Here is a 112,254-nt window from a genome sequence, read left to right as displayed (position 1 = left end):
CCACATCGAGGTGGCGGCCTACCCGGAAGTGCACCCGCAGGCCCGCAGCTACGAGGACGACCTGAAGAACTTCGTGCGCAAGTGCCAGGCCGGCGCCGACAGCGCCATCACCCAGTACTTCTTCAGCGCCGACTGCTACTTCTACTTCGTCGAGCGCGTGCGCAAGCTGGGCGTCACACTTCCGATCGTGCCGGGCATCATGCCGATCACCAACTACAGCAAGCTGGCGCGCTTCTCCGACGCCTGCGGCGCCGAGATCCCACGCTGGATCCGCAAGCAGCTGGAAGCCTACGGCGACGACCTGGAGAGCATCCAGGCGTTCGGCGAGCAGGTGGTCACCGAGATGTGCGAGCGCCTGCTCGCCGGCGGCGCCCCGGGCCTGCACTTCTACACCCTGAACCAGGCCGAGCCGAGCCTGGCGATCTGGAACAACCTGAAACTCCCCCGCTGACGGGGCCTGCAACACCAAGAAGCCGGGGCATGCCCCGGCTTTTTCTTGCCCATTCACCCGATCAATAGACCGTCCGGTCACTTTTCAACCAGGCGCAAGACGATTACCCTGGCTATATGCCAGTATTCCAGCGCCATTTTATTGCCATTCTCTTGCTCAGCTGCCTCGCCCATGCCGCCCGGGCGGAGCCACTGCGCATCGTCACCGAGGCCTGGGCGCCCTACGTCTTTGAAGCGAACGGCCAGCCGCGCGGGCTCGACTACGAGATCAGCGCCGAAGTGCTGCGCCGCCTGGGCGTCGAAGCCGAGTGGCAGTTCCTGCCCTGGAAGCGCTGCCTGCTGGCTTTCGAACAGGGCCAGGCGGACGGCATCCTCGACATCTTCCGCATCCCCGAGCGCGAGGCGCAGATGCTGTTCGTCGAGGAGCCGCTGTCGGAAGTCGAGTTCGTCCTGTTCCACGCCCGCAGCCGGCCCTACCCCTACCGCTCGCTGGAGGATCTGCGCGACCTGGTGATCGGCACCTCGCCCGGCTACTGGTACAACGATCAGACCTTCCGCGACTCGCGCCTGTTCAGCCGCGAGGAGGCACCGTCCCACGAGGCCAACCTGGGCAAGCTGTTGCGCCAGCGCGTCGACCTGGTGGTCAACGACCGCCGCGCCGGGCTGTATCTGGCCGCGCAGCTGGGCCTGGGCAACCAGCTCGGCTACAACCGCAAGGCGCTGGGCAGCGACCGTATGTACCTGGCCTTGCGCCGCACCCCGCAACTGCAGGAGCTGGCCGCGCGCTTCGCCGCCGAACTGCGCCGCTTCAAGCGCGAAATGGCCTACGCCCGCCTGCAGGCACGCTACGCCGAACCGGCCAACGCGCCGATCGCCGCCAAGTATTGAGAAAAACCGCCGACGGGCAGCTAGCGGCGCCACCGTCTTGCTCTGTTATACTCCGGACTCCCGCCAGGCTTGCGCCCGGATGCTCGGCAACCCATCGCCCAGCAGTACCGGACGGGATCACTCAGCACGAGCGATTCAAGCCAGGCAGCTTCCCCCATCGGGCCTTCGCCCCATATAGACAGGATCACACATGTCCTTTGTTTCCCTCGGTCTCTCCGAGGCATTGGCCGGCGCCGTAGAAGCCGCCGGTTACGCCCAGCCCACTCCGGTGCAACAGCGGGCCATCCCCGCCGTGTTGCAAGGTCGCGACCTGATGGTCGCCGCCCAGACGGGTACTGGTAAAACCGCAGGCTTCGCCCTGCCGATTCTGGAACGCCTGTTCCCCGGCGGCCACCCGGACCGCGAACACCGCCACGGCCCCAAGCAGCCGCGCGTGCTGGTGCTGACGCCGACCCGCGAGCTGGCGGCCCAGGTGCACGACAGCTTCAAGATCTACGCCCGCGACCTGAAATTCGTCAGCGCCTGCATCTTCGGCGGCGTCGGCATGAACCCGCAGGTGCAGGCCCTGGCCAAGGGCGTCGACGTGCTGGTGGCCTGCCCCGGCCGCCTGCTCGACCTGGCCGGCCAGGGTAGCGTCGACCTCTCCCGCGTGGAGATCCTGGTCCTCGACGAAGCCGACCGCATGCTCGACATGGGCTTCATCCACGACGTGAAGAAGGTCCTCGCGCGCCTGCCGGCGCAACGGCAGAACCTGCTGTTCTCGGCGACCTTCTCCAAGGACATCACCGACCTCGCCGGCAAGCTGCTGCACAACCCCGAGCGCATCGAGGTCACCCCGCCGAACACTACGGTCGAGCGCATCGAGCAGCGCGTGTTCCGCCTGCCGGCCACGCACAAGCGCGCCCTGCTGGCGCACCTGGTGACCGTCGGCGCCTGGGAGCAGGTGCTGGTGTTCACCCGCACCAAGCACGGCGCCAACCGCCTGGCCGAGTATCTGGACAAGCACGGCCTGCCGGCCGCCGCGATCCACGGCAACAAGAGCCAGAACGCACGGACCAAGGCCCTGGCCGACTTCAAGGCCAACCAGGTGCGCATCCTGGTGGCCACCGACATCGCCGCCCGCGGCCTGGACATCGACCAGCTGCCGCACGTGGTCAACTACGAGCTGCCCAACGTCGAGGAAGATTACGTCCACCGCATCGGCCGTACCGGCCGGGCCGGGCGCAGTGGTGAAGCCATCTCGCTGGTGGCGCCGGACGAGGAGAAGCTGCTCAAGGCCATCGAGCGCCTGACCAAGCAGAAGATTGCCGACGGCGACATGCAGGGCTTCGACCCGGCCAGCGTCGAGGTGGAGAAGCCGGAGGCGCGCGGCCCGCGCCCCGAGCGCCAGCCGCGCGCCGACAAGCCCAGGCACGAAGCCAAGCACGAACCCAAGGCCGAGGGCGCCGCCGGCGAAGGCCAGGGCAAGAAGCGCAAGCGTCGTCGCGGCAAGGGCAAGGGCGAAGCCGGCCAGCAGCCGCAGCAGAACCAGCCGCGCCAGGCCAGCCAGCCGGCCCCGCTGCTGGCCCTGCCGCCGGAGCGCGACCCCGAGGAGTTCCTCGACGACGAGTTCGACAATTTCGGCAACCGCGCCGACTACGTGCCGACCCAGCCGCAACCGCAGGGCCGCAACCCCCGCCGCGGTGGCCAGGGTGGCGCCCAGGGCGGGCAACGCGGCCAGGGTGGGCAGGCACGCGGCCAGGGTGCCCCTCGTCAGGGCGGCCAGAAGCAGGGCAAGCCCGCGCAGCGCCAAGGCCAGGGCCAGGCTCGTGGCCAGCGCCAGGGCGGTCCGCGTGCCCAGGGCGGCGGTCGTCGCGAGGAGCCGCGTTACGAGCGCCAGGAGCCGCTGGTGCAGGACAGCCGCACGGCCAAGCAGCCGCTGATCATCCGCAAGGGTGAGCGCCTGCCGACCCTGGAGCAGCTGGAAAGCCTGCAGGACAGCCGCCCGCGCGGCGAAAAGCCGGCGTTGCTGACGCGCAAGAACGAAGCGGCGGAGTAATCTCCGAGCAACGAAAAAGCCGGCCCCTGGGCCGGCTTTTTTGTGCGCGCACAGCGTGCGCGGCGGGACTGGCAAGCGTCGGCCAAGGCCGACGCGTAGCAATCCGGGATTACTGGCGAACGCCCTCGACCGAAAGGATCAGCTCCACTTCCTGGGAAGCCGGGCCGAGGTCCTTCTGGATGTCGAAGTCCTTCAGCTTCAGCTTGGTGCTGCCCTCGAAGCCGGCACGGTAGCCGCCCCACGGGTCGCTGCCTTCGCCGAGGAACTTGGCGGCGATCACCACCGGCTTGGTCACGCCGTTGAGGGTCAGGTTGCCGGTGATGTCGGCGGTGCCTTCGCCGGTGCTCTTCACCGAGGTGGACTCGAAGGTGGCAGTCGGGTGCTTGTCGACGTTGAGGAAATCACCGCTGCGCAGGTGCTTGTCGCGCTCGGCATGGTTGGAGTCGACGCTGGCGGTGTTGATGGTCACCTTGACCTTGCTCGCTTCCGGGGCCTTGGCATCGAAGCTGAAGCTGCCGTCGAAGTCCTTGAAGGTGCCGTACAGCCAGCTGTAGCCCAGGTGGCTGATCTTGAAGTTGATGAAGGCGTGCTGGCCTTCCTTGTCGATGGCGTAGTCGGCGGCCATGGCCTGGCCGGCGAACAGGGCGGCGCCCAGGGTCAGGGCGGCGAAGGTTTTCTTGAGCATTAACAGTCTCCTTGTGGGTTACTTGCCGGTGCGACCGAACATGCGCACCAGGGTGGCATCACGGTCGATGAAGTGGTGCTTGAGCGCCGCCAGGGCATGCAGGCCGGCGAAGATCACCAGGGCCCAGGCGAGGTATTCGTGGACGACGCCGGCGATATCGGCCTGGTCGGGGATGCCGGTCAGCGTGGCCGGCACCTCGAACAGACCGAACACGGCGATGCCGCGGCCGTCGGCGGTGGAAATCAGGTAGCCGCTGAGCATCAGGGCGAACAGGGCCAGGTAGAGGAAGGCATGGCCGGCCCTGGACGCCAGGCGGGTCGCCGCGCCATGGCTGGCCGGCGCCGCGGGCGGCGGGCTGACGAAGCGCCAGGCCAGGCGCCCGAGCATGACCACGAAGAGCAGGATGCCGATGCTCTTGTGCAGGTCCGGCGCGGTGCGATACCAGGTGCTGTAGTAGTCCAGCCCGACCATCCACAGGCCCAGGCCGAACAGGCCGAATACCGCCAGGGCCACCAGCCAGTGCAACAGGATGCTGACCAGGCCGTAGGTGGAGTTCGAGTTGCGCCACTGCATATGCAAAAGGTCCGGAAGTGGGAATGGAAGACAGCCTAGCGACAAATACATCGATGAAAAGCGAAAATTTTCGCTTCGAAATATCGAGCAAACAGATAGTTAGCCAGGCTCCCGCTTAGTCCGCGCCATGCCCGCAAGGTTCTCCGCCGGGGCTCTGGACGGCGCTTTCGCGGGGATGAGCGGGCGCCGGCGTGTCCGCCCGCCCCTTCTGGTAGTCTCAGCGACACTCGATGTGGAGAGCCGAACATGAGCCAGAACACCCAGTGGATGCAGCGCGACCTCGCCGTGCTGTGGCACCCCTGCACCCAGATGAAGGACCACGAGCGCCTGCCGCTGATCCCGATCCGCCGTGGCGAAGGGGTCTGGCTGGAGGACTTCGACGGCAAGCGCTACCTGGATGCGGTCAGCTCCTGGTGGGTCAACGTGTTCGGCCACGGCAACCCGCGCATCAACGCGCGCATCCGCGAGCAGCTGGACAGCCTGGAGCACGTGATGCTCGCAGGCTTCACCCACGCGCCGGTGATCGAGCTGTCCGAGCGCCTGGTGCAGATCACCCCGGATGGTCTGTCCAAGGTGTTCTACGCCGACAACGGCTCCTCGGGCATCGAGGTGGCGCTGAAGATGAGCCACCACTACTGGATCAACAGCGGCCAGCCCGGCAAGAAGCGCTTCGTCACCCTGACCAACAGCTACCACGGCGAGACGGTGGCGGCGATGTCGGTGGGCGACGTGGCGCTGTTCACCGACACCTACAAGGCGCTGCTGCTGGACACCCTCAAGGTGCCCAGCCCGGACTGCTACCTGCGCCCGGAAGGCGCCACCTGGGAAGAACACTCGCGCAGCATGTTCGCCGCCATGGAGCAGACCCTGGCCGAACACGCCCATGAAGTGGCGGCAGTCATCGTCGAGCCGCTGATCCAGGGCGCCGGCGGCATGCGCATGTACCACCCGATCTACCTCAAACTGCTGCGCGAAGCCTGCGACCGTTATGGCGTGCACCTGATCCACGACGAGATCGCCGTCGGCTTCGGCCGCACCGGCAGCATGTTCGCCTGCGAGCAGGCCGGCATCACCCCGGACTTCCTGGTGCTGTCCAAGGCCCTCACCGGCGGCTACCTGCCGATGGCCGCAGTGCTCACCACCGATGAGGTGTACGGCGCCTTCTACGACGACTACGCCACCCTGCGCGCCTTCCTCCACTCGCACACCTACACCGGCAACCCGCTGGCCTGTGCCGCCGCACTGGCGACCCTGGATATCTTCCGTGACGAGAACGTTATCGAGAAGAACCAGGCCCTGGCCGCGCACATGGCCAGCGCCACCGCGCACCTGGCCGACCACCCGCATGTGGCCGAAGTGCGCCAGACCGGCATGGCCCTGGCCATCGAGATGGTGCAGGACAAGGCAAGCAAGACCGCCTACCCCTGGCAGCAGCGCCGCGGCCTGGCGGTGTACCAGCACGCCCTGAGCCGCGGCGCCCTGCTGCGCCCGCTGGGCAGCGTGGTGTACTTCCTGCCGCCCTATGTGATCACGCCCGAGCAGATCGACTTCCTCGCCGAGGTGGCCAGCGAGGGCATCGACATCGCCACCCGCGAGTCGCTCAGCGTGGCGGTGCAGGCCGACCTCTACCCCAACCACCGCGACCCGGGCTGAGCCCATGGAACACGCGTTCTGGCACAACCGCTGGGCAACCAACCAGATCGGCTTTCACGAGCCGCAGGTCAACCCGCTGCTGGTCGAGCACTTCGCCGCACTCGCACTGCCGCCTGGCAGCCGTCTGCTGCTGCCGTTGTGCGGCAAGACCCTGGATATCGCCTGGCTGCTCGCCGCCGGCCACCGGGTCGTGGGTGTCGAGCTGAGCGAACTGGCCGTGCAGCAGCTGTTCGCCGAACTGGCCGCGACGCCGCGTATCCAGGTGCTGAACGATGCGCTGAAGCGCTACGAGACGGACGAGCTGACGGTCTTCGTCGGTGACATCTTCGCCCTGAGCCGCGACCTGCTGGGCCCGGTGGACGCGATCTACGACCGCGCCGCCCTGGTGGCCCTGCCAGCGACGATGCGCCCGCGCTATGCCGCGCACCTGAGCGAGATCAGCGCCTGCGCGCCCCAGCTGCTGATCAGCTTCGACTATCAGCAGAGCCAGCTGCCGGGACCACCCTTCGCCGTGCCGGCCGAGGAGCTGGCTGTGCTGTATGGCCAGCGCTACCAGCTGCAGCAGCTGGCCCGCCAGGCGCTGGCGGGTGGCCTCAAGGGGCAGTGTCCAGCGGACGAGGTGGTGTGGCGGCTGCAACCTCGCGCCTGACCGGAAAGCGCGAACGCGCTTAAAATAGCCGCCTTTCCCAAGGTGACCTCCTGCATGCGCCTGTCCCGCTTCTTCATCGACGCCTCGCTGTCCCTCGGCCAGCTCGAACTGCCCGAGGCCCAGGCCCACTATATCGGCCGCGTGCTGCGCCATGCCGCGGGCGATGCCGTGCAGCTGTTCGACGGCAGCGGCCAGGAATACCGCGGCGAGCTGATCGAGGTGGGCAAGAAGGCCGTGCGCGTCGAGCTGCGCGAGCAGCTCGCCGGCCAGGCCGAATCGCCCCTGCGCATCCACCTGGGCCAGGGCCTGTCGCGCGGCGAGCGCATGGACTGGGCGATCCAGAAGGCCACCGAGCTGGGCGTCGGCGAGATCACCCCGATCGTCTCCGAGCGCTGCGAAGTGCGCCTGAAGGACGAGCGCGCCGACAAGCGCCTGGCCCACTGGCGCCAGGTGGCGATCAGCGCCTGCGAGCAGTGCGGGCGCTCGGTGCTGCCGCTGATCCACCCGCCGATCACCCTGGCCGAGTGGCAGGCGCATGTGCAAGCCGAACTGAAACTGGTGCTGCACCCGGTGGCGGCGCCGCTGGAAAGCCATGCCAGGCCGCAGAGCCTGGCCTTCCTGATCGGCCCCGAGGGTGGCCTGAGCGAGGCCGAGGTCGAGCAGGCCAGGGCCGCCGGCTTCCACGCCGCCCGTCTCGGCCCGCGGGTGCTGCGCACCGAGACCGCGCCGGTGGTGGCGCTGGCCGTGGCCCAGCAGCTATGGGGCGATTTCTAGCCGAGCGGCGCCTGCGCACGGGTCGAATGTCGCCTCGGCGTAACAAGATGTGACTGCAGGGGATGGCAAGCCCGTCCACCTCTGGCATGCTCTGCGCGCCAAGGGCGAAGCGGCGGCCTACCACCGCGCTGCGCTCTTGCCGAGGTCGAGGCGTATCGCCCTGCCCTAACTCCAATAACAATCCCGCCCGGGCTCCGTGCTTTCCCACAAGGCAGCCGTTGCAGGCCCGAGGCTCTAGGAGCACTACATGAACGAACTGGTCAACACACTCAACGGGCTGGTCTGGAGCCCGGCGCTGATCTTTCTGTGCCTCGGCGTCGGTCTCTACTTCTCGCTGCGCGGCCGCTTCCTGCAGGTCCGTCACTTCAAGGAAATGATCCGCCTGATGTTCACCGGGCGCACCGACGAACACGGCATCACCTCCTTCCAGGCCCTGACCATGACCCTCGCCGGCCGCGTGGGTACCGGCAACATCGCCGGCGTCGCCACCGCCATCACCTTCGGCGGTCCCGGTGCCGTGTTCTGGATGTGGATGGTGGCCTTCCTCGGCGCCAGCTCGGCCTTCGTCGAGTCCACTCTCGGCCAGGTCTACAAGGAGAAGATCGACGGCCAGTACCGTGGCGGCCCGGCCTTCTACATCGAGCGCGGCCTGGGCATGAAGTGGTACGCCTGGATCTTCGCCATCGTCACCATCTTCGCTTGCGGTCTGCTGCTGCCGGGCGTACAGGCCAACTCCATCGCCTCCAGCGTGCAGACCGCCATGGGCGTCCACCCGAACACCACGGCCGCCGTGCTGGCCATCATGCTCGGCCTGATCATCTTCGGCGGGGTCAAGCGCATCGCCCGCTTCGCCGAGTTCGTGGTGCCCTTCATGGCCCTGGGCTACATCCTGGTGGCCTGCGTCATCGTGATGCTGAACATCGAGAAGCTGCCGGACGTGGTCGTGCTGATCTTCAAGAGCGCCTTCGGCCTGGAGGCCGGCTTCGGCGCCATCCTCGGCATGGCCATCATGTGGGGCGTGAAGCGCGGCGTATACTCCAACGAGGCCGGCCAGGGCACCGGCCCGCACGCCTCCTCGGCCGCCGCCGTCAGCCACCCGGCCAAGCAGGGCCTGGTGCAGGGCTTCTCGGTGTATGTCGACACCCTGTTCGTCTGCTCCGCCACCGCCTTCATGCTGCTGATCACCGGTCAGTACAACGTGCAGGCACCGGACGGCAGCGCGCTGTTCACCGGCATCGCCGGCGTCGCCGCAGGCCCGGGCTACGTGCAGACGGCCATGGAGAACATCATGCCGGGCTTCGGCAACATCTTCGTCGCCGTGGCACTGTTCTTCTTCGCCTTCACCACCATCGTGGCCTACTACTACATCGCCGAGACCAACATCGCCTATATCAACCGCAAGGTCCATCGCCCCTGGCTGACCCTGCTGCTGAAGATCGGCATCATCGCCGCCACCGTCTATGGCACCGTGAAGACCGCCGACCTGGCCTGGGGCCTGGGCGACCTCGGCGTGGGCCTGATGGCCTGGCTGAACATCATCGCCATCGTGCTGATGCACAAGACCGCCTTCAAGTGCCTGAAGGACTACGAGGCGCAGCAGAAGGAAGGCAAGGACCCGGTGTTCCACCCGGAGAAGCTCGGCATCAAGAACGCCGACTACTGGGGCGGCCACCGTGCCGAGGACAACCTGAGCAAGGAGCAGGCCGAAATCCAGGCCGAGCTCAAGGCCCAGGTCGACAGCCAGCGCTGATTCGTCAGCGCTAAGAAAAACCCCGCCGCGGCGGGGTTTTTCGTTTCTGCCGGAAGCTCAGATCAGGCCGGCATCCGCCAGCTTCTGCTCCAGGGCGATCAGGTCGGGAATCTTCACCACCGCCTCGCCGAGCTGCACGGCGTCCAGCTCCAGCGGTGCCAGCGCCACGGCGGCGCGCTGCAGGTTGTCCTCGACCTTCATCGAGCGCGGGATGCCCTGCACCAGCAGGGCGATGAACTTGACCTGGTCACGCCCACCCAGCGCGTTGAGCACCGCCACCCGCACCCCCGGGCCGATCTGCGGCTGGCCGTCGGAGGCGGCCTCGAAGGACAGCAGCGGCAGTTGCAGGTCGCGCCAAGCCACCTGGCCGAGGAACCAGGAAGGCAGGCCCGGGGTGATCACCGGCGGGCGGTAGGGAATCAGCTCGGCCACCGCCACGTTGGGCAGCAGCAGGGTACGGTCGGCCAGCGGCACCAGCAGCGCGGTGAGGCTGCTGATGGCGTTCTGCGGGGCTATGGCTTGGCTCATGGCGGCTCCTTGAAAGACTGCTGGCGCCGTTACTGGCACTGCTCGGCCAGGTGGTTGACCAGGGCGGCGGCCAGCTCGCGCGGGTCGCCGCTGAGGCTGCTGTAGCCGCCCTCGCGCAGGCTGTCGGGCATGCTCGGGCAGGCACAGCTGTCGGCCTTCTGCGTCCAGATCAGGCCGCCCTGGCGGCGCACGTAGGCGGCGGCGGCACTGCCGTCGCTGCCCATGCCGCTGAAGGCGATCACCCCGCAGTGGGCGCCGAACTGCTGGGCCAGGTTGAGCATCATCTGGTCGATGGACGGACTGTAGGGCTCAGGCCAGCCGCGCTCGGCCAGCTGCATCACACCGTCTTCGCTGAAGCCCAGCTCGTGAGCGATCGGTGCCACCACCACCTCGCCGCAGCGTACCGCGTCGCCATGGCGCGCCGCATTGACGTGCCACTGGCTATGCCGGCCGACGGCCTGCGGCAGCGCCGCCTCGAAGGCGGCATCGATGTGCTGGGCGTAGACGAAGCCGATCGGCAGGCCGCCGGGCAGTGCGTCGAGGAATTCCTTGACCGCCGCCGGGCCACCGAGGGAGGCGGCCAGCAGCCACACCTGCCTGGCCGGCTCGCCGGCCACCAGGGGCGTATCGGCCAGTGCCGCCGGCAGCTCCACGCGACCGGGGCGCTGCGCCTCGGCCAGCAGGGCCTCCAGGCTCGGGCCGACAGCCTGGGCGGGGTCGCCCACCAGGCGCTTGAGCTTGCCGAACAGGCGCCGTTCCCAGCGCGGGTAGTTTTCCGAATGCCGCTCCGGGGCATGGCCCTCGCCGAACAGCACGGGGGCGCTGGCCTTCTCCAGCAGGCTGTCGACCAGCGGCGAGTCTTCCGACTGGGCCAGGTCCACCAGCCACAGGTCGGTCTCGCAGCCGGCCAGCGCCTCCTCGTCGAGGCGCGCCGGATCGCTGTTGAGCACCACCTGGTAGCCACTGCCAGCCAGCGCCTGCTGCAGCACGTGGCGTTGCAGCGAGGTGTCGGCGATGACCGCAATACGAGCAGCAGTTCTGTCAGCCATTGGCCTTGTCCTTGACCAGTTTCAGGATGTTGTCGAGCAGGTCCGACTCCTGGTACGGCTTGCCCAGGTATTCGTTGACACCGATGGCCATGGCCCGCTCGCGGTGCTTCTCGCCGGTGCGCGAGGTGATCATGATGATCGGCAGGTCCTTGAGGCGCTCGTCGTGGCGCACCAGGGTGGCCACCTCGAAGCCGTCCATGCGCGGCATCTCGATGTCCAGCAGCATGATGTCCGGCTTGTGCTCCTGCAGCTGGGCGATGGCATCGACCCCGTCCTTGGCGGTCAGCACGTTCATGCCGTTGCGCTCCAGCAGGCGGCTGGTGACCTTGCGCACGGTGACCGAGTCGTCCACCACCATGACCAGGGTCGGCCGCGCGGCTTCGCTCTCGATCGCCGTCACCGCCGCCTGGCTGGCCAGGCGCGGGGCCTGGGCCTGGCCGAGCAGGTGGGCATGGCGCACGCGGATGGTCGCCAGCAGGTCGAGAATCACCACCACGCGGCCGTCACCGAGGATGGTCGCGCCGGAGATGCCATGCACGCCGGCGAACTGCGGGCCGAGGCTCTTCACCACGATCTCGCGCGAGCCGGCCAGGCCATCGACCTGCACCGCCACGGCGTGCTCCTTGGAACGCACCAGGATCACCGGCAGCGGCAGGCTCTGGCCCACCAGCTTGGGCTGCTGGCCGTTGTTCAGCAGGTCGCCGAGGTACTTCAGCTCGTAGGCCTGGCCGGCGTACTCGAAGCGCGGCGCGTCCGGACCGTAGTAGGCCTCCAGCTCGTACGGCGAGACCCGCACGATACCCTCGATGGTGTTCAGCGGGATGGCATAGAAGTCCTCGCCGGAGTGCACCATCAGCGCGCGGTTGACCGACACGGTGAACGGCAGGCGGATCAGGAAGCGGGTGCCCTCGCCGACCGTCGACTCGATGCTCATGGAGCCGCCGAGCTGCTTCACCTCGGAGTGCACCACGTCCATGCCGACGCCGCGCCCGGAGATCTGCGTGACCTTCTCGGCGGTGGAGAAGCCGGCCTCGAGGATGAACTGCAGGATCTCGTGATCCGACAGGTCGCTGCCCTCGTCCATCAGGCCGCGCTCGATGGCCTTGCGCTTGACCGCGTCGAGGCGGATGCCGCCGCCGTCGTCGGCCAGGGTCAGGAGGATGTCACCGCCCTCACGGCCCAGGGTCAGGCGGATATTGCCGACCTCGGACTTGCCGGCGGCACGACGCTTGTCGGCCGGCTCGATGCCGTGGTCGACGGCGTTGCGCAGCATGTGTTCCAGGGGCGCGACGATGCGCTCCAGCACGGTGCGGTCCATCTCGCCTTCGGCGTTGCCGACGTGGAACTCGACCTGCTTGCCCAGCTCGGCCGCCACCTGGCGGACGATGCGGCGCAGGCGCGGCACCAGGCGATCGAACGGCACCATGCGGGTGCGCATCAGGCCTTCCTGCAGCTCGGTGTTGACCCGCGCCTGCTGCAGCAGCAGGGTCTCGGCGTCGCGGTTCTTCGCCGCCAGGGTCTCCTTGAGGTCGAGCAGGTCGGAGGCGGACTCGAACAGCGCCCGCGACAGCTGCTGCAGCTGCGAGTGGCGGTCCATCTCCAGCGGGTCGAAGTCCTCGTAGCCGGCACGCTCGGCCTCGGCCTGGTAGCGGCTGAGGATCTGCGCCTGGGTCTCGGTGTCGAGGCGGCGCAGCTGGTCGCGTACCCGCTCGATGGTGGCTTCCATCTCGCCGAGGGTGAAGCCGACGTCGCTCACCTGCTGCTCGACGCGGCCGCGGAAGATCGAGGTCTCACCGGCCAGGTTGACCAGGCCTTCGAGCAGCTCGGCCGGCACCTTGACCAGCTCCTGCGGCGCGCGCTGGGCGGCGGCGCGGGCGGCGGCCTCGGCGGCACGCTGGACGAAGGGCAGTACCTTGACCTGCTGAGCCGCCTGCGGCTGGCTGCTGGCGGCGACCAGCGGGGTGGTCAGGGTCACCGGCGGCGGAGTCGGCTCAGTCGGCTGCGGCTCGGCCTGCGGGGCAGCCTGGGCCTCGGCCACATGGCTGTCGTCCAGGCGCTTGCGCAGTTGGTCGAGCTCCTTCTGCAGGCCCTCGAAACCGGACTGCACGTCGAGGAACAGGCTGTCGGGCCAGGGTGCGCCCTGCTGCTGGGCCTCGGTCAGGTGCTGCTCGAGGTCGTGGCTGAGGTCGCCCAGGCGCTTCTGCCCGGCCAGCCGCGCACCACCCTTGAGGGTGTGCAGGATGCGCAGCAGCTCGTCGATGGCGGAGCCGTCCTCGCGGTTGGCCTCCCAGCGGCCGACGGCGGCCTCCATGGCCTCCAGCAGGTCATCGCCCTCCTCGAGGAAGATATCGAGGATCTCGTCGTTGTCGCCATCCGCCTCGGGCTCCTCGCGGGCCGGCTGCAGGTGCACGCTGGTCGGCACGCTGAGCTGGGCATCCGGATTGGCACGCAGGCGCTTGATGGTCTCTATCAGCGCCAGGCCATCGGGAATGGCACGGTTGCCGCGCACGGCGTCGAGCATCTCGGAGAGGCGGTCGTGGCAGGCCTGCAGTACGCCGAACAGGTCGGCATTGGCCTTCAGGCGGCCATCGCCGACGCCTTCGTAGAGGAATTCCAGCTCGTGGGCCAGGTCGCCGATCTCGCGGATCTCGGCCATGCGCGCACCGCCCTTGAGGGTGTGCAGGTCGCGCTGCAGCGACTCGACCTCGAGGGTGTTGTCGACATCGCCCATCCAGCGCTGCAGGGCTGCCGAGGCGCTGTCCATGATGTCGAAGCCTTCCTCGAGGAAGATCTCCACCAGTTCGGGATCGCGATCGACCGCCGGGGCCGGCGCGGCAGCCACGGTCGCAGGAGCCACGGGCTCGGGCTCGGGCTCGGGCTCGGGCTCGGGCTCGGGCTCGGCAGCTTCGGGTGCGGACAGGTCTTCGGCAACCGGCGGCAGGTCTTCGGCCCCCAGGGCCGGCAGCGCGTCGTCCAGGTGCCACTCGTCTGGGCTCAGCGCCGGCAGCTCTGCCGGCAGCTCTTCTTCGACACGGGCGGTTTGTTCGATCTGCAGCTCCGGCAGTTCGTCCGGTTGTGGCGCGACGAAGTCGACCCCGGCCAGTTCGCCCAGATCCATCTCCGCCGACTCGCGGAGCTGCGGCTCTGCCGTGGCAGCGGCCTCCACCTCGGAAGCCAAAGGCTCGGCGCCCAGCGCCGGCAGGGTTTCGTCGAGGTGCCACTGTTCCGGACTCAGCGCCGGCAGTGCATCCGGCAGCGCCTCGGCGGGCAGCTCGGCGGTCTCGATGTGCAGCTCGGGCAGCTCGTCCAGCTGCGGGGCAATGAAGTCGACCTCGACCAGTTCGCCCAGGTCGATTTCCGTCGAGGGCTCGTCCAGTTGCGCCAGCGGCAGCGGCTCCGTCTCGGCAGCGCCAGCGTGCCCATCCTGGCTGGCCGAGGCGACTAGCGTGCCGCCCTGGCGAAAGTTACGGATGGCCTCGATCAGGGTCGAAGAGTCGAGCAGCGGCTGGTTGCGCTGCAATTGTTCGAGCACCACGGCCAGGCGGTCGTGGCTCTGTTGCAGCAGCGCAGCCAGCGCCGGCGAATGGCTGAAACGCCGATCCACCAGGCCCTCGTAGAGGGACTCCAGTTCGTGGGCCAGGTCGCCGATGGCACGAATCTCGGCCATGCGCGCGCCGCCCTTGAGGGTGTGCAGGTCGCGCTGCAGGGAGGACAGCGCCAGGGTGTTGTCCGGGTCGCCCAGCCAGCGGTCGAGGGCCTGGCCGGCGCTGTCGAGGATATCGACGGCCTCTTCCAGGAAGATCTCCACCATCTCGGCGTCGAGGTTCTCCGGCATGCTGGCCGCCAGCGGCTCCTCGATCAGCGGGGCGACCGGTTCGGCGGGAGGTTCCACCAGCGCTGCAACGGGCTCTTCGACCGGCAGCTCATCCAGCTCGACCACTTCCAGGCCGGGCGTGGCATCGCCTTCCAGCAGGGCCAGGGCGGCCGGATCGAGGGCCTGCTCCAGCAAGCGGTGCAGAGCGGCGACGCGCTCGGGCTGCGGGCTGACCTGCAGGGCCGCGGCGACCTGGTCCATCTGGCCGATCAGCGCCTCATGGGCCGCCTCGGCCTCGTTGAAGAAGGTCTCGCTGACCGCCAGGCGACCGTCTTGGGCCGCCTGGTACAGGGCCAGCAGGGCCTGGCACAGTTCGTCGATCTGCGGCAGCTCGGCCATCTCGGCGCCACGGCCGAGGGTGGTCAGCTCCTCCAGCAGGGCCGACAGCTCCTGCTGCTCGCTGGGGTGCTCGCGCCACTTGCGCAGCAGGTCTTCGGCGTCCAGCAGGATATCCATGCCTTCGGCGAGGAAGATCGAGATCAGCTGCGGGTCGCGATGGTCCTGCTCCTCGTGGCGCGCGCTCTCGACGCTCTCCAGGCGATCCTGGTGCAGCTTGTGCACCCGCTCGAGGAACTCGGCGGCACCCGGGATGGCGGCCAGCGGCTGGCTCTCCAGCTGCTCCAGGCCGGCGCGGAACAGCTGCTCGGCATCGCGCAGCAGCTCGGCCTCGGCCAGGTCCATGTCGATCAGATTGGTCTTGAACTCCTTGACCAGCTTCTCCAGCGGCGTGGCGATCTCGGCGATCGGCAGGATGCCGGCCATGTGCGCGCTGCCCTTGAGGGTATGCAGGGCACGCTGCAGGTCGTCGGTCACCGGCTGCGGCAGCTCCTGGGCGCAGTCGGCGAGGAAGCCAACCAGGGTGTCCAGATGGGTTTCGGCCTCGTTGCGGAAGATTTCCAGCAGCAACGGGTCGAGGACTTCCTCGTCACTGCCGGCCGCCAAAGGGGCCGGCGGCTCCTGCGCGGGCGTTTCGCTCGGAGTTTCGGCGACGACCGGCGCGGCGGCGAAGCTGGGCACTTGACCACGGGCCAGGGCATGCGCGGTGGCGGCCAGGCGGTCGACGTCGTCGCGCTGGCGCTGGGCCTTGGCGGCGAACTCGTCGACCAGCGCCGGCATCAGCGCCACCACGTCGGCGACCACCTGCTGCACCGGCGCATCGGGCTGGATGCTGCGATCCAGCACGCGGTTGAGCATGTTCTCGATGGACCAGGCCAGCTCGCCGATGATCAGCGCGCGCACCATGCGCCCGCTGCCCTTGAGGGTGTGGAAGGCGCGCCGCACTTCGGTCAGGGCGTCCTTGTCGTCGGTGTTGGCGCGCCACTGCGGCAGGTATTGGTTGATGGTCTCGAGGACCTCGCCGGCCTCCTCGATGAACACCTCGAGCAGGTCCTCGTCCACCGGCTCTTCGTCGGCCGGCGGCGGCAGCAGGGTCGGCGGCACGTCCTGGGCCGGCGGGTTGATCGCCTGCACCGGGGCGGCCATCACCTCGGCCATGGTCAGCGGCTTCTCGACCGCCGCAACGGCCGGTTCAGGCTCGACCGGGGCACTCGGCAGCTCGACTTCCGGCAGCTCGAGATCGGCGATCTCCAGCTCGTCCCAGTTGGTCGGGGTGCTCTCGAGGCTCAGCTCTTCGGCCGGCTCCTCGCCCAGACTCGGCAGCTCCTCGTCGACCAGGAACTCGGCCGCTTCGGTCTCCAGGCTCGGCGCCTGCTCGAGCGGCTGCAGGTCGTCCAGCTCGAGCGGTGCATCCAGGCTCAGGTCGATGCCGTTGGCATCCTCCTGGACGGCCTCGCCCAGGCTCCAGTTGTCGTCCGACACCAGCAGCTCGCCGGCATCGACCGGCAGCTCGGCGAATTCGGCACTCGGCTCCTCGCTCGGCTCGTCGAGGGACAGGGCCGGCAGCTCCTCCAGCTCCAGCGACAGCTCCTCGGCCGGCGGCGCGAAAGCCACTTCCTCGGCGGCCAGCACCTCGATGTCCTGCAGCGGGTCGGCCAGCGGCGCCGGCGCCTCCTCGCGCGGCTCGATGCGGTCGAGGATCGAGGGCTTTTCCTTGAGCGGGTAGCCCAGGCTCTCCAGGCTCTCCTCGGCGACGTCGAGGATCAGGTCGCCCTGGCTCGCGTGGTCTTCGGCCAGGCGCTCCAGGTAGTACTCGACGCTGGTGATGGCGTCGGCCAGGGTGTCGAGGTTCTGCCAGTTGGGCACGGCCTTGCGCACCAGCAGCTGCTCTTCGATGTAGCGGGTGCAGGCCTGCAGCAGGGCGGCGGCGCGGGGCAGCGGGATCATCGCCAGGCCGCCACGGACCTGGGTCAGCAGCTCCGGCACGCGGGCCAGGTGCTCGTGGTTCCACTGCGAGGCGATGAACTCGATGATCGCGTCCTTGGCCTGCTCCAGGCCGGTACGCGCTTCCTTGATCACCAGCTGGTGGATCTGTGCCACGTCGGTGGTGGGCAGGTGGCTCTGTTCGTTCTGCGCATCGTCGCCGGGGCCGACCATGCCGGCCAGGGTGGCCTCGACATACAGCAGCGCGCCGGCCACATCCATCAGCACCGCGTCGTTCGGCTCGCGCTGGCCGAGGGACAGGGCGTGGACCACGTCGATCTGGTCGAGAATGACCTTGCGCGGCTGGCCGAAGCCGAGCACCGCCAGGGTGTCGGCGATCTGCTTGAGCGGGGCCAGCAGGGCATCCAGCTCGGCGACCTGCTGGCGGTCGCTGCGCACGAACAGGTCGAGGCTGTCCTTGACCCGCACCAGCTCCTCGCACAGGGCGCCGACCACCGAACGCATGGCGTCGCGGTCCGGGCCGGCCAGGCGGGCGCGCTCCTCGTCGACCACCTCGCTGTCGGGCAGGGCATCGTCGAGGCGGTACTGATCCTTGAGGGCACGCAGACGCGGCGACTGCGCCGGCGCCTTGGCCACGTAGAACAGCAGGTTCTTGGTCAGCTCGTCCGGGGCGGCCTGGTTGATGCCGTCGGCGCCCTGCTCGACCAGGCGCTTGAGCTCCTTGTCCACCTGGCGCAGCAGGGTGCGCACCGAGGTGCTGTTGACCACGCTGCCATTGGCCAGGCCTTCGACCATGCCGGAGGCGATCTGCCACAGCGGGCCGAGCGGCGCCTCCTTGCACAGGGTCTCCAGGCGGGCGAAGACGCGCGCCATGTAGCCAAGGTTGGTGGCCAGGTCCTGGTTGCGGATCACCCCCACCAGGGCCATCTGCAGCATCTGCCGCAGCTTGCGCAGCAGCACCGGCAGTTCGGCGGTGCGCAGTTTCTCCAGGGAATCCAGGGACAGCGCCGGCAGGCGGCCGGACAGGTCCGGGGAAAACAGGCTGGTTTCCGACAGCAGGTTCTCGCCACGGGCGGCGCGCAGGTCGTTGAGCAGCGGCAGCACCACCATCGGCAGGTCGCGGCGGGCGCTCTGGATGCGCTCGAGGTAGGCCGGCAGCTGCAGGATGGCCTGCATCAGCACTTCCAGGGCTTCGCCCTGGTTACCGACGCGCCCCTCCAGCAGGGCCTGGGTCAGCTGCTCCATTTCCTCGGCGAGCAGGGCCGCGCCGTAGAACTCGACCATCTGCAGGGTGCCGTGGACCTGGTGCACGTAGGTCTGGCAGAAACGCATGCGCGTAGCGTCCTGGGGGTTCTCGACGAACGCCTCCAGGGCCTGGCGGGCCTGCTTCAGGGTTTCCGCGATCTCGCCTTTGACCCACTCCAGGGCGACATAGTCGTGCCGATCACCCATACCGACTCCAGTCATATTCTTGTCTTAGCCCTTGCGGGTAAATGCCAGGACCCGCTCGTCAGCCACCGGCTCCAGGTCCGGATGCTGCCAACCGACCACTTCCCCCACCCCCACCACCAGCAGCCCCCCGGGCGCCAGGCGCTCGGCCAGGCGGTTGAGGATCTCGCGGCGACGCCAGCGACGGAAATAGATCAGCAGGTTCTGGCAAAAAATTACGTCCATGCCGGACTGTGGCGCCTTGGCCAGTTCCAGCACATTCAACCGGGCGACGCAGACACGCGCCGCCAGGTCCGGCACCACCTTGTAACGACCATCGCCCTGGGCGAGGAAGTAGCGCTCGCACAGGTCGCTGTCCATCTGTTCCAGCTTGCGCGCGCCATATGTCGCCTCGCGCGCCTTGTTCAACACGTTCAGGCTGATGTCGGTGCCGGTCACGCCGAACTGCCGCTCGCTAGCCAGCTCGCGCAGCACCTCGGCGGCGCAGATCGCCATCGAGTAAGGCTCCTCGCCACTGGAGCAACCGACGCTCCACAGGGCCAGGGGCAGTTGTTGCGCGTCCGTGACCAGGCGCCCGCGCAGGTAGCTCTCCAGCACATCGAAGGACGGGCGATGGCGGAAGAAGCGGGTCTCCTGCACGGTCAGGCGGTCCAGCAGGGTCGACCACTCCACCGCGCCACGCGGCCCATCGGTGACCATGCGGAAGTAGCTGGCGTAGTCGGCCACCTCCAGCTCGCGCATGCGCGCACTCAGGTTGGTCTGCAGGAAGGCACGGCGTTGCTCGTTGATCACCACGCCGGTGCGCTCTTCCAGCAGGGCCTGCCAGTCGCGGAATTCCGTCTGCGACATATCGGCCAGGGGTTTCAAGGCCCAGACGCCACTTGGCTGCATGCCGTGCCCCTCGCTCATGGCCGAATGCCCCGGGCGGCGACCCTCTCAGGCCGCCGCGCCTCCCTCGATCAGGCCTGGCCTTCCGGCAGGGTGAAGCCGGACACCGAACGGCGCATCTCGCTGGCCATCTTGGCCAGGTTACCGATGCTCTTGGCGGTCGCGGTGGTACCGGCGGAGGTCTGCGAGGTGATCTCCTGAATCACGTTCATGGTGTTGGAGATGTGGCCAGCGGACGAAGCCTGCTGACGGGCGGCGTTGGAGATGTTCTGGATCAGGGCCGCGAGGGTCTTGGATACCTTCTCGATCTCTTCCAGGGCCACACCGGCGTCCTGCGCCAGGCGGGCACCGCGCACCACTTCGGAAGTGGTCTGCTCCATGGAGATCACCGCTTCGTTGGTGTCGGTCTGAATGGTCTTGACCAGGGCCTCGATCTGCTTGGTCGCCGCGGAGGAACGTTCCGCGAGGCGCTGTACCTCGTCCGCTACCACGGCGAAGCCGCGACCGGCGTCACCGGCCATGGATGCCTGGATCGCAGCGTTCAGGGCGAGGATGTTGGTCTGGTCGGCAATGTCGTTAATCAGGCTAACGATGTCACCGATCTCCTGGGACGATTCACCGAGGCGCTTGATCCGCTTCGAGGTGTCCTGGATCTGCTCACGGATGTTGTCCATGCCGGTGATGGTGTTGTGCACCACCTCGTTACCCTTGTTGGCGATGGCTACGGAACGTTCCGCTACCGCGGAGGATTCCGCGGCGTTCGCCGATACCTGGTCAATCGACACGGCCATTTCGTTGATCGCCGCGGAAGCGCCGGCGATTTCCTGGGCCTGGTGCTCGGAAGCCTCGGCCAGGTGCATCGCCGTGGCCTGGGTTTCCTGGGCGGCAGCGGCCACCTGCACGGCGGTCTGGTTGATGGTCGCTACCAGGTCGCGCAGCTGGTCGATGGAGTAGTTGATGGAGTCGGCGATCGCACCGGTGAAGTCCTCGGTCACGGTCGCGGCCACGGTCAGGTCACCGTCGGCGAGGTCGGCGATTTCGTCGAGCAGTCGCAGAATCGCCGCCTGGTTACGTTCGTTCTTCTCCGCAGTGGAGGCCAGTCGGCGGTTGGTCTCGCGCACCATCACCAGGCCGATGAGGATGATCGAGGCCAGGGCCAGGGCACCCAGCACGTAACCGGCCAGGGTGTTGAAGTAACGACCGTCGGCCAGGTCCTCGAACTCCACGGCCAGCGCCGAGGTCTTGTCCAGCAGGGTCTGCGAGCCGGTGAAGATGGAGTTGGCGGATTCACGGACCTGGAACAGTTCCGGAGAGGTCTCGAGGATCTCGTCCACCGAGCCGGACACGAACTGGAACAGCTCGGAAATCTCGGCCAGGCGCTCCAGGGCATCCTCGTCGGTCACCGCGGAGATCTCCATGGCGGCGTTGCCTTCGATCATCGCTTTGAGCACGCGGCCGAACAGGCTGGCGTCGCGGCCGAACATGTCAGCGGCCTGCACCGAGTCCTCGTCACCGGCCAGCACCTTGTTCACCGAGCCAAGGATACGTTCGGCGAGCAGCGACTGGCGCTGGGCCACCGACACCTGGGCGGCCGGAGCGCCGGACTGCAGCAGGATGTCGACCACCTCTTCGTACTCGACCTGCAGCTGCGGAATGGTTTCGGCGAGGGTCGCGGCCACCTGGTGCAGCGACAGTACGGTCTGCTCGCTCTGCAGGATGGCGTCGGCGTTCTGCCGCAGCACGTCCCAGTCCTTCTGCACCTCGTCCATCTGCGCCTTGACCGACTCGGGCGCGGCCGGCAGGCCGCTGGCCTCGTTGCCGGCCGTCAGGAAGCCCCAGCGCTCGTCGAAGTCGCGCCGCGCTTCCTTGAGCAGCGGGAAGGCCTCGGCCTTGCCGGTCGCCGCTTCCGTGGCGTTCTTGGCGATACGCTGGGACAGCACGCGCAGCTCACCCGCGTGACTGATGTATTCCTTGTCGTAGCTGGACTGGGTGTTGAGGTAGGCGAAGTTGGCGAACAACAACACGATGGAAATGATCAGGACCACGAAGAGTCCGGCGATCAGCGTGTTGCTGCGCACACCTGCCAAGAGATTGCCTGCATCTAGTTTTTTCATTATTTGGCCCCCGCCTGGACCGACCGCACTACGGTTTCCATGTAACGCCAAAAGGCCGGCAAGTGCCGACCCAACCGAAAATCTTATATCGCCACGTCGAGAAAGCCCTGGTGCTGTGCCAGCCCGTGCGGGCTGAACACCAGCCAGGGTCGCTCGCGCTGGAACACCCCGTGGATGAAGGGCGCAATCGCCGCCTCGAGGGGCGGCAGCTGCTCGGAGAAGGTATCCACCGGGAAGTGCTGCATGCCGAACACTTCGTCGACCGTGAGGCCGGCGAACACTTCGTTATGATCCACCACCAGCACTCGCCGTTGCTTGCGCAGAGGCGACAACTCGCTGCCGAAGAAGCCGCACAGATCCATCACCGGCAACAGGCGGCCACGCACGTTGGCCACGCCCTTGACCCAGCTCTTCACGCCCGGCAGCAGGGTATGCCGCGGCTCGTGCAGAACCTCGCCGACCTCGCCCATTGGAGCCACGAAGTAGCGCTCGCCCATGCGAAAGCCGATGCCGCTCCAGGTCTGCACCGCCTGCTGCTGCGACGGCAAGCCGGCGGCCAGGGTGCGACAACGCTGGTCGAGGGTGACGAGGAGCTGGAAGGGGGATTGCGCGTCCGACATGCCGGCCTTGGCCTTTTCTTCTTATATCAGGAGGCTACGGACTGGCCCGGCATCAGCCGGCCAGCACCGCATTCAGGGTCTTCATCAGCGTGTCTTCGTCAACCGGCTTGGTCAGGTAGTCACGCGCGCCCTGGCGCTTGCCCCAGACCTTGTCGGTCTCCTGGTCCTTGGTGGTGACGATGATCACCGGGATGTGACTGGTTTCGGCGTCCTTGGTCAGCTGACGGGTCGCCTGGAAGCCGTTGAGGCCGGGCATGACGATATCCATCAGCACCGCATCGGGCTTTTCCTGGCGCGCCAGGGCCACGCCGTCGGCACCGTTTTCCGCCTTGAGCACCTGATGGCCATGCTTCTCGAGCATGGCGGTCAGCTTGTACATCTCGGTCGGCGAGTCATCAACAATCAGAATACGAGCCATGAAGTTCCCCATTCGGAATAGGCATCGCCGGCTTGCAGCCGGCTATCAGGAGGCTTGCTCCACCGGGACGAATTCGGGCACATGCGCCTTGATGGCGCCGAGCAGCTCTTCCTTGCTGAAGGGCTTGGTCAGGTACTGGTCGGACCCGACGATGCGCCCCTTGGCCTTGTCGAACAGGCCATCCTTGGAGGACAGCATGATCACCGGGGTGGATTTGAAAGCACTGTTATTTTTGATCAGGGCGCAGGTCTGATAACCATCGAGACGCGGCATCATGATGTCGACGAAGATGATGCTCGGATGCGTGTCGGCGATCTTGGCCAGCGCATCGAACCCATCCACCGCGGTAATGACTTCGCAGCCCACCTTCTTCAGCAGAGTCTCGGCGGTGCGACGAATCGTCTTCGAATCGTCGATCACCATGACCTTCAAACCCTCGGAATGCTGTTCCATGTCTGCCCTACCATCGCCTCGGTGAGTCATTGTTTTATCTTATACAGCAGAGTGTGGCCGAGGCCCTAACTCTGACGGGCTGCGCCCCAGTCGTCCGGACTTTTTAGCACACTCTCCTGATCCAATCTATAAGCCCCTAATACTCGGGGATTTTCTTGACCGACAGGGGCTGCAGGCCCAACCTTGCGCCCCAGATCGACCACTTTTGAAGCAGGTTTCACCCCATGAGCATTCGCCTGGGGATCGTCATGGATCCCATCGCCCAGATCAACTTCAAGAAGGACAGCTCGCTGGCCATGCTGCTGGCTGCCCAGGCCCGCGGCTGGTCGCTGTTCTACATGGAGCAGCGCGACCTCTACAGCAATGCCGGCCAGGCCCGCGCCCGCATGGCCCCGCTGCAGGTATTCAACGACCCGCAGCGCTGGTTCGTGCTGGGCGAGGAACAGGACGCCCCGCTGGCCGAACTGGACGTGATCCTGATGCGCAAGGATCCGCCCTTCGACAACGAGTTCGTCTACTCCACCTACCTGCTGGAGCAGGCCGAACGCGACGGCGTGCTGGTGGTCAACCGCCCGCAGAGCCTGCGCGACTGCAACGAGAAGCTGTTCGCCACCCAGTTCCCCCACTGCATGCCGCCGACCCTGGTCAGCCGCAGGCCGGACATTCTGCGCGAGTTCGCCGAGGCGCAGCGTGACATCATTCTCAAACCCCTGGACGGCATGGGCGGCTCCTCGATCTTCCGCCACCGCGCCGGCGACCCCAACCTCTCGGTGATTCTCGAGACCCTCACCGCCCACGGCACCCAGCAGTGCATGGCGCAAGGCTACCTGCCGGCGATCAAGGACGGCGACAAGCGCATCCTGATGATCGACGGCGAACCGGTGCCCTACTGCCTGGCGCGCATCCCGGCGCAGGGCGAGACGCGCGGCAACCTGGCCGCCGGCGGCCGCGGCGAAGCACGCCCGCTGACCGAACGCGACCGCTGGATCGCCGCCCAGGTCGGCCCGGTGCTGCGCGAGAAAGGCCTACTGTTCGTCGGCCTGGACGTGATCGGCGAGCACCTCACCGAGATCAACGTGACCAGCCCGACCTGCATCCGCGAGATCGACAAGGCCTTCGACACCCGCATCGGCGAGCGCCTGATGGACGCCATCGAGGGCAAGCTGGCCGCGCGCAAAGCTTGATCCAGGTGGCAGCTTGGCGCTTGCGGCTTGCAGGCGCCGGGCCCTAGCCGGCAGACTGCGCGGCAATCCGCTTTCCACCCAGGCCCGATGAACGCAGCCATCACACCCCCGCCCGAACTGACCAGCGCAGGCGTCCGCCCCGCGGACCGCCTGGGCTTCACCCTGTTCGTCGCCACCCTGCTGCACCTGGCGCTGATCCTCGGCGTCAGCTTCACCCTGGCCAAGCCCGGCGAGATCAGCAAGACCCTGGAAATCACCCTGTCCACCTTCAAGAGCGAGGACAAGCCCAAGCAGGCCGATTTCCTCGCCCAGGACAACCAGCAGGGCAGCGGCACCCTGGAGCACAAGGCGGCGCCCAAGACCACCGAGCAGGCGCCCTTCCAGGACAGCAAGGTGAACAAGGTCACCCCGGACGCCGCGCCACCGCCCAGCCGCCACCAGGAAGCGCCGCGCAAGACCGCACTGAGCACCAGCAAGCCGCAGCCGCAGAAGACCGCGGCCAAGCAGAAGGAGCAGAAGCCTGAGCCTGACGCCCGCCAGGCACCGATCTTCGACAGCACCCAGCTGTCCGCCGAGATCGCCAGCCTGGAGGCGCAGCTGGCGCAGGAGCAGCAGCTCTACGCCAAGCGCCCGAAGATCCACCGCCTCAACGCCGCCTCGACCATGCGCGACAAGGGTGCCTGGTACAAGGACGAGTGGCGCAAGAAGGTCGAGCGGGTCGGCAACCTCAACTACCCCGAGGAAGCCCGTCGCCAGCGCATCTACGGCAGCCTGCGCATGCTGGTGTCGATCAACCGCGACGGCACCCTGTACGAGGTGCAGGTCCTCGAATCCTCCGGCCAGCCGGTGCTGGACCAGGCTGCCCTGCGCATCGTGCGCCTGGCCGCGCCCTTCGCCCCCTTCACCGGCGACCTGGCGGATATCGACCGCCTGGAAATCATCCGCACCTGGCGCTTCGAGCGCGGCGACCGCCTGTCCAGCAACTAGTGCGGGCATCGCACGCTTGAAGCCGGCGCCGTCAGGGTCGAAACTAGCGACCATGAAGACCGCTCCCAGCTACCTCAAGCATCACTTCCTGATCGCCATGCCGCACATGGCCGATCCGAACTTCGCGCAGACCGTCACCTACCTGGTGGAGCACAACGAACAGGGCGCCATGGGCCTGGTGATCAACCGCCCCAACGGCCTCAACCTGGCCGATGTACTGGAGCAGCTGCGCCCGGACGAGCCACCACCCGTCCTGTGCCAGAGCCTGCCGATCTTCGCCGGCGGCCCGGTGCAGACCGACCGCGGCTTCGTCCTGCACCCAGCCGGACACAGCTTCCAGGCCACCCTGGAGCTGGGCGAACTGGCCCTGTCCACCTCGCAGGACGCGCTATTTGCCATCGCCGACGGCAATGGCCCGGCCAGACACCTGATCACCCTCGGCTACGCCGGTTGGGAAGCCGGCCAGCTGGAGACCGAACTGGCCGAGAACGCCTGGCTGACCTGCCCGGCCGACGCCAGCATTCTCTTCGACACCCCTTTCGACCAGCGCCTGTCCGCCGCCGCCGCGCGCCTGGGCATCAACCTCAGCCTGCTCACCGCCCAGGCCGGCCACGCATGAGCGCCACGCCACGCCTGCTGCTGGGCTTCGACTACGGCACCAAGCAGATCGGCGTCGCCGTCGGCCAGGCCATCACCGGCCAGGCCCGCGAGCTGTGCGTACTCAAGGCGCAGAACGGCGTACCGGACTGGCAGAAGGTCGAGGCGCTGATCAAGGAGTGGCAGCCGGACGCCATCGTCGTCGGCCTGCCGCTGAACATGGACGGCACCAAGAGCGAGATGAGCGAGCGTGCCGAGAAGTTCGCCCGCCGCCTCAACGGCCGCTTCAACCTGCCGGTGCACACCCACGACGAGCGCCTGACCACCTTCGAGGCCAAGGGCCAGCGCCTGGCCCAGGGCCAGCGCGGTGGCTATCGCGAGCGCCCGGTGGACGCCCTGGCCGCCGCCCTGCTGCTGGAAGGCTGGCTGGAACAGAACCTTTAGGAACGATTGCGAGGACTGCCGATGAACCTGCCCGATCCCCAACAGCTGCTGCCACGCATGGCCGCCGACCTCAAGGCGCTGCTGGCGCGCCGCGGCGTGGCCCAGGCCCACTTCATCGGCATCCGCACCGGCGGCGTGTGGGTTGCCGAGGCCCTGCTGCGCGAGCTGGGCCTGGAGCAACCGCTGGGCACCCTGGACGTGTCCTTCTACCGCGACGACTTCACCCGCAGCGGCCTGCACCCGCAGGTCAAACCCTCGCAACTGCCGTTCGAGATCGAGGATCAGCACCTGGTGCTGGTCGACGACGTGCTGATGAGCGGGCGCACCATCCGCGCCGCCCTCAACGAGCTGTTCGACTACGGCCGCCCGGCCAGCGTGACCCTAGTCAGCCTGCTCGACCTGGATGCCCGCGAGCTGCCGATCCACGCCGACGTGCTCGGCGCCACCCTCGCCCTGGCCCCCGAGCAACGGGTAAAATTGTCCGGCCCCGCGCCGCTCACCCTCGAGCTGCAAAGCCTTTCCGCCTAGGAATACCCCATGCCCATCGACGCCAAGCGCTCGCTGCAGCTCAACGACCAGGGCCAGCTGCGCCACTTCCTCTCGCTCGACGGCCTGCCCCGCGAGCTGCTCACGGAAATCCTCGACACCGCCGACTCCTTCCTCGAAGTCGGCGCCCGTGCGGTGAAGAAGGTCCCGCTGCTGCGCGGCAAGACCGTGTGCAACGTGTTCTTCGAGAACTCCACGCGCACCCGCACCACTTTCGAGCTGGCCGCCCAGCGCCTGTCGGCCGACGTGATCAGCCTCAACGTGTCGACCAGCTCGACCAGCAAGGGCGAGACCCTGTTCGACACCCTGCGCAACCTCGAAGCCATGGCCGCCGACATCTTCGTCGTGCGCCATGCCGACTCCGGCGCCGCGCACTTCATCGCCGAGCACGTGTGCCCGGACCTGGCGATCATCAATGGCGGCGACGGCCGCCACGCGCACCCGACCCAGGGCATGCTCGACATGCTGACCATCCGCCGGCACAAGGGCAGCTTCGAGAATCTATCGGTGGCGATCGTCGGCGATATCCTGCATTCGCGGGTGGCGCGCTCGAACATGCTGGCCTTGAAGACACTGGGCTGCCCGGACATCCGCGTGATCGGACCGAAGACCCTGCTGCCGATCGGCATCGAGCAGTACGGTGTCAGCGTGCACCACAATCTGAGCGAAGGCCTCAAGGACGTCGACGTGGTGATCATGCTGCGCCTGCAGCGCGAGCGCATGCAGGGCGGCCTGCTGCCCAGCGAAGGTGAGTTCTACAAGCTCTACGGCCTGACCGAGCAACGCCTCAAGCTGGCCAAGCCGGATGCCCTGGTGATGCATCCGGGCCCGATCAACCGCGGCGTGGAAATCGAGTCGGCAGTGGCCGACGGTCCGCAGTCGGTGATCCTCAACCAGGTCACCTACGGCATCGCCATCCGCATGGCCGTGCTGTCGATGGCCATGAGCGGCCAGGCCGCCCAGCGTCAACTGAATGCCGAGGAGCAGAACTGATGCGTAGCCGAATCCTCGGAGCCCGGGTGATCGACCCGGCCAGTGGCCTGGACCAGGTCCGCGATCTCTATCTGGACGGCGGCAAGCTGGCCGCCTTCGACCAGGCGCCGGCCGGCTTCGTCGCCGACCAGGACATCGACGCCCGCGGCCTGATCGCCAGCCCCGGCCTGGTCGACCTGTCGGTGGCCCTGCGCGAGCCGGGCTACAGCCGCAAGGGCAATATCGCCAGCGAGACCCTGGCGGCCGCTGCCGGCGGCGTCACCAGCCTGTGCTGCCCGCCGCTGACCAAGCCGGTGCTGGACACTCCGGCCGTGGCCGAGCTGATCCTCGACCGCGCCCAGGAAGCCGGGCACACCAAGGTGTTCCCGATCGGCGCGCTGACCAAGGGCCTCGCCGGCGAGCAGCTGGCCGAGCTGGTCGCCCTGCGCGACGCCGGCTGCGTGGCCTTCGGCAACGGCCTGGCGCCACTGGCGGGCAACCGCAACCTGCGCCGCGCCCTGGAATACGCCGCCACCTTCGACCTGACCGTGGTGTTCCACGCCCAGGACGCCGACCTGGCCGCCGGCGGCCTGGCCCACGAAGGCGCCACCGCCAGCTTCCTCGGCCTGGCCGGCATCCCGGAAACCGCCGAGACCGTGGCCCTGGCCCGTGACCTGCTGCTGGTCGAGCAGAGCGGCGTGCGCGCCCACTTCAGCCAGATCACCAGTGCCCGCGGCGCCGAGATGATCGCCAGCGCCCAGGCCCGCGGCCTGCCGGTGACCGCCGACGTGGCGATGTACCAGCTGATCCTCACCGACGAGGCACTGCTCGGCTTCTCCAGCCTGTACCACGTGCAGCCGCCGCTGCGCACCGCGTTCGACCGTGACGGCCTGCGCGAGGCGGTGAAGAACGGCGTGATCGGCGCCATCGCCAGCCACCACCAGCCGCACGAGGCGGATGCCAAGCTGGCCCCCTTCGGCGCCACCGAGCCGGGCATCAGCAGCGCCGAGCTGCTGCTCCCGCTGGCCCTGACCCTGGTGCAGGACGGCCTGCTCGACCTGCCGACCCTGCTCGCCCGCCTCACCAGCGGCCCGGCCAGGGCCCTGCGCCTGCCCGCCGGACGCCTGGCCGTGGGCGCGCCGGCCGACATCACCCTGTTCGACGCAGCGGGCCAGACCCTGGCCGGCGAGACCTGGCGCTCGAAGGGCGGCAACTGCCCGTTCATTGGCCACTGCCTGCCCGGCCAGGTGCGCTACACCCTGGTGGATGGCCGTATCAGCTATCAGGCCTGAAGCGTCCGCCCATGAAAAAGCCCGCCGATCGGCGGGCTTTTTTATGATCGCTAGCGAAGTCAGCCAAGCTGGGCGTTGCGCAGCGACACCTGGTCGTTCAGGGTCCAGAAGTCGTAGAGCACGCCGAGGCCGAGGAAGCCGAAGGTCAGCAGGTAGAGGATGCCGCTGATCCACTTGCCCTGGTACATGCGGTGCACACCGAAGAAGCCGAGGAAGGTGAGCAGTATCCAGGCCACGTTGTAGTCGGTATCGCCGGCGGTGAAGCGCAGATCCGCCTCGCGGTCCATGGCCGGGATCAGGAACAGGTCGATGATCCAGCCGATGAACAGCAGGCCGAAGGTGAAGAACCAGATGGTCCCGGTCACCGGCTTGCCGTAGTAGAAACGGTGGGCGCCGAGAAAGCCGAAGATCCACAGCAGATAGCCGATGACCTTGCTGTGCGTGTCCTGTCGTTGCATGCCTGCCTCCTGCGATTAACGTCGCTGTACTGACCGCGCACTCTACGCAAGGTTGCCCGGCGAGGCGAAATCCTTTGCGTTACAACTTCCGTCTTGCGACTCGTGGCTCGGCGAAATACTGTATATAAAAACAGTAATCGAGTTGCACCATGCAGTTGATCGACAAGCTCACCATTCTCGCCGATGCCGCCAAGTACGACGTGTCCTGCGCCAGCAGCGGCGCCCCCAAGCGCAGCTCCAAGGGCAGGAGCGGGCTGGGTGCGACCAACGGCATGGGCATCTGCCACAGCTTCACTCCGGACGGGCGCTGCGTGGCGCTGCTGAAGATCCTGCTGACCAACTTCTGCCTGTACGACTGCCAGTACTGCGTCAACCGCCGCTCCAGCGATGTACCGCGCGCACGCTTCACCCCCGAGGAGGTCGTCACCCTGACCCTCGACTTCTACCGGCGCAACTGCATCAGCGGCCTGTTCCTCAGCTCGGGCATCATCCGCTCCGCCGACTACACCATGGAACAACTGGTGCGCGTGGCCAAGCTGCTGCGCGAGGAGCACCAGTTCCGCGGCTACATCCACCTGAAGACCATCCCTGACGCCGACCCGCTACTGATCGCCGAGGCCGGCCGCTACGCCGACCGCCTCAGCGTCAACATCGAGCTGCCCACCGAGAGCAGCCTGATCCGCCTGGCGCCGGAGAAGCAGGTCGGCACGATCAAGCAGGCCATGCACTCGATCCACCAGGGCGAGAGCGAGGCGCGAGTGGAAAAGCGCGCACCGCGCTTCGCCCCGGCCGGGCAGAGCACGCAGATGATCGTCGGCGCCGACGCCACCGACGACAGCACCATCCTGCACACGGCGCAGTCGCTGTACGGCGCCTACCGCCTGCGCCGGGTCTACTACTCGGCGTTCAGCCCGATTCCGCACAGCCCCAAGAGCGTGCCGTTCGAGGCGCCGCCGCTGCTGCGCGAACACCGCCTGTACCAGGCCGATTTCCTTCTGCGCGGCTACGGTTTCACGGCCGGCGAACTGCTCAGCGGCCCCGGCAACCTGGCGCTGGATATCGACCCCAAGCTGGCCTGGGCGCTGAATCATCGCGAGCATTTTCCCGTCGACCTCAATCGCGCCGAGCCAGCCCTGATCGCGCGCGTGCCCGGCATCGGCGTGCTCAGCGCCAAGCGCCTGGTGATGCTGCGTCGGCACCGGCGCATCCGCTTCGAGGATGTCGGCCGCCTGCGCTGCGCCCTGGAGAAGGCCAAGCCGTTCATCGTCACCCAGGACTATCGCCCCGCGCAGGCCGACAGCGAGTCGCGCACGCTGCGCCTGCAGCTGAGCGAGGCGCCGGCGCAGATGGCCCTGTGGTGATGCACAGCGCGCATTTCGATGGCAGCTTCGCCGGCTGGCGCCAGGCCGCGCGCCGCCTGCTGCAACAGGGCATCCCGGCCGCGCAGGTGATCTGGTGCGAGCAGGATGCGGGCAGCGATCTGTTCGCCGACCTGGACGACGCGGCGCAACCGCAGGGTGCAAACGACCGGATCAGGGTCCCGCGCCAGCTGCTCGAACTGCTGGAAAACGCCGCACGCTATCGCTGCGCGGAGCGCTGGAGCCTGCTCTACCGGGTGCTCTGGCGGGTCTGCCAGGGCGAACGCAGCGCCATGCTGGCCGGCGACCCGGACGGCAGCGAGCTGCACAGGCGCCTCAAGGCCGTGCGCCGCGAGGCCCACCACCTGCATGCCTTCCTGCGCTTTCAGCCATGCCCGGCCGCGGACGGGCCGGACTTCGTCGCCTGGCACGAGCCGGCCCACGACATCCTGGCCAGCGCCAGCGAACATTTCGCCCAGCGCATGGGCCAGCACAGCTGGCTGATCGCCACGCCACGCGACGGGGTGTACTGGGATGGCCGGCGCCTGCGCCACGAGCGTCACTGCCCAGGCCAATGGCGGCAGTGGGCACAGGCGCCCGAGGACGCCGGGCAGCAGCTATGGCTGGCCTACTATGGCAGCACCTTCAACCCGGCCCGACTGAACCGCGAGGTACTGGAGAGAAGCATGCCGGTGCGTTTCTGGAAGAACCTGCCGGAAGGCCCGCTGATTCCCCAGCTGATGAGCCAGGCGCGCGCCGGGGCACAGCGCCACGGCCAGGCCCAGGCCGTGACCCGGCATGCCGGCAAGACCATCCGTGGCGGCAGCGCCGCTAGCGGAAACGCCGCCCCGGATCTTCCTCGCTCACCTCCAGACTGAGACCCTGGCTCACGCTGGCGAGGTGCTCGCCATCGGTTTCCGAGCCCAGCTTGATCAGCAGGCGCAGGTCGTTGGCCGAGTCGGCATACAGCAGCGCGTCCTCGTAGGTGATCTCGCCCTGGGTGTAGAGGTTGTACAGGGCCTGGTCGAAGGTCTGCATGCCCAGCTCGGTGGAGCGCTTCATCAGGCCCTTGAGCTCGTGCACCTCGCCCTTGCGGATCAGGTCGGCGGCCAGCGGGGTGTTGATCAGCACCTCGATCACCGCGCGCCGGCCCTTGCCGTCCGGGGTCGGCACCAGCTGCTGGGCGACGATGGCCTTGAGGTTGAGCGACAGGTCCATCCACACCTGGTTGTGCCGGTCCGGCGGGAAGAAGTTGATGATGCGGTCCAGCGCCTGGTTGGCGTTGTTGGCGTGCAGGGTGGCCAGGGCCAGGTGGCCGGTCTCGGCGAAGGCCACGGCGTAATCCATGGTCTCGCGGGTCCGGATCTCGCCGATCAGGATCACGTCCGGCGCCTGGCGTAGGGTGTTCTTCAGCGCCACCTCGAAGGACTCGGTATCGATGCCGACCTCGCGCTGGGTGACGATGCAGTTCTGGTGCTGGTGGATGTATTCGATCGGATCTTCGATGGAGATGATGTGGCCGCTGGTGTTCTTGTTGCGGTAGCCGATCATCGCCGCCAGCGAGGTGGACTTGCCGGTACCGGTGGCGCCGACGAACAACACCAGGCCGCGCTTGGTCAGTGCCAGCTTCTTCAGCACCTCGGGCAGCTTGAGGTCCTCGATGGTCGGGATGTTGGTCTCGATGCGGCGCAGCACCATGCCAGCCAGGTTGCGCTGGTAGAAGGCGCTGACGCGGAAGCGGCCGATGCCACGGGCACTGATGGCGAAGTTGCACTCGTGTTTCTCGGCGAACTCGCGACGCTGCTGCTCGTTCATCACCGAGTGCACCGTCTCGCGGGTCTGCTCCGGCGACATGGGGTTCTTGGTCACCGGCATGATCTTGCCGTTGACCTTCATCGACGGAGGCACGCCGGCGGTGATGAACAGGTCGGAACCACCCTTTTCCACCATCAAGCGCAACAGTTTCTCGAATTCCATCTTTCCCGCCCGTGTCTCTGCTCTGTGGCCGCCCTGTTGTGGACGGCTCTCGTTAGAAGTTTTCCGGCTGCTTGGCCTTCTCGCGCGCCGCCTCGCGGCTCACCAGCCCCTTGCTCAGGAGGTTCTTCAGGCAGGCGTCGAGGGTCTGCATGCCCAGCGAGCCGCCGGTCTGAATCGCCGAATACATCTGCGCCACCTTGTCCTCGCGGATCAGGTTACGGATGGCCGGAGTGCCGATCATGATTTCGTGGGCCGCCACCCGGCCGCCGCCGATCTTTTTCAGCAGGGTCTGCGAGATCACCGCCTGCAGGGATTCGGAGAGCATGGAGCGGACCATCGACTTCTCCTCGGCCGGGAACACGTCGACCACGCGGTCGATGGTCTTGGCCGCGGAGGTGGTGTGCAGGGTACCGAACACCAGGTGACCGGTTTCCGCGGCGGTCAGCGCCAGGCGGATGGTCTCCAGGTCGCGCATCTCGCCCACCAGGATGATGTCCGGGTCCTCACGCAGCGCCGAGCGCAGGGCCTCGGAGAAGCCGTGGGTGTCGCGGTGCACCTCGCGCTGGTTGACCAGGCACTTCTTCGACTCGTGGACGAATTCGATCGGGTCCTCGATGGTGAGGATGTGGTGGTACTTGTTGTTGTTCAGGTAGTCGAGCATGGCCGCCAGGGTGGTCGACTTGCCCGAACCGGTCGGCCCGGTGACCAGCACCAGGCCGCGCGGCACGTCGGTGATCTTCTTGAACACCTCGCCCATGCCGAGGTCTTCCATGCTCAGGACCTTGGACGGAATGGTCCGGAACACGGCGCCGGCGCCGCGGTTCTGGTTGAAGGCGTTGACCCGGAAGCGCGCCACGCCGGGCACTTCGAAGGAGAAGTCGGTCTCGAGGAATTCCTCGTAATCCTTGCGCTGCTTGTCGTTCATGATGTCGTAGATCAGCGCGTGGACCTGCTTGTGGTCCATCGGCGGCAGGTTGATCCGCCGCACGTCGCCGTCGACGCGAATCATCGGCGGCAGGCCCGCCGAGAGGTGCAGGTCCGACGCGCCTTGCTTGGCGCTGAAGGCGAGCAGCTCGGTAATATCCATGGGACTCCCCAATCGAATGCAAGCAGGTAGAATGCCGCAGACCCCTGACGGGCGGGCTATAGAGCGCGAGTAATGTCCACGATAGCAGAGAATATTGCAAAGGTTCGCGAGCGTATCCGTGAGGCGGCGCAAGCCTCGCAGCGCGATCCGCAGGCAGTCGGCCTGCTCGCCGTGAGCAAGACCAAACCCGCCGTCGCGGTGCGCGAGGCGCATGCCGCCGGCCAGCGCGACTTCGGCGAGAACTACCTGCAGGAAGCCCTGGCCAAGCAGGCCGAGCTGGGCGACCTGGACCTGGTCTGGCACTTCATCGGCCCCATCCAGTCGAACAAGACCAAGCTGATCGCCGAGCACTTCGACTGGGTGCACTCGGTGGACCGCCTGAAGATCGCCCAGCGCCTGTCCGAGCAGCGCCCCGCGCACCTGCCGCCGCTGAACATCTGCCTGCAGGTCAACGTCAGCGGCGAGGCCAGCAAGTCCGGCTGCACACCGGAGGAGCTGCCGGCGCTGGCACAGGCGGTTACACAACTGCGCGGACTGCGCCTGCGCGGATTGATGACAATCCCCGAACCCTGCGACGACCCGCAGGCCCAACGCGCCCCCCTGGCGCGCCTGCGCCAGCTGCGCGATGAACTGCACGCCGATCTCGACACACTGTCCATGGGCATGAGCCAGGATCTGGAAGCGGCCATCGCCGAAGGTGCCACCTGGGTCCGCATCGGCACCGCGCTGTTCGGCGCCCGCGACTATGGCCAGCCCCACTGATTAAGGAAGCACGCACGATGAGTCACCCCCACATCGCCTTCATCGGCGCCGGCAACATGGCCACCAGCCTGATCGGCGGCCTGCTCGCCCAAGGCCTTCCGGCCAGCCATATCCGCGCCAGCGACCCGGGTGCCGAACAGCGCGCCAAGGTGGCCGCCGAGTACGGCATCGAACTGTTCGAAAGCAACGCCGAGGCCATCGCCGGTGCCGACCTGGTGGTCCTGGCGACCAAGCCGCAGGTGCTCAAGGGCGTGTGCCAGGCCCTGGCGCCCAGCCTGCAGCCGGGCCAGCTGATCGTCTCGATCGCCGCCGGCATCACCTGTGCCAGCCTCAGCGCCTGGCTCGGCGATGTCGCCATCGTGCGCTGCATGCCCAACACCCCGGCGCTGCTGCGCCAGGGCGTCAGCGGCCTGTACGCCAACGCGAAAGCCTCCACCGCCCAGCGCCAGCAGGCCGAGCAGTTGGTGTCCGCCGTCGGCCTGGCCCTGTGGCTGGACGAGGAGCAGCTGATCGACGCCGTCACCGCCGTCTCTGGCAGCGGCCCGGCCTACTTCTTCCTGCTGATCGAGGCGATGACCGCCGCCGGCGAAAAACTCGGCCTGCCCCGCGCCACCGCCGCCCAGCTGACCCTGCACACCGCGCTGGGCGCCGCACGCATGGCCACCGAGAGCGACGTGGAGGCCACCGAGCTGCGCCGCCGGGTCACCTCGCCCAACGGCACCACCGAAGCGGCGATCCGGACCTTCCAGGCCGGCGGCTTCGAGGCCCTGGTGCAACAGGCGCTGGACGCCGCCGCCAAGCGCTCCGCCGAACTCGCCGAACAACTGGGCCAATAAGGAATCCCCATGAACGGACTGGATACCGCCGCCATCTACATCCTGCAGACCCTCGGCAGCCTGTACCTGCTGATCGTGCTGCTGCGCTTCGTCCTGCAGCTGGTGCGCGCCGACTTCTACAACCCGCTCAGCCAGTTCACCGTGAAGGCCACCCAGCCGCTGCTCAGGCCGCTGCGCCGGATCATCCCCGGCTTCGGCGGGGTCGATCTGGCCTCGCTGGTACTGGCCATACTGGTGCAGCTGGTGATGATGGGCCTGACCATGCTGCTGGCCTACGGCACCACCGGCAACCCGCTGCAGCTGCTGGTCTGGTCGCTGATCGGGGTGACCTCGCTGTTCCTCAAGATCTTCTTCTTCGCCCTGATCATCAGCGTGATCCTCTCCTGGGTCGCCCCGGGCAGCTACAACCCCGGCGCGCAGCTGGTCAACCAGCTCTGCGAGCCGCTGCTGGCGCCCTTCCGCAAGCTGCTGCCCAACCTCGGCGGCCTGGACATCTCGCCGATCTTCGCCTTCATCGCGATCAACCTGATCGACATGCTGGTGGTGAAGAACCTGGCGGCCATGACCAGCATGCCGACGGTGCTCGGCCTGCTGATGTGAGCTGGTACCGCTGGGACGGCGACGACCTGCTGCTCGACTGCCACCTGCAACCCAAGGCGAGCAAGGACGAATTCGCCGGGCTGCACGGCGAGCGCCTGAAGATTCGCCTCACCGCGCCGCCGGTGGAGGGCAAGGCCAATGCCCAGCTGCTGGCCTTTCTGGCCGCCGCCTTCGGCGTGGCCAAGAGCCAGGTCAGCCTGGAGAACGGCGAGCTGAACCGGCAGAAGCGCGTGCGCATCCGCACGCCGCGCCAGCTGCCGCCGCTGCCCGGACTGACCGCCCGGTCACCTTGAGCAACCTTCCGGCCGAAGTTGTGAAGCACGCCGATTGACGCCGGCCCCGCCCCCCGCATAATGCAGCCATCTCCGGCAAAGCCGCGGGCATTCTTCCGCCGTTGCGCGCCGCCAACCGACCGTCGAAGCAGGAGTGCCAGGATGAGCATGGAACGTCTCAGCCAGCAGGTGGATGCCTACGTCGCCTGGAAGCGCGAGCTGATGCGCGAGATCACCCGCTATCGCAGCTGGCTGGCGCACAACCGCCTCGGCTCGGATGCCATGGACGCGCGCCTGGAACGCGCCCTCAAGCTGCTGCGCACCGACCACATCACCCTGGCCTTCGTCGGCGAGTTCTCGCGCGGCAAGACCGAGCTGATCAACGCCCTGTTCTTCTCCGAATACGGCCAGCGCATGCTGCCGTCGCACGCCGGGCGCACCACCATGTGCCCCACCGAGCTGTTCTTCGATCCGCGCTCGGAGCGCTCCTACATCCGCCTGCTGCCGATCGAGACGCGCATGACCGACGCCAGCGTGGCGCAGTTCAAGCGCATCCCCCGCCACTGGGTGAACATCCCCCTCGACGCCAGCGACCCGGACAACATGGCGCAGGCCTTCGCCCAGGTGGCCAAGACCAAGCCGATGGCCGTGGAACAGGCGATCCAGCTCGGCTTCCTGCCGGAGATGCTGGAGCCGGCCGGCAAGCCCGGCCAGGTACTGGTGCCGGCCTGGCGCCACGCCATGGTCAACTTCGATCATCCGCTGCTGCGCCAGGGCCTGCGCATTCTCGATACCCCCGGCCTCAACGCCCTCGGCAGCGAGCCGGAGCTGACCCTGTCGATGCTGCCCAGCGCCCAGGCGATCATCTTCCTGCTGGCCGCCGACACCGGCGTCACCGCCAGCGACATGGCGATCTGGAAGGAACATATCCGCCAGCTCGACGAGGACACCCAGGCCAGCCTGTTCGCCGTGCTGAACAAGATCGACGTGCTGTGGGACGACCTGGCAGGCGAGGAGTTCGTCGGCAAGGCCATCGGCCTGGTGCAGAATACCACCGCCAAGCAGCTCGGCATCCCCGCGGCCAGCGTGCTGCCGCTGTCGGCCAAGCAGGCGCTGATCGCCAAGGTGCGCAACGACGAGGCGCTGCTCGCCCGCAGCCAATTGGCCGACCTGGAGCAGCTGCTGTGCGAGCGCATCGTCGCGCAGAAGGAACGCCTGCTCGAGGAGCGTGTGGTCAACCAGGTGCTGGCCCTGCTCAACAACAGCCAGCATGTGCTCAGCCTGCGCCTAGACAAGGTGCGCGAGCAGCAGGCACTGCTCAACGCCCATCAGCACGACAACGGCCAGCTGCTGTTCGAGCTGACCGCCAAGACCAAGGATGACCACAGCCTGCACCACAAGCGCCTGCTCGGCCTGAAGACCAACCAGCGCCTGCTCAAGCGCCAGGGCGACCTGCTGCGCAACGCGGTGCGCCCGGAGCGCCTGGAGGAGCACCTGGCCCAGGTGCGTCAGGGCCTGACCGGCAGCTGGACCACCCTCGGCATCAACCAGGCCATCGTGCAGTTCTTCCGCGCGGTGGAGCACGACCTCGGTAACCTGGCCCACGAGGCCGAGATGGCCAACAAGATGGTCGCCGCCGTGTACCGCCGGCACAACGAGGAAAACCCGCTGCACGGCGTCGACGCGCCGCAGTTCAACAGCCAGCGCTACCTGCGCGAGCTGGCCCAGCTGCGCGCCAAGGCCGACCAGTTCCGCCTGCACCTGAAGACCCTGCTCACCGAGCAGCGCAGCCTGACCAAGCGCTTCTTCGCCACCCTGGTGCAGGAAGTCATCGGCCTGCACCAGCGCCTGCGCGGCGAAGCCGAGCAGTGGGCGGGCGATGCCCTGATGCCGCTGATGCAGCACACCCTGGAACACAAGCAGATGCTCGAGACCCACATGCTGCGCCTCAAGGCCCTGGCCCAGGAGACCCAGCAGGCGCGCCAGCGCGGCCAGCAGCTGGCGGGCTACGTGACCCTGCTGGAGACCCAGCTGGCCCAGGCCGGCGAGATGCTCCGCGTGCTGCGCCGCCCGGCGCCGATCCAGCGCCAGGGCAAGGTGGTCAGCCTGCCCGTCGCGGCGCGCGCCCAGGGTGCCGCCGACCCGGCCTGAAAGCCTCTGGATTCAGGCCTTTGACCACGGCCCCCGCGCTTGCTGCCGGGGGCCGTGGTCTTTAGACTGCTGCACTTTCCTGGATCGAGAGCAGGGTCGATGCCGACTGTTTTCCCCGCCGACTCCGTAGGCCTGGTCACTCCCCAGACCGCCCGCTTCAGCGAACCGCTGGCGTTGGTCTGCGGCCGCAGCCTGGCCGACTACCAGCTGGTCTACGAGACCTACGGCACGCTCAACGCCAGCGCCAGCAACGCCGTGCTGATCTGCCACGCGCTGTCCGGTCACCACCACGCCGCCGGCTTCCACAGCGTCGATGAGCGCAAGCCCGGCTGGTGGGACAGCTGCATCGGCCCGGGCAAGCCGATCGACACCGACAAGTTCTTCGTCGTCAGCCTCAACAACCTCGGCGGCTGCAACGGCTCCACCGGCCCCTCCAGCCTCAACCCGGCGACCGGCAAACCTTACGGCGCCGACTTCCCGGTGATGACGGTGGAGGACTGGGTACACAGCCAGGCACGCCTGGCCGACCGGCTAGGCATCGCCCAGTGGGCCGCGGTGGTGGGCGGCAGCCTCGGCGGCATGCAGGCCCTGCAGTGGACCATCAGCTACCCCGAGCGCGTGCACCACTGCCTGTGCATCGCCTCGGCGCCCAAGCTGTCGGCGCAGAACATCGCCTTCAACGAGGTGGCGCGCCAGGCCATCCTCACCGACCCGGAGTTCCATGGCGGACACTTCCAGGAGCAGGGTGTGATCCCCAAGCGCGGCCTGATGCTGGCACGCATGGTCGGCCACATCACCTACCTGTCGGATGACGCCATGGGCGAGAAATTCGGCCGCGAGCTGAAGACCGACAAGCTCAACTACGACTTCCACAGCGTCGAGTTCCAGGTCGAGAGCTACCTGCGCTACCAGGGCGAGGAGTTCTCCGGGCGCTTCGACGCCAACACCTACCTGCTGATGACCAAGGCGCTCGACTACTTCGACCCGGCCGCCGCCCACGACGGCGACCTGGCCAAGACGCTTGCCACGGCCAAGGCCGATTTCTGCCTGATGTCCTTCACCACCGACTGGCGCTTCTCGCCGGCGCGCTCGCGGGAGATCGTCGACGCCCTGCTGGCGGCGAAGAAGAACGTCTGTTACCTGGAGATCGACGCGCCGCAGGGCCACGACGCCTTCCTCATGCCGATCCCGCGCTACCTGCAGGCCTTCGGCGCCTACATGAAACGGATCGAGGTGTAACCATGCGTGCGGATCTGGAAATCATCCAGGACTGGATCGCCCCGGGCAGCCGGGTACTCGACCTCGGCTGCGGCGACGGCGCGCTGCTGGCCCACCTGCGCGACCACAAGCAGGTCGGCGGCTACGGCCTGGAGATCGACGCGGAGAAGATCGCCACCTGCATCGAGCGTGGCGTCAACGTGATCGAGCAGAACCTCGACGAGGGCCTGGGCAACTTCGCCGATAACAGCTTCGACGTGGTGGTGATGACCCAGTCGCTGCAGGCCCTGAAGTACCCGGACAAGGTCCTGGCGGAGATGCTGCGGGTCGGCAAGACCTGCATCATCACCTTCCCCAACTTCGGCCACTGGCGCTGCCGCTGGTACCTGACCACCAAGGGCCGCATGCCGGTCTCCGAGTTCCTGCCCTACACCTGGTACAACACGCCGAACATCCACTTCTGCACCTTCGAGGACTTCGAGCGCCTGTGCCACGAGCTCGGCGCGCGGGTCGAGGAGCGCCTGGCGGTGGACCACGCCCATCGGCACAACCTGGGCAGCCGACTCTGGCCTAATCTGTTGGGTGAGATCGGCATCTATCGCGTCAGCGGCTCCGGCCTGACCGGTCACCGCGTCGCCGTCTAACCCGGAGGATCCGCCATGCGCCGCTTCGTATCTCTTGTCTTCTGCCTGCTGCTCGCCCTGCCCGCCGTCGCCGAACGCAAACAGACCTTCGGTGAACTGGACGTGCACTACAGCGTGTTCAACTCCAGTTTCCTGCAGCCGGACGTGGCCGCCGCCGTCGGCCTGACCCGCAGCAAGACGGTCGGCGTGCTCAACATCGCCGCGCTCAGGGGCGGCCAGGGCCAGCCGGCCAAGGTCAGCGGCAGTGTGAAGAACCTGCTGGGGCAGACCAGCGAACTGCAGTTCAAGCAGGTCCTGGAGAGCGGCGCCGTGTACTACCTGGCCGAATTCCCGCTGCGCCAGCGCGAGATGCTGACCTTCAGCATCAACGTGCAGATCGGCGACGCAGCCCCGCACACCCTTACCTTCAATCAGGAAGTCTTCCCGGACGAATGATGCCGTTCACAGAACTCGTACTCGCCAGCCACAACGCCGGCAAGCTCAAGGAACTCCAGGCCATGCTCGGCGCGCACGTGCGCGTGCGCTCGATCGGCGAATTCTCCAGCGTCGAGCCAGAGGAAACCGGCCTGTCGTTCGTCGAGAACGCCATCCTCAAGGCACGCAACGCCGCCCGCGTGTCCGGGCTGCCGGCGCTGGCCGACGACTCCGGCCTGGCCGTGGACTTCCTCGGCGGCGCCCCGGGCATCTACTCGGCGCGCTACGCCGACGGTAAAGGTGACGCCGCCAACAACGCCAAGCTGCTGGAGGCCTTGAAGGGCGTACCGGACGCCGAGCGCGGTGCCCAGTTCGTCTGCGCCCTGGCCCTGGTGCGGCACGCCGACGACCCGCTGCCGATCCTCTGCGAGGGCCTGTGGCACGGCAGCATCCTGCACGAGGCCCGTGGCGCCGAGGGCTTCGGTTACGACCCGCTGTTCTGGGTGCCGGAGCGCCAGTGCTCCAGCGCCGAACTGGCCAGCGACGAAAAGAACCGCATCAGCCACCGCGCCCGCGCCATGGCCCTGCTCAAGCAGCGCCTGGGCCTGCAATGAACGGCACCACCGGCGGTGGCTTCACGCTGCCGCCCCTCGCGCTCTATATCCACATCCCCTGGTGCGTGCGCAAGTGCCCCTACTGCGACTTCAACTCGCACGCCGCCGGCCCCAGCCTGCCGGAAGAGGAATACGTCGACGCCCTGCTGGCCGACCTCGACCAGGATCTGGGCCACGTCCATGGCCGCGAACTGACCTCGATCTTCTTCGGTGGCGGCACCCCCAGCCTGTTCTCGGCCAAGGCCCTGGGTCGGCTACTGCAGGGCGTGCAGCAGCGCGTGCCCTTCGCCGCCAACATCGAGATCACCCTGGAAGCCAATCCGGGCACCTTCGAGCAGGCCAAGTTCCGCGACTATCGCGGCCTGGGCATCAATCGCCTGTCGATCGGCGTACAGAGCTTCCAGGAAGCCAAGCTCAAGGCCCTGGGACGTATCCACAACGGCGACGAGGCGATCCGCGCCGCCGATATGGCGCGCGCCGCCGGCTTCGACAACTTCAACCTGGACCTGATGCACGGCCTGCCCGAGCAGAACATCGAGGACGCCCTGTTCGACCTGCGCACCGCCATCGCCCAGGGGCCGACGCACCTGTCCTGGTACCAGCTGACCATGGAGCCCAACACGGTGTTCTGGAGCCAGCCGCCACAGTTGCCCGAAGACGACCTGCTGTGGGACATCCAGGAGGCCGGCCAGGCCCTGCTGGCCGCCGAGGGCTACGCCCAGTACGAGGTGTCCGCCTACGCCCGCGCCGGGCACCAGGCGCGGCACAACCTGAACTACTGGAGCTTCGGCGACTTCCTCGGCATCGGCGCCGGCGCCCACGCCAAGCTGAGCAGCCCGGACGGGCGCATCGTACGCACCTGGAAGACCCGCCTGCCCAAGGACTATCTGGATGCGACCAAGGCCTTCCAGGCCGGCGAGCGTCTGCTGGACGCCGGGGAACTGCCCTTCGAGTTCCTGATGAACGTGCTGCGCCTGAGCGAGGGCGTCCCGGCCGCACTGTTCGAGCAGCGCACCGGCCTGCCGCTGGCCAGCCTGGATGCGGCGCGGCGCGAGGCCGAGGCACGCCAGCTGCTGCAGGCCGACCCGACGCGCCTGGTCGCCACCCGCGAGGGCCAGCTGTTCCTCAACGACCTGCTGCAGCACTTCCTGCCCTGAACCACAGCGTGCGCCAGCTCTCGGCAGCCCTGCCGACAGACGGTAAACTGCCGACGCCCGCTACTCACAACAAGGACCACCGATGGATCTCGTGCTCGACCTGATCGCCACCCTCTCGCGCTGGTGCCGCGGCAACCTGTACGACATCTCCCTGGCCATCATGGCCACCCTCTTCGTCCTGTTCGGGCCGGGCATCAACGCCTGGGTGCAGAAGTCCATCAGCAACTTCAACTTCATCCTGCGCACGCTGATCTTCGTGCTGGTCTGCGCCGTCGGCTACGGCCTGGCCATCGTCTTCCTCACCCCCTGGCTGGCCCAGGGCCTGGGCTACTTCAACAACTTCACCCTGGCGCCGGTGCTGCTACTAGTCTTCTTCCTGATCGGCGTACTGGCCGACCGCAGCTAGGACGCCCACGGGGCGCCCGCAAGGAGATGCCCCATGAAGCCGCTCAAGCACCTGTACCTGTATTTTCAGGATGGCCAGCGCCTGGCCCTGCGCTTCCCCAAGCAGAGCGAGGACCCGGCGGCTGTCGCCCGCGCCCTGCGCAAGCAGCTGGAGTCGCCCTACCTGAGCATCGAGGTGGACGGCGACCTGCTGATGATCCCGCGCGAGAGCATCAAGTACCTGCAGATCTGCCCGATGCCCGCCGCCCTGCCGGAGCTGACCATCCAGGGCGCCGTGGTGATCGACTGAGCGCCCTGACGGGGCGGGCGCCAATTGCCAATCGTTCTAATGCTCTCCGGCTGCACGGGTTTACAGTGGAGCCAGGCCATCACAGGGAGAGCACCGATGCAGGTAAATGGTTACAGCGGCAACCTGCCCCTCTCGACTCAGGTCATCAACAAGTACGGCCCGGCCAGTCCCGAACAGGTGAACAAGGCCGTCGACGCTGCTTCCGACCGAGTCGCCGAGCGCCAGCAAGGCCGCGAACTGGACCAGGCCGCCAAGCGCGGTGCAGCCACGCAGATCTACAGCGCCAACACCCAGCAGCGGCAGATCGAAACCTACCTGGCGGTGGCCAGTGCAGGCCAAGTCGAGAGCCAGCCGAGCGTGTTGGAGAGCGCGGCAGAACTGCGCGAGGCCGCGCAGCGCAGCGACCGGGCACAGAACATCGCAGATATCGCCAGCCGCCCCGAGCGGCCTGAGACCGATCCGGCCAGGCCGGAGCCCTACGCTGCAACCCGTGCCTGAGCCACCCGTTGGACAGGCATAAAAAAAGCCGCCCCAGGGGCGGCTTTTTCTTGGCCGGCGGCTGGTTACAGCTGCGGACCGGCATTGCGGATGGCGTCGGAGACATCGAACTTCTTGAAGTTGTCGATGAACTGCTGCGCCAGGCCCTTGGCGGCCTCGTCGTAGGCGTTCTTGTCGGCCCAGGTATTGCGCGGGTTGAGCAGAACGGTCTCGACACCCGGAACGGCCTTCGGCACGCTCAGGTTGATGATCGGCAGGTGCTCGGTCTCGGCACCGACCAGGGCGCCGCTCTGGATGGCGGCGATCACGCCACGGGTGGTCGGGATGTTGAAGCGCTTGCCGACACCGTAGCCGCCGCCGGTCCAGCCGGTGTTGACCAGGTAGACCTTGGAGTTGAAGCCACGGATGCGCTTGATCAGCAGCTCGGCATACTCGCCGGCCGGACGCGGGAAGAACGGCGCGCCGAAGCAGGTGGAGAAGGTCGACTTGATGCCGCCGCCACTGCCCATCTCGGTGGAACCGACCAGCGCGGTGTAGCCGGAGAGGAAGTGGTAGGCCGCCTGCTCTTCGCTGAGGATCGACACCGGCGGCAGTACGCCGGTCAGGTCGCAGGTCAGGAAGATCACCGCATTCGGCTCGCCACCGAGGTTCTTCTCGGAACGCTTCTCGACCAGCTCCAGCGGGTAGGCCGCGCGGCTGTTCTGGGTCAGGCTGTCGTCGGCGTAGTCGGGCACGCGGTTCTCGTCGAGCACCACGTTCTCCAGCACGGCGCCGAACTGGATGGCCTTCCAGATCACCGGCTCGTTCTTCTCGGACAGGTCGATGCACTTGGCGTAGCAGCCACCCTCGATGTTGAACACCACGCCTTCGCCCCAGCCGTGCTCGTCGTCACCGATCAGGTAGCGGGAGGGATCGGCGGACAGGGTGGTCTTACCGGTGCCGGACAGGCCGAAGAACAGGGTCACGTCGCCCTCTTCGCCGATGTTGGCGGCGCAGTGCATCGGCAGCACGTCGGCTTCCGGCAGCAGGAAGTTCTGCACGGAGAACATCGCCTTCTTCATCTCGCCGGCGTAGCGCATGCCGGCCAGCAGCACCTTCTTCTGCGCGAAGTTGATGATCACGCAGCCGTCGGAGTTGGTGCCATCACGCTCCGGAACGCACTCGAAGTTGGCGACGTTGAGGATCTGCCACTCGGCCTTGGCGGCCGGGTTGTAGGTTTCCGGGTTGATGAACAGGCAGCGGCCGAACAGGTTCTGCCAGGCAGTCTGGGTGGTCATCTTCACCGGCAGGTAGTGCTCGGCGGCGGAACCTACGTGAACGTGGGAAACGAAGTGGTCCTGGGCGGCGTTGAACGCCTCGACGCGGGCCCACAGGGCATCGAACTTGTCGGCCGGGAACGGGCGGTTGATGTTGCCCCAGGCGATCTTCGCCTCGGTGCTCGGCTCCTGGACGATGAAACGGTCGGCAGGCGAGCGGCCGGTGCGATGACCGGTACGGACAACCAGAGAACCGTTGGCGGCCAGTTCACCCTCGCCACGGCGAATGGCCTCTTCGACCAGTTGGGCGGCGCTGATGTCGGTGTAAACGGCGGTGTTGGCTTGCGTCATGTGGGTCCCCGTCGGCCGGCGGCCGAGTCTTCCGAACGTTGTGTAGTGCGCGTGAAAACGCACTACAGCGATAAAAAAGTCGCGGGAGTATGCCAGAAAAGCTCGTCTCTTGGCAGCCTCTTGTCCGCTATCCCCTTCAATAGAGTGCGGCTATCGCACTCAGTGGCGCGTCTGCGACGGCGCCTGGCTGTCGCCGGTGGCGAACAGCTGGGCCACGTCGCTGGCATCGAAGAAGTAGCGCTGGTTGCAGAACTGGCAGTCGATCTCCACCTGGCCGCCACTCTCCTCCAGCAGCGCTTCGGCATCCGCCTGGCCGATGCTGATCAGCGCGCGCGCCGAACGCTCGCGCGAGCAGCTGCAGCGGAACTGCAGCGGGCTCGGTTCGAACAGGCGCAGCTCCTCCTGGTGATAGAGGCGGTGCAGCAGGGTGGAGTTGTCCAGCCCCAGCAGCTCCTCGGCGCTCAGGGTATCGGCCAGGGTCAGCAGGTGGTTCCAGCTCTCCTGGCGCTCCTCCGCCTCGGTCTGGTGGTGCGGCGGCAGCTGCTGCAGCAGCAGGCCACGGGCACGCTGGCCGTCGGCACGCAGCCAGAAACGGGTCGGCAATTGCTCGGAGGTGGCGAAATAGGCGGTCAGGCTGTCGGCCAGGCTGTCGCCCTCCAACTCGACTATGCCCTGGTAGCGCTGGCCCTTGGCCGGATCGATGGTCAGCGCCAGCACGCCGTCCGGCATCAGCTCGCGCAGACCGGCGCCGGCATCCACCGCTTCGGCGTCGTAGCGGGCGATGCCACGCACTTCGCGCTCGCTGGAGCACTCGATCATCACCAGCGGCACCGGGCCGGAGGAGCGTGCCTGCAGCACCAGCAGCCCCTCGAACTTCAGGGTGCCGACCAGCAGGGCGGCGGCGGCAAGCATCTCGCCGAGCAGCTGGGCCACCGGCTGCGGGTAGGGGTGCTTGGCCAGCACGTGCTGGTAGCTCTCGGCGAGGCTGACCATCTCGCCGCGGACATCGTTGTCGTCGAACAGGAAGCGCTGGGTGAAATCGAGGTCGTGCATCGGGTACCGCCTGGCGAAAGGAATGACGGGCCGCCTCCGCATCAGTCAATGCGGCACGTGCAGGCCCGGGGAATGGCGGAATTTTAGGGACAAACGCCCGCACATCCAAGCTGCGCGGGATGGCCGGCGCACTCAGCCGCGCAGGCCGAGCAGCTGGCGGCGCTGTTTCTTGTTCGGCTTGCCTTCGGTCTGCACGCCGAGGGCGCCGGCCTTGCGCAGCGCCGCCGCCTGCTCGCGGCGGGCCAGGCTGTCGGCGGTTTCCTCGTACAGCAGCTGCGCCTCGGGCGCGCCACGGCGCACCACGGACAGCGCACGCACGACCACGGTGCGCTCGTCGAAGCCACTGCGGATCACGTATTCGTCGCCGATCTTCGGCTCCTTGCCCGGCTTGCAGCGCTCGCCGCGGCAATGCACCTTGCCGCCTTCGATGGCCTCCTTGGCCAGTGAACGGGTCTTGTAGAAACGCGCCGCCCACAGCCACTTGTCCAGGCGCACCTTGTCGTCGTCTTTGTCGCTCATCTCGGTTCCGCTGCTTGCCGATCACAGCTGCGAATCTTGCCTGATGCCGTTGTCACTTGGCACAGCTAGAATCCCCTGAATTTCCGTGGAAAGCCTGCATTGAAGACTTTCGACCAACTGTCGGTGATCGGCCTGCGCGAATGGATCAACCTGCCCGAACTGGGCATGGTTGGCCTGCGCGCGAAGATCGACACCGGCGCCAGCACCTCGACCCTGCACGCCAGCGACATCGTGCCCTTCGAGCGCGACGGCGAGCGCTGGGTGCGCTTCACCGCGCACTTCGGCACCCTGGTGCAACGCCGCCACCCGTGCGAGGCCAAGGTGGTCTCGGTGAAGACCATCAAGAGCTCCAACGGCCAGGCACAGAGCCGCTACGTGATCCGCACCCAGCTGGCCCTCGGCGATCGCAGCTGGCCGGTGGACTTCACCCTGGCCTGCCGCAAGAGCATGCGCTACCGCGTGCTGCTCGGCGCCAAGGCGCTGGTCGACGGCCAGCTGGTGGTCAATCCGGCGCTGACCTACGTGCAAGACAAACCGCAGCTCCCCAGCCTTTCCGGTGCCCCATGAAGATCGCCATCCTGTCGCGCAACCCGCGCCTGTATTCGACCCGCCGCCTGCTGGAGGCCGGCCAGCAGCGCGGCCACGAGATGCAGGTGATCGACACCCTGCGCGCCTACATGAACATCGCCAGCCACAAGCCGCAGATCCACTACCGCGGCCAGGCCCTGGAGGGTTTCGACGCGGTGATCCCGCGCATCGGCGCCTCGGTGACCTTCTATGGCTGCGCGGTGCTGCGCCAGTTCGAGATGCAGGGCGTATTCCCGCTCAACGAGTCGGTGGCCATCAGCCGCTCGCGCGACAAGCTGCGCTCGCTGCAGCTGCTGTCGCGCAAGGGCATCGGCCTGCCGGTGACCGGCTTCGCCCACTCGCCGGATGACATCCCCGACCTGATCCAGATGGTCAACGGCGCGCCGCTGGTGATCAAGGTGCTGGAGGGCACCCAGGGCATCGGCGTGGTGCTCTGCGAGACGGAGAAGGCCGCCGAGTCGGTGATCGAGGCCTTCATGGGGCTGAAGCAGAACATCATGGTGCAGGAATACATCAAGGAAGCCGGCGGCGCCGATATCCGCTGTTTCGTGGTCGGCGACAAGGTGATCGCCGCCATGAAGCGCCAGGCCAAGCCCGGCGAGTTCCGCTCCAACCTGCATCGTGGTGGCAGCGCCAGCCTGATCAAGATCACCCCGGAGGAACGCTCGACCGCCATCCGTGCGGCCAAGGTGATGGGCCTGGCGGTGGCCGGGGTGGACATTCTGCGTTCCAACCACGGCCCGCTGGTGATGGAGGTGAATTCCTCGCCCGGCCTGGAAGGCATCGAGACCACCACCGGCCAGGACGTGGCCGGCATCATCATCCAGCACCTGGAAAAGCACGCCGCGCCGGGGCAGACCCGCACCAAGGGCCGCGGCTAGCGCCCGCACCCCTCGGCGGGCAGCTCGTCCAGGGCCCGTCGCAGCAGCGCCTGGCTGCGCTGGCTGAGCAGGATGCCGGTGTGACTCTCCTCCAGCACGAACAGGCGCTGCGCCCCGTCCTGGGCCGCCGCGCGCAGCTGGCTGGCCAGCGGCACCACGCCATCGCTCGGCTGGCGCCCGCCGGGCTGATAGCTGGCCAGCAGCCAGTGCCGCGCCTGCGCCGGCAGCGGCGTGGCGAACAACTCCTGCAGGTAGCGGCTGCCCGGCGCCATGTCGCGCCACACCGGCGCCACCACTGGTGCCCTGGCCACCCCCCTGGCGGCGGCCGGATGCCCGTCCCAGGGCGTGGACAAGGTCATGAACAGGCACAGGTCGGCGCTGCTGCCGGGGTCGAGCAGCTGCACGCTGCGCCGCGCCACCAGGCCGCCCATGCTGTGTGCAAGCAGATGGAAACGCGGGGCTCCATGGCGCAGCTGCACATCACGCAGAGCCTCGCTCAGCAGGTAGGCACTGTTGTTCAGCGGCGAACCGCTGGGGTAGTGATAGAGCAGGACCTGGAAGCGCTGCGGATCGATGGCCGCGGCCAGCTGGCGCCAGCTGCGCGGCGAGTCGTTGATGCCATGCACCAGCACCACAGGCTCCAGCCCCGCCTGCCAGGGCCGCAGCAGATACAGGCCGTAGCCGACCTCGCGGACGAAATCCAGCGGGCGCCAGGCGCCCTGCTCGATGCGTGCCGGGTCGAAGCGCGGATCGTCGAACTCGACGACCTGCAGGTAGTTGTGGCGCAGGCGCGGATGCTCGCGGTACAGCCGCCCCAGGCTGAGGTCCGCCGCCGGCACGGCACTGCCGTCATCGCGGCGCGGCGCCAGGGGATTGAGCCCGGCCAGCTCGGTACGCTGGGCGGGGGTCGGTTGCAAGCGCAGCGCCACGGCGTCGGCGGTCGGCAGGAAGTGGCGCGGTTCGCCAGGGTCGAGGCGGAAGTTGTGGTTGTCGTCGACGAAGGCCAGCAGGCGGTAGTCGCCGCGCTCCACGCTGAAATAGAACTGCTCGTCCGGCGCCACGATGCGGTAGCCGACCAGGGCGTCGTTTTCGTCGAGCAGCACGACCAGCGCCTGCCGCTCGCCCTGCAGCTGCCCGGGCACCAGCAGCAGCTCGCGCTGCGCGCTGTGCAGCTGGCGGTCGAGGTCGAGCAGCTGGCAGCCCGCGAGCAGGCCGGCCAGCAGCGGCAGCGCGACGCGCAGCCCGCGCATGCCTAGGACGCTTCCACCTTGAGCAGCACGCCGTCCTGCCCGGTGACCCGCACTTCGCTGCCGGCCGGCAGGTCGGGGCCGCTGACCAGCCACAGGGTGTCGCCGGCCTTGATCTTGCCGCGCCCACCGACGATCGCCTCGTGCAGCACGAAGGTGCGGCCGACGAACTCGCGACCGCGCTGGTTCAGCCCCGGCACATCGGAGGGCTTGGCGGCGCTGCGCTGGCGCTGCCACCAGAGCACGGCGGTGAGCACCGAGAGCAAGGCGAAGATGATGAACTGCCAGGCCCAGGGCAGCTCCGGAAACAGGTAGGTGAGCACGCCGACGCAGGCGGCGGCCACGCCTATCCACAGCAGGTAGCCGCCGGCGCCGAACACCTCGAGGATCAGCAGGACGGTGCCGAAGGCCAGCCAGTCCCAGAACGACAGGTGCTGCAGGTATTCCATCATGCCTTCTTACCGTCCTTGCCATCGAAGGTGGCGCGCACGATCTCGCCGATGCCGGCCACCGCGCCGATCACCTGGCTGGCCTCCAGCGGCATCAGTACCACCTTGCTATTGTTGGCGGAGGCCAGCTGGCCGAGGGCATCGACGTATTTCTGCGCGACGAAGTAGTTGACCGCCTGCACGTTGCCCTGGGCGATGGCCTCGGAGACCATGCGGGTCGCCTCGGCCTCGGCCTGCGCCGCGCGCTCGCGCGCCTCGGCCTCGAGGAAGGCGGCCTGGCGCTCGCCTTCGGCCTTGAGGATCTGCGCCTGCTTCTCGCCCTCGGCGGTGAGGATCTCGGCCTGGCGCTTGCCCTCGGCCTCGAGGATCTGCGCGCGCTTGAGGCGCTCGGCCTTCATCTGGCTGGCCATGGCCTCGACCAGGTCGGCCGGCGGGCTGATGTCCTTGATCTCGATGCGGGTGACCTTGATGCCCCAGGGCGCGGTGGCCTCGTCGACGGTGCGCAGCAGGCGCTCGTTGATCGCGTCGCGCTGGCTGAGCATGGCGTCCAGCTCCATGGAGCCGAGCACGGTGCGGATATTGGTCATCACCAGGTTGCGGATGGCGTGCTCCAGATTGTTCACCTCGTAGGCCGCCTGGGCCGAGTTGATCACCTGGAAGAAGCACACCGCGTCGATGGTGACTATGGCGTTGTCGGCGCTGATCGCCTCCTGCGGCGGGATGTCCAGCACGCTCTCCATGACGTTGAGCTTGCGCCCGATGCGGTCCATCACCGGCACTATGATGTTGAGCCCCGGCTTGAGGGTGTTGGTGTAGCGGCCGAAGCGCTCCACCGTCCACTCGTAGCCTTGCGGCACCACCTTGAAGCCCATGAACACCACGGCCACGGCCAGGCCGACGAAGAGAAAGATGACGCTACCAAGTTCCACGGGGCAAAACTCCTTTGCTGGGGTGCGGGGTAAGCATAGCGCCGCGGCGCCTTCAGGGGTGTGCGGAGAGTAGCGCGGCGAGCAGCGCGGGGTCGCGCTGGTAGATGTCGGGGAAGTAGCGCAGCCGTCCGTCGACGACTTCCGCGGTCCAGTAGCCGAGAAGCAGCGCCACCGACTGCTGCAGGCGGTACTCGCGGGTCTTGCCGCTGGCGATGCCGTCACGCACGGTCTGCAGTTCGTCCTCCGCCAGCAGCCAGGGCAGCAGCTGGTCGACTGCCTCGATGCGCACGCAACCGGAGCTGAACAGCCGCGGCGCCTTGTCGAACAGCGCCTGGCTCGGGGTGTCGTGCAGGTACACGGCAAAGGGGTTGGGGAAGCGCAGCGCCACCCGGCCCAGCGGATTGCCCGGCCCGGCGGCCTGGCGCAGGAGAATCGCCCCGGGCCGGCTCCAGTCCAGCTGCTGCGGGTCGAGCAGGTTGCCCTGGTGGTCGTAGACGCTCATCTGGTGCTGCTGCAGGAAGCCGATATCGGCACGGATGGCCGGCAGCTTGTCCTCGCGCAGGATGGTCGGCGGCACCGTCCAGGTCGGGTTGAGGGTTAGCCGCTCGATGCGCGAGGCCAGCAGCGGGGTCGCCCGTGCGGGGCGCCCCACCTGGGTGCGGGTGCGCCACAGCTCGCGGTCGCCGTCGATCACGCTCAGCTCGGCGGCGGCGACGTTGATCAGCACACGGGCCTGGCGCAGGTCGTCGACATGCCAGCGCAGGCGTTCGAGGTTGACGCGCAACTGGTCGCGACGCGCCAGGGCACCGACATTCAACTCGGCCAGGGTGGTTGGGCCGAGCACGCCGTCGGCCTGCAAGCCGTGCTGTCGCTGGAAGCGCTGCAGGGCGAGCACGGTGGCCGGATCGAACGCGCTCGACGCGTCCTCGGCACTCGCCAGGTAGCCCTGGGCGGCCAGGCGCTGGCGCAGCAGGGGCAGCCGCGCGTCGTGGCCGCCGGGCTTGAGCAGGGGGCCAGGGGGCAGCGGCGGCCATGTCGGCAGCGGCTGGCGGCGGGCGAAGGCATAGGCGGCGCGCAGGTCGAGGTAGCGGCGCGCGGTGGGGCGCACGGCGGCGAAGGCGGCGGTCGGGTCGTCCGCATGCTGCCGCGCGGCCGCGAGCACGGCCCGCCGGGGGTCGGGACGGACCTCGCTGTCCGCGCGCCACAGCCGTTCCGCCGGCATGTCCGGCTGGCGCCCCCGGCGCAGGTCGAGCAGGCCACGCAGGTAGCTCAGGCTGAACTGGCGTTCGGTGCAGGCATCGTAGCTGTCCGGCAGGGGGTAGTCGGCCGGATTGAGACCATCGTCGGCCAGGGCCTGCAGTTCGGCCCGCAGCCAGTTGCGGCGAAAGGCATCGGCCCAGGCCGGCTGCCCGTCGCGCTCGCGGTAGAAGTCATCCAGCAGGCCGCGCGTGGCATCGTCTAGGCTGAGGGAAGGAGAGGCGCAGGGCGCCGGCGGCGGCGCGGCGAGGGCGACCAGCGGTAGAACGAGCAGGACGATGCTCGGGTAGCATGCGCATTTTTTGAACAACATACTGCTCCAGTCCATGGCTCAGGGCGCCGCGCGCCACAACGCCGACCAGTATAGGCCGGCCGCGGGTGAATCCTGTGACAGGGCCAGGGGCACGTGCTTTTTCAGGGGTATGGCGCGAATGTTCGGACGAATTGGCCGGTTCTGCCTGGCCGGGCTGCTGCTGGTCGGCACGCCACTGCTGGCGGCCGCGGCGCAGACCAGCGTGCTGGTCGAGGAGCTGTCCCGCGCCGCGCCCGGGCTCGACCGGCAGGCCCTGAGCGACGCCGTGGCGGCCATGCAGTGCGCGCTCAACCAGGGCGCCGAGCCCGCCCGCCGGCTGGCGGTGATCGACTACTCGCAGCCCTCCACCGCTCGCCGCCTGTGGATCTTCGACCTGCACAGCAAGCGCCTGCTTTTGCGCGACTACGTGGCCCACGGCCGCTTGTCCGGGGAGAACTACGCCAACCGCTTCTCCAACCGCCTCGGCAGCTACCAGAGCAGCCTGGGCCTGTTCCGCACCGCCGAGAGCTATCACGGCAAGCACGGCTACTCGCTGCGCATGGACGGCCTCAACCCCGGCATCAACGATCTGGCGCGCGAGCGAGCCATCGTCATCCACGGCGCGGCCTACGTGAACCCGGCGTTGGCGCGCAGCCATGGCCGCATCGGCCGCAGCCTGGGCTGCCCGGCGGTGCGCCCGGAAATCGCCCGGCTGGTGGTGGACAAGCTCAAGGGCGGCCAGTTTCTCCTGGCCTGGCATTCCGACCCGCGCTGGCTGAACCGCGCCGCCCTGCTCAGGTGCCAGGCGCAGCCGCTGCGCCTGGCGCGCCGCGACGACTGAAGTGCCTCAGCGCTGCTCGCTCTGCGGGGTCACCCGCAGCACTTCCTCGAGGGTGGTCTGGCCGGCGGCGACCTTCTGCGCCCCGGACAGGCGCAGGCTGCGCATGCCGTCCTTGAACGCCGCCCGGCGCAGGGCGATGAGGTCGGTGTCATGGGTGATCAGCGGCTTGATCGCATCGTTCAGCAGCATGATCTCGTAGACCCCGGCACGCCCGCGGTAGCCGGTGTCGCGGCACTCCAGGCAGCCGACGGCGCGGTGCGCAGTGGTCGGCAGCGGCGCGCTCCAGGGCTTGGTCAGGCTCTGCCAGTCTTCCTCGCTGATCTCCACCGGTGCCTTGCAGTGCGGGCACAGGGTGCGCACCAGGCGCTGGGCCATGACGCCCAGCACGGTGGCCTTGATCAGGTAGTGCGGCACGCCCAGCTCGAGCAGGCGAGTGATGGCCGAAGGCGCGTCGTTGGTGTGCAGGGTGGATAGCACCAGGTGCCCGGTGAGCGCCGCCTGGATGGCCATCTCGGCGGTTTCCAGGTCGCGGATCTCGCCGACCATGATGATGTCCGGGTCCTGGCGCATCAGCGCGCGCACGCCACTGGCGAAGGTCAGGTCGATGTTGTGCTGCACCTGCATCTGGTTGAAGGCGCCCTCGATCATCTCGATCGGGTCCTCGATGGTGCAGACGTTGACCTCCGGCGTGGCCAGCTGCTTGAGCGTGGTGTACAGGGTGGTGGTCTTGCCCGAGCCGGTCGGGCCGGTGACCAGGATGATGCCGTTGGGCTGGCAGGTCATGCTCTCCCAGCGACGCAGGTCGTCCGGGGAGAAGCCCAGCTGGTCCGGGCTCTTCAGCAGCACCTCGGGGTCGAAGATACGCATCACCATCTTCTCGCCGAAGGCGGTGGGCAGGGTCGACAGACGCAGCTCGACTTCGCCGCCGTCCGGGGTCTTGGTCTTGACCCGGCCATCCTGCGGCTTGCGCTTCTCCGCCACGTTCATCCGCCCCAGGTGCTTGAGGCGGCTGACCACCGCCATGGTGACCTGGGCGGGGAACTGGTAGACGTTGTGCAGCACGCCGTCGATGCGGAAGCGCACGCTGCCGACTTCGCGACGCGGCTCGATGTGGATGTCGCTGGCGCGCTGCTGGAAGGCGTACTGGAACAGCCAGTCGACGATGTTGACGATGTGCGCGTCGTTGGCGTCCGGCTCCTGGTCGCTGGCACCCAGGTTGAGCAGCTGCTCGAAGTTGCCGACGCCGCTGATCTTCTGGTCGGCCGCCGTGGCGCCGGTCACCGAGCGGGCCAGGCGGTAGAACTCGGTGGTGAAGCGCTGGATATCCGCCGGGTTGGCCACCACGCGCTTGATCGGGCGCTTGAGCACGTGGGTCAGGTTGCTTTCCCAGTTGTGCACGAAGGGCTGGGCACTGGCGATGGTCACCGCCTCGCTGTCCACCGCCACGGCAAGGATCTTGTGGCGCTGGGCGAAGGCATAGGACATCAGCGGGGTGACGGCGGCGACGTCGATCTTCAACGGGTCGATGCGCAGGTAGGGCTGGCCGGCGAAGTTGGCCAGCCACACCGTGAGTCCTTCCAGATCGTGCTTGCGGCCCGGTCGCTGCAGATCGTCGACCTGCTGCGCGGCAAGGAACTCCAAGGGGTGCAGCTGCGCGTTGCTCGAGGCACGGCGCAGCACCATGCACTGCTCGGCCTGCTCCTGGGAGACACGTCCCTGGGCCACCAGTTCGCGGAGGATGTCGTTGAGGTCGAGCCAGCGATCCTGGGCGGGCGAAGCGAGGGCGGACATGGCGCTCCCTTTGGGCGGATGACGGGATGGGCAGCTTATTTCAACAGCAGCTTCCAGGGTTTGAGCGTGGCCACAGTATGGGCTTGTGCCACCCGCGCGGCCAACACCTCGGCATCGTTGCCGCGCCCGGCCAGCGCCTCCAGCTTGTCCAGCTCGCCATACAGACGATCCAGCTCCGGCAGCTCGGGCACCTGACGCGCCAGGCGCAGCCAGGCCTGCAGGCGCTCGAAGCGCGGCAGCTGTTCGGCCAGAGCCTCGGGGAACTGCTGGTAGTGCTTCAGGCGCAGGCCCGCGGCCTCCTCGGCCAGCAGGGTCGGCAGCCAGTTGCCCAGAGGCGCCGCGCCCTGGCGCTCGCCGCGGGCGTTGCGGCCGAGGGTCCAGCCACGCAGCAGCAGCCAGCGCGACAGCTGGAGCGACAGCAGGCCCCAACGATTGCCCTGCAGCTCGCCGGCGAACATGGCCGGCGCGTTGTGGCGCAGCGCCTCGTCGTCGCGGCCGGCAGCCAGGCGCGGCCGCCAGTCGCCCAGCAGGGAGTCCAGGCCTTCGCGCAGCTCACGGCTGGAGGCGCGCGGCGCGGCCTGGCCGAGGCTGCCGAGCAGGGCACGCAGGTCGATCAGCTGCTGCAGCCACTGCTCCAGCAGTTTCCAGTGGCCGTTCCAGCGGTACTGTTCGGCCAGGCGCTGGCTGCTGCCGAGCAGGTGCCAGGCGATGGCCGCAAAGGCGTCGTCCAGGCTCATCTCGGCGTTCAGCGCAGGCAACGGCAGACTCAGGCTGTAGCTGGCGGCATCGAACAGGCGGTAGCCGCGCTCGGCCTTGCTGATGTCGCAGGGCATCAGCGGCAGGTCGGCGGCCAGCTCGCAGGCCAGCTCCAGCAGCGCCGCCGGCTCACCCTGGCGCAGCTCCAGTTCCAGCTCGCAGATCTCCTCCTCGCCCTCGCCGGCAATCACCTTGCCCAGATCGAGGGCCGCCTCGATCACCGTCCTGGCCTTGCCGCGCCCCCAGGCGATCTCGGCCTTCTGGCGAACGAAGTCGGTGGTGAAGATCGGCTGCAGGCTCTTCTTGTCCAGCTCGGCCAGGCTGGCCGGCCAGCACTCGTCGCCGAGCAGCTTGGTGTCCAGCTTGGCCTTCTTCAGGTACCAGTCCCACTCGTTGCGCTCGGACAGACCGGCCACGCTCTGGCCGCGGGTCTTCAGGGTCTGGATGAACTGCTCGCCATCGCGGCGCAGGCGCAGCGCCACGCGGGCTGCGGCCAGGTCGCGCTGCGGGGTGTCGTAGTACTGGTTGAACAGCTCGCGGGTTTCCCAGCCGGACTTGTTGCGCTTCTTCAGCAGCGGATGCTCGCGCAGGGCGGCAAGAGTCTCGCGGCTGACGCGCAGCTTGATTTCGGTTTCTTTGTTCACGGGTTGCCTATCATGGAATTGTTGCAGGCCGATGTAATGCATTTGCCAGCGCCCCAAGGCCACTTATAATCAGCGCCCTTTTCCGCCGGGATACCCCCCATGCCAACCAATCCCTTCGTCAGCCTGTTCGGTCGTTCGCCGATCGGCCCCATGCAGCAACACATCGCCAAGGCTCATGAATGTGCAGCCAACCTGGTGCCCTTCTTCGAGGCAGTGATGGCGCAGGACTGGACCCAGGTGGCCCAGGTGCAGCAGGAAATGGTGCGTCTGGAAAAGGAAGCGGACAAACTCAAGAAGAGTGTGCGCCTGCACCTGCCCAAGAGCCTGTTCCTGCCGGTGCCGCGTTCGGACCTGCTCGAACTGCTCAGTGTACAGGACAAAGTCGCCAACCGCGCCAAGGACATCGCCGGCCTGATGCTCGGCCGCGAGATGGCGATCCCCACCGAGCTGCAGCCGCTGATCCGCACCTTCGTGCAGCGCACCGTGGATGCCAGCGCCCAGGCGCTGAAGGCCATGAACGAGCTGGACGAGCTGCTGGAAACCGGTTTCGGCGGCCGCGAGGCCAAGCTGGTGGAAACCCTGGTGGAGGAACTCGACGATATCGAGGACGACACCGACCGCCTGCAGATCGAGGTGCGCCGCGCCTTGTTCAAGCTGGAGAAGGACATGCCGGCCGTGGACGTGATGTTCCTCTACCAGATCATCGACTGGGTCGGCGATGTCGCCGACCGTGCCCAACGCGTGGGCAACCGTCTAGAACAACTGCTGGCGCGCTAAGCGCCAGTGTCCTTTCTGGGATAACGGGTAAAACTACTTATGTCTCTTATTGCGGATTACGGCTTCGTACTCCTGGTACTCGCCTGCCTGTTCGGCTTCTTCATGGCCTGGGGCGTCGGCGCCAACGACGTGGCCAACGCCATGGGCACCTCGGTGGGCTCGCGCGCACTGACCATCAAGCAGGCGATCCTGATCGCCATGGTCTTCGAGTTCTGCGGCGCCTACCTGGCCGGTGGCGAAGTCACCGAGACCATCAAGAACGGCATCGTCGACGCCGAGGCCATCAGCCCCGACCTGATGGTGCTGGGCATGATGTCGGCGCTGCTGGCCGCCGGCACCTGGCTGCTGATCGCCACCCGCAAGGGCTGGCCGGTGTCCACCACCCACTCCATCGTCGGCGCGGTGATCGGCTTCGCCGCGGTCGGCGTATCCACCGACGCCGTGCACTGGGAGTCGGTCGGCCCGATCGTCGCCAGCTGGGTGGTCACCCCCTTCCTCTCCGGCCTGGTCGCCTTCGGCCTGTTCATGAGCGTGCAGGCGCTGATCATTAACACCGACAGCCCGTTCAAGAACGCCAAGCGCTTCGTGCCGCTGTACATGTTCCTGACCGGTTTCATGGTGTCGATCATGACCCTGTCCAAGGGGCTCAAGCACATCGGCCTGAACCTCTCCAGCAATGAAAGCCTGCTGCTGTCGGTGGGTGTCGGCGCCTTGGTGATGCTGCTCGGCATCGCCATCCTCAGCCGCATCCAGATCGACGAGGAAGCCGACAAGGCCTTCCACTTCGCCAGCGTCGAACGTGTGTTCGCCGTGCTGATGATCTTCACCGCCTGCGCCATGGCTTTCGCCCACGGTGCCAACGACGTGGCCAACGCCGTCGGCCCGCTGGCCGCCATCGTCGGCGTGATCGAGTCCAACGGCACCGCCGAGATCGCCGCCAAGTCCGCCGTGCCGGGCTGGGTGCTACTGCTGGGCGCAATCGGCATCGTCATCGGCCTGGCCACCTATGGCTACAAGGTGATCGCCACCATCGGCAAGGAAATCACCGAGCTGACCCCCAGCCGCGGCTTCGCCGCCGAGCTGGCCACCGCCTCCACCGTGGTCGGCGCCTCGGCCATCGGCCTGCCGGTATCCACCACCCACACCCTGGTCGGCGCCGTACTCGGCATCGGCATCGCCCGCGGTATCGGCGCGCTGAACCTGGGCGTGATCGGTTCGATCTTCATGTCCTGGATCATCACCCTGCCGGTCGGTGCAGGCCTGTCGATCCTGTTCTTCCTGATCATGCGCGGCATCTTCCTCTAAGCGGCAGGTTTATTCCGCGGCGGCGATGGCCCTATGATGAGCCATCGCCCGCGGAGACCGCCGATGCCGCTACCCTCCCTGCAAGACCAGTTCGCCGCGCTGATCGCCACCCCCTCGGTGAGCTGCACCCAGCCGCACTGGGACCAGTCCAATCGCACCGTGATCGACCTGCTGGCCAGCTGGCTGGCCGAGCTCGGCTTCGCCTGCGAGATCCAGGACGTGGCGCCGGGCAAGGCCAACCTGCTGGCCACCTTCGGCAGCGGCCCCGGCGGCCTGGTGCTGGCCGGGCACAGCGATACCGTACCGTTCGACGCCGCCCTGTGGCACAGCGACCCGCTCAAGCTGAGCGAGCAGGGCGACCGCTGGGTGGGCCTCGGCGTATGCGACATGAAGGGCTTCTTCCCGTTGGCGATCGAGGCGGTGCGCGGGCTGCTCGATAAGCCCTTCAAGCAGCCGCTGCTGGTGCTGGCCACCTGCGACGAGGAAAGCTCGATGGCCGGCGCCCGCGCCCTGGCCGCCGCCGGCAAAACGCTGGGACGCGCCGCGGTGATCGGCGAGCCGACCGGCCTCAAGCCGATCCGCCTGCACAAGGGGGTGATGATGGAACGCATCGACATCCTCGGACAGAGCGGCCACAGCTCCGACCCCAGCCTCGGCCATAGCGCCCTGGAGGCCATGCAGGACGTCATGGGCGAGCTGCGTGCCCTGCGCGCCCAGTGGCAGCGCGAGTTCCACAACCCGCAGTTCGGCGTGCCGCAGCCGACCCTCAACCTCGGCTGCATCCACGGCGGCGACAACCCCAACCGCATCTGCGGCCAGTGCGCCCTGGAGTTCGACCTGCGTCCGCTGCCGGGCATGGACCCGGAGCAGCTGCGCGCGGCCATCCGCGGCAAGCTGCAGCCACTGGCCGAGCGGCATCAGGTGCGCATCGACTATGCGCCCTTGTTCGCCAACGTGCCGCCCTTCGAGCAGAGCGCCGACAGCGAACTGGTGCGCGTTGCGGAAAAGCTGACCGGACATGCGGCGCAGGCGGTGGCATTCGGCACCGAAGCCCCGTATCTTCAGCGGCTCGGCTGCGAGACCATCGTCCTCGGCCCGGGCGACATCGCCTGCGCCCATCAGCCGGGGGAATTTCTCGAGCTGGCGCGCATCGAACCGACCGTGACCCTGCTGCGCCAGCTGATCCAGCACTACTGCCTGTAAACCATCCAGCTATGCGAGGCGTGCCGATGTTGCGACGACGCTAGACCGACCTTTGCTTCTCCCCGTGGAGAAGGCACTTCATCGCTCGTCCGTCCTTGCCCACAGGCTCCTCATGCACGACTACGTCAACTGGCTCCGCCACGCTTCGCCCTACATCAACGCTCACCGCGACTGCACCTTCGTGGTCATGCTGCCCGGCGAGGGCGTGGAACACCCGAACTTCGGCAACATCGTCCACGACCTGGTGCTGCTACACAGCCTCGGCGTGCGCCTGGTGCTGGTGCACGGCTCGCGCCCGCAGATCGAGGCGCGCCTGGCCGAGCGCGGGCTGACCCCACGCTACCACCGCGACCTGCGCATCACCGACGGCCCGACCCTGGACTGCGTGATCGACGCCGTCGGCCGCCTGCGCATCGCCATCGAGGCCCGCCTGTCGATGGACATGGCCGCCTCGCCGATGCAGGGCTCGCGCCTGCGCGTGTCCGGCGGCAACTTCGTCACCGCGCGGCCGATCGGCGTGGTCGACGGCATCGACTATCACCACACCGGCGAAGTGCGCCGGGTCGACCGCAAGGGCATCGGCCGCCTGCTCGACGAGCGCAGCATCGTGCTGCTATCGGCACTCGGCTACTCGCCCACCGGGGAAATATTCAACCTGGCCTGCGAGGATGTGGCCACCCGCGCCGCCATCGACCTGCAGGCCGACAAGCTGCTGCTGTATTCCGCCGAGCGTGGCCTGCTCGACGAGCACGGCAAGCTGGTGCGCGAACTGCGCCCGCAGCAGGTGCCGGCGCACCTGGCGCGCCTGGGCAGCTGCTACCAGGCCGAGTTGCTCGACGCCGCCGCCCAGGCCTGCCGCGGCGGGGTCAAGCGCAGCCATATCGTCAGCTACATGGAGGACGGCTCGCTGCTCACCGAGCTGTTCACCCGCGACGGTGGCGGCACCCTGGTCGACCAGGAGCAGTTCGAGTCGCTGCGCGAGGCGACCATCGAGGACGTCGGCGGCCTGATCGAGCTGATCACCCCGCTGGAGGACCAGGGCATCCTGGTGCGCCGCTCGCGCGAGGTGCTGGAGCGCGAGATCGGCCAGTTCAGCATCGTCGAGCGCGACGGCCTGATCATCGCCTGCGCCGCGCTCTACCCGATCGCCGACTCGGACGCCGGCGAGCTGGCCTGCCTGGCGGTCAACCCGGAATACCGCCATGGCGGCCGGGGCGACGAACTGCTCGAACGCATCGAGGAACGCGCCCGCGCGCTGGGCCTGAAGACCCTGTTCGTGCTCACCACGCGCACCGCCCACTGGTTCCAGGAGCGCGGCTTCGAGGCCAGCGGCGTCGAGCGCCTGCCGGCGGCGCGGGCCTCGCTGTACAACTACCAGCGCAATTCAAAGATCTTCGAAAAGGCGCTTTGAGCCTGCGCTGAAACAAGAAGGGCCGCGATTGCGGCCCTTTTGCATGGGGAATGGATCAGGCGCTGCGCCGCTGGTGCTGCTTGAACTGCTCGTTGCCATCGTCCCAGCCAGCCTCCCAGGCAGCGGCCGGCACCTCGGCAGCATAGGGCTGCAGGTGCATGGGCTGGCCGGTGAGACCGGCCATATAGCCTTGCTGGTAGGCCTTGTTCAGGCTCTCCAGGCTCCAGTCGTGATTGTCCATGGCGACGGGCCGTTACGGGTTTCCCCATAGGCTAGCCCGCGCCGGCCAGCCTGGCTGGTCGAGGTGGTGGATTTGTGACGGAATGCCGGCGAAACCACCACCACGTTCACCAGGTGCCTGATTTCACTGGCTAATACCGAGGATACTGGCCTGGTAGGCGGCGACGAAGCTGTCGAAATCACCGGCCGGTGCGGCCTCCAGCTCGGCCTGTTCGGCCAGCGATGCGCGCGCCATGCGCTCGAAGTCCTGTTCCTCCGCGGCGCTCAGCGGCTGGGCGCGGAAGGTCTCGGCGTGGGCCTTGCTCTGGCGCAGGGCGAAGGCGCGGAAGCTTTCGCCATGGTGCTGCAGTTCGGCCAGCACCCGCGCCGAGGGGGTCAGCGCGGGATCCTGCACCTTGGCCCGCTGCGCCTCGAGGGCCTCGCGGTAGGCGCCGCCACCGTGGGCGCGGTCGAGCAGCGCGGCGATCGGCGCGAAGGCATCGAGCAGCTCGCCGGCCCAGGTGCGCAGCTCCACCTGCTGGCCGTCGCGCTGCAGATGCAAGCCAGGACGGCGGCCTTCCTTGACCGTCTTGAGGAAGTTCTCGGTGCAGGCGCGACATTCACCGCCGGCCAGCAGCGGGCTGTCGGCCAGGGCGCAGAACAGGATGAAGGCGTCGAGGAAGCGCGCCTCGGCCAGATCGATACCCAGTGGCAGGTAGGGGTTGATGTCCAGGCAGCGCACCTCGACGTACTGCACGCCGCGGCTCATCAGGGCCTGGATCGGCCGTTCGCCGGAGCGGGTGACGCGCTTGGGACGAATGCTCGAGTAGTACTCGTTCTCGATCTGGATGATGTTGCTGTTGAGCTGCTGCCATTCGCCACTGGCGTCGCGGGTACCGATCTCGGCATAGGCCGGATAGGGCGTGGCCACCGCGTTGCGCAGGCTCTCGGTGTAGCTGGCCAGGTCGTTGTAGCAGGGCGTCAGGCCGGACTGGGCGCTGCTCTGGTAGCCCAGGTCGCTCATGCGCAGGCTGGTGGCCCAGGGCAGGTACAGGGTGTCGGCGTCGAGCTGCTGCAGCTGGTGCGGGCGGCCACGCAGGAAGCTGGCATCCAGCGCCGGCGAGGCGCCGAACAGGTACATCAGCAGCCAGCTGTAGCGGCGGAAGTTGCGGATCAGCGCGATGTAGCTGGCCGACTGGTAGTCGCGCGCGCTCTGGTCGTCGCCGTCGAGCCGCTGCAGCAGCGGCCAGACCGCCTCGGGCAGGCTGAAGTTGTAGTGGATGCCGGCGATGCACTGCATGGTCTTGCCGTAGCGCAGGGCCAGGCCGCGGCGGTACACGTACTTGAGGCGACCGATATTGGAGCTGCCGTAGCGGGCGATCGGGATCTGTGCCTCGTCCGGCAGCAGGCCGGGCATCGACGGGCTCCACAGGTACTCGCCGTCCAGGCGGCTGGCGGCGAAGCGGTGGATGCGCTCGAGGTCGGCCAGGGTGTCGGCCGGATCGGGCTCGGCCGGGGTGATGAACTCCAGCAGGGCCTCGGAATAGTCGGTGGTGATCTGTGCGTGGGTCAGCGCCGAGCCCAGCGCGACCGGGTGTGGCGTCTGCGCCAGCTCGCCCTGCGCGGTGACGCGCAGGGTCTCGCGCTCGATGCCATGCAGGCACTGGGTGAGCAGGGACAGGTGGTCGGCCTCGCCGAGCAGGGCCAGGCGGCGGTTGAGGAGATCGCTCAAGATTCTTGTTCCTTCACTCGACGGTCGCCCCTATATGGGGGTGGGGCCGCCACACTGCAAGTCGGCTATGCGGATGATCGGAAGGGAGGATGCGCCGAGCCGGCGACCGGCGCAATCCCGAGAAGGCGGGTCGGCTATTTGCAGATGAAGGTGGCCTGGGCGGTGGCGATCAGCTTGTCGCCCTGCTCCACCTTGGCCTCCAGCACATGCACCTTGCGCCCGGCGTTGAGCACGCGGGCGTGGCAGACCAGCTCGCCGGCCTCGACGCCGCGGATGTAGTTGACCTTGCACTCCAGGGTCATGCTGCCGGCCTCGCCGCCGAACAGGCTGTGGCTGGCCTGGCCGAGGGCGGTGTCGATCAGCGAGTAGAGCGCGCCGCCGTGCATGCGCCCGTGCAGGTTGAGCATCTGCTCCTGCATGGCCATGCGCAGCTCGGCCTCGCCGTTCTCGGCGCGCAGGATGCGGATGCCGAGCAGGCGGCTGAAGTTGCTGTCCTGGCCGACCGGGGATTTCTCGCTCATGGGTTACTTCCTCAGCTGCTTGGCGTTGGCGAACAACGAGGCCATTGCCGCATTGGCCGGCGCCGGCTTGTCCTGGCTGGAGTGACGTTCGCTGCGCGGCGAGTTGCCGCCACGGTTCTGCCCGCCACCGCGCGGGCCCTCGGTCTTCTGCCCCGGGGTATCGCTCATGCGCATGGACAGGCCGACGCGGTTGCGCGGGATGTCCACTTCCATGACCTTGACCTTGACGATATCGCCGGCCTTGACCACCTCGTAGGGGTCCTTGACGAACTTCTCCGACAGCGCACTGATGTGCACCAGGCCGTCCTGGTGCACGCCGATGTCGACGAAGGCGCCGAAGTTGGTGACGTTGGTCACCACGCCTTCCAGCACCATGCCCGGCTGCAGGTCCTTGAGGCTCTCGACGCCGTCCTGGAACTCGGCGGTCTTGAACTCCGGGCGCGGGTCGCGGCCGGGCTTGTCCAGTTCCTTGAGGATGTCGGTGACGGTCGGCAGGCCGAAGGTCTCGTCGGTGAAACGCTTGGGATCGAGGCTGCGCAGGAAGCTGGAGTCGCCGATCAGCGAGCGGATGTCGCGGCCGGTATCCTGGGCGATGCGCTGCACCAGCGGGTAGGTTTCCGGGTGCACGGCGGAGGCGTCCAGCGGGTTGTCGCCGTTCATCACGCGCAGGAAGCCGGCGGCCTGCTCGAAGGTCTTCTCGCCCAGGCGCGGCACCTTCTTCAGGTCGCTGCGGCTCTTGAACGCACCGTTGGCGTCGCGGAACTGCACGATGTTCTGCGCCAGGGTGCTGTTGAGGCCGGAGATGCGCGCCAGCAGGGCGGCGGAGGCGGTGTTGACGTCCACGCCGACGGCGTTCACGCAGTCCTCGACCACCGCATCCAGCGAGCGCGCCAGCTTGAGCTGCGACACGTCGTGCTGGTACTGGCCGACACCGATGGATTTCGGGTCGATCTTCACCAGCTCGGCCAGCGGGTCCTGCAGGCGGCGGGCGATGGAGACGGCGCCGCGCAGCGACACGTCGAGGTCGGGGAACTCGCGGGCGGCCAGCTCGGAGGCGGAGTACACCGAGGCGCCGGCCTCGGAGACCATCACCTTGGTCAGCTTGAGGCCCGGCAGCTTCTTGATCAGGTCGCCGGCCAGCTTGTCGGTCTCGCGGCTGGCGGTGCCGTTGCCGATCGAGATCAGGTCCACAGCGTGCTTGGCGCACAGCTTGGCGAGGATGGCCAGGGTGCCGTCCCAGTCGTTGCGCGGCGCGTGCGGGTAGACGGTGGCGGTTTCCAGCACCTTGCCGGTGGCATCGACCACCGCCACCTTGCAGCCGGTGCGCAGGCCCGGGTCCAGCGCCAGGGTGGCGCGCGGGCCGGCCGGGGCGGCCAGCAGCAGGTCGTGCAGGTTGCGGGCGAACACGGTGATCGCCTCGTCCTCGGCCTTCTCGCGCAGCTCACCAAGCAGGTCGGTTTCCAGGTGGGTGTAGAGCTTGACCTTCCAGGTCCAGCGCACCACTTCGCCCAGCCACTTGTCGGCGGCGCGGCCACGCTGCGCGATGCCGAAGCGCTCGGCGATCATCAGCTCGCAGGGGTGCAGGGTGCCCGGCGCTTCCTCGCCGACCTTGAGGCTGGCGCCGAGGATGCCCTCGTTGCGCCCGCGGAAGATCGCCAGGGCGCGGTGCGAGGGCACGCTCTTCAGCGGCTCGTCGTGTTCGAAGTAGTCGCTGAACTTGGCGCCCTCGGCTTCCTTGCCGGCGACCACGCGGGCGCTCAGGGTGGCCTCGTTCTTCAGGAAGGAACGCAGCTTGTCGAGCAGGCTGGCGTCCTCGGCGAAGCGCTCCATGAGGATGTACTTGGCGCCTTCCAGCACGGCCTTGACGTCGGCGAAGCCCTTCTCGGCATCGACGAAACGGGCGGCCTCGGCTTCCGGGTCCAGCTCGGGGTTGCCGAACAGCGCGTCGGCCAGCTCGCCGAGGCCGGCCTCCAGGGCGATCTGGCCCTTGGTGCGGCGCTTCTGCTTGTACGGCAAATACAAGTCTTCGAGACGCGTCTTGGTGTCGGCCTCATCGATCTCGCGCTTCAGCTCGGGAGTCAGCTTGCCCTGCTCCTCGATACTGGCGAGGATGGCGGCGCGGCGCTCGTCCAGTTCGCGCAGGTAGCGCAGGCGCTCTTCCAGGTGGCGCAGCTGGGTGTCGTCCAGGCTGCCGGTGACTTCCTTGCGGTAACGGGCGATGAAGGGCACGGTGGAGCCTTCGTCGAGCAGGGCCACGGCGGCGGCGACCTGTTGCGGGAGGACGCCGAGCTCGGCGGCGATGCGCTTGTTGATGCTGTCCATGAAACCTACCTGCAATGGAACGGGGACCGCACCGGCCGGTGCGAAAGCGCCGCATTATAAACACCGCTTCCCGTGGCCGGCGGCAACTCCATCGGGAAAAATCTGCTAACAATGGCTGGCGCGGCAGCCTGCGGCCTTCGGCCATAATGCCGCCACTGCCAAAGGGGAGAATGCATGAGCACTGCCGCTGCGCCGGAAGGCGAAAAAATCCTGATAGTCGACGACGACCCCGGCCTGCGCCGCCTGCTGGAGCGTTTCCTCAGCGAGCAGGGCTACCGCGTGCGCGCGGTGGAGAACGTCGAGCAGATGGACCGCCTGCTGGCCCGCGAGCTGTTCCAGCTGCTGGTGCTCGACCTCATGCTGCCCGGCGAGGACGGCCTGTCCGCCTGCCGCCGCCTGCGCGAGGCGAACAACCAGATGCCGATCATCATGCTCACCGCCAAGGGCGACGAGGCCAGCCGCATCCAGGGCCTGGAAGGCGGTGCCGACGACTACCTGGCCAAGCCGTTCAACCCGCGCGAGCTGCTGGCGCGGATCAAGGCCGTGCTGCGCCGCCAGGCGCCGGTGGTTCCGGGCGCCCCGGCCAGCGCGGACGAGACGGTCAGCTTCGGCGACTACGAGCTGTCGCTGGCCACCCGCGAGCTGAAGAAGGGCGACGAGGTGCACATGCTCACCACCGGCGAGTTCGCCGTGCTCAAGGCCCTGGTGCAGCACGCACGCGAGCCGCTGACCCGCGACAAGCTGATGAACCTGGCGCGCGGCCGCGAGTGGGACGCCCTGGAGCGCTCGATCGACGTGCAGATCAGCCGCCTGCGTCGGCTGATCGAGCCGGACCCGTCCAAGCCGCGCTACATCCAGACCGTCTGGGGCGTGGGCTACGTGTTCGTGCCGGATGGCAACAAGTGACGCAGTGGGATTGAGGCGCCACTGTCCGGCCGTGCTGCAGATATTGCTGCTCAGTGCGGCGGCCGTGCTGTCGTTCATGATGTTGCATGAAGTTGCCGTGATGGTGGCCGCCGACCATGGCCGCAGTGTGCGCGGCGGTGTCGGCTGGGGCATCACGGTTCAGCTCGCGCTCTACCTATTCGGCGCCTGGGTGCTGGTACAGAATGTCGCAGCACTGCGCTGGCCTAGCAGGCGCCTGCATCTGTTCTTGGCGGCCTGGCTGACGTTCGCCGTACTGCTGACGCTGCTGGCCAATCCCTTTGGCCCCTGGGCCCACCCCTATCGTTTCCTGCTGTTGCAGTTGTGTGCACTGGCCGGCTTTGCTCTGTCGCTGGCAGGCCAATGCCTGTGGCCGCTCCGCCCTCCCGTTCGCCAAGGGTTCGCCCGATGAAAACCCCCGCCTGGTTCCCGCAAAGCTTCTTCGCCCGCACCCTGTGGCTGGTGCTCATCGTCGTGCTGTTCTCCAAGGCGCTGACCCTGGTCTACCTGATGATGAACGAGGACGTGCTGGTCGACCGCCAGTACAGCCACGGCGCGGCGCTGACCCTGCGCGCTTACTGGGCGGCCGCGCCGGAAGACCGCGCGCACATCGCCAAGGCGGCGACCCTGACCCGGGTGGCGGCGGACCAGGTACCGCCCACCGAGCAGCACTGGCCCTACTCGGAGATCTTCCAGCGGCAGATGCAGGCCGAGCTGGGCCCGGACACCGAGGTACGGGTGCGGGTGCGCAACCCGCCGGCGCTCTGGGTGCGGGCGCCGAGCCTGGGCGATGGCTGGGTGCAGGTACCGCTGTACCCGCACCCGCTGCGCGGCCAGCGCATCTGGAGCGTGCTCGGCTGGTTCCTCGGCATCGGCCTGCTGTCCACCGCCGCCGCCTGGATCTTCGTGCGCCAGCTCAGCGCCCCGCTCAAGCGCCTGGTGTTCGCCGCCCGCCAGCTCGGCCAGGGGCGCAGCGTGCGCCTGCCAGTGGGCGACACGCCGAGCGAGATGACCGAGGTGTACCGCGCCTTCAACCAGATGGCCGAGGACGTCGAGCAGGCCGCGCGCGAGCGCGAGCTGATGCTGGCCGGGGTATCGCACGACCTGCGCACGCCGCTGACCCGCCTGCGCCTGTCACTGGAGATGCTCGGCGGTGATGCCGAGCTGACCGAGGACATGGTCCGCGACATCGAGCACATGGACACCATCCTCGACCAGTTCCTCGCCTTCATCCGCGACGGCCGCGACGAGAAGCCGGAACCGACCCTGCTGGAAGAGCTGGTGCGCGAGACGGTGGCGCCCTACAACCAGCACAGCGAGCGGGTGCGCCTGTGCCTGGAGCCGGTGCCGCCCTTCCCGCTGCGCCGCGTGTCGCTCAAGCGCCTGCTGGTCAACCTGCTGGACAACGCCCTGCGCTATGGCGGCAAGGGTGTGGAAGTGGCCGCCTATGTCTCCGGCGACAGTGCCGCGCCCTACGTGGTACTCAGCGTGCTGGATCGCGGCCCGGGCATCGCGCCGGCGGAGATGGGCGAGATCTTCAACCCCTTCATCCGCGGCGACCGCGCCCGTGGCGGCAAGGGCACCGGCCTCGGCCTGGCCATCGTCAAGCGCATCGCCGCCCTGCATGGCGGCAGCGTGGAGCTGCGCAACCGCTCCGGCGGCGGCCTGGAGGCTCGCATCTGCCTGCCACTGGGGCTGCTGCTGCCACGCGACGCCAATTGAGCCCGCCGCTCTAGCGCCGTGATCTATGCTGCTCTGGTGATCAGCATGAGGTCAGCATGGCTGTGGATTCCGACCGACTGCCGAGGTGGACCTGGTGGCTGCCGCTGCCACTGCTCCACCTGGGAACCTGGATGTCCCTCTCGACCCAGTTCGTCAGCGGCGCGGCGCTCTGGTACCTGCCGTTCGCCCTCGGCCTGGCCTTCATTCTCTGGTGGGGGCCGCGGGTGCTGCCGGCGCTCTACCTCAACGCCCTGTTCAGCATTCCCCTGTGGGGGCTCGACTGGCGCTGGGCGCCGCTCTACGCCCTGCCGGAAACCCTGTGCATCGGCCTCGCCTGGCTGCTGCTCAAGCAGCGGCGCTGCGACGCCCAGCTGCCGGACGTGCGCAGCCTGCTCGCCTTCATCCTCCTCGGCACCCTGCTGCCGGCCCTGCTGGTCGGGCTCTGGGTACAGGGCAACCTGCAGCTGAGCGGCCAGCTGGCCAGTGAGCAGTGGCGGCAGACCGCGCTGACCCTGTGGCTGGCCGACAGCCTGACCGTGCTGGGCACCAGCCTGCCGCTGCTGGTGCTGGCCACCCCCTGGCTGCGCCGCCGCGGCTGGGCCCTGGCCGCACCCGGGGCGAGCGGACCGCCGCCACAGGCGGCCCGGCACCTGCCCTGGTGGCTGGCCGGCGCGCTGCTGCTCGGCGTGCCGCTCCTGCTGCTGTGGCTGCCGCTGCTGCTGGTATTGCCGATGATCGGCGCGATGATGCTGGCCCTGGCATTGCTCTGGGGCTTTGGCGGTGCGCTCTGGGGCGCGGCACTGACCAGCCTGGCGGTGCTCGCCATGCCGCTGCTCGGCGGCTTCGCCGGTATCGACTGGCACAGCCTGCAACACCTGGAAATGCACTTCAGCGTGCTGTTGCTGATGATCGCCGCCCTGCTGGTCGGCCGCGCCCTGGGCGACCTGCACAACGCCCTGCAGCACAGCGAGGCGATGCAGAAGGAGCTGACCCTGGCCAACCTGGCCCTGCAGGCCTGCCCGCTCGGCGTATCGATATCCGATGTGCGCCAGGCGCAGGTGCCCTTCATCTATTGCAACCCGGCGATGGAGCGCATCAGCGGCTACAGCCGGGCGGAACTCATCGGCAGTTCCAGCCGCCTGCTGCTGGCCGAACAGGGCGAGACACCGCAGCTGCTGCGCATCCGCCAGGCCATCGCGCGCGGCCAGGTGCACCAGGAGGTGCTGCGCAACGTGCGCAAGAATGGCCAGACGTTCTGGAACGAGGTGACCATCGCCCCGCTGCTCGACGAGCAGGGCCGGCTCAGCCATGTGATCGCCCTCAACCACGACGTGACCCAGCGCGAGTGCCTGGCCACCGAGCTGGCCGCGCGCCGCGAGGAGCTGCTGCGCCAGACCCACCTGCTGACCCAGACCGAGGCGGTGGCCGACATCGGCGGCTGGGTGCTGGAGGTGGCCAGCCAGCGCATGTACTGGACCGAGGGCTGCTTCCGCCTCAACGAACTGGACCCGGCCGGCGGCGCGCCGGACATGCAGGGCGCCCTGGCGCGCTACGACGAGCCCAGCCAGCGCCTGATGAACGAGACCCTGCAGCGGGTGCTGGCCAACGGCGAGCCATTCGACATGGAGGTACGCCTGATCGGCGCCCGCGGCACGCAGCGCTGGATACGTCTCAAGGGCCTGCCGGAGCTGGATGGCAAGCGCGTGGTGCGGCTGTACGGGGCGATCCAGGACATCAGCGCGCGCAAGCTCACCGAGCGCCGGCTACGCGAGCGCGACGAATGGCTGCGGCTGTTCTTCGAGGCGCCGCTGGTCGGCATGGCCATGGTCAGCCCGCAGCGCCAGTGGCTGGAGGTCAACGCCAAGCTGTGCCAGATCCTCGGCCGCAGCCGCGACGAGCTGCGCGCCAGCCACTGGCTGGAGATCAGCCACGCGCAGGACCTTGGGCAGGAAGAAGCGCTGTTCGCCGACCTGTGCGATGGCCGGCGCGACGACTACGAGCTGGAGAAACGCTTCCTGCGCAAGGATGGCAGCCCGGTCTACACCCGCCTCAGCCTGCGCGCGGTGCGCGACCCGCAGGGTCGCCTGGAGGCCTGCCTGACCCTGGTGGAGGACATCACCGCGCGGCGCGAGGCCGAGGCGCGCTACCGCACCCTGGTCGAGCACGCGCCGGAGGCCATCCTGCTGTTCAACCCGGAAGGCGGCATCATCGATGCCAACGCCAATGCCCTGCGCCTGTTCCGCCTCGCCCGCAGCGAGCTGCTCGGGCGCAAGCCGAGCGAGCTGAGCCCGCCGCGCCAGGCCGACGGCAGCCTCTCCGAACCGCTCAGCCGCGGGCATGTCGAGGCCGCCATCGCCGGCCAGACCCCGGTGTTCGAGTGGCTGCACCGCGACAGTGGCGGCCGCCTGCTGCCCTGCGAGGTGCGCCTGGTACGCATGCCGGGCGAACCGCTGCTGATCCGCGCCAGCATCACCGACATCTCCGAGCGCCAGCGCTACCAGCGCGAGATCGAGCGCCTGGCCTACAGCGACGAGCTGACCGGCCTGCCCAACCGCCGCCTGCTGCAGGACCGCCTGCAGCACGCCATGGCCCGCGAGCGCCGCGAAGGCAGCTTCGGCGCCCTGCTGTTCATCGACCTGGACCACTTCAAGACGGTCAACGACAGCCTCGGCCACCCGGTCGGCGATGCCCTGCTGCGCGAGGTCACCGCGCGCCTGGGGCAGCACCTGCGCGCCGAGGACACCCTGGCGCGCCTGGGGGGCGACGAGTTCGTGGTGCTGCTGGAGGCCCTGGCCGAGAGCCAGGAGCATGCCGCCGAACTGGCCGCCGAGGTGGGCGACAAGCTGCTGGCCAGCCTGCAGGGCAGCTTCCATATCCACGAGCACGACCTGGCGGTGACCGCCAGCATCGGCGTGACCCTGCACCCGCTGCCGGGGCAGAACGCCGCCGATGCGCTCAAGCAGTCCGACACCGCCATGTACCGGGCCAAGCATGCCGGGCGCAACGCCCTGCACTTCTTCGCCGCGGAGATGCAGGCGGTGATCGACCAGCGCCTGCAGCTGCAGAGCGAACTGCGCCAGGCGATGGCGCGCGGGCAGCTGTACCTGGTGTTCCAGCCGCAACTGGCGCTGGCCACCGGCCGGGTCGCCGGTGCCGAGGTGCTGCTGCGCTGGCGCCATCCGGAGCGCGGCGAGATCCCGCCGGCGCAGTTCATCCCACTGGCCGAGGAAACCGGGCTGATCCGCGAGCTCGGCCACTGGGTGCTGGAGCAGGCCTGCGCCTGCCTGGCACGCTGGCAACGGCAGTGGCCGCAGCTGGTGCTGGCGGTCAACCTCAGCCCGCGCGAACTGCGTCAGCACGACTGCGCCGCGCGCATAGAGGCCTGCCTGCAACGCCACGACCTGCCCAGCGGCGCGCTGGAACTGGAGATCACCGAAGGCGTGCTGCTGGAGGACGTCGAGCACTGCATCGCCACCATGCATGCGCTGCGACAGCGCGGCGTGCGCTTCGCCATCGACGACTTCGGTACCGGCTACTCCTCGCTGACCTACCTCAAGCGCCTGCCGCTGGACCGCCTGAAGGTCGACCGCAGCTTCATCAACGACCTGGAAGGCGCCGAGGACAGCGGTCGCCTGCTGGTGCAGACCATCCTGGTGATCGCCCGCAACCTCGGCCTGGAGTGCGTGGCCGAGGGCATCGAGAACCCCGCCCAGCTCGACTGGCTGCGCCAGCAGGGCTGTTCGCTGGGCCAGGGCTACCACTTTGCCCGGCCACTGGCCGAGGCCGAGTTCCTGCAGTGGATGGCGCACCACGCCGGCTAGAAACACAGAGGCCGCCTCATGGGCGGCCTCTGCATCGGCGCTGAAGCACGGAACCGACCCAGGATCTCGCGGGCCGGATCACGGGCAGCTCCTTACTCGCGGTGGTCGTCCATCGGCACGCAGGCGCAGAACAGGTTGCGGTCGCCGTAGACGTTGTCCACGCGGTTCACCGCCGGCCAGTACTTGTGCGCCAGGGTGTGGGCAGACGGCGTCACCGCCTCGGCGATGCTGTACGGACGATCCCACACGCCGGTGACGTCGGCCAGGGTGTGCGGCGCGTTTTTCAGCGGGTTGTTGTCCGCCGGCCACTCGCCGCTGGCGACCTTGGCGATCTCGGCGCGGATGCTCAGCATCGCCTCGATGAAGCGGTCCAGCTCCTCCTTCGACTCGCTCTCGGTCGGCTCGATCATCAGCGTGCCCGGTACCGGGAAGCTCATGGTCGGGGCGTGGAAGCCGTAGTCCATCAGGCGCTTGGCCACGTCCTCCTCGCTGATGCCGGTCTCGGCCTTGAGCGGACGCAAGTCGAGGATGCACTCGTGCGCGACGCGGTCGTTGCGGCCGCTGTAGAGCACCGGGAAGGCGCCCTTGAGCTGGCTGGCCAGGTAGTTGGCGTTGAGGATCGCGGTCTCGGTGGCGGTGGCCAGCTGCGGGCCCATCATGGCGATGTACATCCAGCTGATCGGCAGGATGCTCGCGCTGCCCCAGGGCGCGGCGCTGACCGCGGTGTTCTGCGGGTTCGGCCCCTGCAGCTCGACCACCGGGTGGTTGGCGACGAAGGGCGCCAGGTGCGCGCGCACGCCGATCGGGCCCATGCCCGGGCCGCCACCGCCGTGCGGGATGCAGAAGGTCTTGTGCAGGTTCATGTGCGACACGTCGGCGCCGATGTCGGCCGGACGCGCCAGGCCGACCTGGGCGTTGAGGTTGGCGCCGTCCATGTACACCTGGCCGCCGAAGCTGTGGACGATCTCGCAGATCTCGCGGATGCCTTCCTCGTACACGCCGTGGGTCGAGGGATAGGTGATCATCAGGCAGGACAGCTTGTCGCCGGCCTCAGCCGCCTTGGCCTTGAGGTCGGCCATGTCGACGTTGCCGGCGGCGTCGCACTCGACCACCACCACGCGCATGTTGAGCATCTGCGCCGAGGCCGGGTTGGTGCCGTGGGCCGAGGCCGGGATCAGGCAGATGTCGCGGTGCCCTTCGTTGCGGCTCTCGTGGTACTTGCGGATCGCCAGCAGGCCGGCGTACTCGCCCTGGGCGCCGGAGTTGGGCTGCATGCAGATGGCGTCGAAGCCGGTGATGGCGCGCAGCCAGGCTTCCAGCTCGTCGATCATCAGCTTGTAGCCGGCGGCCTGGTCGGCCGGCACGAAGGGGTGCAGGGCACCGAACTCGGGCCAGGTGACCGGGATCATCTCGCTGGTGGCGTTGAGCTTCATGGTGCAGGAACCGAGCGGGATCATCGCCTGGTTCAGCGCCAGGTCCTTGTTCTCCAGGCGCTTGAGGTAGCGCAGCATGTCGGTTTCGCTGTGGTGGCTGTTGAACACCGGGTGGGTCAGGTAGCTGGAGGTCCGCTGCAGGGCGGCCGGGATGCCATCGTTGACCAGGCTCGCATCCAGCTCGGCGACGGACAGGCCGTGGTCGGCGCCGAGGAAGATGCACAGCAGCTGCTCGACGGTCTGCGCCGAGCAGGTCTCGTCCAGGCTCACACCCAGCTTGCCGCGGCCGAGGATGCGCAGGTTGATGCGCGCGGCCTTGGCCGACTCGATGATGGCGGTCTGCATGCCGCCGACATCCAGGGTCAGGGTGTCGAAGAAGTGCTGGTTGTCGCGCTTGACGCCCTTTTGCTCCAGGCCGGCGGCCAGGACTGCAGTGAGGCGATGCACGCGCTGGGCGATGCGCTTGAGGCCCTGCGGGCCGTGGTAGACGGCGTAGCAGCTGGCCATGTTGGCCAGCAGCACCTGCGAGGTGCAGATGTTCGAATTCGCTTTTTCCCGGCGGATATGTTGCTCGCGGGTCTGCAGGGCCATGCGCAGCGCGGTGTTGCCACGGGCGTCCTTGGACACGCCGATGATGCGCCCGGGCATGGCGCGCTTGAACGCGTCGCGGGTGGCGAAGAAGGCCGCGTGCGGACCGCCGTAGCCCATGGGTACGCCGAAGCGCTGCGCCGAGCCGAACACCACGTCGGCGCCCAGCTCACCCGGCGGGGTCAGCAGCAGCAGGCTGAGCAGGTCGGTGGCCACGCAGGCCAGGGCGTTCTGCGCGTGCAGCTGCTCGATCAGCGGCTTGATGTCGCGAATCTCGCCGTGGGTGTCCGGGTACTGCAGCAGGGCGCCGAACACTTCCAGGCCAGCCAGTTCGTCCAGCGCGCCGACCTTGACCTCGATGCCGAAGCCTTCGGCACGGGTCTGCACCACCGAGATGGTCTGCGGGTGGCTGTTCTCGTCGACGAAGAACAGGTTGCTCTTGCTCTTCGCCACGCGCTTGGCCAGGGCCATGGCCTCGCCGGCGGCCGTGGCTTCGTCGAGCAGCGAGGCGCTGGCCAGGTCCAGGCCGGTCAGGTCGATGGTCAGCTGCTGGAAGTTCAGCAGCGACTCCAGGCGACCCTGGGCGATTTCCGGCTGGTAGGGGGTGTAGGCGGTGTACCAGCCCGGGTTCTCCAGCAGGTTGCGCAGGATCACCGTGGGGGTGATGGTGCCGTGGTAGCCCATGCCGATCAGGCTGGTCCACAGCTGGTTCTGCTCGGCATAGCCCCTGATCTTGGCCAGGGCGCCCTGCTCGTCCAGCGCCGCCGGCAGGTCCAGCTCGCGGTTGAGACGGATGGCCGGCGGCACGGTCTGCACGATCAGCTCTTCGCGGCTGGCGACGCCGAGGGCGTCGAGCATGGCCTGCTCCTCGCGGGCGTCCGGGCCGAGGTGGCGGCGAAGGAAGGCATCGGGCTGTTGCAGTTGATCGAGACGGGGCGTCTGGGACATGGCGTGGCTCTCGGAAAATGACAGAGCCTCGACGGATCGAGGCTCGACAGCGGAAATCGGATTGCGCGGCGCAGGCCGCGTGCTAGACGCGGCCAGACACCTTAGGCATCGGCGGAGCAGACGGCCTGGTAGCCGGCGGCGTCGAGCAGCTCTTCCAGCTCGGCCGGGTTGCTCGGCTTGAGCTTGAAGAACCAGGCGGCGTAGGGCTCGCCGTTGACCTGCTCGGGGGCATCGGCCAGGGCCTCGTTGACCGCCAGCACTTCGCCGGAGATCGGCGCGTAGATGTCCGAGGCGGCCTTCACCGACTCCACTACGCCGGCTTCCTGGCCGCTGGCCAGCTGCTTGCCGACTTCCGGCAGCTCGACGTAGACCACGTCACCCAGAGCTTCCTGGGCATGGTCGGTGATGCCCACGGTGACCGAACCATCGGCCTCCAGGCGGATCCACTCGTGGCTGGCGACGTAACGCAGATCGGCGGGAATGTTGCTCATGTCGTACTCCTCGAAATCGCTGGGCGGATCGGCCGCCCGGAAAATTTAGCAGCTGGCGCGGGCTCTGCCCCGCGCCATCCGAATCAGATGACAGCTTTACCGTTGCGCACGAAGTTCGCTTGCACGACGCGCACCGGATACCACTTGCCGCGAATCTCCACCTCGGCGCGGTCGCCGGTGGCGGCCGGCACGCGGGCCAGGGCGATGGACTTGTTCAGGGTCGGCGAGAAGCTGCCGCTGGTGATCTCGCCCTCGCCCACGCCTTCCACCCGCACCACCTGGTGGGCGCGCAGCACGCCGCGCTCTTCCAGCACCAGGCCGACCAGCTTGGGCTGGCTGCCTTCGGCGCGCTGGCGCTCCAGGGCGCTGCGGCCGATGAACTGGCGCTCGGCCGGCTCCCAGGCGATGGTCCAAGCCATGTTGGCGGCCAGCGGCGAGGTGTCTTCGTCCATGTCCTGGCCGTACAGGTTCATGCCGGCTTCCAGGCGCAGGGTATCGCGCGCGCCAAGGCCGATCGGGGCGATACCGGCGCCGACCAGTTCACTGAGGAAGGCCGGGGCCTCGACGGCCGGCAGCATGATTTCCAGGCCGTCCTCGCCGGTGTAACCGGTGCGGGCGATGAACCAGTCGCCTTCCGGCAGACCCTGGAACACCTTGAGCTCGTGGATCAGCGCGGCGCGCGCCGGGGTCACCAGCTCGGCGGTCTTGGCGCGGGCATTGGGGCCCTGGATGGCGAGCATGGCCAGCTCGGCGCGCTCGTTGAGAACGACCTCGAAGCCGGCGGTCTGCGCCTGCATCCAGGCCAGGTCCTTGTCGCGGGTGGCGGCGTTGACCACCATGCGGTAGCCGAAGTCGGTGAGGTAGACGATGAGGTCGTCGATGACCCCGCCGCGCTCGTTGAGCATGCCGCTGTAGAGGGCCTTGCCGGGTGTCTTCAGGCGCTCCACGTCGTTGGCCAGCAGGTGCTGCAGCCAGGCCTTGGCCTGGGCGCCGGTGATGTCGACCACGGTCATGTGGGAGACGTCGAACACGCCGCAGTCGCGGCGCACCTGGTGGTGCTCCTCGACCTGGGAACCGTAGTGCAGCGGCATGTCCCAGCCGCCGAAATCGACCATCTTGGCGCCGAGCGCCAGATGCTGTTCATACAGGGGTGTACGCTGTCCCATGGATAACTCCTTCTGCGGGCCCCTGCCCTGCCGGTTGGCGGCGGGTGCGGGGTTCATGGACGGCTGCGTAAGCAGGCGCGCATTGTAGCCCCGCGCACGCGCCCGGTCACCCCGGTAGCCGACCGACCGGTCAGAAGCCGGTCAGTGCCCGGGCTGGCGGGCCGAGCGGCGGATCAGACCGATCACCGGCAGCAGGCCGACCAGCACCAGGGTCAGCGCCGGCAGCGCGGCGCGCGCCCATTCGCCCTCGCTGGTCATCTCGAAGATGCGTACCGACAGGGTGTCCCAGCCGAAGGGGCGCATCAGCAGGGTGGCCGGCATTTCCTTGAGCACGTCGACGAACACCAGCAGCGCCGCCGACAGTGCCCCTGGCAGCAGCAGCGGCAGGTAGACCCGCAGGAACAGCGCCGGGCCGCCGACGCCGAGGCTGCGCGCGGCCTGCGGCAGCGACGGACGAATGCGCGCCAGGCTGCTTTCCAGCGGGCCGTAGGCCACCGCCATGAAGCGCACCAGGTAGGCCAGCAGCAGGGCGAACAGGCTGCCCAGCAGCAGTGGCTTGCCGGCACCGCCGAGCCAGGCGGACAGCGGTATCACCAGCTCGCGGTCGAACCAGCTGAAGGCCAGCATGATGGCCACCGCCAGCACCGAACCGGGCAGCGCGTAACCCAGGTTGGCGGTGCTGACCAGCGCGCGCATCGGCCGGGTCGGCGCCTGGCGGCGGGCGAAGGCCAGCAGCAGGGCCACGCCCACCGTGAGCAGGGCCGCGCTGGCGCCGAGCCAGAGGGTATGCAGGATCAGGCCGACGTAGCGCTCGTCCAGGTCGAAGCGGCCGCGCTGCCAGAACCACACCAGCAGCTGCAGCATGGGCACGACGAAGGCGCAGGCGAACACCAGGCCGCACCAGGCGCTGGCGGCGAAGGCCTGCCAGCCGTGCAGGCGGTACAGCGGCTTGCCGCGCGGGCGTTCGCTGGCCGGGCGGCTGGCGCCGCGGGCACGGCGCTCGCCGTAGAGCACCAGCAGCACGGCGAGCAGCAGCAGGCTGGCCAGCTGGGTAGCGCTGGACAGGCTGTAGAAGCTGTACCAGGTCTTGTAGATGGCGGTGGTGAAGGTGTCGAAGTTGAACACCGAGACAGCGCCGAAGTCGGCCAGGGTCTCCATGATCGCCAGCGCCAGGCCGGCGCCGATGGCCGGCCGCGCCATCGGCAGGGCCACCCGCCAGAACGCCTGCCAGGGCGACAGGCCGAGCACCCGCGCCGCCTCCATCAGGCCCTTGCCCTGGGCCAGGAAGGCGCCGCGGGCAAGCAGGTAGACGTAGGGGTAGAACACCAGCACCAGCACCAGGATCACCCCGCCGCTGGAACGCACCCGCGGGAAGCGGATGCCGCTGCCGAACCACTCACGCGCCAGGCTCTGCAGCGGCCCGGCGAAATCCAGCAGGCCGACGAAGACGAAGGCCAGGACATAGGCGGGGATGGCGAAGGGCAGCATCAGCGCCCAGTCCAGCCAACGCCGCCCGGGAAACTCACAGAGGCTGGTGAGCCAGGCCAGGCTGACGCCGAGCAGCACCACACCGACGCTCACCCCGCTGACCAGCAGCAGGGTGTTGCCCAGCAGGCGCGGCATCTGCGTGGCCCACAGATGCGCCCAGATCTCGCCATCGACCTCGTGCCAGGACAGCAGCAACACCGACAGCGGCAGCAGCACCAGGGCGGCGATGGCGAGCGCGATGGGATACCAGCGGCGCTGTACGGAATGGCTCACGCGGACTCCTGGCAGGCGGAAACGAAACGCCCCGGGCTGGCCGGGGCGTCGAGTATAACGGCAGCGGATGCACGGAGTGGATGCTCCCTCTCCCGTTCACGGGAGAGGGCTGGGGAGAGGGCTGCCATCACCCTCTCACCCACCCCCTCTCCCACCAGTGGGAGAGGGGAGCCAGGCATCAGTTCCAGCCGGCGCGGTCCATCAGCTTGGTGGCTTCGGCCTGGCGCTTGCCGGCCACTTCCACCGGCACGCTGTCGGCCTTGAACTCGCCCCAGGCCGCCACTTCCGCGGACGGCTTGACCGCCGGGTTGGCCGGGTACTCCTGGTTGAGGTCGGCGAACAGGTTCTGCGCCTCCGCCGAAGTCATCCACTCCAGCAGCTGCTGGGCGGCCTCGGCGTGCGGGGCATGCTTGGTCACGCCGGCACCGGAGAGGTTGACGTGCACGCCACGGTCGGCCTGGTTCGGCCAGAACGGCTTGACCTTGAGCGCCGGGTTCTGCTTGGCCAGGCGGCCGTAGTAATAGGTGTTGGTGATGCCCACGTCGCACTGGCCGGCGTCGATGGCCTGCAGCAGGGCGGTGTCGTCGGCGAACACGTCGGTGGCCAGGTTGTTCACCCAGCCCTTGATGATTTCCTCGGTCTTGGCCTCGCCATGGGCCTCGATCAGGGTGGCGGTCAGCGACTGGTTGTAGACCTTCTTGCTGGTGCGCAGGCACAGGCGGCCTTCCCAGTTCTTGTCGGCCAGGGCCTCGTAGGTCGACAGCTCCTCCGGCTTCACCCGCTCGGTGGAATAGAAGATGGTCCGCGCGCGCAGCGACAGGCCGGTCCAGGCACCGCTGCTGGCGCGGTACTGGGCGGGAATGTTGGCCTCGATGACCGGGGACTTGAGCGGCTTGAGCACGCCTTCCTGCTCGGCCTGCCAGAGGTTGCCGGCGTCGACGGTGATCAGCAGGTCGGCCGGGGTGTTCTCGCCTTCGGCCTTGAGACGCGCCAGCAGCGGGGCTTCCTTGTCGGTGATGAACTTGATCGGGGTACCGGTCTTGGCGGTATAGGCATCGAACACCGGCTTGATCAGCTCGTCGATACGCGCGGTGTAGACGACGATTTCATCGGCGGCCTGGGCGGTGCCGGCCAGGGCGGAGAGGGCCAGAGTGGCCAGGAAACCGGAACGGAGCTGCATGGGTGCTGCCTCTTGTTGTTTCGAAAGAGGCTGAATGGTAGTGAATGCTATTTAGCTTATCAACGTGACTTTAGGCCGCAGCGTTACCGGGTGTTGCCCACCCCGCCTCAGGCCTGGGCCAGCGCAGGCAGGTCGCCGACCAGGCCGAGGGCACGACGGACGAACAGGGCCTTGGCGTCCGGCAGCTCGTCGACCCAGTTGAGGCCACTGTTGCGCAGCAGGCGGATCGGCAGCGGGTCGGCCTGGAACAGGCGCTCGAAGCCCTCCATGGCCGCCATCATCGCCAGGTTGTGCGGCATGCGCCGGCGTTCGTAGCGGCTGAGCACGCGCACATCATTGGCCTGCTCGCCGCGCTGCAGCGCATGCAGCAGCACTTCGGCCAGCACCGCGGCGTCGAGGAAGCCGAGGTTGACCCCCTGCCCGGCCAGCGGGTGGATGCTGTGGGCAGCGTCGCCGATCAGCGCCAGGCCGCTCTCCACGTAGCGCTTGGAGTGACGCTGGCGCAGCGGGATGCACAGGCGCGGGTCGGCCGCCGTGACCTGGCCCAGACGCCATTCGAAGGCCTTGCCCAGTTCGTGGCGGAACGCCTCGTCGTCCAGCGCCATCAGGCGCTCGGCCTCGGCCGGCACGGTCGACCAGACAATCGAGCACCAGTGCTGGTCGCCCTGGCGCGCCAGCGGCAGGAAAGCCAGTGGACCGTCGTCGGTGAAGCGCTGCCAGGCGGTTTCCTGGTGCGGACGCTCGCAGCGCACGCTGGTGACGATGGCGTGGTGCAGGTAATCCCACTCGCGGGTGGCGCAGCCGGCCAGGCGGCGCACCGCCGAGTTGGCGCCGTCGGCGGCCACCAGCAGCGGCGCGCGCAGCTCGCGGCCGTCGGCCAGGGTCAGCAGCCAGCCATCACCGGAGCGGCGCAACTGCTCCAGGCGGGCGCTGCCGAGCAGGCCGATCTGGCTGTCGTGCAGACGGTCGAGCAGGGCATCCTGGACCACGCGATTCTCGACGATATGGCCGAGCACCTCGGCATGCACGCTGGCGGCGGCGAAATGCACGCTGCCGGTGCCGGAGCCGTCCCACACGCGCATGTCGCGGTAGGGCGAGACGCGCCGCGCGGCGATGCCGGCCCACACGCCGAGGCGCTCGAGGATGCGCTGGCTGGCGGCAGACAGCGCGCTGACCCGCGGCTCGAAGGCGCCCTCGGCAACGAAGGGTTTGACGCTGAGCGGGCCGCCGTCGACCACCAGGATCTCCAGGCCGCTGTGCTCCAGGGCCAGGGCCAGGGCGCTGCCGACCATGCCGGCGCCAACGATGATCAGGTCCGCTTGCATGCTGTTTCCTTAGGCTGTCTGCCGCGCACGCGGCTTGAGGCGGATGTACAGGGTCTTGTGCACGATGGCGACCAGGGTGCCCTCGTCGTCACGCACCTCCACGCGCAGCTCAGGCAGGTACTTGTCGCCGCCCGCGGTGTGCTGGCGAATCTGTGCCAGCAGCTCGTCGTCGATGCGGAACTCGGCATGCACCGGGCCCTTGCCGGGGCTGATGAAGTCGATGCTGGCGGCCTTGTCCCAGACGATGTAGTCGCGCCCCAGCAGCTGCATCAGCATGAGCATGAAGAAGGGGTCGGTCATGCTGTACAGCGAGCCGCCGAACTGGGTGCGCACATAGTTGCGGTTGTACCAGCCAAGGCCCATGCGCACCCGCACGCGGCGAAAGTCCGGGCTGATCTCGCGCACGCGGATGCCGGCGCCGAGGTAGGGCGGATAGAGGTTCAGGCCCAGGCGCAGCAGGCGAGCGCGGCGGGCAAGCTTGCGCTCAGTCATAGGCTGCGGGTGCCCAGGCCCATGGCCTGGCGGGCGAACCAGCGCTTGGCCGGCGGCAGCAGGTCGAGGCCGAGCAGGCCGAGGGTGCGCCCGGCCACCAGCAGCGACTCGTCGCGGCCGAACAGGCGGGTGACGCGGTCGGAGAAGCCGACGGTCATCGCCTGGTCCTGGCTCTGCCGCTGCAGGTAGTGCTGCAGGGTGGCGAAGTCACCAGGCACCTGCGGCCCGGCCAGCAGGCACTCGGCCAGGGTCTGGGCATCGCGCAGCGACAGGTTGAAGCCCTGCCCGGCCACCGGGTGCAGGCTGTGTGCGGCATTGCCCAGCAGCACCAGGTGCGGGCGCACCTGCTCGGCGGCCTCGACCAGCGCCAGCGGGTACAAATGCCGCGCGCCGACCTGGCGCAGGCTGCCGAGGCGATAACCGAAGGCCTGCTGCAGCTCGCCGAGGAAGGCGCGCTCGGGCAACTGCTGCAGGCGCTCGGCATCCACCGGCGGGCGGGTCCAGACCAGCGCGCAGCGGTTGTCCGACAGCGGCAGCAGGGCCAGCGGCCCCTGCTCGGTGAAGCGTTCGAAGGCCTGGCCGCCATGCGGCTCGGCGGGGGTGACGTTGGCGATCAGCGCGCACTGGTCGTAGGGCGTGTGGCGCACGGCGATGCCCAGCTGCTCGCGCAGGCCGGAACGGCCGCCATCGGCCAGCACCGCGAGGTCGCAGTCGAGGCTGGTGTCGTCGTTCAGGTGCAGGCGGTAACCGTCGCCCAGCGCCTCCAGGCGGACGACTTCCGCCGGGCAGCGCCATTCGACCACCGCCGGGTCCAGCGCCTTCCACAGGCAGTGGCCCATCCAGGCGTTCTCCAGCACGTAGCCGAGCGCCGGCACGCCTTCGTCCGCCGCACTCAGGCGGGTAGCGCCGAAGCGGCCCTGGTCAGAGACCTGGATCTGCGTGATGGCCTCGGCGCGCTCGGCCAGCTGCGGCCACACACCGAGGCGCTCGAAGATCAGCCGACTGCCCTGCGACAACGCACTGGAACGGGCATCGTAGCTCGGCTGGTAGTCATTGCCGGGGGCGAAGGGCTCGACCAGCAGGATGCGCCAGCCGCGCGCCCGCGCGCCGGCCTGCAGGGCCAGGGCCAGGCTCGCACCGACCAGGCCACCACCGATGATCGCCAGCTGCACGCGGCTCATGACTCAGGCCGCCTGCTCACGCGCGGCGGCCATCAGCGCCTCGATCTCGGCCACGGTCTTGGGCACGCCGCCGGTGATGATCTCGCAACCGGTCTTGGTCACCAGCACGTCATCCTCGATGCGAACGCCGATGCCGCGCCATTTCTTGGCGACCTTGTCGTTATCCACGGCGATGTAGATGCCCGGCTCGACCGTCATCGCCATGCCCGGCTCGAGCACGCGCCACTCGCCGCCGACCTTGTAGTCGCCGACGTCGTGCACGTCCATGCCCAGCCAGTGGCCGGCGCGGTGCATGTAGAAGGGTTTGTAGGCCTCGGCGGCGATCAGCTCGTCGACCGCGCCTTCGAGCAGGCCCAGCTCGACCAGGCCGGCGGTGATCACCCGCACGGTGGCCTCGTGCGCCTCGTTCCAGTGCTTGCCCGGGGCGATTTCCTTGAAGGCGGCCTCCTGGGCGGCCAGCACCAGCTCGTAGATGGCCTTCTGCTCGGGCGAGAACTTGCCGCTGACCGGGAAGGTGCGGGTGATGTCGCTGGCGTAGCAGTCGATCTCGCAACCGGCGTCGATCAGCACCAGGTCACCGTCGCGCAGCAGCGCGTCGTTCTCGCGATAGTGCAGGATGCAGGCGTTGCGTCCGGCGGCGACGATCGAGCCGTAGGCCGGCATCTTCGCCCCGCCCTTGCGGAACTCGTAGTCCAGCTCGGCTTCCAGGTGGTACTCGTAGAGGCCGGCGCGGCTGACCTGCATGGCGCGCACATGGGCGCGCGCGCTGATCTCGGCGGCCTCGCGCATGACCTTGGCCTCGGCCGCGCTCTTGTACAGGCGCATGTCGTGCAGCAGGTGGTCGAGGGCGACGAATTCGTTGGGCGGAGTCGCGCCCTGGCGGGCCTTGGAGCGGATCACGTTGATCCACTCCATCAGCCGGTGATCGAACTTCTCGTTGGTGCCGATCGCGTAGTAGACCCGCTCGCGGCCCTCGATCAGGCCGGGCAGGATGTCGTCGATATCGCCGATGGGGAAGGCATCGTCGGCGCCGTACTGCGTCACCGCTCCGTCCTGGCCGGCGCGCAGGCCGTCCCACAGCTCGCGCTCGGGGTCGCGCTCGCGGCAGAACAGCACGTACTCGCCATGCTCGCGGCCGGGGATCAGCACCATCACCGCCTCCGGCTCGGGGAAGCCGGTGAGGTACTGGAAGTCGCTGTCCTGGCGGTAGACGTGCTCGACGTCGCGGTTGCGGATATAGACCGGCGCCGCCGGCAGGATGGCGATGCTGTTGGGCACCATCTGCTCCATCAGCGCCTTGCGCCGGCGGGCATATTCTGCGCGGGGGATGCTGACCATGGGCTCGACCTTAATGCAGGGAAGGTTTCGGGGCCGGCGCGGCGGGCTTGCCACATTCGGCGAACAGCAGCAGCGGGGCGACGCGCAGGTACTCCATCACTTCCATATAATCGCTCTCGCCGTCCTCGGACTCCTCCAGACCGCTCTGCACCTGGGCAATGGCGGAGAGGTCCTGCAGCACTTCCATGGCCTCGGCGCTCAGCGGTGCGTTGCCGACCACCATGCCGAAGCCGTCGAGGAAGCCCTGGCACCACTGGCCCAGGGCCTTGGCCCGCTCGGCCAGCGGCGCGTCATCGGCGGGCAGCAGCAGGACCAGGGTGATGTCGCTGCCGGACAGCTCGCCCTTGACCATCTCCTGCAGGCCGACCAGCGCCTGGCGCACGCTGTCGGCCGGCTCGCCACCGAGCAGCTCGCTGGCATCGGCGATCCAGGGCTCGGCCTCGAAGCCGGCACCGGCGCAGCTGCGACCGAGCAGCAGGCCATGCAGTTCGGCAGGGGAAACGGGTTTGCCAGTGCTCGCCAGCAGGGCGGCGAAGGCGGCGTAGGGGGAATTCGAAGTGGACATGGCAACTAGGCGCTGAACCGCGCGATCTCTAGAATGGAGGCTCCGTATCCTAGCACCGGCAGGCGCACGCGGGCCATCGCACCGCCGCCGCGCATCCTTTATAGTGCAGCCACTCACAGCCCTGGTAGAGCCGATGGAAGACGCCGAACTGCAAGCCCTCTCGCGCAAGCTGGAACTCTTGATTCAGCGCGTCGAGCAGCTCAAGTCGCAGAACCGCGCCCTGCTGGCCAGTGAGAAGGCCTGGCGCGAGGAACGCGCCCATCTGATCGAAAAGAACGAAATGGCCCGGCTCAAGGTCGAAGCGATGATTTCGCGCCTGAAGGCCCTGGAGCAGGACTCATGACCCAGCCGAACACCGTTACCGTACATATCCTCGACAAGGAATACTGCATCGCCTGCCCGGCGGACGAGCGCGCCAATCTGGAGAGCGCCGCCCGCTACCTGGACGGCAAGATGCGCGAGATCCGCTCCGGCGGCAAAGTCATCGGTGCCGACCGCATCGCCGTGATGGCCGCGCTGAACATCACCCATGACCTGCTGCACAAGCAGCAGCGCCTGGACCAGGAAGCCGACTCCACCCGCGCCAAGGTGCGCGACCTGCTGGAGCGCGTCGACGGTGCCCTGGCCGCCGATCCGGATGGCCAATTGCTCTGATGCCAGAGCGGCGCGATGGGGTATACTGCCGGCCAGCTCCCTGGAGTGTTGGCCAGTCGGTGATGTCCCTGAGCCGATACGCACAACCACGGGGGTTGCCAGTGGGGCCGGTGTGCATGTCCGCCTGACGGAAAGCCTTAACGCCCTCTGCAACCTCCACCTTGAACTTTCGGGTTCAAGGGCTAACCCGACAGCGGCACGCCCGGGGAGTCCCGATTCTCATGCTTGAAGCCGGCAATCTGTCCCGCCCGGCCCTGCGCCGCCAGCTGCGCCAGGCGCGCCGCACGCTCTCCCCGCAACAGCAGAAACGTGCCGCCCGCGACCTCTATCGCCAACTGGCGCAACACCCGCTGTTCCGCCGCTGTCGCCACATCGCCCTGTACCTGCCCAACGACGGCGAGATCGACCCGCGCCCGCTGCTGCGCGAGGCCCAGCGCCGCGGCAAGGCCACCTACCTGCCGGTGCTGAAACGCTGGCCGCGCACCCGGATGAGCCTCCAGCGCGTGTACCCGGGCGAGCCCCTGAGCCGCAACCGCTTCCGCATCGCCGAGCCGCAGGACCTGCCCGCCCGCCAGCGCAAAGTCTGGACCCTGGACCTGGTACTGCTGCCGCTGGTGGGGTTCGACGAACAGGGCGGGCGCCTGGGCATGGGCGGCGGCTTCTACGACCGCAGCCTGGCCTACCGGCAATTGCGCAAAAATTGGCACAAGCCGACGCTGCTGGGCGTTGCCCATGAATGTCAGAGAGTGGATTGCCTGGCGCTGGCCAGCTGGGACATACGCCTGCAGGGCGTGGTGACGGATCGGCGCTGGTACGCCTGAGGTGGAACGAGGCGCCGCGCTCCCTGCGGCGTTCGTCGACTGCGGTTACTGCTCGGCCTGGCTGGCGGTCACGCTATCCTGACGGTCCCAGAGACTCTGGGTGTAACCCGTGGTAACCATGCCCAGGCTGAAGATGATCACCAGTACCCACAGCATATCGGGCTTGCGTTTCATCGATTTGCCTCCCCCTTTTCGGCACACTGCATCGCTTGACCGGTAGTGGTGTTGTTATTGGCCTTGTGAGGCGCCGGCGAGCTTGCGCTACGGCAGGTTGCCCTGCAGTGATATGTCTCGCAGTTCTGGCGCCAAGCGACTGTCATATCCTGGAACGATTTGCAGTTCCAGCGCAAAGACCGGCAAGAAGGAGCAAAGTTCATGCCTTATTGGTTGATGAAGTCGGAACCCGACGAACTGTCGATCGCTCACCTGCGCCAGCTCGGTCGTGCACGCTGGGATGGCGTGCGCAACTACCAGGCACGCAACTTCCTGCGCAGCATGCAACCGGGCGAGCTGTTCTTCTTCTATCACTCCAGCTGCCCGCAGCCGGGCATCGCCGGCATCGCGCGGATCGCTTCGGCGACCTATCCCGACCCCACGGCCCTGGACCCCGCCAGCCACTACTTCGATGCCAAGGCCAGCGCCGCGAAGAATCCCTGGAGCGCGCTGGACGTGGAGTTCATCGAGGCCTTCCCGGACGTGCTGCCGCTGGCCCGCCTGCGCAGCAACCCGGCCCTGACGGAGCTGGCCCTGGTGCAGCGCGGCAGCCGCTTGTCGGTGATGCCGGTGAGCGCCGCCGAATGGGCGGCAATCCTCACCATGCGTTGAGTCGCCGATGGCGCTGTGCTATGACCAGTGCATAGCCTGCGGAGCCGATCATGCGCGCACAAACCGTCTGGCCTGCGCGCCTGGCGCTGGCCCTCCTCTTCCTGGTGCTGTGCTCGGCCAGCCTGATGCTCTGGCACCAGCTGGAACGTGACCAGCAGGCGCGCCTGGAGGAACGGGTCGGCTTCCAGGCACGCAGCCTGGCACGCCAGCTGGAGACGATCCTGCATGGCGAAGTGGAGGGCCTGGGACGCATTGCCCGGCTGTGGAACAACCTCGGACGGTTGCAGCGCGAAGACTGGGAGCAGGAGGCCGAACTGGCGCTGATGGACTTCCCGGCCTATCAGTCGGTGCAGTGGGTCGGCCCCGACCTGCGGATGCGCTGGCTGCTGCCGCTGCGCGGCAACGAGGCGGCCGCAGGCTTCCGCCTCGGCAGCGACCACCCCAACTACCCGCTGGCCATGCAGGCCAAACAGAGCGGCGAACAACGCTTTTCCAACAGCTTCCAGCTGGTTCAGGGCGGGCGCGGCTTCGTCCTCTACACGCCGCTGTACCTGCAGGACGCCCAGGGCCAGCAGCGCTTCGACGGCTTCCTGCAGGGCGTGTTCCGCGTCGAGCCCCTGATGGACCAGCTGCTCGCCCAGCTCAACGGCGACAGCTTCAGCGTGCGCCTGCTGGAGAACGGCCAGAGCCTGTACAGCCGCGAGCGCCCGGGCACCCTGGCACACATGGCCAGCGAGGTACCGTTACGCCTGCTCAACAACAGCTCCTTCAGCCTGCAACTGAGCCCCACCGCGAGCCTGCTGCAGAGCCTGTCCACGCCGCTGCCACAAGTGGTGCTGGGCGCCGGCCTGGCGATCAGCCTGCTGCTCACCGCGGCCCTCGGCCTGGCCCTGGAGAACGCCCGCCGCGCCGGCGCCCTGCAACAGACCAATCGCCGCCTGCAGGAGGAGGCCACGCGCCGCGAGGAGATCGAGCGCCACCTGCGCGACAGCCGCGAGCGCCTGCAACTGGTGCTCGACCTGACCGATTCCAGCCACGACGGCCTGTTCATCTTCGACACCCGTAGCCGCGAGCTGCTGCACATGAACCAGGCCACCTATGCCGACCTCGGCTACCGCCCGGAGCAGTTCGCCCAGCTGCTGCGCGACGAACCGGAAAAACTGCTGCCCGGCTTCCACAGCTGGCTGGAACTGGTCCGCCATGCCCAGCAGGACAACCAGTCGCGCATCTTCCAGCGCGAGCTGATCCGCCGCGACGGCAGCCGCCAGCCGGCGGAGATCAACACCCAGCTGGTGCAGCAGGGCGGGCGCGAGTACCTGATTGCCGTGTCGCGCGACAACAGCGAGCGCCTGGAGCTGGAGGCGCGCCTGCAGCGCCTGTCGCAGCTGGACGGGCTGACCGGCCTGTACAACCGGCGCTTCTTCGACCAGCAGCTGCAGAGCGAATGGCGCCGCCTGCGCCGGATCGGCGCGCCGCTGGCGCTGCTGATGGTGGATATCGATCACTTCAAGGCCTACAACGACAACCTCGGCCACCTGGCCGGCGACGACGCCCTGCGCCAGGTCGCGGCCGTGCTGCAGGACAGCCTGCAGCGCGAAGGCGATGTGGCCTGCCGCTACGGCGGCGAGGAGTTCGCCATCATCCTGGTCAACACCGGCCTGGAAGGCGGCGAGCACGTGGCGGCACGCATCCACGAGCTGGTCGCCACCCTCGGCATCGCCCATCCCGCCAGCCCCGAGGGTCGCCTGACCCTGAGCATCGGCCTGGCGGTGGCCGAGCCGGTCGCCGAGGAGCAGCACGGCGGTTTGGTGGCACGCAGCGACCAGGCGCTGTACCGGGCCAAGCACGAGGGGCGCAACCGTACCTGCGTGTGGAGCGCCAATGGCGTGAAGGTGGATCCGCCCGCTTGACCTGCATCAAGCCACCGAAACGACCAACGGCAGAAAATGGAAGCCTGCTAACCATTGCCCCGTGCGGGCGCTGAAGGGAAGCCATGATGATGAACGCGCAACGCCCCCTGCCCTACCTGATCGCCGCCGGCCTCGCCCTGCTGGCGGCGGCCGCTTGGTGGCAGCTGCGCCCGGACGAGCTGGGCGAAGGCTTCGCCAGCGGCAACGGGCGTATCGAAGCCACCGAGGTGGATGTCGCCACCAAGCTGGCCGGGCGTATCGCCAGCATCGCCGTGGACGAGGGCGACTTCGTCCAGCCCGGCCAGCTGCTCGCGCAGATGGACACCCAGGTGCTCGACGCCCAGCTGGCCCAGGCCCGCGCCCAGCTCAAGCAGGCCGAGAATGGCGAAGTCACCGCGGCCAGCCAGATCCGCCTGCGCGAGAGCGAGAAACTCGCCGCCGAGGCTGTGGTGCGCCAGCGCCAGGCCGAACTGGAGGCCGCCCGCAAGCGCCACAGCCGCAGCGCCAAGCTGGTCGAGCGCAACGCCCTGGCCCAGCAGCAGCTGGACGACGACCTGGCCCGCCTGCAGAGCGCCGAGGCCGCGCTGGCGGCAGCGCGCGCCCAGGTCAGCTCGGCCGCGGCCGGCATCGCCGCCGCGCAGTCGCAGGCGATCGAGGCGCAGTCCGCCAGCGAAGCGGCACGCGCCATGGTCGCGCGCCTGCAGGCGGACATCGACGACAGCCAGCTCAAGGCGCCGCGCGCCGGGCGCGTGCAGTACCGCGTGACCCAGCCGGGCGAAGTGCTTGGCGCCGGCGGCAAGGTGCTCAACCTGGTCGACCTCACCGACGTCTACATGACCTTCTTCCTGCCCGAGCGCCAGGCCGGCCGCGTGGCCCTCGGCAGCGAAGTGCGCCTGGTGATCGATGCCGCGCCGCAGTACGTGATTCCGGCCAGGGTCAGCTACGTGGCCAGCGTCGCCCAGTTCACCCCGAAGACCGTGGAAACTGCCAGCGAGCGCGAGAAGCTGATGTTCCGGGTCAAGGCGCGCATCGATCCCGAGCTGCTGAGCAAGCACCTGCAGCAGGTGAAGACCGGCGTGCCCGGCATGGCCTACCTGCGCCTTGATCCCGAGGCCGAGTGGCCGGCACACCTGGCGATCAAGGTTCCGCAATGAACCCGGCGGTCGCCCGCCTCAGCGGCGTCGGCCTGCGCTATGGCGCGACCTGCGCCCTCGAGGCCATCGACCTGGAGCTGCCGGCGCAGCGCATGGTCGGCCTGATCGGCCCGGACGGCGTCGGCAAGTCCAGCCTGCTGGCGCTGATCGCCGGGGCGCGGCAGATCCAGGCCGGCAGCGTCGAGGTACTCGACGGCGATATGGCCGACGCGCGCCACCGCCGCCGCGTCTGCCCGCATATCGCCTACATGCCCCAGGGCCTGGGCAAGAACCTCTACCCCACGCTGTCGGTGTTCGAGAACCTCGACTTCTTCGGCCGCCTGTTCGGCCAGGACGCCGCCGAGCGCGAGCGCCGCATCGACGACCTGCTGCGCAGCACCGGCCTGTCGGCGTTCCGCGAACGCCCGGCGGGCAAGCTGTCCGGCGGCATGAAGCAGAAGCTCGGACTGTGCTGCGCGCTGATCCATGACCCTGACCTGCTGATCCTCGACGAGCCGACCACCGGCGTCGACCCGCTGTCGCGCAACCAATTCTGGGAGCTGATCGCGCGTATCCGCGCGCAGCGCCCGCAGATGAGCGTGCTGGTGGCCACCGCCTACATGGAGGAAGCCGAGCGCTTCGACCATCTGGTGGCGATGGATGCCGGCCGGGTACTGGCCGAAGGCAGCCCGGCCGAGCTGCGCACGCGCACCGACTGCGCCAGCCTGGAGCAGGCCTTCATCGCCCTGCTGCCGGAGGAAAAGCGCCGCGGCCACCGCGAGGTGGTGATCCAGCCCCTGCAGGACAACAGCGAGATCGCCATCGAGGCCAAGGGCCTGACCATGCGCTTCGGCGACTTCGTCGCGGTCGACGCGGTGTCGTTCCGCATCCGCCGCGGCGAGATCTTCGGCTTCCTCGGCTCCAACGGCTGCGGCAAGAGCACCACCATGAAGATGCTCACCGGCTTGCTGCCGGCCAGCTCCGGCGAAGCCCTGCTGTTCGGCCAGACGGTGGACCCGCGCGACATGGCTACGCGCCGGCGGGTCGGCTACATGTCGCAGGCCTTCTCCCTCTACAGCGAGCTGACGGTAAGGCAGAACCTGGAACTGCACGCCCGCCTGTTCCATGTGCCGGCCGCGCAGATCGACGATCGCGTCGCCGCGATGGCGCGCCGCTTCGATCTCGGCGCGGTCATGGACATGCTGCCCGAGCGCCTGCCGCTGGGCATTCGCCAGCGCCTGTCGCTGGCCGTGGCGGTGATCCATCAGCCGGAAATCCTGATCCTCGACGAACCCACCTCGGGCGTCGACCCGGTGGCGCGCGACGGCTTCTGGCAGCTGATGCTCGACCTGTCGCGCCAGGACGGCGTGACCATCTTCATCTCCACCCACTTCATGAACGAGGCGCAGCGCTGCGACCGCATCTCGCTGATGCACGCCGGCAAGGTGCTCGACAGCGACACGCCGCAGGGGCTGATGGCCAAGCGCGGCCTGGACAGCCTGGAAGCGACCTTCATCGCCTACCTGCAGGAGGCGGTCGGCGAGCAACCGGCGAACACCGCGCCGCCGCTGGAACAGGCGCCGCCACCGCAGCGCCAGCGCTTCAGCCTGCGCCGCCTGTTCAGCTACGCCCGCCGCGAGGCCCTGGAGCTGCGCCGCGACCCGATCCGCGGCAGCATGGCCCTGCTCGGCACGGTACTGCTGCTGTTCATCATCGGCTACGGCATCAGCCTGGACGTCGAGGACCTGACCTTCGCCGTGCTCGACCGCGACCAGACCACCACCAGCCAGGAGTACCACCGCAACCTCTCCGGCTCGCGCTACTTCCTGGAGAAGCCGGCGCTGCGCGATTACGCCGACCTGGAACGGCGCCTGCGCAATGGCGACATCAGCCTGGCGGTGGAGATCCCGCCGCACTTCGGTCGCGACCTCAAGCGCGGCGCCAGCCCGCAGATCGGCATGTGGATCGACGGCGCCATGCCGACCCGCGCCGAGACCATCAAGGGCTACGTCGCCGGCCTGCACCAGAACTACCTGGCCGAGCTGGCGCGGCGCTCGCCACAACCGCTGGCCGCCAGCGCCGCCGGCCTGGAGGTGCGCTACCGCTACAACCCGGACGTAGAGAGCCTCAAGGCCATGGTGCCGGCGGTGATCCCGCTGCTGCTGATGCTGATCCCGGCCATGCTCACGGCCCTCGGCGTGGTGCGCGAGAAGGAGCTGGGTTCGATCATCAACCTCTACGTCACCCCGGTCACGCGCCTGGAATTCCTCATCGGCAAGCAGCTGCCCTATATCGCCCTGGGCCTGTTCAACTGCGCCCTGCTGGTGCTGCTGGCGGTGACGGTGTTCGACGTGCCGCTGAAGGGCAGCGCGTTCACCCTCGGCCTCGGCGCGCTGCTCTACGTCGCCTGCGCCACCGGCCTGGGTCTGCTGATGTCGACCTTCACCAACAGCCAGATCGCCGCCGTGTTCGGCACCGCCATCGCCACCCTGCTGCCGGCCATCCAGTTCTCCGGGCTGATCTACCCGGTCGCCTCGCTGGAAGGCTTCGGCGCCATGGTCGGCCAGCTGTACCCGACCTCGCAGTTCCTGGTGATCAGCCGCGGGGTGTTCTCCAAGGCGCTGGAGCTGCGCGACCTGCTTGGCTACTTCATCGCCCTGGCGCTGACCGTGCCGCTGCTCACCCTGCTCAGCGCCAGCCTACTGCGCAAACAGGAGGTGTGATGGAACGCCTGGCCAACATCTTCCATCTCGGCATCAAGGAACTGCGCAGCCTGCAGCATGACCTGGCGCTGGTGCTGCTGATCCTCTGGGCCTTCAGCCTGGGCGTGTACTCCTCGGCCACCAGCATGCCGGAGAGCCTGCACAACGCCGCCATCGCGGTGGTCGACGAAGACCAGTCGCAGCTGTCCGAGCGCCTGGTCCAGGCCTTCCAGGCACCCTACTTCCGCACCCCGGAACGCATCGACCTGGGCCAGATGGACCAGGGCATGGACTCCGGGCGCTACACCTTCACCCTCAACATCCCGCCGGACTTCCAGCGCGACGTGCTGGCCGGGCGCAGCCCGGCGATCCAGCTCAACGTCGATGCCACCCAGGTGAGCATGGCCTTCACCGGCGCCGGCTACATCCAGAGCATCGGTTCCAGCGAGGTGGCCGAGTTCGTCCGCCGCTACCGTGGCGACCTGCCGCAAGCAGCGGAGCTGGCGGTGCGCGTGCAGTTCAACCCGAACCTGACGCGCAGCTGGTTTGGTTCGGTGATGGAGGTGATCAACCAGATCACCATGCTGTCGATCATCCTCACCGGCGCCGCGCTGATCCGCGAACGCGAGCACGGCACCGTGGAGCACCTGCTGGTGATGCCGGTGACGCCGCTGGAGATCATGCTGGCCAAGGTCTGGTCGATGGGCCTGGTGGTGCTGGCGGCGGCAGCGCTGTCGCTGCTGCTGGTGGTGCAGGGCTGGTTGCAGGTGCCGATCGAAGGCTCGCTGGCGCTGTTCCTCGGCGGTGCGGCGCTGCACCTGTTCGCCACCACCTCGATGGGCATCTTCTTCGGCACCGTGGCGCGCTCGATGCCGCAGCTGGGCCTGCTGATCATTCTGGTGCTGCTGCCGCTGCAGATCCTCTCCGGCGGCACCACGCCGCGCGAGAGCATGCCGGAGCTGGTGCAGCAGATCATGCTGGCGGCGCCGACCACCCACTTCGTCGCCCTGGCCCAGGCCATTCTCTACCGCGGCGCCGGACTGTCGATCGTCTGGCCACAACTGCTGGCCATCGCCGGCATCGGCACGCTGTTCTTCCTCGCCGCGCTGACGCGCTTCCGCAAGACCCTGGCGCAGATGGCCTAGCTTCACCGTTGGCGAAACGGACGCGGGCCGTGCCCGCGTTACTGGATGATCAGGTTGTTGAACAGCAGGTCCTCGACGATCGGCTTGCCCTCTTCCTGGGTCAGCACCTCCTGCACCTGCTTGAGCGCTTCCTGGCGCAGCGTCTCCTTGGCGTTCTCGTCGGCCATGTTGGCCTCGCTCTGCTGGGAGAACAGCATCACCAGCTGGTTGCGGATCAGCGGCTCGTGATGCTCGACCTTTTCCTCCGCTTCGCTGCCGGTCACCCGCAGGGCGATATCGGCCTTGTAGAACTTCAGCTTGGGGCCCGTGCCGAAGTTGCCGACCAGGGCCGGCACCAGGCTGTAGTAGGCCACCTTGGGCGCGGCGTTCTCTTCCTCGCCACCGCCGCTGGCCAGGGCGACGCAGGGCAGGAGCAGGGCAAACAGCAGGGCGATGCTTGTCTTCACGGGACATTCCTCGGTGCGAATTGCGCCTAGCATAGCCATAGCCGCCCGCGCGCCCAAGCTTATGGTGTGCCATCAGGTGCGACCATGCTCGTTGACCCGCCGGGTGTGCCTCCTACACTGCCGGCAATCACGAACGCGAGGAAAGCGCGATGAAAGCCCTGCTCTGCAAAGCCTTCGGCCCGGCCTCCAGCCTGGTCCTGGAAGACCTGCCCAGTCCGGAACCGAAGAAGAACGAGGTGCTGATCGAGGTACACGCCGCCGGGGTCAACTTCCCCGACACCCTGATCATCGAGGGCAAGTACCAGTTCAAGCCGCCCTTCCCCTTCGCCCCGGGTGGCGAGGCGGCCGGCGTGGTCAAGGCAGTCGGCGAGAAGATCACGCACCTGCGTGCCGGCGACCGGGTCATGGCCCTGACCGGCTGGGGCGGCTTCGCCGAGGAAGTGGCGGTGCCCGGCTACAACGTGCTGCCGGTACCCAAGAGCATGGACCTGACCACCGCCGCCGCCTTCGGCATGACCTACGGCACCTCGATGCATGCGCTGAAGCAGCGCGCCAACCTGCAGCCGGGCGAGACCCTGCTGGTGCTCGGCGCTTCCGGCGGTGTCGGCCTGGCGGCGGTGGAGATCGGCAAGGCCATGGGCGCCAAGGTGATCGCCGCGGCGAGCACTGCCGAGAAGCTGGAAGTGGCGCGCAACGCCGGCGCCGATCACCTGATCAACTACAGCGAGCAGAGCCTGAAGGACGAGGTGAAGAAACTCACCGGCGGCCAGGGCGTGGACGTGATCTACGACCCGGTGGGTGGCGAGCTGTTCGAAGAAGCCTTCCGCTCCATCGCCTGGAACGGCCGCTTCCTGGTGGTCGGCTTCGCCGCCGGCGGCGGCATCCCGGCCCTGCCGGCCAACCTGCCGCTGCTCAAGGGCGCGGCCCTGGTCGGCGTGTTCTGGGGCGCCTTCGCTCAGCGCCAGCCGCAGGACAACGCCGCCAACTTCCAGCAGCTGTTCGCCTGGCATGCCGAGGGCAAGCTGAGGCCCCTGGTGTCGCAGACCTTCCCGCTGGCGCGTGGCGGCGAAGCCATCGACGCGCTGGGCCAGCGCAAGGCGGTGGGCAAGGTAGTGGTGCAGGTGAAGTAACCACCGCTGCTACAAGAAAGCCGCCCTCGGGCGGCTTTCTTGTTTCCGGACGATCAGTCGCGAGGGGCGTAGGCAAACACGTCGGCGCGCATCTGGTGCGGGTCCATGCCGGCGTCCACCAGGGCATCCAGGGTGCCGTAGACCATGGCCGGCGAGCCGCTGGCGTAGACGTGCAACGACTTGAGGTCGGGGAAGTCCTGGCACACCGCCTCGTGCAGCAGGCCGCAGCGGCCGCCCCAGTCACCGGCCTCGCTGACCACCCGGTGCAGCTGCAGTCCCGCCTGCCGCTCCCAGTCCTGCCAGTGCGGCAGCTGGTAGAAGTCATCGGGATGACGCACGCCCCAGTACAGGTGAACCGGGTGGCTGAAACCCACGGCGCGGCAGTGCTCGATCAGGCTGTGCATCTGTGCCATGCCGGTACCGGCGGCGAGCAGCACCAGCGGCCCGGCCGGCAGTTCGGCCAGGTGGGTATCGCCGAACGGCATCTGCACCCGCGCCAGGCGCGTGCGCTGCAGTTGCGCGACGATCTGCCGGCTGCTGTCTTCACGGGTGAGGATATGCAGCTCCAGGTCACGTCCATGGTGCGGCGCCGAGGCCAGGGAGAAGGCCGACCACTCGCCGTCGTCGCGCTGCAGCAGCAGGTACTGCCCGGCGTGGTAGCGCGGCGTCTTGCCGGCCGGCGCGCGCAAGCGCACGCGACAGACATCGCCGCCGACATCGGCCAGCTCCAGCACCTGGCAGCCGAAGGTGCGCACCGGCAGCTCGCCGGGGGCGAGCACGCCGTCCCAGTGCAGCACGCAATCTTCCAGCGGCTCGGCCAGGCAGGTAAACAGCTCGCCGTGATCCAGTTCGGCGTCGGCCTGGCGCACCCGCCCCTCCACCAGCAGCGCGGCGCAGACATGGCAGTTGCCGTTGCGGCAGCTCTGCGGGCAGTCGTAACCGAGGCGCCGGGCGCCGTCGAGAATGCGCTCGCCGGGCTGGATCTCGAGCACCGCGCCGGAGGGTTGCAGGGTGACTTTCATCAGTCGATCCCGAGGCTCGCCCACAGCTCATCCACGCGTTTGACCACCGCCTCGTCGCGCTCGATCACCCGGCCCCATTCGCGGCTGGTCTCGCCCGGCCACTTGTGGGTGGCGTCCAGGCCCATCTTCGAACCCAGGCCGGACACCGGCGAGGCGAAGTCGAGGTAGTCAATCGGCGTGTTGTCGATCAGCACCGTGTCGCGCTTGGGGTCCATGCGCGTGGTGATGGCCCAGATCACGTCGTTCCAGTCGCGGGCGTTGATGTCGTCGTCGGTGACGATGACGAACTTGGTGTACATGAACTGGCGCAGGAACGACCAGACGCCGAGCATCACCCGCTTGGCATGGCCGGGGTACTGTTTCTTCATGGTCACCACCGCCATGCGGTAGGAGCAGCCTTCCGGCGGCAGGTAGAAGTCGGTGATCTCCGGGAACTGCTTCTGCAGGATCGGCACGAACACCTCGTTCAGCGCCACGCCGAGGATCGCCGGCTCATCCGGCGGCCGTCCGGTATAGGTGCTGTGGTAGATCGGCTCGCGGCGACGGGTGATGCGCTCGACGGTGAACACCGGGAAGGTGTCGACCTCGTTGTAGTAGCCGGTGTGGTCGCCGTAGGGCCCTTCCGGCGCGGTCTCGCCCGGATGGATCACGCCTTCGAGGACGATCTCGGCACTGGCGGGCACCTGCAGGTCGGAGCCGATGGCCTTGACCAGCTCGGTACGATGGCCACGCAGCAGGCCGGCGAAGGCGTATTCGGAGAGGGTATCCGGCACCGGCGTCACCGCGCCGAGGATGGTCGCCGGGTCGGCGCCGAGGGCCACGCACACCGGGTAGGGCTTGTCCGGGTGCTTCAGGCACCACTCGCGGAAGTCCAGGGCGCCGCCGCGGTGGCTGAGCCAGCGCATGATCACCTTGTTGCGGCCGATCACCTGCTGGCGGTAGATGCCGAGGTTCTGCCGTTCCTTGTTCGGTCCCCTGGTGATGGTCAGGCCCCAGGTGATCAGCGGCGCGGCGTCGCCCGGCCAGCAGTGCTGGATCGGCAGCCTGGTCAGGTCGACCGCCTCGCCCTCCTCGATCACCTCATGGCAGGGCGCGTCCTTGAGGACCTTGGGCGCCATGCTGATGACCTTCTTGAAGATCGGCAGCTTGCTCCAGGCATCCTTCAGGCCCTTGGGCGGCTCGGGCTCCTTGAGAAAGGCCAGTAGCTTGCCGATCTCGCGCAGCTCGCCGACATCCTCGGCACCCATGCCCAGCGCCACGCGCTTGGGGGTGCCGAACAGGTTGCCGAGCACCGGCACGGCGAAGCCGGTCGGCTGCTCGAACAGCAGCGCCGGACCGCCCTTGCGCAGGGTGCGGTCGCAGATTTCGGTCATTTCCAGCACGGGAGAAACCGGGGTCTGGATGCGCTTGAGCTCGCCGCGCTTTTCCAGCTCGCGGATGAAGTCGCGCAGGTCGCGGTACTGCATGCTTGGGCCTCACAGGTCGGGGCGCAAAGTTTAGCGCCGAACTGGGTTATTCAGAAGGCTGCAGAAACGCAAAGGCCGGGTTTCCCCGGCCTCTGTGGCAACGCTGGAATCACTTCCGCTTCATGGACAGGAAGAATTCCTCGTTGGTCTTGGTGTCCTTCAGCTTGTCGGTGAGGAACTCGATGGCGGCGATCTCGTCCATCGGGTGCAGCAGCTTGCGCAGGATCCACATGCGCTGCAGCTCTTCCTCGCCGGTCAGCAGCTCTTCGCGGCGGGTGCCCGACTTGTTGATGTTGATGGCCGGGAACACGCGCTTCTCGGCGATGCGACGGTCCAGCGGCAGCTCCATGTTGCCGGTGCCCTTGAACTCCTCGTAGATCACCTCGTCCATCTTCGAGCCGGTCTCGACCAGCGCGGTGGCGATGATGGTCAGCGAGCCGCCTTCCTCGATGTTACGGGCGGCACCGAAGAAGCGCTTGGGCTTCTCCAGGGCATGGGCGTCGACACCACCGGTGAGCACCTTGCCGGAGCTCGGGATCACGGTGTTGTAGGCCCGCGCCAGGCGGGTGATGGAGTCGAGCAGGATGACCACGTCCTTCTTGTGCTCGACCAGGCGCTTGGCCTTCTCGATCACCATCTCGGCGACCTGCACGTGGCGGGTCGGCGGCTCGTCGAAGGTCGAGGCGACCACTTCGCCGCGTACGGTGCGCTGCATCTCGGTCACTTCTTCCGGGCGCTCGTCGATCAGCAGGACGATCAGGTAGCACTCGGGGTTGTTGCGGGTGATGTTGGCCGCGATGTTCTGCAGCATGATGGTCTTGCCCGCTTTCGGCGGGGCGACGATCAGGCCGCGCTGGCCCTTGCCGATCGGCGCGCAGAGGTCGATCACGCGGCCGGTGATGTCCTCGGTGGAGCCGTTGCCGGCCTCCATGACCAGGCGCTTGGTCGGGAACAGCGGGGTCAGGTTCTCGAACAGGATCTTGTTCTTGGCGTTTTCCGGGCGGTCGAAGTTGATGGTGTCGACCTTGAGCAGGGCGAAGTAGCGCTCGCCTTCTTTCGGCGGGCGGATCTTGCCGACGATGGTGTCACCGGTACGCAGGTTGAAGCGGCGGATCTGGCTGGGCGAGACGTAGATGTCGTCCGGGCCGGCCAGGTAGGAGGAGTCCGCGGAGCGCAGGAAGCCGAAGCCGTCCTGGAGAATCTCCAGCACGCCGTCGCCGGAGATCTCTTCGCCGCTTTTCGCGTGCTTCTTGAGCAGGGCGAAGATGATGTCCTGCTTGCGCGAACGGGCCATGTTTTCCAGACCAGCCTGGTCGGCCATGTCCAGCAGTTCGGCAATCGGCTTTTGCTTGAGTTCGGTCAGATTCATAGGAATGACATGAGTATGAGGAAGGGAAGGAAAGCACTGGGCTTTACAGGCCGCGCCGCGGAGAAGGCGACTGAATCGCTCGATCTTATCGGGGAGGGTGCGTCGGCGACGGCTTGAGGGGCAACGGGGAACCCGCTGCAGGCCCGAATGTAACACCGGGTTTGGCGCGACGTCCAGCCTGCGCCCAGAAAAAAGCCCCGCACTGTGCGGGGCTTTTTGCATGACGCCTTAGATGTTGGCGTCGAGGAAGGCGGCCAGCTGCGACTTGGACAGGGCGCCGACCTTGGTGGCCTCGACGTTGCCGTTCTTGAACAGCATCAGGGTCGGGATGCCACGCACGCCGTACTTCGGCGGGGTTTCCTGGTTCTCGTCGATGTTCAGCTTGCACACCTTGAGCTTGCCGGCGTAGGTCTGGGCGATCTCGTCGAGTACCGGGGCGATCATCTTGCACGGGCCGCACCACTCGGCCCAGTAGTCGACCAGTACCGGACCTTCGGCCTTGATCACGTCGTCTTCGAAGCTGGCGTCGCTGACGTTGGTGATGAATTCGCTCATGTACAGTCTCCGTGATCGGAAGCAAAAAAGTGGCGCCATGATAGCCCGCCTCGCTGCATGCCGAAAGCCGCTCGCCATTGAGCTTAACTATCAATGGATTTCATGGAGCTGATGAAAGAGTACGGCAAGCGGGCCGCGGGCGGTTAACATGCAGATCATTGGTGCAGCCGCCACCCTACCCCCGGCGCTGCCAGCATTCTGTTAAGGGACCTCCTGACCATGCCCAATGCCACCAAGCAGTTCCCCCTGATCGCCGCCATCGACCTCGGCTCCAACAGCTTCCACATGGTGCTGGCCAAGGCCGATCACGGCGAGATCCGCATCCTCGAGCGGCTGGGCGAGAAGGTGCAGCTGGCCGCCGGCCTCGACGACGAGCGCCTGCTCAGCGAGGAAGCGATGCAGCGCGGCCTGGACTGCCTGCGCCGCTTCGGCCAGCTGATCCAGGGCCTGCCCCAGGGCGCCGTGCGCATCGTCGGCACCAACGCGCTGCGCGAGGCGCGCAACCGTGACGCCTTCATCCGTCGCGCCAACGAGCTGCTCGGGCACCAGGTGGAAGTCATCTCCGGCCGCGAGGAGGCGCGCCTGATCTACCTCGGCGTGTCGCACAGCATCGCCGACACCCCCGGCAAGCGTCTGGTGGCGGATATCGGCGGCGGCAGCACCGAGTTCATCATCGGCCAGCGCTTCGAGCCGCTGCTGCGCGAGAGCCTGCAGATGGGCTGCGTCAGCTTCACCCAGCGCTACTTCAAGGACGGCAAGATCACCCCGGCGCGCTATGCCCAGGCCTACACGGCCGCGCGCCTGGAGCTGATGAACATCGAGCAGGGCCTGCAGCGCCTGGGCTGGCAGGAGGCCGTCGGCGCCTCCGGCACCATCCGCGCCGTGGGCCTGGCGATCAAGGCCGGCGGCCTGGGCAAAGGCGAGGTCAACCCGGAGGGGCTGGCCTGGCTCAAGCGCAGGCTGCTCAAGCTCGGCGAAGTGGACAAGCTGGACATCGACGGCGTCAAACCGGATCGCCGGCACATCTTCCCGGCCGGCCTGGCCATCACCGAGGCGATCTTCGACGCCCTCGACCTGCAGCGCATGGACCACTCCGAAGGCGCGCTGCGCGAAGGCGTGCTCTACGACCTGCTCGGCCGCCACCACCACGAGGATGTGCGCGAGCGCACCCTGGGCGCGCTGATGGAGCGCTACCACGTCGACCTGCAGCAGGCCGCACGGGTCGAGGCCAAGGCCCTGCATGCCCTGGAGCAGGTGGCCACGGCCTGGCAGCTGGACGACGACTGGCACCGCGACCTGCTGCAGTGGGGCGCGCGAGTCCACGAGATCGGCCTGGACATCGCCCACTACCAGTACCACAAGCACGGCGCCTACCTGATCGAGCACTCGGACCTGTCGGGCTTCTCACGCCGCGACCAGCTGATGCTGGCCCTGCTGGTGCGCGGCCACCGCCGCAACATCCCCAAGGACCGTTTTGCCGAGTTCGGCGAGGACGGTGTGCAACTGCTGCGCCTGTGCGTGCTGCTGCGCTTCGCGATCCTCTTCCACCACATCCGTGGCACTCAGGAAATGCCCAGGGTGCAGTTGCTGGCCGGCCCGCAGAGCCTCGACCTGACCTTCCCCGACGGCTGGCTGGAAGCCAATCCGCTGACCCAGGCCGACTTCGAACAGGAAGCCGAGTGGCTCAAGCGCATCAACTTCACCCTCAGGGTGTACTGAGGCCATGAAAAAGCCCCGCCGAGGCGGGGCTTTTTCATCCGGGTGCCCGGCGCTAGCGCAGCTGTGGTGTGGTGAGCTTCTCCAGCAGCGCCGTCTGCGCGTTACGTGGATTGGCGTTGCCACTGGGGCTCAGGCGCAGGTAGCGGCCATCCGGCTGCAGCACCCAGGCCTGGGTGTTGTCGGACAGGTAGCTCTCCAGCTCCTTCTTGACCCGGGTGATGAGCTTCTTGCCTTCCACCGGGAAGCAGGTCTCCACGCGCTTGTCGAGGTTGCGCTCCATCCAGTCGGCACTGGAGAGGAACAGCTGCTCATCACCGTCGTTGCCGAAGTAGTAGATGCGGCTGTGCTCGAGGAAGCGACCGACGATGGAGCGCACCTGGATGTTGTGCGACACACCGGGTACGCCCGGACGCAGGCAGCACATGCCGCGCACCACCAGGTCGATGCGTACGCCCATCTGGCTGGCCTTGTACAGGGCGCGGATGACCTTGGGATCGGTCAGCGAGTTGACCTTGGCCATGATGTGCGCCGGCTTGCCCTCGCTGGCGAACTGCGCCTCGCGGGCGATCATGTCGAGCAGGGTCTTCTTCAGGGTGAAGGGCGCGTGCAGCAGCTTCTTCATGCGCAGGGTCTTGCCCATGCCGATCAGCTGGTTGAACAGCTTGGACACATCCTCGCCCAGCGCCTCGTCGGCGGTCAGCAGGCTGTAGTCGGTGTACAGGCGGGCGTTGCCGGCGTGGTAGTTGCCGGTTCCGAGGTGCGCGTAGCGGCGCAGCTCGCCGTTCTCGCGGCGCAGGATCAGCATCATCTTGGCGTGGGTCTTGAATCCGACCACGCCGTAGATCACCACCGCGCCGGCGGCCTGCAGGCGGCTGGCCAGCTGCAGGTTGGACTCCTCGTCGAAGCGCGCGCGCAGCTCGATCACCGCGGTGACTTCCTTGCCGTTGCGCGCCGCTTCGACCAGGGCATCGACGATCTCCGAGTTGGCCCCGGAGCGGTACAGGGTCTGCTTGATCGCCAGCACGTTGGGGTCTTTGGCGGCCTGGCGCAGCAGGTCGATCACCGGGGTGAAGGACTCGAAGGGGTGCAGCAGCAGGATGTCCTGCTTGCCGACCACGTTGAAGATGTTCTCGGCGTTCTGCAGCAGCTTGGGGATCACCGGCGTGAAGGGCGCATGCTGCAGCTCCGGGTGGCTCTCCAGCCCGGTGATGCTGAACAGGCGGGTCAGGTTGACCGGGCCGTTGACCCGATACAGTTCGCTCTCGGAGAGGTTGAACTGCTTGAGCAGGAAGTCCGAAAGATGCTTGGGGCAGGTGTCCGCCACTTCCAGGCGCACCGCGTCGCCGTAGCGGCGGCTGAACAGCTCGCCACGCAGGGCGCGGGCCAGGTCTTCCACATCCTCGGCATCCACCGACAGGTCGGCGTTGCGGGTCAGGCGGAACTGGTAGCAGCCCTTCACGCTCATGCCGTGGAACAGGTCGTCGGCGTGGGCGTGGATCATCGAGGAGAGAAATACATAGTTGTCGCCAGGGCCGCCGACTTCCTCCGGCACACGGATGATGCGCGGCAGCAGGCGCGGCGCCGGGATGATGGCCAGGCCGGAATCGCGGCCGAAGGCGTCGACGCCTTCCAGCTCGACGATGAAGTTGAGGCTCTTGTTCACCAGCAGCGGGAAGGGGTGCGTCGGGTCGAGGCCGATCGGGGTGATGATCGGCGCGATCTCGTCGCGGAAGTAGCGACGCACCCAGGTCTTCAGCTTGGTGGTCCAGTAGCGGCGGCGGATGAAGTTGACCTGGTGCTTGGCCAGCTCCGGCAGCAGCACGTCGTTGAGCAGCGCGTACTGGCGCTCGACCTGCTCGTGGGCGATCTCGGAGATGCGTGCCAGCACCTGGCTGGGCAGCAGGCCGTCGGCACCGGCCTGTTCGCGAGCGAAGTTGATCTGCTTCTTCAGGCCGGCGACGCGAATCTCGAAGAACTCGTCGAGGTTGCTGGAGAAGATCAGCAGGAACTTCAGCCGCTCCAGCAGCGGGTAGGACTCGTCCAGCGCCTGCTCCAGCACGCGGATGTTGAACTTCAGCTGCGACAGCTCGCGGTGGATGTACAGGCTGCTGTCATCCAGGCCGGGAATCGGCGCGGGCGCGGGGGCCGGCTCCGGCTCGACGACGGGCGCCACCTCGGCGGCGACCTCCAGCGGCACGGGCGGTTCGGCCTCGAGCTGGGCGTCGACGATCTGCTTGTTGCTGAGTCCCTCGGTGTTCATGTCCTGCTTCCCTGGAGCGCTTCAGCGCCCCGCTTTCAAGAGTTCTGCCGCACGCACGGCGAAGTAGGTGAGGATGCCATCGGCGCCGGCGCGTTTGAAGGCGGTCAGCGATTCGAGAATCACCGCCTCGCCCAGCCAGCCGTTCTGGATGGCGGCCATGTGCATGGCGTACTCGCCGCTGACCTGGTAGGCGAAGGTCGGCACCTTGAAGGCGTCCTTCACCCGCCAGACGATGTCCAGGTAGGGCATACCCGGCTTGACCATGACCATGTCGGCGCCTTCGGCGAGGTCCGCGCCCACTTCGTGCAGGGCCTCGTCGCCGTTGGCCGGGTCCATCTGGTAGCTGGCCTTGTTGGCCTTGCCCAGGTTGGCGGCCGAGCCGACCGCGTCGCGGAACGGGCCGTAGTAGGCGCTGGCGTACTTGGCCGAGTAGGCCATGATGCGCACGTTGGTGTGCTCGGCCACTTCCAGCGCCTCGCGAATCGCCTGGATGCGCCCATCCATCATGTCCGACGGCGCCACCACCTGGGCCCCCGCCTCGGCGTGCGACAGCGCCTGCCGGACCAGCGCATCGACGGTCACGTCGTTCATCACGTAACCCTCGTCATCGAGGATGCCGTCCTGGCCGTGGGTGGTGAAGGGGTCGAGGGCCACGTCGCTGATCACCCCCAGCTCGGGGAAACTGGCGCGCAGCGCGCGGATGGCACGCTGGGCGATACCGTCCGGGTTCCAGGCCTCGGCGCCGTCGAGGGACTTCTTCTCCAGCGGCGTCACCGGGAACAGCGCCAGCGCCGGAATGCCCAGCGCCACCCAGTGCTCGGCTTCCTTGAGCAGCAGGTCGATGGACAGGCGCTCGACACCCGGCATCGAGGGAATCGCTTCGCGGCGATTCTCGCCATCGAGGACGAACACCGGCAGGATCAGATCGTCGACGCTCAGGCGATGCTCGCGCACCAGGCGGCGGGAGAAATCGTCACGACGGTTGCGGCGCAGGCGGGTGGCGGGAAACAGGCGATTAGCGGGGGTAAAGCTCACGACGGACTCCAGAACCCGCACGGCGGGCGAGTGTGACAGGTATATCCGACCATTATGACCAAATAATGACTGTCACACCCAGACTGCGACGGGCAGCCGCAGTTCCCTTCAGGCCGGCTGGGTCTTCGCCTGCCGTGGCCACAGCAGCCAGCTCAGGCTGGCCAGGCTCCAGGCGGCCAGCAACCACCACACCAGCATGCCTCCCGCCACCAGGCCCACCTGCTGGGCCCAGAGCAGCGCGGGCAGGTTCAGCGCCAGACGCAGCAGCTCCAGAGCGCGGGCAAAAGGCCGGTTCTCCAGCCAGGCACCGATGCAGTACAGGCCGAAGGCCACCCACAGCCAGGCGCCGGCCAGCAGCGCCAGCGGCTGCGCCTCGGCCACCGCCAGCAGCCAACTGGTGCCCAGCACATAGATACCGAACTGCAGCGCCGCATAGAGCTTCTGCCCCCGGTCCAGAGGGATGTCGAACTTGCGGAAGCTGGCCAGGTCCGGTTTGTCCAGCGGGTAGCGCGCCGCCACATCGGCCGGGCGCCAGCCGGTGGGCATGAACCAGATGCGCAACCTGTCCCACCAGGAGCCGGCACGCACCGCGTCGCGCCACAACTGCACGTAGAACTGCAGGTTGGCCCACAGCGGGTTCCAGCTGCGCAGCGGCATGGTCACGCCGAACACCACCGGCTGCTCGTCCAGCTCCTCCTGGAAGGTGCCGAACAGGCGGTCCCAGAGAATGAACACGCCGCCGTAGTTGCGATCCATGTACACCGGGTTCTGCGCGTGGTGCACCCGATGATTGGACGGCGTGACGAAGAACCACTCGTACCAGCCCAGCTTGGGCACGTGGCGAGTGTGCACCCAGAACTGGTAGAGCAGGTTGAGCGCGGCGACCGTGACGAACACCAGCGGCGGCACGCCGGCCACGGCCATCGGCAGGTAGAAGATCCAGCTCAGCAGAAAGCCCGTGCTGGTCTGGCGCAGGGCGGTGGACAGGTTGTAGTCCTCGCTCTGGTGGTGCACCACGTGCGAGGCCCAGAAGATGTTGCGCTCGTGGCCGATGCGGTGGTTCCAGTAGTAGCAGAAGTCGTAGAAGACGAAGGCCAGCACCCAGACCCAGGGCTCGTCCGGCAGCGCCGTGAGGTGCAGGTGCTCGTAGGCGAAGGCATAGCCGAGCACGGCGATGGCCTTGCTCAGCAGGCCGCTGGCCTGCGACAGCACGCCGGCGCTGAGGCTGTTCAGCGAGTCCGCCAGGCGGTAGGTGCTGACCCCGCGCACGCGGTCGGCGAGCAGCTCGAGGGCGATCAGCAGGAAGAAGAAGGGAACGGCGAGCAGGATCAGATTCATGGTTCGGCACGGCACGGGTTGACCTAAGCTGATCCTATGCCTGCCGCGCCGGATACTCGCGGCGGTGAATGCCAGCCGATGTGGCATTTGGCGACACTCGGGCAGCAGGTAAACTGCCGTCAGGTTCCGGTCATTCCTTGGAGAACAGCATGCAAAGAAAAGTCGCGGTCATCCTCTCCGGCTGTGGCGTCTACGACGGCGCGGAAATCCACGAGAGCGTGATCACCCTGCTGCGCCTCGACCAGCGCGGCGCCCAGGTGCAGTGCTTCGCCCCCAACATCGCGCAGATGCATGTGATCGACCACCTCACCGGCGCCGAGATGCCGGAGAGCCGCAACGTGCTCACCGAGGCCGCGCGCATCGCCCGTGGTGACGTGATGGACGTGCGCGAACTCAAGGCCGAGCAGTTCGATGCGCTGATCCTGCCCGGCGGTTTCGGCGTGGCCAAGAACCTCTCCAACTTTGCCCAGGAAGGTGCCAACTGCAGCGTGCAGCCCGACGTACTGGCCGCCGCCCAGGCCTTCGCCCAGGCCGGCAAGCCGATCGGCCTGATCTGCATCGCCCCGGCCCTGGCGGCGAAGATCTATGGCGAAGGTGTCACCTGTACCCTGGGCGCCGCCGACGATCCGGCCGCCTCCGCCCTCACCGCCATGGGCGGCCAGCACATCGAGTGCACGGTGGAGGACATAGTCGAGGACGCCGAGCGCAAGCTGGTGAGCACCCCGGCCTACATGCTGGCCGAATCCATCGCCCAGGCCGCCGCCGGCATCAACAAGCTGGTCGACCGCGTGCTGGAGCTGGCCCAGCCGCACTGATCGGGCATTCCCGCCAATTCGCGCGGCGCCTGCGCCGCGCCCCTGTTCAGCGCAGCACGGCTGCGGCAGCGTGGCCGGCAGTGATCGAGTCGCAGGAGCGCAGCATGCACGAGCCGGTTTTCCAGCTTTCCGAGGAACAGCGCCAGGGTGTGGAGGCCTTCTTCCAGCGCATTCCGTTCAACCAGATGCTCGGCATCCGCATCGACGAGCTGCGCGGCGACCGGGTGGTGATGAGCCTGCCGATGAAGCCCGAGCTGATCGGCAACTTCGTCCACGGCATTCTCCACGGCGGGGTGATCTCCTCGCTGCTCGACGTCGCCGGCGGCGCCATGGCGCTGATCGGCGCCTTCGACAAGCACCAGCACCTGAGCCAGCAGGAGCGCATGCAGCGCCTGTCCAAGCTGGGCACCATCGACCTGCGCGTGGACTACCTGCGCCCCGGCCGCGGCCAGCTGTTCAGCGCCACCGCCGTGCTGCTGCGCTCGGGCAACAAGGTGGCGGTGGTGCGCAGCGAACTGCACAGCGACGACGGCACCCTGGTGGCCGTGGGTACCGGCACCTATCTGTGCGGCTGAGGCATGCTCACTGCGTCAGCCTGTGACCCGGATGCAATCCGGGAAGCAGGCAACTCCATCCCCGGATTGCATCCGGGCTACTTCATCAGGCGGGTCAGGATACGGTCGAGTGCGTTGGCGAAGGCCTGGCGGTCCTTGTCCGCGTAGGCCGCCTGGCCACCGCCCATCTGCCCCTGCTCGCGCAGGTCGGTGAACAGGTTGCGCACCGCCAGGCGCTCACCCATGTTGCGCTCGTCGAACTCGCGGCCGCGCGGATCGAGCGCCGCCACGCCCTTCTTCACCAGGCGGTCGGCCAGCGGGATGTCGCTGCAGATCACCAGCTCGCCAGGCACGGCGTGCTCTACCAGATGGTCGTCCGCCGCATCCGGGCCGCTCGGCACCACCACCAGCCTGACGCAGGCGAAGTTCGGCCGCGCCACCGCCTGGCCGGCCACCATCACCACCTCGAAGCCGCGCTTGAGGGCGAACTTCACCACCTGATCGCGGGCCAGCCGGGGGCAGGCGTCGGCGTCGATCCACACACGCATGTTTTGACAATCCTCAGGGAACAGCGACTAGTATGCCCCAGCCCATCGGCCATCGAAAAAACAGGCATCCCCATGCAGTTCTGGCAGCGCATCGAAGAACCGGCCCAGGTGCTTGTCGCCGGGGCCAGTCGTGGTATCGGCCTGGCACTGACAGCGCAGCTGCTCGAGCGCACCGAAGTGGGCAGAGTCATTGCCGTGGCGCGCCAGGCACCTGCAAGCGCCGACCTGCAGGCCCTGCAGAAGCGTCATGGCGCACGTCTACAAACGTTTTCCTGCGACCTGCGCAGCGACGCTGCCGTAGCCGAGCTGGCCAGCCAGGTGCGCGCGCAAACTGAACGCCTGCACCTGCTGCTGTGCAGCGTAGGCATTCTCCAGAGCGAGGCTGCACGTGCCGAAAAAAGCCTGACACAACTCAGCCTTGAGGGGCTGATGGCCAGCTTCCACAGCAACTGCTTCGCCCCCATTCTGCTACTCAAGCACCTGCTGCCCCTGCTGCGCGGCAAGCACCCTTGCAGCGTGGCGGCCCTGTCGGCCAGGGTGGGTTCTATCGGCGACAACCACCTGGGTGGCTGGTACAGCTACAGGGCCAGCAAAGCAGCATTGAACCAGCTGCTGCACACAGCCAGCATCGAACTCCGGCGACTCAATCCGCAGAGCTGCGTACTGAGCCTGCATCCCGGCACCACCGACACCGAGCTGTCGCGGCCGTTTCAAGCCAGTGTCGCGGCCGACAAGCTGTTCAGCCCCGACTTCGCCGCTCGCTGCCTGCTGCAGCAGGTAGCCGAACATGGGCCGGAAGACAGCGGTAGCTTCTGGGCATGGGATGGACAGCGGATTCCCTGGTAGGTCAGGCCGTGCGCCGCACCGTGGCCAGCAAGGCCGCGGCGGCCATGAACAGACCGCCGAAGGTGCGGTTGAGCAGGCGCTGCTGGCGCGGCGAGCGCAGCGCACGCAGCACCCGCGCGGCCAGGCCGGTATAGCCGGCCATGACGATCAGGTCGACCGTGACCATGGTCGCCGCCATCACCAGGTACTGGATCAGCAGCGAGCCTCTGGGGTCGAGGAACTGCGGCAGCACGGCGAGGATGAAGATGATCGCCTTGGGGTTGCTGGCGTTGACCAGGAAGCCACGCAGCACCAGGGTCAGCGGCCGCCCCAGCGGGCGCTCGGCATCGCCGGCGGCGATCTCGCCGGGCAGGGCCACCCACTGCTTCCAGCCGAGGTAGACCAGGTAGGCCACGCCGAACCACTTGATCAGGTTGAACGCCATCTCCGAGGTGGCCAGCACCGCGCCGAGGCCGGCGGCGACCACGGCGATCTGCATCAGCAGCGCCAGCTGCAGGCCCAGGGCATTCCAGTAGCCCCGCCAGAAGCCGTAGCGCAGCCCGGCGCTCATCGAGGCGATGGCGCCGGCACCCGGCGACAGGCTGATCACCCAGCAGGCGACGAAGAAGGCGAGCCAGATATCCAGGGCCATGGGGCAGTACCTCGCAACGAATGGACGGAAAGCAGACGCAACAGCCTACTCCCTGGTGCGCGCCTTGTGCAGCCCGGGCTCAGCGCCAGCGCCGCACGGCGCGCTGGAAGAACAGGCTGTTGGGCACCTGGATCAGCGCCCCGGCATGTTCCTCGCCGAGGTCTTCGAGGGTGGTGTAGAACAGGTTGATGGCCACCACCCTGCCCTTCACCCCGGGCTTGTCGGCGCTGTCGATCAGCTCCACGGTATCGCCCAGGCGGAACGGGCCGAGGGTGAAGATCAGCAGGGCGCAGAACAGGTTGGAGAGCACGCTCCAGATGGCGAAGAAGGCCACCGCGGCCACCGCGACGAAGCCGGTCAGGGCCGTCCACAGCACTTCGGCGGATACGCCGAGGCGCTCCAGCACCAGCATCAGCGCGCTGCCGATGATCAGCCAGCGCAGCAGGCCGCGCAGCGGCAGCCAGAGTTCGGCCGGCAGCGCCGCGTAGCGCTCGCCGAGGCGAGTGATGCCGGCGCTGACCAGGCGCTGGCCGATCCAGGACAACAGCAGGATCAGCAGAATCTGTCCCGCCAGGGTCAGGGGCTCGCGCCAGTCGCCGAGCAGGGCCAGTTGTTCCATCAGTCGCTCTCCTCCAGTTGCTGCTGCAGCGCCTCCAGGGTCTCCAGCGCCACCAGCCAGGCCTCCTCCACCTCGGCCTCGCGGGCCTTGAGGCGGGCCTGCTCGGCCAGCAGCTCGCGCAGCTCGTCCTTGCGCGCGGCCTCGTACAGGCCGCCATCGCCGAGCTTCTGCTCGACGCCGGCGAGCTGCTCGTGGAGCTTGCTCAGTTCCTGCTCCAGCTTGTCGGCCTGCTTCTTGTGCGGTGCCAGCTGCTGGCGCAGGGCGGCGGCGGCCTGGCGCTGGGCGCGCTTGTCGGTCTTGTCGGCGGCCGGCGCGGCCGCGCTCTGCGGCTGCTGGCGGGCACGGTAGTCGATCAGCCAGCGGGCGTAGTCGTCGAGGTCGCCCTCGAACGGCTGGATGCGCCCGTCGGCCACCAGGAGGAACTCGTCGGTGGTGCTCTTGAGCAGGTGGCGGTCGTGCGATACCACCAGCACGGCGCCGGCGAAGTCCTGCAGGGCCATGGTCAGGGCCAGGCGCATCTCCAGGTCGAGGTGGTTGGTCGGTTCGTCGAGCAGCAGCAGGTTGGGTTTCTGCCAGGCGATCAGGGCCAGGGCCAGGCGCGCCTTCTCGCCGCCGGAGAAGTTGAGCACCGGCTCGTCGCAACGCGGCCCCCGGAAGTCGAAGCCGCCGAGGAAGTCGCGCAGGGTCTGCTCGCGCTCGCTCGGCGCCAGGCGCTGCACATGCAGCAGCGGACTGGCCTTGGGATCGAGGGCGTCGAGCTGGTGCTGGGCGAAGTAGCCGATGGCCAGGTTCTCGCCACGCGCCAGGCTGCCGCCGAGCACAGTCAGATCGCCGGCCAGGGTCTTGATCAGGGTCGACTTGCCGGCGCCGTTGGGCCCCAGCAGACCGATGCGCGCGCCGGGCGCCAGGCTCAGCTTGACCTTGTCCAGCACCACCTTGTCGCCGTAGCCGAGGCGCGCCTCGGACAGGTTGAGCAGCGGGCTGGAGACCTTGTCCGCCTCACGGAAGACGAAGTCGAAGGGCGAGTCGACATGCGCCGGGGCCAGCTCCTCCAGACGCTCCAGGGCCTTGATCCGGCTCTGCGCCTGGCGCGCCTTGGTGGCCTTGGCCTTGAAGCGACGGATGAAGTCCTCCATGTGCGCGCGCTGCGCCTGCTGCTTCTCGTAGGCCTGCTGCTGCTGCGCCAGGCGCTCGGCGCGGGTGCGCTCGAAGGCCGAGTAGCCGCCGCGGTAGAGGGTCAGCTTCTGCAGCTCGAGATGGGCCACGTGGTCGACCACCGCATCGAGGAAGTCACGGTCGTGGGAGATCAGCAGCAGGGTGCCGGGGTAGCCCTTGAGCCACTCCTCCAGCCAGAGGATGGCGTCCAGATCCAGGTGGTTGGTCGGCTCGTCGAGCAGCAGCAGTTCGGACGGGCACATCAGCGCCTGGGCCAGGTTCAGGCGCATGCGCCAGCCACCGGAAAAGTCGCCGACGCGTCTGTCCATCTGCTCGGCGGTGAAGCCGAGGCCGGCCAGCAGCTTGCGCGCACGGGCGTCGG

General features: G+C 67.9%; 102 protein-coding genes and 1 other RNA gene (2 of these 103 only partly in view). 54 read left to right on the top strand and 49 right to left on the bottom strand.

From position 1 onward, the window contains the following. From metF to DMO17_RS13010, 3 genes are all read left to right on the top strand, one after another. A protein-coding gene (gene metF / locus DMO17_RS13020; protein WP_110682911.1) for a methylenetetrahydrofolate reductase [NAD(P)H] crosses the window boundary here: on the top strand, positions 1 to 451 show its 3' portion. The gene continues 395 nt to the left of window position 1, outside the view; the window shows 451 of its 846 coding nt (coding positions 396-846); its start codon lies off the left edge, out of view; it ends in the stop codon at positions 449 to 451. Between the two features lie 116 nt (positions 452 to 567). After that, positions 568 to 1,338 (top strand): substrate-binding periplasmic protein, encoded by a 771-nt coding sequence (locus DMO17_RS13015; RefSeq protein ID WP_110682910.1) that lies wholly within the window; start codon positions 568 to 570, stop codon positions 1,336 to 1,338. A 190-nt stretch (positions 1,339 to 1,528) separates the two neighbouring features. Next, on the top strand, positions 1,529 to 3,376 hold the full coding sequence (locus DMO17_RS13010) for a DEAD/DEAH box helicase (protein WP_181418783.1): 1,848 nt from the start codon (positions 1,529 to 1,531) through the stop codon (positions 3,374 to 3,376). A 109-nt stretch (positions 3,377 to 3,485) separates the two neighbouring features. On the opposite strand, the gene DMO17_RS13005 is transcribed toward DMO17_RS13010, so the two are convergent. Together DMO17_RS13005 and DMO17_RS13000 are read right to left on the bottom strand one after the other, a co-directional pair. Continuing rightward, positions 3,486 to 4,061 carry a YceI family protein gene (locus DMO17_RS13005; protein WP_110682909.1) on the bottom strand — a complete coding sequence of 192 codons (576 nt, stop codon included), beginning with the start codon at positions 4,059 to 4,061 and terminating at the stop codon, positions 3,486 to 3,488. 18 nt (positions 4,062 to 4,079) lie between these two features. Next, positions 4,080 to 4,634 carry a cytochrome b gene (locus tag DMO17_RS13000; protein ID WP_110682908.1) on the bottom strand — a complete coding sequence of 185 codons (555 nt, stop codon included), beginning with the start codon at positions 4,632 to 4,634 and terminating at the stop codon, positions 4,080 to 4,082. Between the two features lie 246 nt (positions 4,635 to 4,880). On the opposite strand from DMO17_RS13000, the gene DMO17_RS12995 reads away from it, so the two are divergent. The 4 genes from DMO17_RS12995 (at position 4,881) to DMO17_RS12980 (ending at position 9,460) form a co-directional block, all read left to right on the top strand. After that, a complete protein-coding gene (locus DMO17_RS12995) occupies positions 4,881 to 6,287 on the top strand; it encodes an adenosylmethionine--8-amino-7-oxononanoate transaminase (protein ID WP_110682907.1) in 1,407 nt (468 codons plus the stop codon). A 4-nt stretch (positions 6,288 to 6,291) separates the two neighbouring features. Further along, complete coding sequence (gene tmpT / locus DMO17_RS12990) at positions 6,292 to 6,936, top strand: thiopurine S-methyltransferase (RefSeq protein ID WP_110682906.1); 645 nt, start codon at positions 6,292 to 6,294, stop codon at positions 6,934 to 6,936. Between the two features lie 54 nt (positions 6,937 to 6,990). After that, positions 6,991 to 7,710 (top strand): 16S rRNA (uracil(1498)-N(3))-methyltransferase, encoded by a 720-nt coding sequence (locus DMO17_RS12985; protein ID WP_110682905.1) that lies wholly within the window; start codon positions 6,991 to 6,993, stop codon positions 7,708 to 7,710. A gap of 247 nt (positions 7,711 to 7,957) precedes the next feature. Continuing rightward, on the top strand, positions 7,958 to 9,460 hold the full coding sequence (locus tag DMO17_RS12980) for an alanine/glycine:cation symporter family protein (protein WP_110682904.1): 1,503 nt from the start codon (positions 7,958 to 7,960) through the stop codon (positions 9,458 to 9,460). Between the two features lie 57 nt (positions 9,461 to 9,517). Here DMO17_RS12980 and DMO17_RS12975 read toward each other — a convergent pair whose 3' ends face one another. From DMO17_RS12975 to pilG, 8 genes are all read right to left on the bottom strand, one after another. After that, positions 9,518 to 9,988 carry a chemotaxis protein CheW gene (locus DMO17_RS12975; protein WP_110682903.1) on the bottom strand — a complete coding sequence of 157 codons (471 nt, stop codon included), beginning with the start codon at positions 9,986 to 9,988 and terminating at the stop codon, positions 9,518 to 9,520. A 29-nt stretch (positions 9,989 to 10,017) separates the two neighbouring features. Beyond that, a complete protein-coding gene (locus DMO17_RS12970) occupies positions 10,018 to 11,037 on the bottom strand; it encodes a chemotaxis protein CheB (protein WP_110682902.1) in 1,020 nt (339 codons plus the stop codon). Then, positions 11,030 to 18,643, bottom strand: a complete 7,614-nt coding sequence (locus DMO17_RS12965; protein WP_110682901.1) for an Hpt domain-containing protein — start codon at positions 18,641 to 18,643, stop codon at positions 11,030 to 11,032. The genes DMO17_RS12970 and DMO17_RS12965 overlap by 8 nt, the downstream gene beginning before the upstream one ends. 24 nt (positions 18,644 to 18,667) lie before the next feature. Continuing rightward, positions 18,668 to 19,531, bottom strand: a complete 864-nt coding sequence (locus DMO17_RS12960; RefSeq protein WP_110682900.1) for a CheR family methyltransferase — start codon at positions 19,529 to 19,531, stop codon at positions 18,668 to 18,670. 68 nt (positions 19,532 to 19,599) lie between these two features. After that, positions 19,600 to 21,642 (bottom strand): methyl-accepting chemotaxis protein, encoded by a 2,043-nt coding sequence (locus DMO17_RS12955; RefSeq protein WP_110682899.1) that lies wholly within the window; start codon positions 21,640 to 21,642, stop codon positions 19,600 to 19,602. A gap of 83 nt (positions 21,643 to 21,725) precedes the next feature. After that, positions 21,726 to 22,262: a chemotaxis protein CheW gene (locus tag DMO17_RS12950; RefSeq protein WP_110682898.1), complete on the bottom strand. Its 537-nt coding sequence runs from the start codon at positions 22,260 to 22,262 to the stop codon at positions 21,726 to 21,728. A 52-nt stretch (positions 22,263 to 22,314) separates the two neighbouring features. Next, positions 22,315 to 22,680 (bottom strand): twitching motility response regulator PilH, encoded by a 366-nt coding sequence (pilH, locus tag DMO17_RS12945; protein ID WP_043216118.1) that lies wholly within the window; start codon positions 22,678 to 22,680, stop codon positions 22,315 to 22,317. A gap of 45 nt (positions 22,681 to 22,725) precedes the next feature. Then, positions 22,726 to 23,133: a twitching motility response regulator PilG gene (gene pilG, locus DMO17_RS12940; protein WP_021698994.1), complete on the bottom strand. Its 408-nt coding sequence runs from the start codon at positions 23,131 to 23,133 to the stop codon at positions 22,726 to 22,728. 224 nt (positions 23,134 to 23,357) lie between these two features. On the opposite strand from pilG, the gene gshB reads away from it, so the two are divergent. From gshB to DMO17_RS12905, 7 genes are all read left to right on the top strand, one after another. Then, positions 23,358 to 24,317 carry a glutathione synthase gene (gene gshB / locus DMO17_RS12935; RefSeq protein WP_110682897.1) on the top strand — a complete coding sequence of 320 codons (960 nt, stop codon included), beginning with the start codon at positions 23,358 to 23,360 and terminating at the stop codon, positions 24,315 to 24,317. An 87-nt stretch (positions 24,318 to 24,404) separates the two neighbouring features. Next, the gene (locus tag DMO17_RS12930; RefSeq protein WP_110682896.1) at positions 24,405 to 25,304 is read left to right on the top strand and encodes an energy transducer TonB; all 900 of its coding nucleotides are present in this window, start codon (positions 24,405 to 24,407) and stop codon (positions 25,302 to 25,304) included. 52 nt (positions 25,305 to 25,356) lie between these two features. Further along, a complete protein-coding gene (locus tag DMO17_RS12925) occupies positions 25,357 to 25,923 on the top strand; it encodes a YqgE/AlgH family protein (RefSeq protein WP_110682895.1) in 567 nt (188 codons plus the stop codon). Continuing rightward, positions 25,920 to 26,345, top strand: coding sequence for a Holliday junction resolvase RuvX (ruvX, locus tag DMO17_RS12920; RefSeq protein ID WP_021698998.1), 426 nt, complete (start codon positions 25,920 to 25,922; stop codon positions 26,343 to 26,345). The genes DMO17_RS12925 and ruvX overlap by 4 nt, the downstream gene beginning before the upstream one ends. Before the next feature lie 21 nt (positions 26,346 to 26,366). Then, on the top strand, positions 26,367 to 26,873 hold the full coding sequence (gene pyrR, locus DMO17_RS12915; protein WP_110682894.1) for a bifunctional pyr operon transcriptional regulator/uracil phosphoribosyltransferase PyrR: 507 nt from the start codon (positions 26,367 to 26,369) through the stop codon (positions 26,871 to 26,873). Between the two features lie 9 nt (positions 26,874 to 26,882). Beyond that, on the top strand, positions 26,883 to 27,884 hold the full coding sequence (locus DMO17_RS12910) for an aspartate carbamoyltransferase catalytic subunit (RefSeq protein ID WP_061903067.1): 1,002 nt from the start codon (positions 26,883 to 26,885) through the stop codon (positions 27,882 to 27,884). Further along, complete coding sequence (locus DMO17_RS12905; RefSeq protein WP_110682893.1) at positions 27,884 to 29,155, top strand: dihydroorotase; 1,272 nt, start codon at positions 27,884 to 27,886, stop codon at positions 29,153 to 29,155. The genes DMO17_RS12910 and DMO17_RS12905 overlap by 1 nt, the downstream gene beginning before the upstream one ends. 59 nt (positions 29,156 to 29,214) lie before the next feature. On the opposite strand, the gene DMO17_RS12900 is transcribed toward DMO17_RS12905, so the two are convergent. Next, positions 29,215 to 29,613 (bottom strand): NINE protein, encoded by a 399-nt coding sequence (locus tag DMO17_RS12900; protein WP_110682892.1) that lies wholly within the window; start codon positions 29,611 to 29,613, stop codon positions 29,215 to 29,217. 149 nt (positions 29,614 to 29,762) lie between these two features. Between DMO17_RS12900 and DMO17_RS12895 the strand changes: the two genes are divergently transcribed. Continuing rightward, on the top strand, positions 29,763 to 30,974 hold the full coding sequence (locus DMO17_RS12895) for a putative DNA modification/repair radical SAM protein (protein WP_110682891.1): 1,212 nt from the start codon (positions 29,763 to 29,765) through the stop codon (positions 30,972 to 30,974). Beyond that, entirely contained in the window at positions 30,974 to 31,849 is an 876-nt protein-coding gene (locus DMO17_RS12890) for a TIGR03915 family putative DNA repair protein (RefSeq protein WP_110683033.1), read from the top strand. Before DMO17_RS12895 ends, DMO17_RS12890 begins: the two co-directional genes overlap by 1 nt. Here DMO17_RS12890 and DMO17_RS12885 read toward each other — a convergent pair. Beyond that, positions 31,803 to 32,948, bottom strand: coding sequence for a PilT/PilU family type 4a pilus ATPase (locus DMO17_RS12885; protein ID WP_110682890.1), 1,146 nt, complete (start codon positions 32,946 to 32,948; stop codon positions 31,803 to 31,805). The genes DMO17_RS12890 and DMO17_RS12885 overlap by 47 nt on opposite strands. Before the next feature lie 52 nt (positions 32,949 to 33,000). Then, on the bottom strand, positions 33,001 to 34,035 hold the full coding sequence (pilT, locus tag DMO17_RS12880) for a type IV pilus twitching motility protein PilT (protein ID WP_110682889.1): 1,035 nt from the start codon (positions 34,033 to 34,035) through the stop codon (positions 33,001 to 33,003). A gap of 72 nt (positions 34,036 to 34,107) precedes the next feature. On the opposite strand from pilT, the gene DMO17_RS12875 reads away from it, so the two are divergent. From DMO17_RS12875 to DMO17_RS12815, 13 genes are all read left to right on the top strand, one after another. Further along, positions 34,108 to 34,797: a YggS family pyridoxal phosphate-dependent enzyme gene (locus DMO17_RS12875; RefSeq protein ID WP_110682888.1), complete on the top strand. Its 690-nt coding sequence runs from the start codon at positions 34,108 to 34,110 to the stop codon at positions 34,795 to 34,797. A gap of 17 nt (positions 34,798 to 34,814) precedes the next feature. Beyond that, the gene (proC, locus tag DMO17_RS12870) at positions 34,815 to 35,633 is read left to right on the top strand and encodes a pyrroline-5-carboxylate reductase (protein ID WP_110682887.1); all 819 of its coding nucleotides are present in this window, start codon (positions 34,815 to 34,817) and stop codon (positions 35,631 to 35,633) included. A gap of 9 nt (positions 35,634 to 35,642) precedes the next feature. Continuing rightward, positions 35,643 to 36,233, top strand: a complete 591-nt coding sequence (locus DMO17_RS12865) for a YggT family protein (protein ID WP_110682886.1) — start codon at positions 35,643 to 35,645, stop codon at positions 36,231 to 36,233. Then, the gene (locus tag DMO17_RS12860) at positions 36,230 to 36,526 is read left to right on the top strand and encodes a DUF167 family protein (protein WP_110682885.1); all 297 of its coding nucleotides are present in this window, start codon (positions 36,230 to 36,232) and stop codon (positions 36,524 to 36,526) included. Before DMO17_RS12865 ends, DMO17_RS12860 begins: the two co-directional genes overlap by 4 nt. Before the next feature lie 141 nt (positions 36,527 to 36,667). After that, entirely contained in the window at positions 36,668 to 38,656 is a 1,989-nt protein-coding gene (locus tag DMO17_RS12855; RefSeq protein WP_110682884.1) for a dynamin-like GTPase family protein, read from the top strand. Positions 38,657 to 38,755: 99 nt separating this feature from the next. Then, positions 38,756 to 39,895 (top strand): homoserine O-succinyltransferase MetX, encoded by a 1,140-nt coding sequence (gene metX / locus DMO17_RS12850; protein WP_110682883.1) that lies wholly within the window; start codon positions 38,756 to 38,758, stop codon positions 39,893 to 39,895. A gap of 2 nt (positions 39,896 to 39,897) precedes the next feature. Next, positions 39,898 to 40,518 carry a methionine biosynthesis protein MetW gene (gene metW, locus DMO17_RS12845; RefSeq protein WP_110682882.1) on the top strand — a complete coding sequence of 207 codons (621 nt, stop codon included), beginning with the start codon at positions 39,898 to 39,900 and terminating at the stop codon, positions 40,516 to 40,518. 15 nt (positions 40,519 to 40,533) lie between these two features. Then, entirely contained in the window at positions 40,534 to 40,953 is a 420-nt protein-coding gene (locus tag DMO17_RS12840) for a DUF4426 domain-containing protein (RefSeq protein WP_110682881.1), read from the top strand. Then, positions 40,950 to 41,546 carry an RdgB/HAM1 family non-canonical purine NTP pyrophosphatase gene (gene rdgB, locus DMO17_RS12835; RefSeq protein ID WP_110682880.1) on the top strand — a complete coding sequence of 199 codons (597 nt, stop codon included), beginning with the start codon at positions 40,950 to 40,952 and terminating at the stop codon, positions 41,544 to 41,546. Before DMO17_RS12840 ends, rdgB begins: the two co-directional genes overlap by 4 nt. Further along, positions 41,543 to 42,703 carry a radical SAM family heme chaperone HemW gene (gene hemW / locus DMO17_RS12830; protein ID WP_110682879.1) on the top strand — a complete coding sequence of 387 codons (1,161 nt, stop codon included), beginning with the start codon at positions 41,543 to 41,545 and terminating at the stop codon, positions 42,701 to 42,703. The genes rdgB and hemW overlap by 4 nt, the downstream gene beginning before the upstream one ends. An 82-nt stretch (positions 42,704 to 42,785) precedes the next feature. Continuing rightward, positions 42,786 to 43,109, top strand: coding sequence for a DUF3392 domain-containing protein (locus DMO17_RS12825; RefSeq protein ID WP_110682878.1), 324 nt, complete (start codon positions 42,786 to 42,788; stop codon positions 43,107 to 43,109). A gap of 33 nt (positions 43,110 to 43,142) precedes the next feature. Further along, positions 43,143 to 43,397: a hypothetical protein gene (locus DMO17_RS12820; RefSeq protein WP_110682877.1), complete on the top strand. Its 255-nt coding sequence runs from the start codon at positions 43,143 to 43,145 to the stop codon at positions 43,395 to 43,397. 96 nt (positions 43,398 to 43,493) lie between these two features. Beyond that, on the top strand, positions 43,494 to 43,895 hold the full coding sequence (locus tag DMO17_RS12815) for a hypothetical protein (RefSeq protein ID WP_110682876.1): 402 nt from the start codon (positions 43,494 to 43,496) through the stop codon (positions 43,893 to 43,895). Positions 43,896 to 43,960: 65 nt separating this feature from the next. On the opposite strand, the gene DMO17_RS12810 is transcribed toward DMO17_RS12815, so the two are convergent. The 3 genes from DMO17_RS12810 to DMO17_RS12800 all read right to left on the bottom strand — a co-directional run bounded on the left by DMO17_RS12810 (position 43,961) and on the right by DMO17_RS12800 (position 47,074). Next, positions 43,961 to 45,502: a phosphoenolpyruvate carboxykinase gene (locus tag DMO17_RS12810; protein WP_110682875.1), complete on the bottom strand. Its 1,542-nt coding sequence runs from the start codon at positions 45,500 to 45,502 to the stop codon at positions 43,961 to 43,963. 159 nt (positions 45,503 to 45,661) lie between these two features. Beyond that, positions 45,662 to 46,555 (bottom strand): Hsp33 family molecular chaperone HslO, encoded by an 894-nt coding sequence (hslO, locus tag DMO17_RS12805; RefSeq protein ID WP_110682874.1) that lies wholly within the window; start codon positions 46,553 to 46,555, stop codon positions 45,662 to 45,664. A gap of 132 nt (positions 46,556 to 46,687) precedes the next feature. After that, complete coding sequence (locus tag DMO17_RS12800; RefSeq protein ID WP_110682873.1) at positions 46,688 to 47,074, bottom strand: RNA-binding S4 domain-containing protein; 387 nt, start codon at positions 47,072 to 47,074, stop codon at positions 46,688 to 46,690. Between the two features lie 99 nt (positions 47,075 to 47,173). Here DMO17_RS12800 and rimB point away from each other — a divergent pair, with 99 nt between their 5' ends. Together rimB and rimK are read left to right on the top strand one after the other, a co-directional pair. Further along, positions 47,174 to 47,641, top strand: a complete 468-nt coding sequence (rimB, locus tag DMO17_RS12795; protein ID WP_110682872.1) for a retropepsin-like aspartic endopeptidase RimB — start codon at positions 47,174 to 47,176, stop codon at positions 47,639 to 47,641. After that, the gene (rimK, locus tag DMO17_RS12790; protein WP_110682871.1) at positions 47,638 to 48,543 is read left to right on the top strand and encodes a 30S ribosomal protein S6--L-glutamate ligase; all 906 of its coding nucleotides are present in this window, start codon (positions 47,638 to 47,640) and stop codon (positions 48,541 to 48,543) included. Before rimB ends, rimK begins: the two co-directional genes overlap by 4 nt. Here the strand turns inward: rimK and DMO17_RS12785 are convergent. From DMO17_RS12785 to DMO17_RS12770, 4 genes are read right to left on the bottom strand one after another with little or no spacing between them, the layout of a single operon-like run. After that, positions 48,540 to 49,793, bottom strand: coding sequence for a lipase family alpha/beta hydrolase (locus DMO17_RS12785; RefSeq protein ID WP_110682870.1), 1,254 nt, complete (start codon positions 49,791 to 49,793; stop codon positions 48,540 to 48,542). The two genes, rimK and DMO17_RS12785, sit on opposite strands and share 4 nt — an antisense overlap. A 2-nt stretch (positions 49,794 to 49,795) precedes the next feature. Next, positions 49,796 to 50,242 carry an NfeD family protein gene (locus DMO17_RS12780; protein WP_110682869.1) on the bottom strand — a complete coding sequence of 149 codons (447 nt, stop codon included), beginning with the start codon at positions 50,240 to 50,242 and terminating at the stop codon, positions 49,796 to 49,798. After that, positions 50,239 to 51,168, bottom strand: a complete 930-nt coding sequence (locus tag DMO17_RS12775; protein WP_110682868.1) for an SPFH domain-containing protein — start codon at positions 51,166 to 51,168, stop codon at positions 50,239 to 50,241. Before DMO17_RS12775 ends, DMO17_RS12780 begins: the two co-directional genes overlap by 4 nt. A 52-nt stretch (positions 51,169 to 51,220) precedes the next feature. Next, positions 51,221 to 52,738, bottom strand: a complete 1,518-nt coding sequence (locus tag DMO17_RS12770) for a L,D-transpeptidase family protein (protein WP_258371537.1) — start codon at positions 52,736 to 52,738, stop codon at positions 51,221 to 51,223. Between the two features lie 118 nt (positions 52,739 to 52,856). Between DMO17_RS12770 and DMO17_RS12765 the strand changes: the two genes are divergently transcribed. Then, positions 52,857 to 53,558: a murein L,D-transpeptidase catalytic domain family protein gene (locus tag DMO17_RS12765; RefSeq protein ID WP_110682867.1), complete on the top strand. Its 702-nt coding sequence runs from the start codon at positions 52,857 to 52,859 to the stop codon at positions 53,556 to 53,558. A 6-nt stretch (positions 53,559 to 53,564) separates the two neighbouring features. Here the strand turns inward: DMO17_RS12765 and tfpB are convergent, their stop codons facing one another. Further along, positions 53,565 to 55,349 carry a type IV pilus assembly ATPase TfpB gene (gene tfpB / locus DMO17_RS12760; RefSeq protein ID WP_110682866.1) on the bottom strand — a complete coding sequence of 595 codons (1,785 nt, stop codon included), beginning with the start codon at positions 55,347 to 55,349 and terminating at the stop codon, positions 53,565 to 53,567. 35 nt (positions 55,350 to 55,384) lie between these two features. Further along, positions 55,385 to 56,749, bottom strand: coding sequence for a CYTH domain-containing protein (locus DMO17_RS12755; protein ID WP_110682865.1), 1,365 nt, complete (start codon positions 56,747 to 56,749; stop codon positions 55,385 to 55,387). A 99-nt stretch (positions 56,750 to 56,848) separates the two neighbouring features. On the opposite strand from DMO17_RS12755, the gene DMO17_RS12750 reads away from it, so the two are divergent. The 4 genes from DMO17_RS12750 (at position 56,849) to argA (ending at position 61,445) form a co-directional block, all read left to right on the top strand. Then, the gene (locus tag DMO17_RS12750) at positions 56,849 to 57,526 is read left to right on the top strand and encodes a TIGR00153 family protein (RefSeq protein WP_110682864.1); all 678 of its coding nucleotides are present in this window, start codon (positions 56,849 to 56,851) and stop codon (positions 57,524 to 57,526) included. 39 nt (positions 57,527 to 57,565) lie between these two features. Then, positions 57,566 to 58,831 carry an inorganic phosphate transporter gene (locus DMO17_RS12745; protein ID WP_110682863.1) on the top strand — a complete coding sequence of 422 codons (1,266 nt, stop codon included), beginning with the start codon at positions 57,566 to 57,568 and terminating at the stop codon, positions 58,829 to 58,831. Between the two features lie 63 nt (positions 58,832 to 58,894). Then, positions 58,895 to 60,034, top strand: coding sequence for an acetylornithine deacetylase (gene argE / locus DMO17_RS12740; RefSeq protein WP_110682862.1), 1,140 nt, complete (start codon positions 58,895 to 58,897; stop codon positions 60,032 to 60,034). A gap of 112 nt (positions 60,035 to 60,146) precedes the next feature. Next, on the top strand, positions 60,147 to 61,445 hold the full coding sequence (gene argA / locus DMO17_RS12735) for an amino-acid N-acetyltransferase (protein WP_110682861.1): 1,299 nt from the start codon (positions 60,147 to 60,149) through the stop codon (positions 61,443 to 61,445). Positions 61,446 to 61,500: 55 nt separating this feature from the next. On the opposite strand, the gene rmf is transcribed toward argA, so the two are convergent. The 4 genes from rmf to DMO17_RS12715 form a co-directional block, all read right to left on the bottom strand. Then, complete coding sequence (gene rmf, locus DMO17_RS12730) at positions 61,501 to 61,686, bottom strand: ribosome modulation factor (RefSeq protein ID WP_110682860.1); 186 nt, start codon at positions 61,684 to 61,686, stop codon at positions 61,501 to 61,503. 123 nt (positions 61,687 to 61,809) lie between these two features. Continuing rightward, positions 61,810 to 63,396 carry a glutamate--cysteine ligase gene (gene gshA / locus DMO17_RS12725; RefSeq protein ID WP_110682859.1) on the bottom strand — a complete coding sequence of 529 codons (1,587 nt, stop codon included), beginning with the start codon at positions 63,394 to 63,396 and terminating at the stop codon, positions 61,810 to 61,812. Positions 63,397 to 63,530: 134 nt separating this feature from the next. Further along, a complete protein-coding gene (locus DMO17_RS12720) occupies positions 63,531 to 63,917 on the bottom strand; it encodes a PaaI family thioesterase (protein WP_110682858.1) in 387 nt (128 codons plus the stop codon). 3 nt (positions 63,918 to 63,920) lie between these two features. Continuing rightward, a complete protein-coding gene (locus DMO17_RS12715; RefSeq protein ID WP_110682857.1) occupies positions 63,921 to 66,239 on the bottom strand; it encodes a Tex family protein in 2,319 nt (772 codons plus the stop codon). A gap of 174 nt (positions 66,240 to 66,413) precedes the next feature. Between DMO17_RS12715 and ompR the strand changes: the two genes are divergently transcribed. The 4 genes from ompR to DMO17_RS12695 all read left to right on the top strand — a co-directional run bounded on the left by ompR (position 66,414) and on the right by DMO17_RS12695 (position 72,706). Beyond that, the gene (ompR, locus tag DMO17_RS12710) at positions 66,414 to 67,145 is read left to right on the top strand and encodes an osmolarity response regulator transcription factor OmpR (RefSeq protein WP_110682856.1); all 732 of its coding nucleotides are present in this window, start codon (positions 66,414 to 66,416) and stop codon (positions 67,143 to 67,145) included. A 31-nt stretch (positions 67,146 to 67,176) separates the two neighbouring features. Then, on the top strand, positions 67,177 to 67,575 hold the full coding sequence (locus tag DMO17_RS12705) for a hypothetical protein (protein ID WP_110682855.1): 399 nt from the start codon (positions 67,177 to 67,179) through the stop codon (positions 67,573 to 67,575). Continuing rightward, positions 67,572 to 68,885: an ATP-binding protein gene (locus DMO17_RS12700; RefSeq protein WP_110682854.1), complete on the top strand. Its 1,314-nt coding sequence runs from the start codon at positions 67,572 to 67,574 to the stop codon at positions 68,883 to 68,885. Before DMO17_RS12705 ends, DMO17_RS12700 begins: the two co-directional genes overlap by 4 nt. 131 nt (positions 68,886 to 69,016) lie before the next feature. Beyond that, positions 69,017 to 72,706, top strand: a complete 3,690-nt coding sequence (locus tag DMO17_RS12695; RefSeq protein WP_258371536.1) for a bifunctional diguanylate cyclase/phosphodiesterase — start codon at positions 69,017 to 69,019, stop codon at positions 72,704 to 72,706. A 92-nt stretch (positions 72,707 to 72,798) separates the two neighbouring features. Here the strand turns inward: DMO17_RS12695 and gcvP are convergent, their stop codons facing one another. The 10 genes from gcvP to DMO17_RS12645 form a co-directional block, all read right to left on the bottom strand. Then, positions 72,799 to 75,675: an aminomethyl-transferring glycine dehydrogenase gene (gene gcvP, locus DMO17_RS12690; RefSeq protein WP_110682852.1), complete on the bottom strand. Its 2,877-nt coding sequence runs from the start codon at positions 75,673 to 75,675 to the stop codon at positions 72,799 to 72,801. Between the two features lie 101 nt (positions 75,676 to 75,776). Beyond that, entirely contained in the window at positions 75,777 to 76,166 is a 390-nt protein-coding gene (gene gcvH, locus DMO17_RS12685; protein WP_110682851.1) for a glycine cleavage system protein GcvH, read from the bottom strand. 83 nt (positions 76,167 to 76,249) lie between these two features. Continuing rightward, positions 76,250 to 77,332 carry a glycine cleavage system aminomethyltransferase GcvT gene (gcvT, locus tag DMO17_RS12680; protein ID WP_110682850.1) on the bottom strand — a complete coding sequence of 361 codons (1,083 nt, stop codon included), beginning with the start codon at positions 77,330 to 77,332 and terminating at the stop codon, positions 76,250 to 76,252. A gap of 141 nt (positions 77,333 to 77,473) precedes the next feature. Next, positions 77,474 to 79,093, bottom strand: a complete 1,620-nt coding sequence (locus tag DMO17_RS12675; protein ID WP_110682849.1) for an ABC transporter permease — start codon at positions 79,091 to 79,093, stop codon at positions 77,474 to 77,476. 178 nt (positions 79,094 to 79,271) lie between these two features. Next, a complete protein-coding gene (locus DMO17_RS12670) occupies positions 79,272 to 80,273 on the bottom strand; it encodes an extracellular solute-binding protein (RefSeq protein WP_110682848.1) in 1,002 nt (333 codons plus the stop codon). Positions 80,274 to 80,380: 107 nt separating this feature from the next. Further along, positions 80,381 to 81,598 (bottom strand): 2-octaprenyl-3-methyl-6-methoxy-1,4-benzoquinol hydroxylase, encoded by a 1,218-nt coding sequence (locus tag DMO17_RS12665; protein ID WP_110682847.1) that lies wholly within the window; start codon positions 81,596 to 81,598, stop codon positions 80,381 to 80,383. 9 nt (positions 81,599 to 81,607) lie between these two features. Next, entirely contained in the window at positions 81,608 to 82,090 is a 483-nt protein-coding gene (locus tag DMO17_RS12660) for a DUF4442 domain-containing protein (protein WP_110682846.1), read from the bottom strand. Then, complete coding sequence (gene ubiH, locus DMO17_RS12655) at positions 82,087 to 83,271, bottom strand: 2-octaprenyl-6-methoxyphenyl hydroxylase (RefSeq protein WP_110682845.1); 1,185 nt, start codon at positions 83,269 to 83,271, stop codon at positions 82,087 to 82,089. Before ubiH ends, DMO17_RS12660 begins: the two co-directional genes overlap by 4 nt. A gap of 3 nt (positions 83,272 to 83,274) precedes the next feature. Continuing rightward, the gene (gene pepP, locus DMO17_RS12650) at positions 83,275 to 84,609 is read right to left on the bottom strand and encodes a Xaa-Pro aminopeptidase (protein ID WP_110682844.1); all 1,335 of its coding nucleotides are present in this window, start codon (positions 84,607 to 84,609) and stop codon (positions 83,275 to 83,277) included. A gap of 10 nt (positions 84,610 to 84,619) precedes the next feature. Then, the gene (locus tag DMO17_RS12645) at positions 84,620 to 85,174 is read right to left on the bottom strand and encodes a YecA/YgfB family protein (protein ID WP_110682843.1); all 555 of its coding nucleotides are present in this window, start codon (positions 85,172 to 85,174) and stop codon (positions 84,620 to 84,622) included. A gap of 133 nt (positions 85,175 to 85,307) precedes the next feature. Between DMO17_RS12645 and DMO17_RS12640 the strand changes: the two genes are divergently transcribed. From DMO17_RS12640 to DMO17_RS12625, 4 genes are all read left to right on the top strand, one after another. Further along, positions 85,308 to 85,517 (top strand): TIGR02449 family protein, encoded by a 210-nt coding sequence (locus DMO17_RS12640; protein WP_021699050.1) that lies wholly within the window; start codon positions 85,308 to 85,310, stop codon positions 85,515 to 85,517. Beyond that, the gene (locus DMO17_RS12635) at positions 85,514 to 85,828 is read left to right on the top strand and encodes a cell division protein ZapA (RefSeq protein WP_021699051.1); all 315 of its coding nucleotides are present in this window, start codon (positions 85,514 to 85,516) and stop codon (positions 85,826 to 85,828) included. Before DMO17_RS12640 ends, DMO17_RS12635 begins: the two co-directional genes overlap by 4 nt. A gap of 34 nt (positions 85,829 to 85,862) precedes the next feature. Next, a non-coding RNA gene (gene ssrS / locus DMO17_RS12630) (6S RNA) lies at positions 85,863 to 86,041 on the top strand. An 8-nt stretch (positions 86,042 to 86,049) separates the two neighbouring features. Next, a complete protein-coding gene (locus DMO17_RS12625) occupies positions 86,050 to 86,649 on the top strand; it encodes a 5-formyltetrahydrofolate cyclo-ligase (protein ID WP_110682842.1) in 600 nt (199 codons plus the stop codon). 45 nt (positions 86,650 to 86,694) lie between these two features. Here DMO17_RS12625 and DMO17_RS19860 read toward each other — a convergent pair whose 3' ends face one another. After that, complete coding sequence (locus DMO17_RS19860) at positions 86,695 to 86,823, bottom strand: hypothetical protein (RefSeq protein ID WP_258371535.1); 129 nt, start codon at positions 86,821 to 86,823, stop codon at positions 86,695 to 86,697. 201 nt (positions 86,824 to 87,024) lie between these two features. Here DMO17_RS19860 and DMO17_RS12620 point away from each other — a divergent pair, with 201 nt between their 5' ends. The 5 genes from DMO17_RS12620 to DMO17_RS12600 all read left to right on the top strand — a co-directional run bounded on the left by DMO17_RS12620 (position 87,025) and on the right by DMO17_RS12600 (position 94,364). Continuing rightward, entirely contained in the window at positions 87,025 to 87,474 is a 450-nt protein-coding gene (locus DMO17_RS12620) for an EVE domain-containing protein (protein ID WP_110682841.1), read from the top strand. Positions 87,475 to 87,524: 50 nt separating this feature from the next. Next, positions 87,525 to 89,384 (top strand): sensor domain-containing diguanylate cyclase, encoded by a 1,860-nt coding sequence (locus DMO17_RS12615; RefSeq protein ID WP_110682840.1) that lies wholly within the window; start codon positions 87,525 to 87,527, stop codon positions 89,382 to 89,384. Between the two features lie 89 nt (positions 89,385 to 89,473). Continuing rightward, positions 89,474 to 90,538, top strand: a complete 1,065-nt coding sequence (locus DMO17_RS12610; RefSeq protein WP_110683031.1) for an HlyD family secretion protein — start codon at positions 89,474 to 89,476, stop codon at positions 90,536 to 90,538. Further along, positions 90,535 to 93,240, top strand: a complete 2,706-nt coding sequence (gene rbbA, locus DMO17_RS12605) for a ribosome-associated ATPase/putative transporter RbbA (protein ID WP_110682839.1) — start codon at positions 90,535 to 90,537, stop codon at positions 93,238 to 93,240. Before DMO17_RS12610 ends, rbbA begins: the two co-directional genes overlap by 4 nt. Further along, positions 93,240 to 94,364 (top strand): ABC transporter permease, encoded by a 1,125-nt coding sequence (locus tag DMO17_RS12600; protein ID WP_110682838.1) that lies wholly within the window; start codon positions 93,240 to 93,242, stop codon positions 94,362 to 94,364. Before rbbA ends, DMO17_RS12600 begins: the two co-directional genes overlap by 1 nt. A 38-nt stretch (positions 94,365 to 94,402) precedes the next feature. Here the strand turns inward: DMO17_RS12600 and DMO17_RS12595 are convergent, their stop codons facing one another. Further along, entirely contained in the window at positions 94,403 to 94,810 is a 408-nt protein-coding gene (locus DMO17_RS12595) for a flagellar basal body-associated protein FliL (RefSeq protein ID WP_258371534.1), read from the bottom strand. A 149-nt stretch (positions 94,811 to 94,959) separates the two neighbouring features. On the opposite strand from DMO17_RS12595, the gene DMO17_RS12590 reads away from it, so the two are divergent. After that, positions 94,960 to 95,940 (top strand): NADPH:quinone oxidoreductase family protein, encoded by a 981-nt coding sequence (locus DMO17_RS12590; protein WP_110682836.1) that lies wholly within the window; start codon positions 94,960 to 94,962, stop codon positions 95,938 to 95,940. 53 nt (positions 95,941 to 95,993) lie between these two features. On the opposite strand, the gene DMO17_RS12585 is transcribed toward DMO17_RS12590, so the two are convergent. The 4 genes from DMO17_RS12585 to trxA form a co-directional block, all read right to left on the bottom strand. Next, positions 95,994 to 96,962, bottom strand: coding sequence for a CDP-6-deoxy-delta-3,4-glucoseen reductase (locus DMO17_RS12585; protein WP_110682835.1), 969 nt, complete (start codon positions 96,960 to 96,962; stop codon positions 95,994 to 95,996). Then, the gene (ubiD, locus tag DMO17_RS12580; protein ID WP_110682834.1) at positions 96,962 to 98,428 is read right to left on the bottom strand and encodes a 4-hydroxy-3-polyprenylbenzoate decarboxylase; all 1,467 of its coding nucleotides are present in this window, start codon (positions 98,426 to 98,428) and stop codon (positions 96,962 to 96,964) included. Before ubiD ends, DMO17_RS12585 begins: the two co-directional genes overlap by 1 nt. 109 nt (positions 98,429 to 98,537) lie before the next feature. Continuing rightward, positions 98,538 to 99,797 carry a transcription termination factor Rho gene (gene rho / locus DMO17_RS12575; RefSeq protein WP_110682833.1) on the bottom strand — a complete coding sequence of 420 codons (1,260 nt, stop codon included), beginning with the start codon at positions 99,795 to 99,797 and terminating at the stop codon, positions 98,538 to 98,540. 228 nt (positions 99,798 to 100,025) lie between these two features. Continuing rightward, the gene (gene trxA, locus DMO17_RS12570) at positions 100,026 to 100,352 is read right to left on the bottom strand and encodes a thioredoxin TrxA (RefSeq protein WP_110682832.1); all 327 of its coding nucleotides are present in this window, start codon (positions 100,350 to 100,352) and stop codon (positions 100,026 to 100,028) included. A 219-nt stretch (positions 100,353 to 100,571) separates the two neighbouring features. On the opposite strand from trxA, the gene ppx reads away from it, so the two are divergent. After that, positions 100,572 to 102,071 (top strand): exopolyphosphatase, encoded by a 1,500-nt coding sequence (gene ppx, locus DMO17_RS12565; protein ID WP_110682831.1) that lies wholly within the window; start codon positions 100,572 to 100,574, stop codon positions 102,069 to 102,071. A gap of 52 nt (positions 102,072 to 102,123) precedes the next feature. Here ppx and ppk1 read toward each other — a convergent pair whose 3' ends face one another. From ppk1 to DMO17_RS12550, 3 genes are all read right to left on the bottom strand, one after another. Next, the gene (ppk1, locus tag DMO17_RS12560; protein WP_110682830.1) at positions 102,124 to 104,331 is read right to left on the bottom strand and encodes a polyphosphate kinase 1; all 2,208 of its coding nucleotides are present in this window, start codon (positions 104,329 to 104,331) and stop codon (positions 102,124 to 102,126) included. A 21-nt stretch (positions 104,332 to 104,352) separates the two neighbouring features. Next, positions 104,353 to 105,366, bottom strand: a complete 1,014-nt coding sequence (hemB, locus tag DMO17_RS12555) for a porphobilinogen synthase (RefSeq protein ID WP_110682829.1) — start codon at positions 105,364 to 105,366, stop codon at positions 104,353 to 104,355. A 108-nt stretch (positions 105,367 to 105,474) separates the two neighbouring features. Then, positions 105,475 to 106,704 carry a sterol desaturase family protein gene (locus DMO17_RS12550; protein WP_110682828.1) on the bottom strand — a complete coding sequence of 410 codons (1,230 nt, stop codon included), beginning with the start codon at positions 106,702 to 106,704 and terminating at the stop codon, positions 105,475 to 105,477. Positions 106,705 to 106,853: 149 nt separating this feature from the next. Between DMO17_RS12550 and elbB the strand changes: the two genes are divergently transcribed. Both elbB and DMO17_RS12540 read left to right on the top strand, forming a co-directional pair. Next, entirely contained in the window at positions 106,854 to 107,519 is a 666-nt protein-coding gene (gene elbB, locus DMO17_RS12545; RefSeq protein ID WP_110682827.1) for an isoprenoid biosynthesis glyoxalase ElbB, read from the top strand. 104 nt (positions 107,520 to 107,623) lie between these two features. After that, on the top strand, positions 107,624 to 108,094 hold the full coding sequence (locus DMO17_RS12540) for a thioesterase family protein (protein ID WP_110682826.1): 471 nt from the start codon (positions 107,624 to 107,626) through the stop codon (positions 108,092 to 108,094). A 77-nt stretch (positions 108,095 to 108,171) separates the two neighbouring features. Here DMO17_RS12540 and DMO17_RS12535 read toward each other — a convergent pair whose 3' ends face one another. Continuing rightward, on the bottom strand, positions 108,172 to 108,621 hold the full coding sequence (locus DMO17_RS12535) for a YaiI/YqxD family protein (protein ID WP_110682825.1): 450 nt from the start codon (positions 108,619 to 108,621) through the stop codon (positions 108,172 to 108,174). A 72-nt stretch (positions 108,622 to 108,693) separates the two neighbouring features. Between DMO17_RS12535 and DMO17_RS12530 the strand changes: the two genes are divergently transcribed. Next, entirely contained in the window at positions 108,694 to 109,467 is a 774-nt protein-coding gene (locus DMO17_RS12530) for an SDR family NAD(P)-dependent oxidoreductase (protein WP_110682824.1), read from the top strand. Between the two features lies 1 nt (position 109,468). Here the strand turns inward: DMO17_RS12530 and DMO17_RS12525 are convergent, their stop codons facing one another. The 3 genes from DMO17_RS12525 to DMO17_RS12515 form a co-directional block, all read right to left on the bottom strand. After that, positions 109,469 to 110,098, bottom strand: a complete 630-nt coding sequence (locus DMO17_RS12525; protein WP_110682823.1) for a LysE family transporter — start codon at positions 110,096 to 110,098, stop codon at positions 109,469 to 109,471. Between the two features lie 79 nt (positions 110,099 to 110,177). Further along, the gene (locus DMO17_RS12520) at positions 110,178 to 110,717 is read right to left on the bottom strand and encodes a mechanosensitive ion channel family protein (RefSeq protein WP_110682822.1); all 540 of its coding nucleotides are present in this window, start codon (positions 110,715 to 110,717) and stop codon (positions 110,178 to 110,180) included. Continuing rightward, a protein-coding gene (locus tag DMO17_RS12515) for an ATP-binding cassette domain-containing protein (protein ID WP_110682821.1) crosses the window boundary here: on the bottom strand, positions 110,717 to 112,254 show its 3' portion. 373 nt of this gene lie beyond the right edge of the window; 1,538 of the gene's 1,911 nt are visible here — the last part of the coding sequence; its start codon lies beyond the right edge, outside the window — the gene reads right to left on this strand; its stop codon occupies positions 110,717 to 110,719. The genes DMO17_RS12520 and DMO17_RS12515 overlap by 1 nt, the downstream gene beginning before the upstream one ends.

This window comes from Aquipseudomonas alcaligenes (assembly GCF_003205495.1).
Taxonomy (GTDB): Bacteria; Pseudomonadota; Gammaproteobacteria; order Pseudomonadales; family Pseudomonadaceae; genus Aquipseudomonas; species Aquipseudomonas alcaligenes_B.
The sequence above is the reverse complement of the archived record's forward strand: the minus strand, read 5'-3'. Positions and strand labels throughout refer to the sequence as shown.

Bases quoted from the DNA above. Each gene is read 5' to 3' on its own strand.
- DMO17_RS12890 (WP_110683033.1), top strand. From the start codon at position 30,974: ATGCACAGCGCGCATTTCGATGGCAGCTTCGCCGGCTGGCGCCAGGCC.
- DMO17_RS12665 (WP_110682847.1), bottom strand. From the start codon at position 81,598: ATGCAAGCGGACCTGATCATCGTTGGCGCCGGCATGGTCGGCAGCGCC.
- DMO17_RS12600 (WP_110682838.1), top strand. From the start codon at position 93,240: ATGGAACGCCTGGCCAACATCTTCCATCTCGGCATCAAGGAACTGCGC.
- DMO17_RS13015 (WP_110682910.1), top strand. From the start codon at position 568: ATGCCAGTATTCCAGCGCCATTTTATTGCCATTCTCTTGCTCAGCTGC.
- DMO17_RS12820 (WP_110682877.1), top strand. From the start codon at position 43,143: ATGAAGCCGCTCAAGCACCTGTACCTGTATTTTCAGGATGGCCAGCGC.
- ompR (WP_110682856.1), top strand. From the start codon at position 66,414: ATGAGCACTGCCGCTGCGCCGGAAGGCGAAAAAATCCTGATAGTCGAC.
- rbbA (WP_110682839.1), top strand. From the start codon at position 90,535: ATGAACCCGGCGGTCGCCCGCCTCAGCGGCGTCGGCCTGCGCTATGGC.
- DMO17_RS12520 (WP_110682822.1), bottom strand. From the start codon at position 110,717: ATGGAACAACTGGCCCTGCTCGGCGACTGGCGCGAGCCCCTGACCCTG.
- DMO17_RS12885 (WP_110682890.1), bottom strand. From the start codon at position 32,948: ATGGAATTCGAGAAACTGTTGCGCTTGATGGTGGAAAAGGGTGGTTCC.
- tfpB (WP_110682866.1), bottom strand. From the start codon at position 55,349: ATGTCCGCCCTCGCTTCGCCCGCCCAGGATCGCTGGCTCGACCTCAAC.
- hemW (WP_110682879.1), top strand. From the start codon at position 41,543: ATGAACGGCACCACCGGCGGTGGCTTCACGCTGCCGCCCCTCGCGCTC.
- DMO17_RS12900 (WP_110682892.1), bottom strand. From the start codon at position 29,613: ATGCAACGACAGGACACGCACAGCAAGGTCATCGGCTATCTGCTGTGG.
- ubiD (WP_110682834.1), bottom strand. From the start codon at position 98,428: ATGCAGTACCGCGACCTGCGCGACTTCATCCGCGAGCTGGAAAAGCGC.
- DMO17_RS12770 (WP_258371537.1), bottom strand. From the start codon at position 52,738: ATGTTGTTCAAAAAATGCGCATGCTACCCGAGCATCGTCCTGCTCGTT.
- DMO17_RS13010 (WP_181418783.1), top strand. From the start codon at position 1,529: ATGTCCTTTGTTTCCCTCGGTCTCTCCGAGGCATTGGCCGGCGCCGTA.
- DMO17_RS12910 (WP_061903067.1), top strand. From the start codon at position 26,883: ATGCCCATCGACGCCAAGCGCTCGCTGCAGCTCAACGACCAGGGCCAG.
- DMO17_RS19860 (WP_258371535.1), bottom strand. From the start codon at position 86,823: ATGAAACGCAAGCCCGATATGCTGTGGGTACTGGTGATCATCTTCAGC.
- rdgB (WP_110682880.1), top strand. From the start codon at position 40,950: ATGATGCCGTTCACAGAACTCGTACTCGCCAGCCACAACGCCGGCAAG.
- DMO17_RS13005 (WP_110682909.1), bottom strand. From the start codon at position 4,061: ATGCTCAAGAAAACCTTCGCCGCCCTGACCCTGGGCGCCGCCCTGTTC.
- DMO17_RS12960 (WP_110682900.1), bottom strand. From the start codon at position 19,531: ATGCAGCCAAGTGGCGTCTGGGCCTTGAAACCCCTGGCCGATATGTCG.
- rimK (WP_110682871.1), top strand. From the start codon at position 47,638: ATGAAGATCGCCATCCTGTCGCGCAACCCGCGCCTGTATTCGACCCGC.
- hslO (WP_110682874.1), bottom strand. From the start codon at position 46,555: ATGCACGACCTCGATTTCACCCAGCGCTTCCTGTTCGACGACAACGAT.
- DMO17_RS12765 (WP_110682867.1), top strand. From the start codon at position 52,857: ATGTTCGGACGAATTGGCCGGTTCTGCCTGGCCGGGCTGCTGCTGGTC.
- DMO17_RS12965 (WP_110682901.1), bottom strand. From the start codon at position 18,643: ATGGGTGATCGGCACGACTATGTCGCCCTGGAGTGGGTCAAAGGCGAG.
- proC (WP_110682887.1), top strand. From the start codon at position 34,815: ATGAGTCACCCCCACATCGCCTTCATCGGCGCCGGCAACATGGCCACC.
- ruvX (WP_021698998.1), top strand. From the start codon at position 25,920: ATGAGCGCCACGCCACGCCTGCTGCTGGGCTTCGACTACGGCACCAAG.
- DMO17_RS12930 (WP_110682896.1), top strand. From the start codon at position 24,405: ATGAACGCAGCCATCACACCCCCGCCCGAACTGACCAGCGCAGGCGTC.
- DMO17_RS12750 (WP_110682864.1), top strand. From the start codon at position 56,849: ATGCCAACCAATCCCTTCGTCAGCCTGTTCGGTCGTTCGCCGATCGGC.
- DMO17_RS12525 (WP_110682823.1), bottom strand. From the start codon at position 110,098: ATGGCCCTGGATATCTGGCTCGCCTTCTTCGTCGCCTGCTGGGTGATC.
- elbB (WP_110682827.1), top strand. From the start codon at position 106,854: ATGCAAAGAAAAGTCGCGGTCATCCTCTCCGGCTGTGGCGTCTACGAC.
- DMO17_RS12700 (WP_110682854.1), top strand. From the start codon at position 67,572: ATGAAAACCCCCGCCTGGTTCCCGCAAAGCTTCTTCGCCCGCACCCTG.
- DMO17_RS12670 (WP_110682848.1), bottom strand. From the start codon at position 80,273: ATGCAGCTCCGTTCCGGTTTCCTGGCCACTCTGGCCCTCTCCGCCCTG.
- DMO17_RS12550 (WP_110682828.1), bottom strand. From the start codon at position 106,704: ATGAATCTGATCCTGCTCGCCGTTCCCTTCTTCTTCCTGCTGATCGCC.
- DMO17_RS12815 (WP_110682876.1), top strand. From the start codon at position 43,494: ATGCAGGTAAATGGTTACAGCGGCAACCTGCCCCTCTCGACTCAGGTC.
- DMO17_RS12785 (WP_110682870.1), bottom strand. From the start codon at position 49,793: ATGCGCGGGCTGCGCGTCGCGCTGCCGCTGCTGGCCGGCCTGCTCGCG.
- DMO17_RS12625 (WP_110682842.1), top strand. From the start codon at position 86,050: ATGCTTGAAGCCGGCAATCTGTCCCGCCCGGCCCTGCGCCGCCAGCTG.
- metX (WP_110682883.1), top strand. From the start codon at position 38,756: ATGCCGACTGTTTTCCCCGCCGACTCCGTAGGCCTGGTCACTCCCCAG.
- DMO17_RS12590 (WP_110682836.1), top strand. From the start codon at position 94,960: ATGAAAGCCCTGCTCTGCAAAGCCTTCGGCCCGGCCTCCAGCCTGGTC.
- DMO17_RS12540 (WP_110682826.1), top strand. From the start codon at position 107,624: ATGCACGAGCCGGTTTTCCAGCTTTCCGAGGAACAGCGCCAGGGTGTG.
- DMO17_RS12610 (WP_110683031.1), top strand. From the start codon at position 89,474: ATGAACGCGCAACGCCCCCTGCCCTACCTGATCGCCGCCGGCCTCGCC.
- tmpT (WP_110682906.1), top strand. From the start codon at position 6,292: ATGGAACACGCGTTCTGGCACAACCGCTGGGCAACCAACCAGATCGGC.
- rmf (WP_110682860.1), bottom strand. From the start codon at position 61,686: ATGGACAATCACGACTGGAGCCTGGAGAGCCTGAACAAGGCCTACCAG.
- ppx (WP_110682831.1), top strand. From the start codon at position 100,572: ATGCCCAATGCCACCAAGCAGTTCCCCCTGATCGCCGCCATCGACCTC.
- DMO17_RS12875 (WP_110682888.1), top strand. From the start codon at position 34,108: ATGTCCACGATAGCAGAGAATATTGCAAAGGTTCGCGAGCGTATCCGT.
- DMO17_RS12975 (WP_110682903.1), bottom strand. From the start codon at position 9,988: ATGAGCCAAGCCATAGCCCCGCAGAACGCCATCAGCAGCCTCACCGCG.
- argE (WP_110682862.1), top strand. From the start codon at position 58,895: ATGCCGCTACCCTCCCTGCAAGACCAGTTCGCCGCGCTGATCGCCACC.
- pyrR (WP_110682894.1), top strand. From the start codon at position 26,367: ATGAACCTGCCCGATCCCCAACAGCTGCTGCCACGCATGGCCGCCGAC.
- pilT (WP_110682889.1), bottom strand. From the start codon at position 34,035: ATGGATATTACCGAGCTGCTCGCCTTCAGCGCCAAGCAAGGCGCGTCG.
- DMO17_RS12985 (WP_110682905.1), top strand. From the start codon at position 6,991: ATGCGCCTGTCCCGCTTCTTCATCGACGCCTCGCTGTCCCTCGGCCAG.
- DMO17_RS12530 (WP_110682824.1), top strand. From the start codon at position 108,694: ATGCAGTTCTGGCAGCGCATCGAAGAACCGGCCCAGGTGCTTGTCGCC.
- DMO17_RS12695 (WP_258371536.1), top strand. From the start codon at position 69,017: ATGTCCCTCTCGACCCAGTTCGTCAGCGGCGCGGCGCTCTGGTACCTG.
- DMO17_RS12745 (WP_110682863.1), top strand. From the start codon at position 57,566: ATGTCTCTTATTGCGGATTACGGCTTCGTACTCCTGGTACTCGCCTGC.
- DMO17_RS13000 (WP_110682908.1), bottom strand. From the start codon at position 4,634: ATGCAGTGGCGCAACTCGAACTCCACCTACGGCCTGGTCAGCATCCTG.
- DMO17_RS12895 (WP_110682891.1), top strand. From the start codon at position 29,763: ATGCAGTTGATCGACAAGCTCACCATTCTCGCCGATGCCGCCAAGTAC.
- DMO17_RS12955 (WP_110682899.1), bottom strand. From the start codon at position 21,642: ATGAAAAAACTAGATGCAGGCAATCTCTTGGCAGGTGTGCGCAGCAAC.
- DMO17_RS12535 (WP_110682825.1), bottom strand. From the start codon at position 108,621: ATGCGTGTGTGGATCGACGCCGACGCCTGCCCCCGGCTGGCCCGCGAT.
- DMO17_RS12840 (WP_110682881.1), top strand. From the start codon at position 40,534: ATGCGCCGCTTCGTATCTCTTGTCTTCTGCCTGCTGCTCGCCCTGCCC.
- ppk1 (WP_110682830.1), bottom strand. From the start codon at position 104,331: ATGAACACCGAGGGACTCAGCAACAAGCAGATCGTCGACGCCCAGCTC.
- DMO17_RS12825 (WP_110682878.1), top strand. From the start codon at position 42,786: ATGGATCTCGTGCTCGACCTGATCGCCACCCTCTCGCGCTGGTGCCGC.
- DMO17_RS12995 (WP_110682907.1), top strand. From the start codon at position 4,881: ATGAGCCAGAACACCCAGTGGATGCAGCGCGACCTCGCCGTGCTGTGG.
- ubiH (WP_110682845.1), bottom strand. From the start codon at position 83,271: ATGAGCCGCGTGCAGCTGGCGATCATCGGTGGTGGCCTGGTCGGTGCG.
- DMO17_RS12855 (WP_110682884.1), top strand. From the start codon at position 36,668: ATGAGCATGGAACGTCTCAGCCAGCAGGTGGATGCCTACGTCGCCTGG.
- DMO17_RS12615 (WP_110682840.1), top strand. From the start codon at position 87,525: ATGCGCGCACAAACCGTCTGGCCTGCGCGCCTGGCGCTGGCCCTCCTC.
- DMO17_RS12780 (WP_110682869.1), bottom strand. From the start codon at position 50,242: ATGATGGAATACCTGCAGCACCTGTCGTTCTGGGACTGGCTGGCCTTC.
- DMO17_RS12715 (WP_110682857.1), bottom strand. From the start codon at position 66,239: ATGGACAGCATCAACAAGCGCATCGCCGCCGAGCTCGGCGTCCTCCCG.
- gcvP (WP_110682852.1), bottom strand. From the start codon at position 75,675: ATGTCCCAGACGCCCCGTCTCGATCAACTGCAACAGCCCGATGCCTTC.
- pepP (WP_110682844.1), bottom strand. From the start codon at position 84,609: ATGGTCAGCATCCCCCGCGCAGAATATGCCCGCCGGCGCAAGGCGCTG.
- DMO17_RS12810 (WP_110682875.1), bottom strand. From the start codon at position 45,502: ATGACGCAAGCCAACACCGCCGTTTACACCGACATCAGCGCCGCCCAA.
- DMO17_RS12980 (WP_110682904.1), top strand. From the start codon at position 7,958: ATGAACGAACTGGTCAACACACTCAACGGGCTGGTCTGGAGCCCGGCG.
- DMO17_RS12640 (WP_021699050.1), top strand. From the start codon at position 85,308: ATGGAAGACGCCGAACTGCAAGCCCTCTCGCGCAAGCTGGAACTCTTG.
- pilH (WP_043216118.1), bottom strand. From the start codon at position 22,680: ATGGCTCGTATTCTGATTGTTGATGACTCGCCGACCGAGATGTACAAG.
- DMO17_RS12950 (WP_110682898.1), bottom strand. From the start codon at position 22,262: ATGTCGGACGCGCAATCCCCCTTCCAGCTCCTCGTCACCCTCGACCAG.
- DMO17_RS12645 (WP_110682843.1), bottom strand. From the start codon at position 85,174: ATGTCCACTTCGAATTCCCCCTACGCCGCCTTCGCCGCCCTGCTGGCG.
- DMO17_RS12720 (WP_110682858.1), bottom strand. From the start codon at position 63,917: ATGAGCGAGAAATCCCCGGTCGGCCAGGACAGCAACTTCAGCCGCCTG.
- DMO17_RS12620 (WP_110682841.1), top strand. From the start codon at position 87,025: ATGCCTTATTGGTTGATGAAGTCGGAACCCGACGAACTGTCGATCGCT.
- DMO17_RS12865 (WP_110682886.1), top strand. From the start codon at position 35,643: ATGAACGGACTGGATACCGCCGCCATCTACATCCTGCAGACCCTCGGC.
- DMO17_RS12970 (WP_110682902.1), bottom strand. From the start codon at position 11,037: ATGGCTGACAGAACTGCTGCTCGTATTGCGGTCATCGCCGACACCTCG.
- gshB (WP_110682897.1), top strand. From the start codon at position 23,358: ATGAGCATTCGCCTGGGGATCGTCATGGATCCCATCGCCCAGATCAAC.
- gcvH (WP_110682851.1), bottom strand. From the start codon at position 76,166: ATGAGCAACATTCCCGCCGATCTGCGTTACGTCGCCAGCCACGAGTGG.
- DMO17_RS12635 (WP_021699051.1), top strand. From the start codon at position 85,514: ATGACCCAGCCGAACACCGTTACCGTACATATCCTCGACAAGGAATAC.
- rho (WP_110682833.1), bottom strand. From the start codon at position 99,797: ATGAATCTGACCGAACTCAAGCAAAAGCCGATTGCCGAACTGCTGGAC.
- DMO17_RS12585 (WP_110682835.1), bottom strand. From the start codon at position 96,962: ATGAAAGTCACCCTGCAACCCTCCGGCGCGGTGCTCGAGATCCAGCCC.
- pilG (WP_021698994.1), bottom strand. From the start codon at position 23,133: ATGGAACAGCATTCCGAGGGTTTGAAGGTCATGGTGATCGACGATTCG.
- DMO17_RS12925 (WP_110682895.1), top strand. From the start codon at position 25,357: ATGAAGACCGCTCCCAGCTACCTCAAGCATCACTTCCTGATCGCCATG.
- DMO17_RS12800 (WP_110682873.1), bottom strand. From the start codon at position 47,074: ATGAGCGACAAAGACGACGACAAGGTGCGCCTGGACAAGTGGCTGTGG.
- trxA (WP_110682832.1), bottom strand. From the start codon at position 100,352: ATGAGCGAATTCATCACCAACGTCAGCGACGCCAGCTTCGAAGACGAC.
- argA (WP_110682861.1), top strand. From the start codon at position 60,147: ATGCACGACTACGTCAACTGGCTCCGCCACGCTTCGCCCTACATCAAC.
- metW (WP_110682882.1), top strand. From the start codon at position 39,898: ATGCGTGCGGATCTGGAAATCATCCAGGACTGGATCGCCCCGGGCAGC.
- DMO17_RS12905 (WP_110682893.1), top strand. From the start codon at position 27,884: ATGCGTAGCCGAATCCTCGGAGCCCGGGTGATCGACCCGGCCAGTGGC.
- DMO17_RS12660 (WP_110682846.1), bottom strand. From the start codon at position 82,090: ATGACTGAGCGCAAGCTTGCCCGCCGCGCTCGCCTGCTGCGCCTGGGC.
- gcvT (WP_110682850.1), bottom strand. From the start codon at position 77,332: ATGGGACAGCGTACACCCCTGTATGAACAGCATCTGGCGCTCGGCGCC.